General features: G+C 64.6%; 117 protein-coding genes, 5 tRNA genes and 1 riboswitch (2 of these 123 only partly in view). Of the genes, 12 read left to right on the plus strand and 110 right to left on the minus strand.

The features are described from left to right. From KVT39_RS28235 to KVT39_RS28275, 9 genes are all read right to left on the minus strand, one after another. Positions 1–345, minus strand: the start of a protein-coding gene (locus KVT39_RS28235; protein WP_217590712.1) for a hypothetical protein. The gene continues 567 nt to the left of window position 1, outside the view; only the first 345 of its 912 coding nucleotides appear in the window; its start codon is at positions 343–345; its stop codon lies beyond the left edge, outside the window. Positions 346–422: 77 nt separating this feature from the next. Beyond that, entirely contained in the window at positions 423–2,129 is a 1,707-nt protein-coding gene (locus tag KVT39_RS28240) for a ShlB/FhaC/HecB family hemolysin secretion/activation protein (protein ID WP_217590713.1), read from the minus strand. Between the two features lie 964 nt (positions 2,130–3,093). Next, a tRNA-Thr gene (locus KVT39_RS28245) sits at positions 3,094–3,169 on the minus strand. A 19-nt stretch (positions 3,170–3,188) separates the two neighbouring features. Then, the gene (locus KVT39_RS28250; RefSeq protein WP_175750208.1) at positions 3,189–3,710 is read right to left on the minus strand and encodes a ClpXP protease specificity-enhancing factor; all 522 of its coding nucleotides are present in this window, start codon (positions 3,708–3,710) and stop codon (positions 3,189–3,191) included. Positions 3,711–3,781: 71 nt separating this feature from the next. After that, positions 3,782–4,393 (minus strand): glutathione S-transferase N-terminal domain-containing protein, encoded by a 612-nt coding sequence (locus KVT39_RS28255; RefSeq protein ID WP_006400565.1) that lies wholly within the window; start codon positions 4,391–4,393, stop codon positions 3,782–3,784. A 94-nt stretch (positions 4,394–4,487) separates the two neighbouring features. Further along, positions 4,488–5,246, minus strand: a complete 759-nt coding sequence (locus KVT39_RS28260; protein ID WP_105391627.1) for a cytochrome c1 — start codon at positions 5,244–5,246, stop codon at positions 4,488–4,490. 21 nt (positions 5,247–5,267) lie between these two features. Continuing rightward, positions 5,268–6,650 carry a cytochrome bc complex cytochrome b subunit gene (locus KVT39_RS28265; RefSeq protein ID WP_111015465.1) on the minus strand — a complete coding sequence of 461 codons (1,383 nt, stop codon included), beginning with the start codon at positions 6,648–6,650 and terminating at the stop codon, positions 5,268–5,270. Next, positions 6,650–7,270, minus strand: a complete 621-nt coding sequence (gene petA, locus KVT39_RS28270; RefSeq protein ID WP_034183663.1) for a ubiquinol-cytochrome c reductase iron-sulfur subunit — start codon at positions 7,268–7,270, stop codon at positions 6,650–6,652. The genes KVT39_RS28265 and petA overlap by 1 nt, the downstream gene beginning before the upstream one ends. A 218-nt stretch (positions 7,271–7,488) precedes the next feature. After that, on the minus strand, positions 7,489–8,235 hold the full coding sequence (locus KVT39_RS28275) for a Nif3-like dinuclear metal center hexameric protein (protein WP_034183662.1): 747 nt from the start codon (positions 8,233–8,235) through the stop codon (positions 7,489–7,491). A gap of 21 nt (positions 8,236–8,256) precedes the next feature. Between KVT39_RS28275 and KVT39_RS28280 the strand changes: the two genes are divergently transcribed. Next, entirely contained in the window at positions 8,257–9,462 is a 1,206-nt protein-coding gene (locus KVT39_RS28280) for a S1C family serine protease (protein WP_034183661.1), read from the plus strand. Between the two features lie 205 nt (positions 9,463–9,667). Here KVT39_RS28280 and tatC read toward each other — a convergent pair whose 3' ends face one another. The 29 genes from tatC to KVT39_RS28425 all read right to left on the minus strand — a co-directional run bounded on the left by tatC (position 9,668) and on the right by KVT39_RS28425 (position 31,132). Beyond that, entirely contained in the window at positions 9,668–10,456 is a 789-nt protein-coding gene (tatC, locus tag KVT39_RS28285) for a twin-arginine translocase subunit TatC (protein WP_034183660.1), read from the minus strand. A 41-nt stretch (positions 10,457–10,497) separates the two neighbouring features. Further along, a complete protein-coding gene (tatB, locus tag KVT39_RS28290) occupies positions 10,498–11,028 on the minus strand; it encodes a Sec-independent protein translocase protein TatB (protein WP_034183659.1) in 531 nt (176 codons plus the stop codon). A gap of 26 nt (positions 11,029–11,054) precedes the next feature. Then, positions 11,055–11,285, minus strand: a complete 231-nt coding sequence (gene tatA / locus KVT39_RS28295; RefSeq protein WP_034183658.1) for a Sec-independent protein translocase subunit TatA — start codon at positions 11,283–11,285, stop codon at positions 11,055–11,057. A gap of 94 nt (positions 11,286–11,379) precedes the next feature. Continuing rightward, a complete protein-coding gene (locus KVT39_RS28300) occupies positions 11,380–11,745 on the minus strand; it encodes a histidine triad nucleotide-binding protein (protein WP_034183657.1) in 366 nt (121 codons plus the stop codon). A 31-nt stretch (positions 11,746–11,776) separates the two neighbouring features. Beyond that, a complete protein-coding gene (locus KVT39_RS28305) occupies positions 11,777–12,169 on the minus strand; it encodes a hypothetical protein (RefSeq protein ID WP_217590714.1) in 393 nt (130 codons plus the stop codon). 71 nt (positions 12,170–12,240) lie between these two features. Then, a complete protein-coding gene (locus KVT39_RS28310) occupies positions 12,241–12,606 on the minus strand; it encodes a phosphoribosyl-ATP diphosphatase (protein WP_006485344.1) in 366 nt (121 codons plus the stop codon). Next, on the minus strand, positions 12,603–13,019 hold the full coding sequence (hisI, locus tag KVT39_RS28315; protein WP_105391630.1) for a phosphoribosyl-AMP cyclohydrolase: 417 nt from the start codon (positions 13,017–13,019) through the stop codon (positions 12,603–12,605). The genes KVT39_RS28310 and hisI overlap by 4 nt, the downstream gene beginning before the upstream one ends. Continuing rightward, positions 13,019–13,792 (minus strand): imidazole glycerol phosphate synthase subunit HisF, encoded by a 774-nt coding sequence (hisF, locus tag KVT39_RS28320; protein ID WP_034183654.1) that lies wholly within the window; start codon positions 13,790–13,792, stop codon positions 13,019–13,021. Before hisF ends, hisI begins: the two co-directional genes overlap by 1 nt. Before the next feature lie 107 nt (positions 13,793–13,899). Further along, positions 13,900–14,655 carry a 1-(5-phosphoribosyl)-5-[(5-phosphoribosylamino)methylideneamino]imidazole-4-carboxamide isomerase gene (hisA, locus tag KVT39_RS28325; RefSeq protein WP_034183653.1) on the minus strand — a complete coding sequence of 252 codons (756 nt, stop codon included), beginning with the start codon at positions 14,653–14,655 and terminating at the stop codon, positions 13,900–13,902. Positions 14,656–14,818: 163 nt separating this feature from the next. After that, the gene (hisH, locus tag KVT39_RS28330) at positions 14,819–15,460 is read right to left on the minus strand and encodes an imidazole glycerol phosphate synthase subunit HisH (RefSeq protein ID WP_175750211.1); all 642 of its coding nucleotides are present in this window, start codon (positions 15,458–15,460) and stop codon (positions 14,819–14,821) included. Further along, complete coding sequence (locus KVT39_RS28335; protein WP_034183651.1) at positions 15,457–16,077, minus strand: MarC family protein; 621 nt, start codon at positions 16,075–16,077, stop codon at positions 15,457–15,459. Before KVT39_RS28335 ends, hisH begins: the two co-directional genes overlap by 4 nt. A gap of 61 nt (positions 16,078–16,138) precedes the next feature. Next, positions 16,139–16,726 (minus strand): imidazoleglycerol-phosphate dehydratase HisB, encoded by a 588-nt coding sequence (gene hisB, locus KVT39_RS28340; RefSeq protein WP_011546606.1) that lies wholly within the window; start codon positions 16,724–16,726, stop codon positions 16,139–16,141. A gap of 65 nt (positions 16,727–16,791) precedes the next feature. After that, a complete protein-coding gene (gene hisC, locus KVT39_RS28345; RefSeq protein ID WP_217590715.1) occupies positions 16,792–17,865 on the minus strand; it encodes a histidinol-phosphate transaminase in 1,074 nt (357 codons plus the stop codon). 130 nt (positions 17,866–17,995) lie between these two features. Continuing rightward, positions 17,996–19,312 (minus strand): histidinol dehydrogenase, encoded by a 1,317-nt coding sequence (hisD, locus tag KVT39_RS28350; protein ID WP_034183649.1) that lies wholly within the window; start codon positions 19,310–19,312, stop codon positions 17,996–17,998. A 24-nt stretch (positions 19,313–19,336) separates the two neighbouring features. Further along, positions 19,337–19,990 (minus strand): ATP phosphoribosyltransferase, encoded by a 654-nt coding sequence (gene hisG / locus KVT39_RS28355; RefSeq protein ID WP_034183648.1) that lies wholly within the window; start codon positions 19,988–19,990, stop codon positions 19,337–19,339. Continuing rightward, a complete protein-coding gene (gene murA / locus KVT39_RS28360; RefSeq protein WP_105391632.1) occupies positions 19,987–21,336 on the minus strand; it encodes a UDP-N-acetylglucosamine 1-carboxyvinyltransferase in 1,350 nt (449 codons plus the stop codon). Before murA ends, hisG begins: the two co-directional genes overlap by 4 nt. A 14-nt stretch (positions 21,337–21,350) precedes the next feature. Then, positions 21,351–21,590 carry a BolA family protein gene (locus KVT39_RS28365; protein WP_006477131.1) on the minus strand — a complete coding sequence of 80 codons (240 nt, stop codon included), beginning with the start codon at positions 21,588–21,590 and terminating at the stop codon, positions 21,351–21,353. A gap of 55 nt (positions 21,591–21,645) precedes the next feature. Further along, entirely contained in the window at positions 21,646–22,401 is a 756-nt protein-coding gene (locus KVT39_RS28370) for an ABC transporter permease (protein WP_105391633.1), read from the minus strand. Continuing rightward, complete coding sequence (locus KVT39_RS28375) at positions 22,398–23,324, minus strand: ABC transporter ATP-binding protein (protein ID WP_034183645.1); 927 nt, start codon at positions 23,322–23,324, stop codon at positions 22,398–22,400. Before KVT39_RS28375 ends, KVT39_RS28370 begins: the two co-directional genes overlap by 4 nt. A 192-nt stretch (positions 23,325–23,516) precedes the next feature. Next, on the minus strand, positions 23,517–23,792 hold the full coding sequence (locus tag KVT39_RS28380; RefSeq protein ID WP_105391634.1) for a lipid asymmetry maintenance protein MlaB: 276 nt from the start codon (positions 23,790–23,792) through the stop codon (positions 23,517–23,519). Next, a complete protein-coding gene (locus KVT39_RS28385) occupies positions 23,789–24,418 on the minus strand; it encodes a phospholipid-binding protein MlaC (protein WP_034183742.1) in 630 nt (209 codons plus the stop codon). The genes KVT39_RS28380 and KVT39_RS28385 overlap by 4 nt, the downstream gene beginning before the upstream one ends. A 111-nt stretch (positions 24,419–24,529) precedes the next feature. Further along, entirely contained in the window at positions 24,530–25,495 is a 966-nt protein-coding gene (locus KVT39_RS28390) for a VacJ family lipoprotein (RefSeq protein WP_034183741.1), read from the minus strand. 31 nt (positions 25,496–25,526) lie between these two features. After that, the gene (gene mlaD / locus KVT39_RS28395) at positions 25,527–26,087 is read right to left on the minus strand and encodes an outer membrane lipid asymmetry maintenance protein MlaD (RefSeq protein WP_034183643.1); all 561 of its coding nucleotides are present in this window, start codon (positions 26,085–26,087) and stop codon (positions 25,527–25,529) included. A gap of 24 nt (positions 26,088–26,111) precedes the next feature. Further along, the gene (gene mlaE, locus KVT39_RS28400) at positions 26,112–26,879 is read right to left on the minus strand and encodes a lipid asymmetry maintenance ABC transporter permease subunit MlaE (protein WP_034183642.1); all 768 of its coding nucleotides are present in this window, start codon (positions 26,877–26,879) and stop codon (positions 26,112–26,114) included. Then, a complete protein-coding gene (locus KVT39_RS28405) occupies positions 26,876–27,697 on the minus strand; it encodes an ABC transporter ATP-binding protein (RefSeq protein WP_217590716.1) in 822 nt (273 codons plus the stop codon). Before KVT39_RS28405 ends, mlaE begins: the two co-directional genes overlap by 4 nt. An 84-nt stretch (positions 27,698–27,781) precedes the next feature. Continuing rightward, positions 27,782–28,906 (minus strand): thiamine phosphate synthase, encoded by a 1,125-nt coding sequence (thiE, locus tag KVT39_RS28410; protein ID WP_217590717.1) that lies wholly within the window; start codon positions 28,904–28,906, stop codon positions 27,782–27,784. After that, on the minus strand, positions 28,903–29,718 hold the full coding sequence (locus KVT39_RS28415) for a thiazole synthase (RefSeq protein ID WP_034183640.1): 816 nt from the start codon (positions 29,716–29,718) through the stop codon (positions 28,903–28,905). Before KVT39_RS28415 ends, thiE begins: the two co-directional genes overlap by 4 nt. A 38-nt stretch (positions 29,719–29,756) precedes the next feature. Beyond that, positions 29,757–29,954: a sulfur carrier protein ThiS gene (gene thiS, locus KVT39_RS28420; RefSeq protein ID WP_027783340.1), complete on the minus strand. Its 198-nt coding sequence runs from the start codon at positions 29,952–29,954 to the stop codon at positions 29,757–29,759. A gap of 32 nt (positions 29,955–29,986) precedes the next feature. Beyond that, positions 29,987–31,132 (minus strand): FAD-dependent oxidoreductase, encoded by a 1,146-nt coding sequence (locus KVT39_RS28425; protein ID WP_217590718.1) that lies wholly within the window; start codon positions 31,130–31,132, stop codon positions 29,987–29,989. 233 nt (positions 31,133–31,365) lie between these two features. Continuing rightward, a riboswitch (TPP riboswitch) is annotated at positions 31,366–31,488 on the minus strand. 270 nt (positions 31,489–31,758) lie between these two features. Between KVT39_RS28425 and KVT39_RS28430 the strand changes: the two genes are divergently transcribed. From KVT39_RS28430 to KVT39_RS28445, 4 genes are all read left to right on the plus strand, one after another. Continuing rightward, entirely contained in the window at positions 31,759–33,531 is a 1,773-nt protein-coding gene (locus KVT39_RS28430) for an ABC transporter ATP-binding protein/permease (RefSeq protein WP_034183638.1), read from the plus strand. After that, entirely contained in the window at positions 33,528–34,304 is a 777-nt protein-coding gene (locus tag KVT39_RS28435) for an SDR family oxidoreductase (protein ID WP_217590719.1), read from the plus strand. Before KVT39_RS28430 ends, KVT39_RS28435 begins: the two co-directional genes overlap by 4 nt. 135 nt (positions 34,305–34,439) lie before the next feature. After that, the gene (locus KVT39_RS28440; RefSeq protein WP_034183636.1) at positions 34,440–35,702 is read left to right on the plus strand and encodes an MFS transporter; all 1,263 of its coding nucleotides are present in this window, start codon (positions 34,440–34,442) and stop codon (positions 35,700–35,702) included. Continuing rightward, a complete protein-coding gene (locus tag KVT39_RS28445) occupies positions 35,683–37,011 on the plus strand; it encodes a D-amino acid dehydrogenase (protein ID WP_368858937.1) in 1,329 nt (442 codons plus the stop codon). Before KVT39_RS28440 ends, KVT39_RS28445 begins: the two co-directional genes overlap by 20 nt. A gap of 78 nt (positions 37,012–37,089) precedes the next feature. Here KVT39_RS28445 and thpR read toward each other — a convergent pair whose 3' ends face one another. Continuing rightward, positions 37,090–37,656 (minus strand): RNA 2',3'-cyclic phosphodiesterase, encoded by a 567-nt coding sequence (gene thpR, locus KVT39_RS28450; RefSeq protein ID WP_034183634.1) that lies wholly within the window; start codon positions 37,654–37,656, stop codon positions 37,090–37,092. Next, the gene (locus tag KVT39_RS28455) at positions 37,653–39,143 is read right to left on the minus strand and encodes a sodium:alanine symporter family protein (RefSeq protein WP_217590721.1); all 1,491 of its coding nucleotides are present in this window, start codon (positions 39,141–39,143) and stop codon (positions 37,653–37,655) included. Before KVT39_RS28455 ends, thpR begins: the two co-directional genes overlap by 4 nt. Before the next feature lie 353 nt (positions 39,144–39,496). On the opposite strand from KVT39_RS28455, the gene KVT39_RS28460 reads away from it, so the two are divergent. Then, entirely contained in the window at positions 39,497–39,868 is a 372-nt protein-coding gene (locus KVT39_RS28460; protein ID WP_105391641.1) for a hypothetical protein, read from the plus strand. Positions 39,869–39,992: 124 nt separating this feature from the next. Here the strand turns inward: KVT39_RS28460 and KVT39_RS28465 are convergent, their stop codons facing one another. The 3 genes from KVT39_RS28465 to KVT39_RS28475 all read right to left on the minus strand — a co-directional run bounded on the left by KVT39_RS28465 (position 39,993) and on the right by KVT39_RS28475 (position 47,251). Then, positions 39,993–41,459, minus strand: coding sequence for a glutamate synthase subunit beta (locus KVT39_RS28465; protein WP_034183631.1), 1,467 nt, complete (start codon positions 41,457–41,459; stop codon positions 39,993–39,995). A gap of 85 nt (positions 41,460–41,544) precedes the next feature. Continuing rightward, complete coding sequence (locus KVT39_RS28470) at positions 41,545–46,248, minus strand: glutamate synthase-related protein (RefSeq protein ID WP_217590722.1); 4,704 nt, start codon at positions 46,246–46,248, stop codon at positions 41,545–41,547. A gap of 289 nt (positions 46,249–46,537) precedes the next feature. Beyond that, the gene (locus KVT39_RS28475; RefSeq protein ID WP_217590723.1) at positions 46,538–47,251 is read right to left on the minus strand and encodes a transposase; all 714 of its coding nucleotides are present in this window, start codon (positions 47,249–47,251) and stop codon (positions 46,538–46,540) included. 193 nt (positions 47,252–47,444) lie between these two features. Here KVT39_RS28475 and KVT39_RS28480 point away from each other — a divergent pair, with 193 nt between their 5' ends. Further along, positions 47,445–48,176, plus strand: coding sequence for an OmpW family protein (locus tag KVT39_RS28480; protein WP_034183629.1), 732 nt, complete (start codon positions 47,445–47,447; stop codon positions 48,174–48,176). A gap of 166 nt (positions 48,177–48,342) precedes the next feature. On the opposite strand, the gene ugpQ is transcribed toward KVT39_RS28480, so the two are convergent. The 12 genes from ugpQ to KVT39_RS28540 form a co-directional block, all read right to left on the minus strand. Continuing rightward, positions 48,343–49,107, minus strand: coding sequence for a glycerophosphodiester phosphodiesterase (gene ugpQ / locus KVT39_RS28485; RefSeq protein WP_217590724.1), 765 nt, complete (start codon positions 49,105–49,107; stop codon positions 48,343–48,345). Between the two features lie 28 nt (positions 49,108–49,135). Then, positions 49,136–50,221 (minus strand): sn-glycerol-3-phosphate import ATP-binding protein UgpC, encoded by a 1,086-nt coding sequence (locus KVT39_RS28490; RefSeq protein ID WP_034183627.1) that lies wholly within the window; start codon positions 50,219–50,221, stop codon positions 49,136–49,138. Positions 50,222–50,253: 32 nt separating this feature from the next. Next, entirely contained in the window at positions 50,254–51,099 is an 846-nt protein-coding gene (ugpE, locus tag KVT39_RS28495; protein WP_217590725.1) for a sn-glycerol-3-phosphate ABC transporter permease UgpE, read from the minus strand. Further along, positions 51,096–51,980, minus strand: a complete 885-nt coding sequence (gene ugpA, locus KVT39_RS28500) for a sn-glycerol-3-phosphate ABC transporter permease UgpA (protein ID WP_031400119.1) — start codon at positions 51,978–51,980, stop codon at positions 51,096–51,098. Before ugpA ends, ugpE begins: the two co-directional genes overlap by 4 nt. A gap of 96 nt (positions 51,981–52,076) precedes the next feature. Further along, entirely contained in the window at positions 52,077–53,411 is a 1,335-nt protein-coding gene (ugpB, locus tag KVT39_RS28505) for a sn-glycerol-3-phosphate ABC transporter substrate-binding protein UgpB (protein ID WP_034183624.1), read from the minus strand. Between the two features lie 88 nt (positions 53,412–53,499). After that, a complete protein-coding gene (locus tag KVT39_RS28510) occupies positions 53,500–54,684 on the minus strand; it encodes a deoxyguanosinetriphosphate triphosphohydrolase (protein ID WP_244099667.1) in 1,185 nt (394 codons plus the stop codon). 65 nt (positions 54,685–54,749) lie between these two features. Further along, a complete protein-coding gene (gene aroB, locus KVT39_RS28515) occupies positions 54,750–55,829 on the minus strand; it encodes a 3-dehydroquinate synthase (RefSeq protein WP_034183622.1) in 1,080 nt (359 codons plus the stop codon). After that, positions 55,826–56,380 carry a shikimate kinase AroK gene (gene aroK / locus KVT39_RS28520; RefSeq protein ID WP_131947953.1) on the minus strand — a complete coding sequence of 185 codons (555 nt, stop codon included), beginning with the start codon at positions 56,378–56,380 and terminating at the stop codon, positions 55,826–55,828. Before aroK ends, aroB begins: the two co-directional genes overlap by 4 nt. Before the next feature lie 40 nt (positions 56,381–56,420). Then, positions 56,421–58,055, minus strand: coding sequence for a type IV pilus secretin PilQ (locus KVT39_RS28525; protein ID WP_034183620.1), 1,635 nt, complete (start codon positions 58,053–58,055; stop codon positions 56,421–56,423). After that, positions 58,052–58,918, minus strand: coding sequence for a pilus assembly protein (locus KVT39_RS28530; protein ID WP_217590726.1), 867 nt, complete (start codon positions 58,916–58,918; stop codon positions 58,052–58,054). The genes KVT39_RS28525 and KVT39_RS28530 overlap by 4 nt, the downstream gene beginning before the upstream one ends. Then, on the minus strand, positions 58,915–59,559 hold the full coding sequence (locus KVT39_RS28535; protein WP_254640670.1) for a fimbrial protein: 645 nt from the start codon (positions 59,557–59,559) through the stop codon (positions 58,915–58,917). The genes KVT39_RS28530 and KVT39_RS28535 overlap by 4 nt, the downstream gene beginning before the upstream one ends. Further along, positions 59,559–60,482 (minus strand): competence protein ComA, encoded by a 924-nt coding sequence (locus tag KVT39_RS28540; protein ID WP_217590727.1) that lies wholly within the window; start codon positions 60,480–60,482, stop codon positions 59,559–59,561. The genes KVT39_RS28535 and KVT39_RS28540 overlap by 1 nt, the downstream gene beginning before the upstream one ends. Before the next feature lie 220 nt (positions 60,483–60,702). On the opposite strand from KVT39_RS28540, the gene KVT39_RS28545 reads away from it, so the two are divergent. Continuing rightward, on the plus strand, positions 60,703–63,102 hold the full coding sequence (locus KVT39_RS28545; protein WP_034183617.1) for a penicillin-binding protein 1A: 2,400 nt from the start codon (positions 60,703–60,705) through the stop codon (positions 63,100–63,102). 93 nt (positions 63,103–63,195) lie between these two features. Here KVT39_RS28545 and cyaY read toward each other — a convergent pair whose 3' ends face one another. Then, complete coding sequence (gene cyaY / locus KVT39_RS28550; protein ID WP_034183616.1) at positions 63,196–63,522, minus strand: iron donor protein CyaY; 327 nt, start codon at positions 63,520–63,522, stop codon at positions 63,196–63,198. Between the two features lie 36 nt (positions 63,523–63,558). On the opposite strand from cyaY, the gene KVT39_RS28555 reads away from it, so the two are divergent. Next, positions 63,559–63,837, plus strand: coding sequence for a lipoprotein (locus KVT39_RS28555; RefSeq protein ID WP_034183615.1), 279 nt, complete (start codon positions 63,559–63,561; stop codon positions 63,835–63,837). Positions 63,838–63,918: 81 nt separating this feature from the next. Here KVT39_RS28555 and msrQ read toward each other — a convergent pair whose 3' ends face one another. The 5 genes from msrQ to KVT39_RS28580 form a co-directional block, all read right to left on the minus strand. After that, positions 63,919–64,605: a protein-methionine-sulfoxide reductase heme-binding subunit MsrQ gene (gene msrQ / locus KVT39_RS28560; RefSeq protein WP_217590728.1), complete on the minus strand. Its 687-nt coding sequence runs from the start codon at positions 64,603–64,605 to the stop codon at positions 63,919–63,921. Positions 64,606–64,625: 20 nt separating this feature from the next. Continuing rightward, a complete protein-coding gene (gene msrP, locus KVT39_RS28565) occupies positions 64,626–65,621 on the minus strand; it encodes a protein-methionine-sulfoxide reductase catalytic subunit MsrP (protein WP_217590729.1) in 996 nt (331 codons plus the stop codon). 159 nt (positions 65,622–65,780) lie between these two features. Beyond that, positions 65,781–66,971 (minus strand): c-type cytochrome biogenesis protein CcsB, encoded by a 1,191-nt coding sequence (gene ccsB / locus KVT39_RS28570; protein ID WP_217590730.1) that lies wholly within the window; start codon positions 66,969–66,971, stop codon positions 65,781–65,783. Positions 66,972–66,975: 4 nt separating this feature from the next. After that, positions 66,976–69,192, minus strand: coding sequence for a cytochrome c biogenesis protein ResB (locus tag KVT39_RS28575; RefSeq protein ID WP_217590731.1), 2,217 nt, complete (start codon positions 69,190–69,192; stop codon positions 66,976–66,978). A 216-nt stretch (positions 69,193–69,408) separates the two neighbouring features. Beyond that, a complete protein-coding gene (locus KVT39_RS28580) occupies positions 69,409–70,062 on the minus strand; it encodes a cytochrome c (RefSeq protein ID WP_217590735.1) in 654 nt (217 codons plus the stop codon). A gap of 214 nt (positions 70,063–70,276) precedes the next feature. On the opposite strand from KVT39_RS28580, the gene yihA reads away from it, so the two are divergent. Then, positions 70,277–70,936: a ribosome biogenesis GTP-binding protein YihA/YsxC gene (gene yihA / locus KVT39_RS28585; RefSeq protein ID WP_152859248.1), complete on the plus strand. Its 660-nt coding sequence runs from the start codon at positions 70,277–70,279 to the stop codon at positions 70,934–70,936. A 253-nt stretch (positions 70,937–71,189) separates the two neighbouring features. After that, a complete protein-coding gene (gene hemB, locus KVT39_RS28590) occupies positions 71,190–72,188 on the plus strand; it encodes a porphobilinogen synthase (RefSeq protein WP_034183609.1) in 999 nt (332 codons plus the stop codon). Positions 72,189–72,341: 153 nt separating this feature from the next. On the opposite strand, the gene dsbD is transcribed toward hemB, so the two are convergent. The 49 genes from dsbD to KVT39_RS28835 all read right to left on the minus strand — a co-directional run bounded on the left by dsbD (position 72,342) and on the right by KVT39_RS28835 (position 110,429). After that, positions 72,342–74,189, minus strand: coding sequence for a protein-disulfide reductase DsbD (gene dsbD / locus KVT39_RS28595; protein WP_217590732.1), 1,848 nt, complete (start codon positions 74,187–74,189; stop codon positions 72,342–72,344). Then, on the minus strand, positions 74,182–74,508 hold the full coding sequence (gene cutA / locus KVT39_RS28600; RefSeq protein WP_034183607.1) for a divalent-cation tolerance protein CutA: 327 nt from the start codon (positions 74,506–74,508) through the stop codon (positions 74,182–74,184). The genes dsbD and cutA overlap by 8 nt, the downstream gene beginning before the upstream one ends. 202 nt (positions 74,509–74,710) lie before the next feature. Next, the gene (gene rplQ, locus KVT39_RS28605) at positions 74,711–75,106 is read right to left on the minus strand and encodes a 50S ribosomal protein L17 (protein ID WP_006477175.1); all 396 of its coding nucleotides are present in this window, start codon (positions 75,104–75,106) and stop codon (positions 74,711–74,713) included. Between the two features lie 137 nt (positions 75,107–75,243). Further along, positions 75,244–76,221 (minus strand): DNA-directed RNA polymerase subunit alpha, encoded by a 978-nt coding sequence (gene rpoA / locus KVT39_RS28610; protein ID WP_006477176.1) that lies wholly within the window; start codon positions 76,219–76,221, stop codon positions 75,244–75,246. A gap of 124 nt (positions 76,222–76,345) precedes the next feature. Further along, complete coding sequence (rpsD, locus tag KVT39_RS28615) at positions 76,346–76,969, minus strand: 30S ribosomal protein S4 (RefSeq protein WP_006752934.1); 624 nt, start codon at positions 76,967–76,969, stop codon at positions 76,346–76,348. A gap of 154 nt (positions 76,970–77,123) precedes the next feature. After that, a complete protein-coding gene (rpsK, locus tag KVT39_RS28620) occupies positions 77,124–77,525 on the minus strand; it encodes a 30S ribosomal protein S11 (RefSeq protein ID WP_004197937.1) in 402 nt (133 codons plus the stop codon). A 28-nt stretch (positions 77,526–77,553) separates the two neighbouring features. After that, a complete protein-coding gene (gene rpsM / locus KVT39_RS28625; RefSeq protein WP_034183606.1) occupies positions 77,554–77,919 on the minus strand; it encodes a 30S ribosomal protein S13 in 366 nt (121 codons plus the stop codon). Positions 77,920–77,957: 38 nt separating this feature from the next. Next, positions 77,958–78,074 (minus strand): 50S ribosomal protein L36, encoded by a 117-nt coding sequence (gene rpmJ / locus KVT39_RS28630; protein WP_004199844.1) that lies wholly within the window; start codon positions 78,072–78,074, stop codon positions 77,958–77,960. Between the two features lie 20 nt (positions 78,075–78,094). After that, positions 78,095–78,313, minus strand: coding sequence for a translation initiation factor IF-1 (gene infA, locus KVT39_RS28635; protein WP_004521905.1), 219 nt, complete (start codon positions 78,311–78,313; stop codon positions 78,095–78,097). 8 nt (positions 78,314–78,321) lie between these two features. Next, positions 78,322–79,671 carry a preprotein translocase subunit SecY gene (gene secY, locus KVT39_RS28640; protein ID WP_006482915.1) on the minus strand — a complete coding sequence of 450 codons (1,350 nt, stop codon included), beginning with the start codon at positions 79,669–79,671 and terminating at the stop codon, positions 78,322–78,324. A gap of 42 nt (positions 79,672–79,713) precedes the next feature. Then, the gene (gene rplO, locus KVT39_RS28645) at positions 79,714–80,148 is read right to left on the minus strand and encodes a 50S ribosomal protein L15 (RefSeq protein ID WP_006482880.1); all 435 of its coding nucleotides are present in this window, start codon (positions 80,146–80,148) and stop codon (positions 79,714–79,716) included. A 26-nt stretch (positions 80,149–80,174) separates the two neighbouring features. Next, complete coding sequence (gene rpmD, locus KVT39_RS28650; RefSeq protein WP_006400644.1) at positions 80,175–80,357, minus strand: 50S ribosomal protein L30; 183 nt, start codon at positions 80,355–80,357, stop codon at positions 80,175–80,177. A gap of 15 nt (positions 80,358–80,372) precedes the next feature. Beyond that, positions 80,373–80,891, minus strand: a complete 519-nt coding sequence (gene rpsE / locus KVT39_RS28655; RefSeq protein WP_006482895.1) for a 30S ribosomal protein S5 — start codon at positions 80,889–80,891, stop codon at positions 80,373–80,375. 14 nt (positions 80,892–80,905) lie between these two features. Next, positions 80,906–81,271, minus strand: coding sequence for a 50S ribosomal protein L18 (gene rplR, locus KVT39_RS28660; protein ID WP_006477183.1), 366 nt, complete (start codon positions 81,269–81,271; stop codon positions 80,906–80,908). Between the two features lie 12 nt (positions 81,272–81,283). After that, entirely contained in the window at positions 81,284–81,814 is a 531-nt protein-coding gene (gene rplF, locus KVT39_RS28665; protein WP_006758786.1) for a 50S ribosomal protein L6, read from the minus strand. 18 nt (positions 81,815–81,832) lie between these two features. After that, on the minus strand, positions 81,833–82,228 hold the full coding sequence (gene rpsH, locus KVT39_RS28670; RefSeq protein ID WP_034183605.1) for a 30S ribosomal protein S8: 396 nt from the start codon (positions 82,226–82,228) through the stop codon (positions 81,833–81,835). Positions 82,229–82,242: 14 nt separating this feature from the next. Then, positions 82,243–82,548, minus strand: a complete 306-nt coding sequence (rpsN, locus tag KVT39_RS28675) for a 30S ribosomal protein S14 (RefSeq protein WP_006482884.1) — start codon at positions 82,546–82,548, stop codon at positions 82,243–82,245. A 7-nt stretch (positions 82,549–82,555) separates the two neighbouring features. Beyond that, entirely contained in the window at positions 82,556–83,095 is a 540-nt protein-coding gene (rplE, locus tag KVT39_RS28680; protein WP_006482882.1) for a 50S ribosomal protein L5, read from the minus strand. Between the two features lie 16 nt (positions 83,096–83,111). After that, positions 83,112–83,420, minus strand: a complete 309-nt coding sequence (gene rplX / locus KVT39_RS28685; protein WP_006477187.1) for a 50S ribosomal protein L24 — start codon at positions 83,418–83,420, stop codon at positions 83,112–83,114. A 9-nt stretch (positions 83,421–83,429) separates the two neighbouring features. Continuing rightward, entirely contained in the window at positions 83,430–83,798 is a 369-nt protein-coding gene (rplN, locus tag KVT39_RS28690) for a 50S ribosomal protein L14 (RefSeq protein ID WP_006482918.1), read from the minus strand. A gap of 309 nt (positions 83,799–84,107) precedes the next feature. Continuing rightward, on the minus strand, positions 84,108–84,380 hold the full coding sequence (rpsQ, locus tag KVT39_RS28695; RefSeq protein WP_006752928.1) for a 30S ribosomal protein S17: 273 nt from the start codon (positions 84,378–84,380) through the stop codon (positions 84,108–84,110). Next, a complete protein-coding gene (rpmC, locus tag KVT39_RS28700; protein WP_006400652.1) occupies positions 84,377–84,571 on the minus strand; it encodes a 50S ribosomal protein L29 in 195 nt (64 codons plus the stop codon). Before rpmC ends, rpsQ begins: the two co-directional genes overlap by 4 nt. A gap of 9 nt (positions 84,572–84,580) precedes the next feature. After that, positions 84,581–84,997, minus strand: coding sequence for a 50S ribosomal protein L16 (gene rplP, locus KVT39_RS28705; RefSeq protein WP_006482873.1), 417 nt, complete (start codon positions 84,995–84,997; stop codon positions 84,581–84,583). A gap of 2 nt (positions 84,998–84,999) precedes the next feature. Continuing rightward, a complete protein-coding gene (gene rpsC / locus KVT39_RS28710; RefSeq protein ID WP_006482899.1) occupies positions 85,000–85,800 on the minus strand; it encodes a 30S ribosomal protein S3 in 801 nt (266 codons plus the stop codon). An 11-nt stretch (positions 85,801–85,811) separates the two neighbouring features. Beyond that, entirely contained in the window at positions 85,812–86,141 is a 330-nt protein-coding gene (rplV, locus tag KVT39_RS28715) for a 50S ribosomal protein L22 (RefSeq protein ID WP_004199272.1), read from the minus strand. Between the two features lie 12 nt (positions 86,142–86,153). Next, the gene (gene rpsS / locus KVT39_RS28720) at positions 86,154–86,429 is read right to left on the minus strand and encodes a 30S ribosomal protein S19 (RefSeq protein WP_004199273.1); all 276 of its coding nucleotides are present in this window, start codon (positions 86,427–86,429) and stop codon (positions 86,154–86,156) included. A 10-nt stretch (positions 86,430–86,439) separates the two neighbouring features. After that, positions 86,440–87,267, minus strand: a complete 828-nt coding sequence (gene rplB, locus KVT39_RS28725; RefSeq protein ID WP_006482900.1) for a 50S ribosomal protein L2 — start codon at positions 87,265–87,267, stop codon at positions 86,440–86,442. Between the two features lie 2 nt (positions 87,268–87,269). Further along, entirely contained in the window at positions 87,270–87,584 is a 315-nt protein-coding gene (gene rplW / locus KVT39_RS28730) for a 50S ribosomal protein L23 (RefSeq protein WP_004199275.1), read from the minus strand. After that, entirely contained in the window at positions 87,581–88,201 is a 621-nt protein-coding gene (gene rplD / locus KVT39_RS28735; protein WP_011350675.1) for a 50S ribosomal protein L4, read from the minus strand. Before rplD ends, rplW begins: the two co-directional genes overlap by 4 nt. Beyond that, on the minus strand, positions 88,201–88,851 hold the full coding sequence (gene rplC / locus KVT39_RS28740) for a 50S ribosomal protein L3 (RefSeq protein WP_006482922.1): 651 nt from the start codon (positions 88,849–88,851) through the stop codon (positions 88,201–88,203). The genes rplD and rplC overlap by 1 nt, the downstream gene beginning before the upstream one ends. Positions 88,852–89,029: 178 nt before the next feature. After that, positions 89,030–89,341, minus strand: a complete 312-nt coding sequence (gene rpsJ / locus KVT39_RS28745; protein WP_004199280.1) for a 30S ribosomal protein S10 — start codon at positions 89,339–89,341, stop codon at positions 89,030–89,032. A 286-nt stretch (positions 89,342–89,627) separates the two neighbouring features. Continuing rightward, on the minus strand, positions 89,628–90,818 hold the full coding sequence (tuf, locus tag KVT39_RS28750) for an elongation factor Tu (RefSeq protein WP_006482910.1): 1,191 nt from the start codon (positions 90,816–90,818) through the stop codon (positions 89,628–89,630). A gap of 42 nt (positions 90,819–90,860) precedes the next feature. After that, positions 90,861–92,963, minus strand: a complete 2,103-nt coding sequence (fusA, locus tag KVT39_RS28755) for an elongation factor G (protein ID WP_072445391.1) — start codon at positions 92,961–92,963, stop codon at positions 90,861–90,863. Between the two features lie 123 nt (positions 92,964–93,086). Then, the gene (rpsG, locus tag KVT39_RS28760) at positions 93,087–93,557 is read right to left on the minus strand and encodes a 30S ribosomal protein S7 (RefSeq protein ID WP_006477195.1); all 471 of its coding nucleotides are present in this window, start codon (positions 93,555–93,557) and stop codon (positions 93,087–93,089) included. Positions 93,558–93,729: 172 nt separating this feature from the next. Further along, positions 93,730–94,110 (minus strand): 30S ribosomal protein S12, encoded by a 381-nt coding sequence (rpsL, locus tag KVT39_RS28765; protein ID WP_006400662.1) that lies wholly within the window; start codon positions 94,108–94,110, stop codon positions 93,730–93,732. Between the two features lie 227 nt (positions 94,111–94,337). Next, positions 94,338–96,185: a DNA helicase RecQ gene (gene recQ, locus KVT39_RS28770; RefSeq protein WP_034183758.1), complete on the minus strand. Its 1,848-nt coding sequence runs from the start codon at positions 96,183–96,185 to the stop codon at positions 94,338–94,340. A gap of 311 nt (positions 96,186–96,496) precedes the next feature. After that, positions 96,497–100,744 carry a DNA-directed RNA polymerase subunit beta' gene (gene rpoC, locus KVT39_RS28775; protein WP_034183757.1) on the minus strand — a complete coding sequence of 1,416 codons (4,248 nt, stop codon included), beginning with the start codon at positions 100,742–100,744 and terminating at the stop codon, positions 96,497–96,499. Between the two features lie 21 nt (positions 100,745–100,765). Next, positions 100,766–104,872 (minus strand): DNA-directed RNA polymerase subunit beta, encoded by a 4,107-nt coding sequence (rpoB, locus tag KVT39_RS28780; RefSeq protein WP_034183756.1) that lies wholly within the window; start codon positions 104,870–104,872, stop codon positions 100,766–100,768. A 377-nt stretch (positions 104,873–105,249) separates the two neighbouring features. Next, positions 105,250–105,624: a 50S ribosomal protein L7/L12 gene (gene rplL / locus KVT39_RS28785; RefSeq protein WP_034183755.1), complete on the minus strand. Its 375-nt coding sequence runs from the start codon at positions 105,622–105,624 to the stop codon at positions 105,250–105,252. 63 nt (positions 105,625–105,687) lie between these two features. Then, on the minus strand, positions 105,688–106,185 hold the full coding sequence (gene rplJ / locus KVT39_RS28790) for a 50S ribosomal protein L10 (RefSeq protein ID WP_034183754.1): 498 nt from the start codon (positions 106,183–106,185) through the stop codon (positions 105,688–105,690). 295 nt (positions 106,186–106,480) lie between these two features. Beyond that, complete coding sequence (gene rplA / locus KVT39_RS28795; protein ID WP_006482906.1) at positions 106,481–107,179, minus strand: 50S ribosomal protein L1; 699 nt, start codon at positions 107,177–107,179, stop codon at positions 106,481–106,483. Continuing rightward, positions 107,180–107,611 (minus strand): 50S ribosomal protein L11, encoded by a 432-nt coding sequence (gene rplK, locus KVT39_RS28800; protein ID WP_006753591.1) that lies wholly within the window; start codon positions 107,609–107,611, stop codon positions 107,180–107,182. It abuts the gene before it with no gap. Between the two features lie 140 nt (positions 107,612–107,751). Continuing rightward, positions 107,752–108,309 carry a transcription termination/antitermination protein NusG gene (gene nusG / locus KVT39_RS28805; RefSeq protein ID WP_006400672.1) on the minus strand — a complete coding sequence of 186 codons (558 nt, stop codon included), beginning with the start codon at positions 108,307–108,309 and terminating at the stop codon, positions 107,752–107,754. A 1-nt stretch (position 108,310) separates the two neighbouring features. Beyond that, on the minus strand, positions 108,311–108,691 hold the full coding sequence (gene secE, locus KVT39_RS28810) for a preprotein translocase subunit SecE (protein ID WP_034183753.1): 381 nt from the start codon (positions 108,689–108,691) through the stop codon (positions 108,311–108,313). A 43-nt stretch (positions 108,692–108,734) separates the two neighbouring features. Then, positions 108,735–108,810: transfer RNA gene (locus KVT39_RS28815), tRNA-Trp, on the minus strand. 59 nt (positions 108,811–108,869) lie between these two features. After that, positions 108,870–110,060, minus strand: coding sequence for an elongation factor Tu (tuf, locus tag KVT39_RS28820; protein ID WP_006482910.1), 1,191 nt, complete (start codon positions 110,058–110,060; stop codon positions 108,870–108,872). 66 nt (positions 110,061–110,126) lie between these two features. Then, positions 110,127–110,201: transfer RNA gene (locus tag KVT39_RS28825), tRNA-Thr, on the minus strand. Between the two features lie 24 nt (positions 110,202–110,225). Beyond that, a tRNA-Gly gene (locus tag KVT39_RS28830) sits at positions 110,226–110,299 on the minus strand. Positions 110,300–110,343: 44 nt separating this feature from the next. After that, positions 110,344–110,429 (minus strand) — tRNA-Tyr (locus KVT39_RS28835). A gap of 853 nt (positions 110,430–111,282) precedes the next feature. Between KVT39_RS28835 and KVT39_RS28840 the strand changes: the two genes are divergently transcribed. Next, positions 111,283–111,330: the beginning of a hypothetical protein gene (locus KVT39_RS28840; RefSeq protein WP_146120972.1), read on the plus strand. Its footprint extends 588 nt past the window's final position; the window shows 48 of its 636 coding nt (coding positions 1–48); its start codon is at positions 111,283–111,285; the stop codon falls past the right edge of the window.

Below are 111,330 nucleotides of genomic sequence, written 5' to 3' on the forward strand. Positions count from 1 at the left end.
CTGCTCCTTGAGCGTCGCGGTAGGCTGGGTCAGGGCTCTGAGCGTGTAATTCCCGTTCGGCATCTGCCCACCGTTCCACGATGCGGGCGGCATCAGAATGCGGACCGTCGAAACCTGGCTCGAGATCGATTGCGATTGCCCTTCCACCCGAATCGTCGACGACGAAGACGCACTCCCCGACGGCGCTCCGGTCGATGACGTGCCATTTGATGCGGCGCTACTGCCGCTACTGCCGCTACCGCCGTCGTCACCGCCACCGCATGCGCTCAATCCGATCGCTGCCACCACCGCAAACGTTGCCGTCGCGGCTTGCAAAAGCCGACGCTTCTCGTACAGGTGCTGCATAGTCCTTCCTTCTTCTGATTGACGATCAACAAGACACCGAGTCGAGATCGACACCCGCTCGGTCTCCCCAGCTACGCTTAGAACAATGTGCTGACCTGGAACAGCAGCGTCGGCGAACTCGTCTTGAAGCCCTGCGGCTTCGACAACGGGAACCCAAGCGACACGTCGTAATTCAGTGCGGCACCGAGCACGTTCTTCGGTGCGAGATTGCCGCGCACGCCGACGACGGCGCCGACCAGTGTTTCGCCGAGCAGGTACTGTGCAGCGGGCCCTCGCACGCGCCCGGCATCGACGCCGGCATAGAGCGCCTGCGTGCCGACAGGCGTCGGCACGTACCAGTCGAGTTCGTTGGAAACCACCCAACCGCTCTCGGCAGCCAGTGTCAGTTGCTGATCGAAGCCACGCACGGCGTAACGCGTGCCGATCGTGAAATAGTCGGAAGGGGTTAATGGCGTACGCGCGTTCTGCATGTTCCAGCCGAACTGGTACGAGAACGTCTGACTGCCGATCTTGAAAGGAACCTGGGCGCTGAGACTTGCCAGCTCGATCTGCGTCTTGCCGTCGAAGTCGGGCGTGCCAACCACCGTGCCCGAATTACTGGACAAGCCCGGCAGCGATGCGCGCCAGGCAAACGAGCCGTCGAGGACAACATTGCCGATGTACTGGCGATGTGCGATGCCGAGCTCGTAGCCGATGATGTCGCGATGCTGCACGGGAAGGTCGACACCATCCAGCGAGTTGCGACTGATTTTGTGGAATAGGTTGCCGTGGATCTCCGTACGCGCGTGTGCGTTTCGATAGATCACACCCGACAGGCCGGCCTGAAGCTGCGATTGCACGCCGCTGTATTCAATCGGCGCATCGAAGCCGGCCACCGTCTGCTTATAGCGGGAGCGGCTCGCGTTCAACGTCAGCATCGCATAGCCAACCGGCACGCTATAGTTAGCAGACACCGACTGATTGCCTTTGTCCGATGCGCCAAAGTTCGCATTCGTCGTGCCGGCAATTTGAAGCTGGTCGTAGAGATGAAACGGCGAATCGAACGTGAACGAGCCGGACAGTTCGTACTTGCCCGTCGAATCGAGGCCCGCGTTGTCCGTACCGATAACGGCATGCCAGCGCTTGCCCGTTCCGGGGTGAAAGACGAGTTCGGAGTCTCCCGGATTAAGACCGGGCGCGATGTCGAACGTAGCATCGGACTGGGATTGCAGACGACGCAGGTTCTCCAGCCCTTGATCGATATCGCGCTGGTTCAACAGCGCACTGCCTGAAGTCGGCAGCGCCGCGCGCAACCAGCCAATCGTGGGCTTGTCGGCTCGGACCTCGCTGATGCGTCCCGGAACGACACGCAGCGTCAACGTGCCCGCTTGCAACGATTGCGTCGGCACGAGAACGCGAGATGTCACGTAACCGCGATCGATCAGCGCATTATTGGCAGCATCCTGAATCTGCTTGAGTGCGGTCTTGCCGACACACTGGCCCACGACCGGCTGAAGGAAACGCACGAGCCAGCCGAACGTGTTGTCCTCCAGCGCGATTTCCTTGATCGGAAAACACGGATTATCGAGCGGCAGGTTCGTGACGCTGGGTACCGAAGTCTTCTCTCCAGTCGGCGTCAACACATTGGGGCGTGGATTCAGCTCCTTGGTGGCCTCAAGTTGCTGCTGCTGCAAACGCTGGATTTGTGGGCCGGACGTAGTTTCGGATGGCGGAACGCCTTGGGCTAGCGCAGAAACGCTCGCCAACGCCGAAATCAACGCTGCCGAAGTTTCTCGTTTCTTCACTTGTTAGCGGCGTAATGATTGGTCTCTCGCGCCGTAATTTATCGAAATACTTGCAAGCACAGTGTCAGAAACTGCAAGGTCGGCATTAGATCACCTGTCGATCAGTGCTGCCTCAACACCGGACACCTTTTCATAAACGCCCGCTCCAACAAGGAAAAAATCGTCAATCGACTCTAAAACAAATAAAAATTTGACACTTTGCAATAAATAATTTCAGATAGAAATAAAACATTGAGACTCTACGCAACCCGCCGGGGGCATGCCTCTCTCCGAATCTACCGACAACGATCCAGCCATTGATTTTTCTACAACTTTCCAAAAAACACACGCAATTTACAGCCCTTCGCGAGTATTTCCACCACCAAACCTAGGATCGAAAAATATCTCATAAAACCACGAAGTGGATAACAACCAACTACTATCTCAAATAAACCGGATTGACATTTGATGCAACCATCAATTTTCGAGGCGCCTCGTTGCAACTATGCGATTCCATTTCCGCTCGCGTGTATCCAATTTACAACATGAGATCGGCCTACCGCCAAAGCTCGCCTCATGATGGCTATGCACGCGCGCCCCCACTGACGAATTTCCACATAGCACCGCTCGAGGGTTTTCGTGAATCCCACCCACTTCGCACACCGCCGCGCTGATCGCGATCGTCCTTGTCTTCGTTGCCGGTCATGCCGCCTTGTCGACACTTTTGGGCGATACCAGCGACTTGGCCTCTGCGTTTTACGCAGATGGTAACGGAGGGGGCGGACGGGTTGCGTCGATAGGGTGCCTGAGTTGGCCGACGTCACCGGATATCCCCGAGAGTCGCAGTCACCAGCTAGTGCGCACGTAACGGCATGGATGGAAGGCCCTGGGCGGGTGGCGGCATCTGAATTGACGGAAAATGCCTACACGAAGCCAGAAACGACAAAGGGCTACGAGACAGAATCTCGTAACCCTTTGACTTTATTGGTGCCGGCTGCAGGACTCGAACCCGCCACCTGATGATTACAAATCAACTGCTCTACCAGATGAGCTAAGCCGGCGTAAGCGCGAGATTCTACCTCATTTCACGATCTTGAGGCGAGGTCTGCTGCCGCCTTTCGAGCCGTCGCCGTCGGTTTTCGGCGGTTCGTCGGCACCTTCGGACGGCTCCTCGTTCGCGCCGCTGTCTGCCACCGGCGTCAGCGCAGCCGAAGACTCGTCGCGCTGCACATCATCCGCCTGCGCGGCTTCATCGTCGAACGTGCCCGAATCCTCACCTTCGCCCGCGACCGCATCGACCTGGAACGCCATCCCCTGCCCGTTCTCGCGCGCATAGATCGCGAGCACGTTGGCAACCGGAATCTCGATCTTGTGCGCCTTCCCGGAGAACCGGGCTGTGAACTCGATCCACTCGTTGCCCATCTGCAACTGGCTCGTCGCCTCGAAGCTGATGTTGAGCACGATCTCGCCGTCACGCACGAACTGACGCGGCACGCGCGTCGAGTTGTCGACCCTCACCGCGATATGCGGCGTGTAACCGTTATCGGTGCACCACTCGTACAACGCGCGCAGCAGATAAGGCTTCGTTGAAATCTCTTGCATCACAATCCTCGAACCCGGAGCGGGCGCGCGGCACGCCGCGCCGCCCGCTCCGTCTTGCCTTCATTGCATCATCAACGACGCATGACCTTTTCGGACGGCGTCAGTGCTTCGATATAGGCCGGACGGCTGAAGATCCGCTCCGCGTATTTCATCAGCGGCGCAGCGTTCTTCGACAGCTCGATGCCGTAGTGATCCAGACGCCACAGCAGCGGCGCGATCGCGACGTCGAGCATCGAGAACTCCTCGCCGAGCATGTACTTGTTCTTCACGAAGATCGGCGCGAGCTGCGTCAGGCGATCGCGGATCGCGAGGCGTGCCTTCTCGTGATTCTTCTCCGCTGCCTTGCCCTTCTCGTTCTCGAGCGTGCTGACGTGAACGAACAGCTCCTTCTCGAAGTTGAGCAGGAACAGGCGCGCGCGTGCGCGCTGCACGGGGTCGGCCGGCATCAGTTGCGGATGCGGGAAGCGCTCGTCGATGTACTCGTTGATGATGTTCGATTCGTACAGGATCAGGTCGCGCTCGACCAGGATCGGCACCTGACCGTACGGGTTCATCACCGAAATGTCTTCCGGCTTGTTGAACAGGTCGACGTCACGGATTTCGAAGTCCATGCCCTTCTCGAACAGCACCAGCCGGCAACGCTGGGAGAACGGGCAAGTTGTGCCGGAATACAGAACCATCATATTTGCGTTTCCTCAAAAAAGCCGAGGGCCGGCACGCGGCGAAACCCCTTTCACGGGTTCCGCGTTGCGCCGGCCCCACGCCGGTCAGGCGTGTTTACTTGATATCTTTCCAGTACGCGGCATTGAGCCGCCAGGCCAGGAAAGTCAGGACACCGAGAAAGACCAGCACCCACACGCCGAGGCGCTTGCGGGTCTGCTGGGCCGGCTCGGACATCCATGTCATATAGGCCACCAGGTCGGCAACCGCAGCGTCGTAGTCCGGCGACGACAGTGTCCCCGGCGTGACCTGCTGGAAGCCGACGAGCGTGTGGACCTTCTCGCCCGTCTCCTCGTCCGTCTTGTCTTCGAATTTGGCAATGCGCTGCCCCTGCAGTTGCCACAATACATGGGGCATGCCGACGTTCTCGAACACCGCGTTGTTCCAGCCGGTCGGCCGCGTATCGTCACGGTAGAAACTCCGCAGATACGTATACAGCCAGTCGCGGCCGCGCGCGCGCTCCACGACCGACAGGTCGGGCGGCGAGGTGCCGAGCCAGTTCTTCGCGTCTTCGGGCCGCATCGCGACGGACATCGTGTTCCCGACCTTGTCGGTCGTGAACAGGAGATTCGTTTCGATCTCCTTCTGGGATATGCCCAGATCCGTCAGACGGTTGTAGCGCATCAGGTTCGCGCTGTGGCAGTTCAGGCAATAGTTTACAAACAATTGCGCGCCGTGCTGAAGCGAAACGAGATTTTCCGTGTTATCGGGCGCCCGGTCGAGCGGAAAATTACCTTCCGCCCGCACGGCCGGCGCCGCCAGCAGCGCACACGCGGTCGCCCCGATCAGCGCGAGTGTCGAAAGCAGTTTCTTCATGTCGTTCTCTCCTCGCTCACATTAATGGGGCTTGAAGCGCACCCGCTCCGGCGGCTGCTTGAACGTGCCAAGCGGCGTCCAGACGGGCATGCCGAGGAAGAACGCGAAGTAGATCAGCGCGCAGGCCTGCGCGATCAGCGTCGCAGCCGGCGATGGCGGCCGCGTGCCGAGGAACGCGAGGGTCAGGAACGCCGCGACGAAGATCCCGAGGAACACCTTGTGGAACAGCGGCCGGTAGCGGATCGACTTCACCGGGCTGCGGTCGAGCCACGGCAGGAAGAACAGCGTGATCACCGCCGAGCCCATCACGACGACGCCCCAGAACTTCGACTCCGTCAGGTACATGAACACGACGATCGCCGCGGCCAGCACCGGCAGCCCGGCCTTCCACTTGCCGCGTGCGCGGATCAGCGCAAGCACGCCGAGCACCGCGATCACGATCATCAGCACGATCTTGAACGGGTCGGTGGTCGCGCGCAGCATCGCGTAGAACGCGGTGAAGTACCAGACCGGCGCGATCTCGGGCGGCGTCTGCAGCGGGTTCGCCGGGACGAAGTTGTTCGCCTCGAGGAAGTAGCCGCCCATCTCCGGCGAGAAGAACACGATCAGCGCGAACACCATCAGGAACACGCACACGCCGAGGAAATCGTGCACCGAGTAGTACGGATGGAACGGAATGCCGTCGAGCGGAATGCCGTTCTCATCCTTCTTCGCCTTGATCTCGATGCCGTCCGGATTATTCGACCCCACTTCGTGCAGCGCGACGAGGTGCGCGATCACGAGGCCGACCAGCACCAGCGGAATCGCGATCACGTGGAACGCGAAGAAGCGGTTCAGCGTGACGTCGGACACGACGTAGTCGCCGCGAATCCACAGCGACAGGTCCGGGCCGACGAACGGGATCGCCGAGAACAGGTTCACGATCACCTGCGCGCCCCAGAACGACATCTGGCCCCACGGCAGCAGATAGCCGAAGAACGCCTCGGCCATCAGGCACAGGAAGATCGCGCAGCCGAAGATCCACACGAGCTCGCGCGGCTTGCGGTACGACCCGTACAGCAGCCCGCGGAACATGTGCAGGTAGACGACCACGAAGAACATCGACGCACCGGTCGAGTGCATGTAGCGAATCAGCCAGCCCCACGGCACCTCGCGCATGATGTACTCGACCGACGCGAACGCGAGCGTCGAGTCGGGCTTGTAGTTCATCGTCAGGAAGATGCCCGTGACGATCTGGTTGACGAGCACGAGCAGCGCGAGGGAGCCGAAGAAGTACCAGAAGTTGAAGTTCTTCGGCGCGTAGTACTCGGAAACGTGCTTCTTCCACGTGGACGTGAGCGGGAAGCGCTGGTCGATCCAGCCGGTGAGACCTGTCGTGGAGACTTCCTTGTTGTCGGCGGCCATCACGCTTCTCCTTTCTCGTCCTTGCCGATCACGAGGGTCGTCGCCGACGTGAACATGTAGGGCGGGATGTCGAGATTCTGAGGCGCCGGCTTGTTCTTGAACACACGGCCGGCGAGGTCGTAGGTCGAACCGTGGCACGGGCACAGGAAACCGCCCGGCCAGTCGTCCGGCAGGTTCGGCTGCGGCCCCGGCGTGAAGCGTTGGCTAGGCGTGCAGCCGAGGTGCGTACATACGGCCATCACGACGAGAATGTTCTTGCGATCGGTCCGCGCGCGATATTCGTTCGCGCAATACGCGGGCAACGGCATCGAATACGGGGACTTCGTGGTCGGATCGGCCACTTCCTTGTCGGCCTTGACCACGTCGGCCAGCATCGAATCGGTGCGATTCAGGATCCAGACGGGCTTGCCGCGCCACGGCACGGTGACCATCTCGCCGGGCTTCAGGCTGCTGATGTCGACCTCGACCGGTGCACCGGCCGCTTTCGCTTTCGCGGACGGCGCAAGCGACGCCGCGAAAGGTATGACGGTGGCTACGCCTCCCACGCCACCTGCTACGGATGTCGCAATCAGCCAGGTACGGCGGCCGCTGTCGACGCGTTTCTCTTCCTTGTCTCGCATCACACGCCCCACTTCTGAGTTGGATTTTCCGTCACGACTTTCCATTCCGCCGCTAGTTTGCTCGAATGGAGTCGTCATTTACAAGGCCCGGAGATGAAAATCCCTTCGAAGTGTTTGATAGTTAAGGGTTATCCCCCACTACCGGAGCGATTAAATCTTTTCTCTTTTAAGCGTCCGCTACATTTCTGAATTTCGATGCGCTGCCGCAAATCCGGCGTTCAGACCGGATTATGAATATCGATAAAAAGGTGTTCGAGATCGAATTCTTCCGACAAGTGGGCGCCAAGCGCCTGGATTCCGTAACGTTCGGTCGCATGGTGCCCTGCCGCAACGAACGCGACACCGCTTTCGGCGGCCGTGTGCGTCACGTATTCGGACACCTCGCCCGTCAGGAACACGTCCGCCCCGGCGTCGATCGCCGCGTCGAAATAGCTCTGCGCGGCGCCCGTGCACCACGCGATGCGGCGCAATTGCAGGTCCGGATCGCCGAACACGAGCGGCGTGCGGCCGAGCGTGCGCTCGACCTTCGCGACGAAGTGCTCGAGCGTGACGGGCATCGGCAGCGTCGCCATCCAGCCGAGGTCGCCGTCGCCGAAACGCTGCTCGCCGATCAGCCCGAGCTTCTCGCCGAGCTGCGCGTTGTTGCCGAATTCGGGATGCGCGTCGAGCGGCAGGTGGAACGCGAACAGGTTCAGGTCGTTCGCGAGCAGCAGCTTCAGGCGCTGGTACTTGCGGCCCGTGATCTGCGGCGCCTCATTGCGCCAGAAATAGCCGTGATGGACGAGCACGGCATCTGCCCCCCATTCGAGCGCGGCTTCGAGGAACGCGAGCGACGCCGTCACGCCGGTGGCGATCTTCTCGATCTTGCGGCGCCCCTCGACCTGGAGACCGTTCGGGCAATAGTCCTTGAAGCGCGCGGTTTCAAGGGTATTGTTCAAGTACAATTCAAGTTCGATCCGATCCATATAAACCTCTAATCCATTCAGATGCTTAGACGCTTCTGGCTGTTCTTCGCGCAGGCGGTTACCGTGCTGCTCGCGCTGATGTTCATCGTCGTGACGCTCAAGCCGCAATGGCTGCAACGGCAAGGACAGCTCGGCAAGCAGCTCGCGACGCCGATCGTTGCGCTGCGGGAAGTCGCGCCGGGCATCGGCGGCGCGCCGGCGACCACGTCGTACGCCGAAGCCGCGCAGAAGGCGATGCCGGCCGTCGTCAACGTATTCTCCAGCAAGGACGGCTCGCTGCCGCCCGACCCGCGCGCGAAAGATCCGCTGTTCCGCTACTTCTTCGGCGACCGCAACGCCCGCAAGCAGCAGGACGAACCGGCAGCCAACCTCGGCTCGGGCGTTATCGTGAGCCCTGAAGGTTACATTCTAACGAACCAGCACGTCGTGGACGGCGCCGACCAGATCGAGGTCGCGCTCGCCGACGGGCGCACGGCCACCGCGAAGGTGATCGGCAGCGATCCCGAGACCGACCTCGCCGTGCTGAAGATCAACATGACGAACCTGCCGACGATCACGCTCGGCCGCTCCGACCAGTCGCGGGTCGGCGACGTCGTGCTCGCGATCGGCAACCCGTTCGGCGTCGGCCAGACGGTTACGATGGGGATCATCAGCGCGCTCGGCCGCAACCACCTCGGCATCAACACGTTCGAGAACTTCATCCAGACCGACGCACCGATCAACCCCGGCAACTCGGGCGGCGCGCTGGTCGACGTGAACGGCAACCTGCTCGGCATCAACACGGCGATCTACTCGCGCTCGGGCGGCTCGCTCGGCATCGGCTTCGCGATTCCGGTATCGACTGCGCGCACCGTGCTCGAAAGCATCATCACGACGGGTTCGGTCACGCGCGGCTGGATCGGCGTCGAGCCGCAGGACGTCACGCCGGAGATCGCCGAGTCGTTCGGGCTCCAGCAGAAATCGGGCGCGATCGTCGCGGGCGTGCTGCAGGGCGGCCCGGCCGACAAGGCCGGCATCAAGCCGGGCGACATCCTGGTCACGGTCAACGGCGAGGAAATCACCGATACGACGAAGCTGCTGAACGTCGTCGCGCAGATCAAGCCGGGCACGCCGACCAAGGTGCACGTCGTGCGCAAGGGCAAGGAGTTCGACGTGAACGTCGTGATCGGCAAGCGCCCGCCGCCGCCGAAGCAGGCGCTCGACGAACAGGACAGCGATACCGAATGACGTTCGGCGGGCGGCGCGTCGACGCGTGCCGCCCGCCAACGGAAATGAAAAAAGGGCAGCCGGTGGCTGCCCTTTTGCTTTGCATCGAAGACCTTGTTGCCGCGGACATGGCTTCAACGCCCGCTTTCCCGCCCACAACGCCACCGGACCGCACAGGCATGGCCGGAAGAAGGCCACCCGCCGCGCGCTGCCCGGCGCACCGTCGTCAACTCGCGGCTTCGCCGTTCTCCGCCTCGCCCTCTTCGGCCCGCTTTTTCGGTACGAAGAACCGCGCGGCCAGGATCCCGGCCTCGTACAGCACGATCAGCGGCAGCGCGAGCATCAGTTGCGAGAACACGTCCGGCGGTGTGACGACCGCGGCGACGACGAACGCGCCGACGATCACGTACGGCCGGATCTCCTTCAGCTTCTTCACCGTCAGCACGCCCATCCGGACGAGCAGCACGACGACGATCGGCACCTCGAACGTGACCCCGAACGCGATGAACATCCCGAGCACGAAGCTCAGGTAGTTGTCGATGTCGGTCGTCATCTCGGCGCCGAGCGGCGCGTTGTAGTGCGCCATCACGCGGAAGATCGTCGGGAACACGAAGAAGTACGCGAACGCCATCCCGCACAGGAACAGGAAGTAGCTGCTGCCGACGAGCGGCACGACGAGCTTCTTCTCGTGCTGGTACAGCCCCGGCGCGACGAACGCCCAGATCTGGTACAGCACGACCGGCAGCGCGATCACGAGCGCGACGAGCATCGTGACCTTCATCGGCACGAAGAACGAGCCGGTGACGTCGGTGACGATCATCTTGCCGTCCTTCGGCAGGTTCTGCATCAGCGGCCGCGCGAGCAGCTTGAAGATGTCGGGCGCCCAGTAGACGAGCCCGAGGAACACGACGATCACGGCCAGCCCCGCGCGAATGATGCGATCGCGAAGCTCGACGAGATGGGAAATGAAGGTTTCTTCCGGGGCGTCGCCCGGGTTCTGCTGGGGGTCGCTCACACCGGCCCTCGGTAGGATTGACGAGCGAGCATGCGCTCGACTCAGAAGAAGCGCGTCGGCCGGCGCAGGCTGGCCGGCTGGTGGCGCGCGACACGCGCGGCGCCCGACTGCACGTGCGTGCGGCGGGTGATCGCGCGCTTGTACCAGACAGGCGTCGCCGCCTGCTTGACACGCCAGTTGCGGCGCTTCGGCGCGAGCGCGGCCGTACTGCCGCGCCACGACGGCGCCGCCGGCGTATCGGAACCGTACGACCCGGCATCGCCGGAAGCGTCGTTAAGACCGCCGACCGCGGAATGCCACGTGTCGTTCAGTTCCTTCTCGTGCTCGCGCAGGTTGTCGTGAATCGTCGTCTCGACATTGCGCGCGGCCGACTCGAAATCGGTCTTCATCGTCCGCAGCGCGTCGAGTTCGATTTCGCGCGAGACCTCGGCCTTCACGTCGTTGATGTACCGCTGCGCGCGGCCGAACAATGCGCCTGCCGTACGCGCGACGCGCGGCAGGCGCTCGGGGCCGAGCACCACGAGCGCGACGACGCCGATCAGCGCCATCTTCGTAAGACCGAGATCCAGCATCGCGAATGCCTGTCAGCGTGCCGGCGTTACGCCTTGTTCGAATCGGAACGCGTCGTTTCCTTCGCGTTGACGTCGACCGAGCCCGAGCGCGGCAGTTGCTGCGCGTCGGCCGGCGTTTCGCCTTCCTTCATGCCGTCCTTGAAGCCCTTAACCGCGCTGCCGAGATCGTTGCCGATGTTGCGCAGCTTCTTCGTACCGAAAACCAGCGCGACGATCAGCAGCACGATCAGCCAGTGCCAAATGCTCAATCCACCCATGATGAAACCTCTCCTCAACCACGCCGCTGCGCGGCGCAAATCGCCGGCGACGCGCCGGCTTCGACTATCGATGCGGGGAAAACGCCCCGCGCCGTCAACCCATCCGATGCCACGGACGCGGGCCGGCCAGGATATGCGCGTGCAGGTGGTAAACCTCCTGCCCGCCGCCGGGGCCCGTGTTGATCACCGTGCGAAAACCGGTTTCGCCTCCCGTATACGCGACGCCGAGCTGGTCGGCGAGGCGCGCGACGAACAACATCAGCCGGCCGAGCATCGGCGCATCGCCGTCGCTCACCGCCGACAGCGTCGGCAGGTGCCGGCGCGGAATCACGAGCACGTGCGTCTCGGCCGCCGGGCGGATGTCGCGGAACGCGACGAATTCGTCGTCCTCGTGCACCTTCGTGCTCGGGATCTCGCCTGCCGCGATCTTGCAGAACAGGCAATTCGGATCGTGACTCATGTTGCTCCTGCGAAACGCCCGCCGCGGCCGGTCAGAACCACGACTGCGGATCGAGCGTCTTGTTGTCGTTCAGGTACAGCCAACCTTTGATGATACGGTACAGCGTCCAAATCCATGTGACAAACATCACTGCGAATCCGACCACCACGAACGCCAGTGCGAACCCGATCACATAGGCGATCAGCGCGCGCCAGAACGTGCGGATCTGCCACTCGAAGTGATCGGCGTACGGCGTGCCGGCCACATCGCCGCGCTTCACGTAGTTGATGATGATCGCGATGATGCCCGTGACGCCGCCCGTCAGCCAATGAAACGCATAGAGGCCATAGAGCACGTGAGTCAGCGTGCGCAACCCGTTCAGGCGTTCGGCGTCCGCGGCCCCCGGCACCGACGGCGGCGGAAACTGGCTTGGTGTGTCGGTCATGATGCTACCCCCGTTAGATGACAATTCTTACAGCTTACCGCACTGTCGCCACCGCGGCGGGCCGATGCGTGTCACCCGCCGTTTTCCTCGCGCTCGCGGCGCTTGCGCAGCGCCTTCTCCTCGATGCCCGACAACCCTTCGCGGCGCTCGAGTTCGGCGATCACGTCGGCCGGGCTCAGGTCGAAGTGCGACAGCATCACGAGGCAGTGGAACCACAGGTCGGCCACCTCGCCGACGAGCGCGGTCGGCGCGCCGCCCTGGCGCACGTCTTTCGCGGCCAGCACGACTTCCGTCGCCTCTTCGCCGATTTTCTTCAGCACCGCGTCGTCGCCCTTGTGGAACAGGCGCGATACGTACGATTGATCGGGGTCGCCGCCCTTGCGGCTATCGATCACGGCCGCGAGGCGCAGCAGCGTGTCTTCGGTCGATTGCGTCATTTGTAGATGTGTTCGGGATCTTTCAGCACCGGTTCGACCGCGACCCAGTCGCCGTCGTCGACGGTGCCCTCGAATTTCTGGAAGAAGCACGAATGCCGGCCGGTGTGGCACGCGATGCCCGACACCTGCTCGACCTTCAGCAGCACGACGTCCTCGTCGCAGTCGAGCCGCACCTCGTGCACGTGCTGCACGTGGCCCGACTCCTCGCCCTTGAACCACAGGCGCTTGCGCGAGCGCGAATAGTAGACCGCGCGCTGCGTCTCGATCGTCTTCGCCAGCGCCTCGCGGTTCATCCACGCGAACATCAGCACGTCGTTCGTCGATGCTTCCTGTGCGATCACCGGCACGAGGCCGTGGTCGTCCCAGCGGACCTTGTCGAGCCACGCGGGCAGGGATTTCGTTTCCGTATTCATCACAGCCTCACCGGAATGCCCTGGTCGGCCATGAAGCGCTTCGCCTCGCCGACCGTGTGCTCGCCGTAGTGGAAGATGCTCGCGGCCAGCACCGCGTCGGCACGGCCGTCCTTGATGCCGTCCGCGAGATCCTGCAGCGAGCCGACGCCGCCCGATGCGATCACAGGCACCGGCACCGCGTCCGACACGCCGCGCGTGAGCGCGAGGTCGAAACCCGATTTCGTGCCGTCGCGGTCCATGCTCGTGAGCAGGATCTCGCCCGCGCCGAGCTCGGCCATCTTGCGCGCCCATTCGATCGCGTCGAGGCCCGTGCCCTTGCGGCCGCCGTGCGTGAACACTTCCCAGCGCGGCGTCTCGCCGTCGGCCGATACGCGCTTCGCGTCGATCGCGACGACGATGCACTGCGAGCCGTACTTGTCGGCCGCGTCGCGCACGAGTTGCGGGTTCGCGACCGCCGACGAATTCATGCTGACCTTGTCCGCGCCCGCATTCAGCAGGCGCCGCACGTCCTCGACGGCGCGCACGCCGCCGCCGACGGTCAGCGGAATGAACACCTGCGACGCCACCGCCTCGATGATCGGCAGGATCAGGTCGCGCTGGTCGGACGTCGCGGTGATGTCGAGGAACGTCAGTTCGTCGGCGCCCTGGTCGTCGTAACGGCGGGCGATTTCGACGGGGTCGCCCGCGTCGCGCAGCTCGACGAAATTGACGCCCTTGACGACACGCCCGGCGGTCACGTCCAGGCAGGGGATGATGCGTTTAGCTAGAGCCATGATGTTGCGCCAAATGCCGCGATGGGACGGCCGGTTACGGAAGCCTCGCGCGAGGCTTCCGGTCGGGGCCGCCCTGCGGGCAGCCCCGGCGAACGGGACAACCGCGCTTACGCGTTGTCGAGCTCGCCGTTCAGTTCGTCCGCGCGCTTTTGCGCGGCCGCGAAATCGAGATCGCCGGAGTAGATCGCACGGCCGCAGATCACGCCTTCGACGCCGTGCTCTTCCACTTCGCACAGGTTCTCGATGTCCGTGAGGTTCGACAGGCCGCCGCTCGCGATCACCGGAATGCCGACCGCCTGCGCAAGCTTCACGGTCGCCTCGATGTTGATGCCCTGCAGCATCCCGTCGCGGCCGATGTCCGTGTAGACGATCGACTCGACGCCGTAGTCCTCGAACTTCTGCGCGAGATCGATCACTTCGTGGCCCGTCAGCTTGCTCCAGCCGTCGGTCGCGACCTTGCCGTCCTTCGCATCCAGCCCGACGATGATGTTGCCGGCGAACGCGGTGCATGCGTCCTGCAGGAAGCCCGGATCCTTCACGGCCGCCGTGCCGATGATCACGTAGGACAGGCCCGCGTCGAGATACTTCTCGATCGTCTCGAGGCTGCGGATGCCGCCGCCGAGCTGTACGGGGATTTCATCGCCGACTTCGTCGAGGATCGCTTCGATCGCCTCGAGATTCTTCGGCTTGCCGGCGAACGCGCCGTTCAGGTCGACCAGATGGAGCCGCCGGGCGCCGAGATCGACCCATTTGCGGGCCATCGCCGCCGGGTCCTCGGAGAAAATCGTGGCCTGGTCCATATCGCCCTGTTTCAGGCGCACACACTGACCGTCTTTGAGATCGATGGCCGGAATCAGCAACATAGCAATCGGGTATCGTCGTGGAGGAAGAAAAGAATCCGGCGCGTACCGGCCAATCCGGTACCGCGCCGTCTCGCTAGTTTAGTACAACTCTTTCGGCGCTTAGGCGCGCGAGCCCCGCAAGACGGGCCTCTCCGGCCCGCCGATTGTGGCACGCACGCGACGTTCACGGTTTCCAGTGTACGAAGTTGCGATACAGACGCAACCCGACCTCGGCGCTTTTCTCGGGGTGAAATTGGGTCGCGAAGAGGTTATCCCGCGCGACCGCGGACGTAAACGGCGCACCGTAGGCCGTTTCGCCGACCGTATGCGCCGGGTTGTCCGGCGTCACGTAATAGCTGTGCACGAAGTAGAAATACGCGTCGTCGGGCACGCCGTCCCACAGCGGGTGCGGCTGCGTCTGACGCACGCGGTTCCAGCCCATCTGCGGCACCTTGAAGCGCGAGCCGTCGTCCTGCAGCCGGCCGTCGAGTTCGAAGCGCACGACCTTGCCCGGCAGCAGGCCGAGGCCCTTCGTGTCGCCCTCCGCGCTCCAGTCGAACAGCATCTGCTCGCCGACGCACACGCCGAGCAGCGGCTTCGTGCGCGACGCCTCGATCACGGCCTCCTGCAGGCCCGATTCGCCGAGGCAGCGCATGCAGTCGGGCATCGCGCCCTGGCCGGGCAGCACGACGCGGTCGGCCGCGCGAATCGCGGCCGGCGTGTCGACGATCGCCACGTCGGCGGCCGGTTCGGCCTTCTTGAGCGCCTGCGCGACCGAGCGCAGGTTACCCATCCCATAATCCACAATCGCAATCGAAGTTTTCATCTCAGTGCAGGCAGTAGCGCCCTCAGTCCATTGACGATGAATTCCACCGCCAGCGCCGACAGCATCAGACCCATCAGCCGCGTGGCGATGTTGATGCCCGTGCGGCCGATCCAGTTCGCGATCGGCTCGGCGAGCCGCATCGCGACGAAACACAGCAAAGCCAGGACCGCGCCGATCGCAATCAGCCCCGCCCGCTCATACCAGTGACGCGAGTTCGCCGCATAGATGATCACCGTGCTGATCGAGCCGGGGCCCGTGAGCAGCGGAATCGCCAGCGGCACGACCGCGATGTTGTCCTTCAGCTCGGCCTCGTGGCGCTCCTCCGGCGTCGATCGCGTGTTGCCGATCTGCGCGTTCAGCATGTTGATCGCCATCAGCAGCATGATGATCCCGCCGCCCACTTCGAGCGAGCCGACCGAAATGCCGAAGAAGTCGATGATCTGCTGCCCGAGCAGCGTCGTCACCGTCATCACGCAGAACACCGACACCGACGCGATCCGGATCGTGCGGCGCCGCTCGATGTCCGTCTGCTGCGCCGTCAGGCTCAGGAAGAACGGCACCGCGCCGATCGGATTGATCAGCGCAAGCAGCGAAATGAACGATTTGAGCAGATCCATCGCAAGCCGGCGCGCGCGCCGAAGCCGTGAGGTTGTCCTTGGCGTCCGTCCGTTCGGAAGTTCAGAGGCTGCCCTTCGTCGACGGGATCTGCCCCGCCGCACGCTCGTCCAGCTCCACCGCCGCGCGCAGCGCACGGCCGAAAGCCTTGAACACCGTCTCGAGCTGATGGTGCGCGTTGATCCCGCGCAGGTTGTCGATGTGCAGCGTGACGCCCGCGTGGTTCACGAAACCGCGGAAGAATTCGATCGACAGGTCGACGTCGAACGTACCGATCCGCGCACGCGTGAACGGCACGTGGAATTCGAGGCCCGGCCGGCCCGAGAAGTCGATCACGACGCGCGACAGCGCCTCGTCGAGCGGCACGTACGAATGGCCGTAGCGGCGAATGCCCTTGCGGTCGCCGATCGCCTTCGCGACGGCCTGCCCGAGCGTGATGCCGACATCCTCGACCGTGTGGTGGTCGTCGATATGCGTGTCGCCATGCGCTTCGACCTCGAGATCGACCAGACCGTGTCGCGCGATCTGGTCGAGCATATGGTCGAGAAACGGCACGCCGGTGGCCAGCTTCTGCCGGCCGGTGCCGTCGAGATCGAGCTTCACACGGATCTGCGTTTCGCTGGTATTGCGAACGACTTCCGCCACACGCATGGCAATTCCTTGATTGAGTCTGATGTAAATGGGGATTGATCGTCGCGCGCCGCCGCGCCCTGGGCTCAACCGGGCAGCGCGAGTTTCAAAGCGGCCAGCAGGCGGGCGTTTTCGTCGGGAGAACCGACGGTCAGCCGCACGCATTCGGCCAGTAACGGATGCATTTTACTCACGTTTTTGACCAGCACCCGCTCGGTGAGCAGCGCGTCGAACACGGCGGCCGCGTCCGGCACGCGCACCAGCAGGAAATTGCCGGCGCTCGGGAACACCGTCGCGCCCGGCAGCGCGGCCACGGCCTGCGCGAGGCGCGTGCGTTCCGCGCGCAGTTCGGCCGCCTGCGCGTCGAGCACGTCGAGGTGGTCGAGCAGGAAATCGGCGGTCGCCTGGGTCAGCACGTTGATGTTGTAAGGCGGGCGCACCTTGTCGAATTCGGTCAGCCACGCGTGCCGCCCGACGAGATAGCCGAGGCGGATGCCCGCGAGGCCGAGCTTCGACACCGTGCGCATCACGACGACGTTGTCGAATTCGGCGGCGCGCGGCAGCCACGAGCGCTCGGCGAACGGCTGATACGCCTCGTCGATCACGATCAGGCTGTGCCGCGCGGCCGCGACGATCCGCTCGACGTCGGCATCGTCGTACAGCGTGCCGGTCGGGTTGTTCGGGTACGCGAGATAGACGATCGCCGGGCGGTGCTCGGCGATCGCCGCGAGCATCGCGTCGACGTCGAGCGTCAGGTCGGCCTTCAGCGGCACGCCGACGAATTCGAGCTGCGCGAGCTTCGCGGACAGTTCATACATCACGAAGCCCGGCACCGGCGCGAGCACCTTCGCGCCCGGCTGCGCGCACGCGACCGAGATCATGCTGATGATTTCGTCCGACCCGTTGCCGAGCAGCACTTCGCATGCGGCCGGCACGCCCATCGCGTGGCGCAGCTTGTCGAGCAGCGCGGCCGGGCGCGGCGCCGGGTAGCGGTTCAGCGCGACCTGCGCGAGACGCTCGCCGAGCGCCGCAGCGAGCGGTTCGGGCAGCGGATACGGGTTCTCCATCGCGTCGAGCTTCACGAATCCGCTCGCGTCCGGCACCGGGTAGCTCGTCATCGCGAGCACGTCGCGGCGGATGATGTCTTGTGGCGTCGTCATGGTTTCAAGCCGGCGTGCGTCGCGCCGGCATCAAATGGTCGGCAAGGCGGCGGCTGCCGCCCTGCGCTGCGTCTCCTCAACCGGGGGCGGCGCGTCGGCGCCCGCCCCGGCCCCGCGCAGAGCGCGCGGGTTACCCCTTCATCCGGAACTCGGCGCTCTTCGCGTGCGCCTGCAGCCCTTCGCCGTACGCGAGTTCGGACGCGATCTCGCCGAGCGTCTGCGCGCCTTCGGCGCTGACCTCGATCAGGCTCGAGCGCTTGATGAAGTCGTACACGCCGAGCGGCGACGAGAAGCGCGCGGTGCGCGACGTCGGCAGCACGTGGTTCGGGCCCGCGCAGTAGTCGCCGAGGCTCTCGCTCGTGTAGCGGCCGAGGAAGATCGCGCCCGCGTGGCGGATCTGCTGGCCCCATTGCTGCGGTTCCAGCGCCGAGATTTCCAGGTGCTCGGGCGCGATGTCGTTCGCGATCCGGCATGCCTCGGCCATGTCGCGCACCTTGATCAGCGCGCCGCGGCCTTCGAGCGACGCGCGAATCACGTCCTGGCGCGGCATCGACGGCAGCAGCTCGTTGATCGCCTTCTCGACGCGCTCGAGGAACGCGGCGTCCGGGCACAGCAGGATCGACTGCGCGAGTTCGTCGTGCTCGGCCTGCGAAAACAGGTCCATCGCGACCCAGTTCGGATCGGTCGTGCCGTCGCACAGCACGAGGATTTCCGACGGCCCCGCGATCATGTCGATGCCGACCGTGCCGAATACGCGGCGCTTCGCCGACGCGACGTACGCATTGCCGGGCCCGCAGATCTTGTCGACGGGCGGCACCGTTGCCGTGCCGTACGCGAGCGCGCCGACCGCCTGCGCGCCGCCGATCGTGAACACGCGATCGACGCCGCCGAGCAGCGCCGCGGCGAGCACGAGGTCGTTCTTCACGCCATCCGGCGTCGGCACGACCATCACGATCTCGCCGACGCCCGCGACGCGCGCGGGAATCGCGTTCATCAGCACCGACGACGGATACGCGGCCTTTCCGCCCGGCACGTACAGGCCGACGCGGTCGAGCGGCGTGACCTTCTGGCCGAGCACCGTGCCGTCGCTTTCCGTGTATTGCCAGCTATGCGTGCCGCACTCGATCTTCTGCTTCTCGTGGTACGCGCGCACGCGCGCCGCGGCCGCTTCCAGCGCCGCGCGCGCCTTCGGCGCGAGGCCGTCGAGCGCCGTCTGCAGTTCATCCTGCGGCAGTTCGAGCGCGGCGACGCTGTCCGCGTTCAGCCGGTCGAAACGGTTCGTATACTCGAGCACCGCGGCGTCGCCGCGCGATTTCACGTCGGCTAGAATCTGCGCGACCGATTGCTCGATCGCCTCGTCTTCGCTCGCTTCGAATGCGAGCACCGCACGCAGCGCGGCGTCGAAGCCGTCGCTCGTCGAATCGAGTTTGCGGATGGTGATGGCCATGGGAGTTCCGTTACGGTGATGCGCTCAACCGCCATTCTGCGACGCGCGTTCGAACGCGTCGAGGATCGGCTTGAGCGCAGCGCGCTTCAACTTCAGCGCAGCCTGGTTCACGACGAGGCGCGACGAGATCGCCATGATCTCCTCGACCTCGACCAGATTGTTCGCCTTCAGCGTGCCGCCCGAGCTGACGAGGTCGACGATCGCGTCGGCCAGGCCGACCAGCGGCGCGAGTTCCATCGAGCCGTACAGCTTGATCAGGTCGACGTGCACGCCCTTCGCCGCGAAATGCTCGCGTGCGGTTTCGACGTACTTCGTCGCGACCCGCAGGCGCGCGCCCTGGCGCACCGCGTTCGCATAGTCGAAGCCGGCCGGCACGGCCACCGACATCCGGCAGCGCGCAATGTTCAGATCGATCGGCTGGTACAGGCCCGAGCCGCCGTGCTCGACCAGCACGTCCTTGCCGGCCACGCCGAAATCGGCCGCGCCGTATTCGACATAGGTCGGCACGTCGCTCGCGCGCACGATGATCACGCGCAGGTTCGGGTCGGTCGTCGGCAGGATCAGCTTGCGCGACGTTTCCGGATCCTCGGCCACCTGCACGCCGGCTGCGGCGAGCAGCGGCAGGGTTTCCTCGAAAATCCGGCCCTTCGACAGGGCGAGGGTCAGCGGCACGCTCATGCTTGGCTCCCGGAGAGGCGGCGCACGTTCGCGCCGACGGCGGTCAGTTTGGCTTCCATGCGGTCGTAACCGCGGTCCAGGTGATAGATGCGGTCGACGATCGTTTCGCCGTCGGCACGCAGCCCGGCGATCACGAGGCTCGCCGACGCGCGCAGGTCGGTCGCCATCACGTTCGCGCCCGACAGTTTCTCGACGCCCGTCACGAGCGCGGTGTTGCCGTCGATCGTGATGTTCGCGCCGAGCCGGTTCAGCTCCTGCACGTGCATGAAGCGGTTCTCGAAAATCGTCTCGACGACCTGCGCGGTGCCCGTCGCGACCGTATTGAGGGCCATGAACTGCGCCTGCATGTCGGTCGGGAACGCCGGGTATTCCGACGTGCGGATCGTCACCGCCGACGGCCGGCGGTCCATCTTCACGCGCAGCCAGCTGTCGCCTTCCTCGATCGATACGCCGGCTTCGCGCAGCTTGTCGATCACCGCGTCGAGGATATGCGGGCGCACGCCCGTCAGCATCACGTCGCCGCCCGCCGCCGCGACCGCGCACAGGAACGTGCCGGCCTCGATGCGGTCGGGAATCACCGAATGGCGCGCGCCGTGCAGGCGCTCGACGCCCTGGATCACGAGGCGATCGGTGCCGATGCCGTCGATTTTCGCGCCCATCCCGACCAGCAAGTGTGCGAGATCGCTCACTTCCGGTTCGCGGGCCGCGTTCTCGATCACCGTTTCGCCGTCCGCGAGCGTCGCGGCCATCAGCAGGTTTTCCGTCCCCGTCACCGTGATCATGTCGGTCACGATGCGCGCGCCCTTCAGGCGCTTCGCGCGCGCTTCGATGAAGCCGTGCTCGATGCTGATCTCGGCGCCCATCGCCTGCAGGCCCTTGATGTGCTGGTCGACCGGACGCGCGCCGATCGCGCAGCCGCCCGGCAGCGACACCTTCGCCTCGCCGAAGCGCGCGAGCAGCGGCCCGAGCACGAGGATCGACGCGCGCATCGTCTTCACGAGCTCGTACGGCGCCACGAGGTTGTCGACGCGCGACGCGTCGAGCTGCACGCGGCAGCCGTCGGTCTCGCTCTTCACGCCCATCTGGTTCAGCACCTTCAGCGTGGTGCGCACGTCCTTGAGGTTCGGCACGTTGTCGAGATCGACCGGATCGGCGGTGAGCAGCCCCGCGCACAGGATCGGCAGCGCGGCGTTCTTCGCGCCCGACACGACGATCTCGCCGGACAGGCGGCGGCCGCCTTCGATCGCGAGCTTGTCCATCCCATGTCCCTGCAATTCCCCGTTGGCGGCCGGGTGTGCCGTGGCGACGCTCTGGACGGCGTCGCGCTCGTTGACGGTGACTTGCACTCAGTGAATTCCGGTTATGCGTTCTGCCATTCGGCGGGCGTCAGCGTCTTCATGCTGAGCGCGTGGATTTCCTGCTTCATGCGATCGCCGAGCGCCGCATAGACGAGCTGGTGCCGCTGGATCGGCCGCTTGCCTTCGAAGGCCGCCGACACGATCGTCGCGAAGAAATGCTGGCCGTCGCCTTCGACTTCCAGATGCGTGCAGGCGAGGCCGCCGGCGATGTATTGCTTGACCTGTTCGGGAGTCGGCAACATGGTGTAAGGCTCCTGTCGGCGCGCGCCGCCCCGGGGCGGCTGCTGCCTGTCGATATCAATGACGCAGTTTGTAGCCGGTCGCGAGCAGCCGCATCGCGACCATCGCGAGCAGCACGAAGAAACCGGCAACGATCGCGAGGCTTGCGAACGGGTTGATGTCGGACGCGCCGAAGAACCCGAAGCGGAAGCCGTCGATCATGTAGAAAAACGGATTGAGACGCGAGATCTCGCGCCACACGGGCGGCAGCGAGTGCGTCGAATAGAACACGCCGGACAGGAACGTCAGCGGCATGATCAGGAAGTTCTGGAACGCGGCGAGCTGGTCGAACTTCTCGGCCCAGATCCCGGCGATCAAGCCGAGCGTGCCGAGGATCGCCGAGCCGAGCAGCGCGAACGCAATGATGAACAGCGGCGCCGCGAAATGCATCGGGATAAACCAGATCGTCACGACGAATACGCCCGCGCCGACCGCGAGCCCGCGCACGACGGACGCGAGCACGTACGCGCCGAAGATGTCGCGGTACGACAGCGGCGGCAGCAGCATGAACACCAGGTTGCCGGTGATCTTCGACTGGATCAGCGACGACGAGCTGTTCGCGAACGCGTTCTGCAGCACGCTCATCATCACGAGGCCCGGCACGAGAAAGCTCACGTACTCGACGCCCGGATACACCTCGACGCGGCCCGACAGCGCGTGGCCGAAGATCGTCAGATACAGCAGCGCCGTCACGATCGGCGCGCACACGGTCTGGAACGACACCTTCCAGAAGCGCAGCAGTTCCTTGTAGAACAGCGTTTGAAAACCGCTCATGCCAGACCCTCGATCACCTCGGCCCCGTTCATCACCTGGACGAACACATCCTCGAGGTCGGCCTTGCGGACCTCGATCTCGTCGAACGTGCAGCCCGCCGCGCGGCACTGCGCGAGGATGCGTTCGACATCGTCGTAGCTCGTGAGGCGCAGCAGGTGCTCGCCCGGCGCGCGTGCGGCCGGATCGGTCTCCAGCCCGCGCAGCTCGGCCGGCAGCGCGCCGGTCGCCAGGCGCAGGTAGAGCTGCAGCCCCGCGAAGCGGCGCAGCAGCGCGTCGGTGCGGTCGAGCGCGACCACTTCGCCACGGCGCAGCATCGCGATACGGTCGCACAGCGACTCGGCTTCCTCGAGGTAATGGGTGGTCAGCACGATCGTGTGACCCTCGCGGTTCAGGCGCGAGATGAATTTCCACAGCGTCTGGCGCAATTCGACGTCGACGCCGGCGGTCGGCTCGTCGAGCACGATCACCGGCGGCCGGTGCACGAGCGCCTGCGCGACGAGCACGCGGCGCTTCATCCCGCCCGACAGCGCGCGCATGTTCGCATCGGCCTTCTCGGTGAGGTCGAGATTGGCCATCACTTCGTCGATCCAGTCGTCGTTGCGACGCAGCCCGAAATAGCCGGACTGGATGCGCAGCGTCTCGCGGACGGTGAAGAACGGGTCGAAAACGAGTTCCTGCGGCACGACGCCGAGTGCGCGGCGCGCACCACGGAAGTCCTTGACGACGTCGTGGCCAAGCACCGAGATACTGCCTTCGTCGGCCCGGGCAAGCCCGGCGAGGATGCTGATGAGCGTGGTCTTGCCTGCGCCGTTGGGGCCGAGCAGACCGAAAAACTCGCCTTCCTCGACCGACAGGCTGACGCCCTTGAGCGCCTGAAGCGACTTGTAGCGCTTCTTGACGTGACGGATTTCTATGGCTGACATGACTGTGCGCGACGCAATGGCCGCGACGCCTATTCTGTGCTTGCTGCGAAAGAAAATGGGGGCCGGACGCCGATTGGCTGCCCCGCAAAACGCTTGATTATAGGGCAAACCGGCTGGTGGAGCCGGCGCAGAAGGCGCGCGGCCCGAAGCTTGCGCGCGCCGGCTGGCGCGGCAGGCTCCGGTCGGACAGCGTCAATGTCGCTCGGCGCCTTCGATGAGCGCGTCGACGCCATAGGCGCGCGCGAGGCTGGCGAGCTTCGGGGGGAGATTGAGGATGTCGAGGGTCGCGCCGCGCGATTTGGCGGCGCGTTGCCATGCAAGCAGCACGGCGAGCGCGGACGAATCGAACTGCGTCAGCGCCGCGCAATCGACGGCGGTCGCACCCGTGCCGATGCGCGCAAGACCGTCCGCGAGCGCGGACTTCGCGCTCGCGACGGTCAGCGAGGAGCCGGCTTCGAAGCCGCTCACGACGCTTGCTTGCCGGAGGCAAGCTGCTGGTTGCGCTGCGTCAGGAACTGGATCAGGCCGTCCACGCCGCTTTGCTGGATCTTCTCGTTGAACTGCTGCTGGTACGTCTGGATCAGCCACGCGCCGAGCACGTTCAGGTCATACACCTTCCAGCCGTTCGACGACTTGTACAGGCGGTAATCGATCTGGACCGGCTGGCCGTTGTTCATCGCGACCGTCTTGACCACGACGTCGGTATCGGCCGGATCCGCGCGGAACGGCGGGTACTGGATCTGCTGGTCCGGCTTCAGCTGCGCGAGCGCGCCCGAATACGTGCGGATCAGCAGCAGCTTGAACTGCTCCTGAATCTGCTGCTGCTGCTCGGCCGTCGCCGTGCGCCAGTTGCGGCCCATCGCGAGCTGCGTGGTGCGGCGGAAATCGGTGTACGGCAGGATGTCCTTGTTGACGATCGTAATGATGCGATTGGTGTCGCCCTGCTTGATCGTCTGCTGCTTGACTTCGTCGAGCACTTGCTGCGTCGCCGTCTTGATCAGCGCCTGCGGGTTCGACTGGTCGACTTGCGCGTGAGCTGCGCCGCCGAACGAGAACAGCGCCGCGAAAACGGGGATCAGGAACAGTTTTTTCATCATAGTGACCTGCATGAATGAGTCGATGCAAAGATTGGAGAAGGTAGCTTACGCGCAAGTTCGCGTGCGCTACCGACTGAATCGTTTCCGGCTGTAACGAATGTAAATCCGTCAGTGCAGCCGGATGCTCGGGAAGCGGAACCCGCCCGGAGACGGCGGCGCCACCTGCATCGCCGGCACGTTCGTTTCGCTGGCCGGGTTCGGCGAAACGGCCGCGCCCGATGCCGGGGCAGCAACCGCCGTGCCCGATGCGCCCGCCGGTGCCACCGCACCACCCACCGCCGCTGCACCCGCCGAACCGGCCGCGCCGGCCGCCGCCGGTGCCGCGCCGTCGTCCGGCAGGTCGTACTTCGGCAGCGCATCGTTGCTTGCCGTCGAGCCTGCCTCGCCGCGCGCGTTGTCGATCAGCATCTGGCGGCGCTGCAGGTACGCGTTGCGCACGAACGAATACTTGTCGAGCGCCGCGGCGTCCAGCACGTCGCCCGCGCCGAGCAGGTTCGAGCGCGTGTTGACGAGATTCACGCCGAACAGGCCCCAGCTCAGGCCGTCCGGCTTCACATAGGTCAGCGGGTTGCCGACGTAGTCGACACCGAGGCCGGCCGTGTCGCGCACCGTGCTCGGGCCGAGCAGCGGCAGCACGAGATACGGGCCCGACGGCACGCCGTAGCGGCCCATCGTGACCCCGAAGTCGGCCGTGTGTTTCGGCAGCTTCGCGATCGTCGCGACGTCGAACAGGCCGCCGACGCCGAACACCGTGTTGATCACGACGCGCATGATGTCGCCGACGCCGTCCGCGATCCGCAACTGCACGATGTTGTTGGCGGCGACGTAGACGTCGCCGATGTTCGAGAAGAAGTTCGTCACGCTGTCGCGCACCGGCTGCGGCACGACCTTCTGGTAACCCTGCGCGACCGGCTTCAGCGCGTACGTGTCGACCGTGTCGTTGAACTTGTACATCGTCCGGTTGAAGCCTTCGAGCGGATCGCCCTTGGTCGGCGTCTGCACGGTCGCGCAACCGCTCAACGCGGCGACTGCCGCCACCGCGAGCGCGGCGTGCCTGATGCGGATCGTCTGCATGGTCATTCCCCTCTTGTATTCTCTCGTGTGGTTATTGCGCTGCCGAACCGGACGCGGCGGACACGGCGGACGCCGGCACCGCCACCGGAGCGGGCGCGGCCGACGCGCCGGCTGCCGGCTTCGCGCCGCCCGCATCGGCGGCCTTGCTGTACAGGAACTGGCCGATCAGGTTCTCGAGCACGATCGCCGACTGCGTCATCGTGATCGTGTCGCCTGCCTTCAGCATTTCGGTGTCGCCGCCCGGATCGAGGCCGATATATTGCTCGCCGAGCAGGCCCGACGTCAGGATCTTCGCCGACGAATCCTTCGGGAACTGATACTGGCCGTCGACATCGATCGTCACGAGTGCCTGGTAGGTATTCGTGTCGAAGCCGATCGACTTCACGCGGCCGACCACGACGCCGGCACTCTTCACGGCCGCGCGCGGCTTCAGCCCGCCGATATTGTCGAATTTCATCCTCACCGCATAGGTCGGCTGAAACGACAGCGAGCTCATGTTGCCGACCTTCAGCGCCAGGAACAGCACCGCAAGGAAGCCCACCACCACGAACAGGCCGACCCAGAAGTCGAGAGCAGTCTTTTTCATCGTCATCCCAAAATATGGCTTGGCTGAGGCCTAGCTGAACATCAGCGCGGTCAGCAGGAAATCGAGGCCGAGTACGGCGAGCGACGCGAACACGACCGTCTTGGTGGTCGCGCGCGACACGCCCTCGGGCGTGGGCTTCGCTTCATACCCCTGGTACAGCGCAATGAAGGTCACGGCGAACCCGAACACGATGCTCTTCAGCACGCCGTTGCCGACGTCGGCCCAGACCTCGACCCCGCCCTGCATCTGCGACCAGAACGCGCCCGGATCGACGCCGATCAGCACGACGCCGACGAAGTAGCCGCCGAGCACGCCGACCGCGTTGAAGATCGCGGCCAGGAACGGCATCGCGATGATGCCCGCCCACATGCGCGGCGCGATCACCGTCTTGATCGGGTCGACCGCCATCATCTCGAGCGCGGTGAGCTGCTCGCCGGCCTTCATCAGGCCGATCTCGGCGGTGAGCGACGTGCCCGCCCGGCCCGCGAACAGCAGCGCGGTGACGACCGGCCCAAGCTCGCGCACGAGCGACAGCGCGACCAGCAGGCCGAGCGCCTGCTCGGATCCGTAGCGGTTCAGCGTGTAATACCCCTGCAGGCCGAGCACGAAGCCGACGAACAGCCCCGACACGGCAATGATCACGAACGAATAGTTGCCGAGGAAGTGGATCTGCTTCGTGACAAGCCGCGGCCGGCGCAGCAGCGGGAAGAATTCCAGCACGAGGCGCACGAACAGGCGCGTGCCGTAGCCCGTGCGCTCGAGGCCGCCGATGACGTAACGTCCGATCGCGCTGATCATGCGCGCCCTCCGCCGAGCCCGAAATCCGCTGCAAGCGGCGGGCTCGTGTAATGAAATTTGAACGGGCCGTCCGGCGCGCCGTCGATGAACTGCCGCACGCTCGGGTCGGTCGACGCGCGCAGCTCGTCGGGCGTGCCCTGCGCGAGCACGCCGCCGTTGGCCAGGAAATACACGTAGTCGGCGATCGCGAACGATTCCGGCACATCGTGCGTGACGAGGATCGACGTCGCGCCGAGCGCCTGGTTCAGCGTGCGGATCAGGTTTGCGGTGATGCCGAGCGAGATCGGATCGAGGCCCGCGAACGGTTCGTCGTACATGATGAGCTGCGGATCGAGCGCGATCGCGCGCGCCAGCGCGATGCGGCGCGCCATCCCGCCCGACACCTCGGACGGCATCAGGTCGCGCGCGCCGCGCAGGCCGACCGCGTTGAGCTTCATCAGCACGAGGTCGCGGATCAGGTCTTCGGGCAGGTCGGTGTGCTCGCGCAGCGCGAACGCGACGTTCTCGAACACCGGCATGTCGGTGAACAGCGCGCCGAACTGGAACAGCATGCCCATCTTGCGGCGCAGCGCATACAGGCCGTCGCGCGTTTGCGCGCCGACATCGGCGCCGTCGAACAGCACCTGGCCACGGCGCGCGCGCACGAGGCCGCCGATCAGGCGCAGCACGGTCGTCTTGCCGCAACCCGACCCGCCCATGACCGCGACGACCTGCCCGCGCCCGAAACGCAGGTTCAGGTTGGACAGGACGAGGCGGTCGCCGTAGCCAAAGTCGACATCGCGAAGTTCCAGCAGGGTCTCGGTAGGAGTGGGGCTCACGGAGCTGACAGTCCTTTTACGCAGAACGCCGAATTATAGGGCCTGCATTGGAATGATGTCGTGACGCCGTTCCGGGCCCTGCGGTCAATGATTGTCAAATTGTCCGGGAAAACATTGCTGCAATGCAATAAGCGCTGTCCGATAGTCGGCTGCTCCCGTGACCGCACTGACCACCGCGACGCTGCCGACGCCCGTCGCCAGCACGTCCGGCAGCCTGTCGAGCCCCACTCCGCCGATCGCGACGAGCGGCGTCCGCGCGCCCGCGAAGCGCGCGTAGCGGGCAATCCGTGCGAGGCCCTGCGGCGGCGCGGCAACGGCCTTGGTCGCGGTCGCGTACACGGGGCCGAGCGCGAGATAGCTCGGGCGCTCGTGCAGCGCCCGCAATATTTCGTAATAACCATGGCTCGACAGCCCGAGCCGCAGGCCCGCGCGCGCGATCGCGGCCAGATCGGCCGTCTCGAGGTCTTCCTGACCCAGATGAACGCCGTACGCACCTTCATCTGCAGCGATCTTCCAGTGATCGTTGATGAACACGCGCGTATCGGGATAACGACGCCCGGCCGCGACCGCGCGCGCGATTTCCCGGCGCAGCGCGTCCGGCGCCGCACCTTTCACGCGCAGTTGCACGGTCCGCACGCCGCAATCGAGCACGCGTTCGACCCATTCTGCGTCGGGCACGACCGGATAGAGGCCGAGCTGCGCCGGGCATGGCGCGAACGCGGGCTCGGGCGCGGCCGGCAGCCCGGCGACGCGCGGGAACCGCGCGGCGTCGACCGGCCACGCGTCGGCCGCGCGCGTCTCGTCGCCGTCGCGCCACGCCAGCGCGAGCACCAGTGCGTCGACCGGCGCAAAGCCGCAATCGAGGAATGCGGCGAGCGCCGCGATCCAGTCGTCCGCGAGCGGATGCGCGGCGTCGAGCGCGTAGCGCGCGCCCGCCGCATGCAGCACCGCGCCCTGCTCGTCGAATTCGATCGCGACCGCATCGGGCGACGCCGGCCGCGACGCGGCCGACGCGCGCGCCTGCGCGGTGCGGTCGCCGGCCGACACGATCAGCACGTCGCCGTCGGCCGGCATGTCGGGCGCCGCCATGCAAAGCCGCCACGGTGCCGCAGTGCCCGGCCAGTCGCCGAGCCGTGCGCGAATCCGCTCGGCCGCTTCGGCCAGTTCGTCGGCCGGCGGCCAGAATGTGTCGGCGAAACGCGCGCTCATGCGCCGCCCCCGTCCTGGTGCCAGAACGGCATCCCGACGACCGGCGTGCTCGCGTGCGCGGTTTCGCGTGCGTCCATCGGCCCGGCGAGATACGCGGCACGGCCGGCCTCGACGCCCTGCGCAAACGCGCGCGCCATGATCTCGGGGTGCGTGGCCTGCGACACGGCCGTGTTCAGCAGCACGCCGTCGAAGCCCCACTCCATCACCTGGCACGCGTGCGACGGCACGCCGAGCCCCGCGTCGACGATCAGCGGCACGTCGGGCAACCGCTCGCGCAGCACGCGCAAGCCGTACGGGTTCACAACGCCCTTGCCCGTGCCGATCGGCGCGCCCCACGGCATCAGCGCCTCGCAGCCGACGTCGAGCAGGCGCCGGCCGATCACGAGATCCTCGGTGCAGTACGGCAGCACCTTGAAACCGTCCTTCACCAGTTGCGCGGCGGCCTCGATCAGCCCGACCGGGTCGGGCTGCAGCGTGTAGTCGTCGCCGATCAGCTCGAGCTTGATCCAGTCGGTGCCGAACACCTCGCGCGCCATGTGCGCGGTCGTCACGGCCTCGGCGACGGTCTGGCAGCCGGCCGTGTTCGGCAGCAGCGGCACCGCGTGGCGCTTGAGCAGGTCGAAGAAGCCGGCTTCGGCCGTGCCGCCCGTCATCTGGCGGCGCAGCGCGACCGTCACCATCCCCGGCCGCGACGCGGCGATCGAATCGGACAGCGACTGCAGCGACGGATAGCGCGACGTGCCGAGCAGCACGCGGCTCGCGAAGGTTTCGCCGTACAGCGTCAGCGCGTCGGCGGATGTGAGGGACGTCATGTCGTTTTCCTGGAAATGCGGGGACGAACCGGCGGCGCTCAGCCGCCCGCGACGGGGTGCACGACGTCGAGCTTGTCGCCCGCCGCGAGCGCGCGCGCCGCATGCTGCGTGCGCGCGACGAAGTTGCCGTTCAGCGCGACCGCGTACGGCGGACGCGCGCCGTACGCGGCGAGCGCGTCGGCCACCGTCGCGCCGTCGGGCAGCGTCAGGGTCTGTTGGTTGATCTGGATATCCATGAGGCTTGGTCGGATTCGGTCGGCGGCGCGCGTCAGGCCGGCTGGCGCGCGTCGTTGCGGTGATGAAGGAGCGTCGGCCAGCGCGCGGCAGCGCGCCACGCGGCAAACGCGTCGGCATCGCCGAACGCGCCGCCGAGTGCGGCTTCGGCGAACGCCGCCGCCGCGTGCGCGACTTCCGGCGCGATCATGAAGCCGTGCCGGTACAGGCCGTTGACGGCGAGCGTCGACGCGCCGTCCCAGATCACCGCCGGGCGATGATCGGGCAGCGTCGGCCGGCACTGCGCATTGAGTTCGAGGATGCGCGCCTCGCCGAACGCCGGATGCACGGAGAACGCCGCGCTCAGCAGTTCGAGCGCGGAGCGCACGCTGACGGGCGACATGTCCTCGCCCTCCACCTCGGTCGCGCCGATTACGTAGAGATCGTCCTGCTTCGGCGCGATATACAGCGGATAGCGCGGATGCAGCAGCCGCACGGGCCGGGTGAGCCCGATGCCGGGCGCATGCACGCGCGCGACTTCGCCGCGGATGCCGCGCAGCGCGGGCAGCGCGGATTTCGCGCCGAGCCCGCGGCAATCGATCGTGAAATGCGCGGCGGGCAGGTTCGCGTCGTCGATCGCGACGTGCCAGTGCAGCTCGACGCCGCGCTCGGCGAGGCCCGCCGCGAGCGCGCGCAGCGCCTGACGGTTGTCGAGCTGGCCTTCGCGCGGCAGCAGCAGGCCGCGCGCGAAGCGGCCCGCGAGCGCGGGCTCGGCCGCATCGACCTGCGCGCCCGCGAGCGTCACGAAGCCGCCGTCGAACAGGTCGGCCGGCGCGTTCGCGCGCACCCGCCGCTCGAACAGCGGCGCCTCCGCGCGGTCCGCGTGATGCCAGACGACGAGCGTGCCGTGATGCTGGAAGAACACGGGTTCGGGCAGCTCGGCGAGCCATTGCGGCCAGCGTGCGAGGGAAGCTGCGCCGAGCTCGGTGATCAGCAACTCCGCGCTCGCCGCTTCCGCGAGCGGCGCGAGCATCGCGGCCGCGATCCACGCGGCCGACTGCTCGCCATCCGGGCCGCCGCGCTCGTAGAGCGCGACGCGATGCCCGTCGCCCGCGAGCCGCCATGCGATCAGGCGGCCGACGAGACCGCCGCCGAGCACCACGAAATCGGGCCGTGCTGGCCGTGAATCCTGGACGTTCATCGCGCACGCTCCTCGCGAACCGCGTAGGTGCGCACGACGAACGTCGACGCGCACGCGCCGTCCCGTGCGAACGCACGCGACATCGGGCCGGGAGCCATGCAAAAGACTGAAGATTGTGCGGTCATCATTCCTTCCGTAACGCGCAATGCGCGTACCCAAAGGACGAAACCGGCAGCAAAGGCCGGCCGGGCGGGACTCGGGCGCTGACCATGTGGGATGGCAGCCAGCGCGGCCCGGCGGGATCAGAAACTTCCCTCGCCGGTATTACCCGGATCGGGTGCGAAGGGTCTTTCTCAGCCTCGCCGCACCGCGCTGAACTTCCGCCGGCCGCATGCAAAGCACCCCTGTTTCGTCGTCGGCCATTAGACCATAAAAGCGGAAAGCGCCGCAAACTGTCCCCCTGCGGCAAATTCGCCGGAGCGCTGCGCCGCTCTGGCACAATGCCCGCAGGCCGGCCGCGCGAGCGGCCGGTTGCCGCGTCACCGCCGGCCCTTAAGCGCCGTTTAAGACGCGCGGGCGACCATCCGCAACGCCCGCCGTCAGTCGGCGCCTCGCCCCGGCATGCCGTATCGCGGCGCGCGCCCGGCTTCGCCCGACCCGCGCGCCGGCTACTCATCAGGAAGCACATGACCCAATCGATCGACCCCGTCCGCTCCGCCGCCTCCGACGCGCCGCAGGACGAGCGCCCGGTATCCGCATGGAGCCTCATCAAGCCCTACTGGGTATCGTCCGAATGGAAAATCGCGTGGGGGCTGCTGGTCACGATCATCGCGATCAACCTCTGCGTGGTGTGGATCAACGTCCGGCTGAACAAGTGGAACGCCGAGTTCTACAACGCGCTGCAGTCGAAGGACGTCCACGACTTCCCGCACCTGCTGATGCAGTTCTCCGCGCTCGCGTTCGCGTTCATCATCCTCGCGGTGTACGGCCGCTACCTGCGGCAGATGCTCGGCTTCCGCTGGCGCCAGTGGCTCACCGACCGTTTTCTCGGCCAGTGGCTCGGCGATCGCGCGTTCTACCGGATCGAACGCGACCGCCTCGCGGACAACCCCGACCAGCGGATCACCGACGACCTCCAGTCGTTCTCGACCACGACGCTCGCGCTGTCGCTCGACCTGCTGTCGACGGTCGTCACGCTCGTGTCGTTCATCACGATCCTGTGGTCGCTCGCCGGTGCGCTGACGTTCACGCTCGGCGCCACGCCGATCTCGATTCCCGGCTACATGGTGTGGGCGGCCGCGCTGTACGCGGTGGTCGGCTCGCTGATCATCCAGAAGGTCGGCCATCCGCTCGTGTCGATCAACTACCAGCAGCAGCGCGTCGAGGCCGATTTCCGCTTCGGGCTGATCCGCGTGCGCGAGAACGCCGAGCAGATCGCGTTCTACGACGGCGAGAAAACCGAGACCGGCAACGCGCAAAACCTCTTCATGCGCATCCGCGACAACTGGTGGCGCGTGATGAAGTACACGAAGCGCCTCACGTTCGTGCTGAGCTTCTACGGGCAGATCGCGATCATCTTCCCGCTCGTCGTCGCCGCGCCGCGGTACTTCGCGGGCGCGTTCTCGTTCGGCGTGCTGATGCAGATCTCGTCCGCGTTCGGCACCGTCAGCGATTCGTTCTCGTGGTTCATCAACAGCTACTCGACCCTCGTCGAATGGCGTGCCACCGTCAACCGTCTGCGCGAATTCAAGCGCGTGATGGGCACGTCGCACCTGAAGGAAAGCCTGTCGCCCGCGACCGAGCACGGCGGCATCAACCTGCACTACGTCGACGCGGCCAAGCTGTCGACGTCGTCGCTCAAGCTCGCGCTGCCGAACGGCAACGCGCTCGCGGAGATCGGCAACGTCACGATCGAGCCGGGTTCGCGCTGGCTCGTGATCGGCAAGTCGGGTTCCGGCAAGAGCACGTTCATGCGCGCGCTCGCGGGCCTGTGGCCGTTCGGCGACGGTGCGATCGACGCGCCGGTCGGCGCGCGGATGATGTTCGTGCCGCAGACGAGCTATTTGCCGATCGGCACGCTGAAGGCCGCGCTCACCTATCCGGCGACGCCCGACACGTTCAGCGACGACGCGTGCCGCGACGCGCTGCGCGCATGCCGCCTCGAGGATTACGTCGAGCGCCTCGACGAAACCGCGCACTGGACACGCGTGCTGTCGCCGGGCGAGCAGCAACGCCTTGCCGGCGCACGCGTGCTGCTGCACAAGCCCGACTTCCTGTTCCTCGACGAAGCGACCAGCGCGCTCGACGCCGACAACGAGGCACGCCTGTACCACCTGTTCGCCGAACGGCTGCCGAAAGCCGCGATCGTCAGCATCGCGCATCGCGAGTCGCTGGCCGCGTTCCACGTCGGCACGATCAACGTCGAGCGCGTAAACGCCGGCGACAAGGTGGCTGCGTGAGCGCACGCGCCGCGCACATCGTGCGGATCGTGCTGATCACCGGCGCAGGCTCGGGGATCGGCGCGGCGCTCGCGCGGCGGCTCGCGGCGCCCGGCATCGCGCTGGCGCTGCACGCGCGCGGCGCCGACGAGGCGGCACGGGCCCGGCTCGCCGAAGTCGAACGCGCCTGCACGGCGGCCGGCGCGCAATGCATCACGCTCACCGGCGATCTCGCCGCGCCGGGCGTCGCGGCCACGCTCGTCGACGCAACCGCCACGCGCTTCGGCGGGCTCGACCAGCTCGTCGCGAACGCCGGCTTCGCCGCGCGGCAGGCCTTTTCCGATCTTTCCGCGGACACGCTCGCGTCCGCCTTCGCGGCGATGCCCGGCGCGTTCTCCGCGCTCGCGGGCCGCGCGCGGCCGCTGCTCGAAGCGTCGGCCGCGCCGCGGATCGTCGCGCTCAGTTCGTTCGTCGCGCACCGCTACCGCGCCGATGCGCCGTTCGCGGCCACCGCCGCCGCGAAAGCCGCGCTCGAGTCGCTGGTGCGCACCGCGGCCGCCGAATTCGCCGCGCGCGGGATCACCGTCAACGCGGTCGCGCCCGGCTTCACGCGCAAGGACCACGGGCCGAGCGCCGGCAACGCCGCCGCGTGGGCGCAGGCCGAACAGGCGACACCGCTCGGCCGGATCGCCGAACCCGACGACGTCGCTGCATTGATCGCGTTCCTGCTGTCGGACGCGGCGCGGCAGATCACCGGCCAGGTCATCCACGTAGACGGCGGCCTGACGCTCTGAAGCGGCATCGCCCCCTCCTTCCCGTCTACCCGCTTTCCCGCACGAACCTGCATCGGCCTTTTTGGCCGGCCGCATCGCGACCGTAAAATAACCGCCACGCGGCAGCGCGATACGAGACGAGAGGGGGCGGCAAGCATGCAGGCATTCCAGTGGTTCAACGAATTGTCGTCGCGCGAGCGCAAGACGCTGTACGCCGGATTCGGCGGCTACGCGGTCGATGCGTTCGACTTCATGATCTACTCGTTCCTGATCCCGACGCTAATCGCCACGTGGGGAATGACGAAGAGCGAGGCCGGGATGATCGCGACGAGTTCGCTGATCTCGTCGGCAGTCGGCGGCTGGGCAGCCGGCATCCTCGCCGACCGCTACGGCCGCGTGCGCGTGTTGCAGTGGACGATCGCGACGTTCGCGCTGTTCACGTGCCTGTCCGGTTTCACGCATTCGTTCTGGCAGCTGCTCGCGACGCGCACGCTGCAGGGCTTCGGTTTCGGCGGCGAATGGTCGGTCGTGACGATCATGATGGCCGAGACGATCCGCTCGCCCGAGCATCGCGCGAAGGCCGTCGGCACCGTGCAAAGCAGCTGGTCGTTCGGCTGGGCCGCGGCCGCGATCCTGTACTGGGCGTTCTTCGCGCTGCTGCCCGAGCAGGTCGCGTGGCGCGCATGCTTCTGGATCGGCATCGTGCCCGCGCTGTGGATCCTGTACATCCGCCGCAACGTCAGCGATCCCGACATCTACACGGCCACGCGCCGCGCCCGCGACGAAGGCCGCGTGTCGGGCCACTTCCTCGAGATCTTCTCGCCGCCGCACCTGCGCGCGACGCTGTTCGGCAGCGCGCTGTGCACCGGGATGCTCGGTGGCTACTACGCGATCACGACGTGGCTGCCCACCTACCTGAAAACCGTCCGCCACCTGTCCGTGTTCAACACGAGCGGTTATCTCGTCGTGCTGATCGTCGGCTCGTTCGTCGGCTACGTGGTCGGTGCGATCCTGTCCGACCGGCTCGGCCGCCGCGCGTCGTTCATCCTGTTCGCGATCGGCTCGTTCTCGCTCGGCATGGCGTACACGATGCTGCCGATCACCGATACCGCGATGCTGCTGCTCGGCTTCCCGCTCGGCATCGTCGTGCAGGGGATCTTCGCGGGCGTCGGCGCGTATCTGTCGGAGCTGTATCCGGGTGCGATCCGCGGCTCGGGCCAGGGCTTCTGCTACAACCTCGGCCGCGGGCTCGGCTCGTTCTTCCCGATCCTCGTCGGCTCGCTTTCGCAATCGATGTCGCTCGTGAAGGCGATCGGCCTCGTCGCGGGCGGCGGCTACCTGCTCGTGATCGTCGCCGCGCTCGTGCTGCCGGAAACGCGCGGCAAGTCGCTCGTCGACGATCCGGCCGTCGCGTCGTGAGCGCCCTCTTCGTTCCGGAAACCGCATGCACGTGATCGTTCTCGGCGCCGGCGTGATCGGCGTCACCACCGCGTGGCACCTGCGCGAAGCTGGCTGCGACGTCACCGTGATCGAGCGCGAGGCCGACGTCGCACAGGCGACGAGCCTCGGCAACGCGGGCGTGATCGCGCCCGGCTACGTGACGCCGTGGGCCGCGCCGGGAATGCCCGGCAAGATCCTCAAGTACCTGTTCAAGCCCGCTTCGCCGCTGATCTTCCGGCCGACGCTCGACGCCGCGCAGTGGCGCTGGATCGCGCGCTGGCTGCGCGAATGCGAGTTCGAGCGGTTCCGCGTGAACAAGCAGCGCATGCAGCGCATCGCGTATTACAGCCGCGCGTGCCTGCATGCGTTTCGCGACCGTTATCCGTTCGACTACGGCGCGAGCCGCGGCTACCTGCAACTGTTGCGCGGCGCATTCGACGTCGAGATGGTGCAGCCCGCGCTGAAGGTGCTGCGCGATGCCGGCATCGCGTTTCGCGAACTCGACGCGGCCGGCTGCACGGCGATCGAGCCGGGCCTGCGCTGGGCACGGCAGGCGCCCGTCGGCGGCATCTACCTGCCCGACGACGAAGCCGGCGACTGCGCACGCTTCACGCGCGAACTGCGCGCGCTGTGCGAAGCGAATGGCGTCACGTTCCGCTTTCGCACCGCGATCCGCGCGCTCGACGTCGCCGGCAACAGCGTGCGCGGCGTGAGGATCGATTCACTGGACGAAGGCGCCGCCGCACGAAGTGATGCCCCGCTCGCCGCCGACGCGATCGTCGTCGCGCTCGGCGTCGACAGCGCCGGCCTGCTGCGGCCGCACGGCATCGACGTGCCGCTGTATCCGGTGAAAGGCTACTCGGCGACGCTCGCGGTCGTCGACGATGAAAAGGCGCCACACGCCGCGCTGATGGACGAATCGCTGAAGACGGCGATCACGCGCTTCGGCCCGACGCTGCGCGTCGCGGGCACCGCGGAGCTCGGCAACCGGCACGCGGCGCTGCGGCAGCAGGCGCTCGATACGCTGATGAAGGTGCTCGACGACTGGTTCCCGCACGCGGCCGATCGCGCATCGGCGCGTTTCTGGGTCGGCCGCCGGCCAATGACGCCCGACGGGCCGCCGCTGCTCGGCGCGAGCGGGATCGACGGGCTCTGGCTCAACGTCGGCCACGGCTCGACGGGCTGGGCGATGTCGATGGGTTCGGGCAAGGTGGTCGCGAATCTCGTCACCGGACGCGAGCCGGAGATCGACCTGTCGGGCCTGACGCTCGCGCGCTACGGCCGGTAGGCTCGGCGCCGGGCGACACCGTCGACGCGATGCGCTGGCGCGATACGCGCAGCCATCGCCATGCATCGCGAGCACCGCTCACCGCACCGCCCGGCCGTCCGCCCATGCGATCGGCGCCGATACGATCGGCCGATGCGACACACCCTCGTGCGACAGCCGGCTTTCGAACAGCGTCAGCGCTTCGATGCGCAGCACGACCGGCCGCCCGGGCGCGCCGCCGTGCGCGGGCTGTCCGACCGCGTCGCGCGGCAGCCGCGCGAGCGTCACGTGCGGCCTGAACGGCCGCCGGTCGACCGGCACGCCGAGTTCAGCCAGCAGCGCCGCCAGCCCGGCATTCAGCGCGACGCAGGCCGGATCGGCCTCGAGTTCCGCGACGATCAGCCTCGCGCGCGGCAAGCTCGGCCACCACGCGATCCGCTCGACCGGCAGCAGCGGCAGCGCATGCGCGGCTGCGAGCGCGGGCAGGTGCGCGGCCAGCGCGTCGCACCGTTCCCGTTCGATCGCGCCGATGAACGCGAGCGTCAGGTGCAGTTGCGCGGGCAGCGTGCGCCGCGCACCGCGGGTGACCGGCAACGCGTGCAGTGCGTCGCGCGACGCCGCATCGGGCATCAGCGCGACGAACGCACGGAGCCGGTCGCCGTTCATGACTCGCTCACCGCGGCACGCGGCGCGCTCGCCGCTTCGGCCGAAACCGGACGCTGCGGCAGCGGACCGTGCTCGCCCCACACGTCGGCCGGCAGCACGCGCGCGAGTTCCGGGATCGTGTTGCGCGTGAACACCGGATCGGCGATACCTGCCGCGCGCTGGCGGCGATAGTCGGCCCACGCGGCGTGCGCATACTTGCCGAGCGCGAGGATCGCGATCAGGTTGATGATCGCCATCAGCCCCATGCTCGTATCGGCCATCGCCCACACGAGCGGCAGTTGCCCGACGCTGCCGAACATCACCATCCCGAGCACCGCGACGCGAAACAGCGGCAGCACGCCGCGCCGCTTCGTGATGAATTCGACGTTGCCTTCCGCATACGCGTAGTTGCCGATCACCGACGAGAACGCGAGGAAGAAGATCGCGACAGCCATGTAGATGCCGCCCCAGTCGCCGACGTGGCTCGAGATCGCGCGCTGCGTGAGCGCCGCGCCTTCCATGCCGGTGCCGAGCTCATACTGGCCCGACAGCAGGATCACGAACGCGGTCGCGCTGCAGATCACGATCGTGTCGACGAACACGCCGAGCATCTGGATCAGCCCCTGCGTGACGGGGTGCCGCGTGCTCGCGGTCGCGGCCGCGTTCGGCGCGCTGCCCATCCCTGCTTCGTTCGAGAACAGCCCGCGCTTCACGCCGATCGCGATCGCCTGGCTGACCGCATATCCCGTCAGGCCGCCCGCCGCCTGCTCGAGGCCGAATGCGCTCTTCACGATCAGCGCGATCACGTCCGGCACCAATGCGATGTGCGTCGCGACCGCGTAGACCGCGAGCCCGAGATAGCCGATCGCCATCAGCGGCACGATCACCTGCGCGACCGTCGCGATGCGGCGGATGCCGCCGAAGATGATCGGCGCGCTCAGCAGCACGAGACCGAGGCCGACCGTCTCGCGGCTCCAGCCGAATGACGTATGGAACGCATCGGCGATCGCATTGGCCTGCACCGCGTTGAACACGAAGCCGAACGCGAGGATCAGCGACAGCGAGAACAGCACGCCGAAGCCGCGCGAATGCAGGCCGGTCTGGATGTAGTAAGCGGGGCCGCCGCGATAGCTGCCGTCCGGGTGCGACACCTTGAAGATCTGCGCGAGCGTCGCCTCGACGAACGCGGACGACATCCCGACCAGCGCCGTCATCCACATCCAGAAGATCGCACCCGGCCCGCCGACCGTCAGCGCGACCGCGACGCCGGCGATGTTGCCGGTGCCGACGCGGCTCGCGAGCCCGGTCGCGAACGCCTGGAACGACGAGATGCTGCCCGGCTCGCCCTTGCTGCCGACCAGTTTCATGCTGAGGAACAGCGCCTTCAGCTGGATCATCCGGAACCGCACCGTGAACCACGCACCGGCGCCGAGCAGCAGCGCAATCAGCACGTAGTTCCACAACACGCCGTTGACGGCGTCGATCAGCCCATGCACGAATGCTTCCATCCAGAGTCCTTGTAAATAGAGTCAGTCACATGCGACCACCGCGAACGCGGCCCGAGGGACGACATGATATGACAGTTTTCAAGGATTATTACAAAACGAAAGGATATGAGATGTCGAGAAATCGCGGCTGGATGTCATCAGGTTAGACGACGCTTCGCGAAATTGCGTGTTGTCGGCGCGACCATACAACCGAACTTGGCCGCAGGTTCGCTCACTCGGCTGGAAAATCCGGACGTCGAAATATCTTTCGGATGCCGCTCGCCCGACACCAAACCGGACACCGTTCCGGATCGCCGAAACGGGGTGCGAGGGGGATTCAACTTCACCGACCAGAACAATCTCCGGACGCGCTCATGATCTCGACCTTCACTCGCCACGCCATTCGTCTCGTACTGATTCTCGGCGCTTCAGCCATCGCGCTCGTCGTGTTGTTCCTCGTCGTCGGGACTGCCAGATACGAGCGGGACGACGGCTATTGTCCCGACGCCTCCGTCGCGGAACTCGAGGCGAAAATTCTCACGTTCGTCAAAGTGCACGGCATCGATCCGGACGCAATCGAATTCGCCGGCACGCCCCGCTACCATGCCGACAAGCTCGGCTGGTGGGCATTCGATCTGAAGTCGCGCGAAGCAAGCTACGTGGCTACGATCGATTGCGAGCATCGCGTCACGGGCTTCGGGAAGATTCAAATGTTTCCGCTCAACCCGGCAGCGCCGATGCAATGACGTCGCTCGCCGGCCGGCATCGAACCGCATGCGGTCGGTCCATCGCCGCCCGCCGGCCCCACAAAAAAACCGGGCGCCCTTTCGGACGCCCGGCTCTCGTCGAAACCCGCTCGTGGTATTCAGCTCAGCGCGGCAGTTCCGAATGCCCCATCAGGTACGCATCGACCGAGCGCGCGCACTGGCGGCCTTCGCGGATCGCCCACACCACGAGCGACTGGCCGCGACGCATGTCGCCTGCCGCGAACACCTTGTCGACCGACGTGTAGTACGAACGATCGCCTTCGGTCGCCGCACGCGCATTGCCGCGCGCGTCCTTCGCGACGCCGAACGCGTCGAGCACGGGCGCTGCCGGCTGCGTGAAGCCCATCGCGAGCAGCACGAGATCGGCCTTCATCTCGAACTCGGAGCCCGGCACTTCCTGCATCTTGCCGTCCTTCCACTCGACGCGCACCGCGATCAGCTTCTCGACCTTGCCGTTCTTGCCTTCGAGACGCTTCGTCGCGACCGCCCAGTCGCGCTCGCAGCCTTCCTCGTGCGACGACGACGTACGCAGCTTGATCGGCCAGTACGGCCACACCAGCGGCTTGTTTTCCTCTTCCGGCGGCTGCGGCAGCAGTTCGAACTGCGTGACCTGCTTCGCACCGTGACGGTTCGACGTGCCGACGCAGTCCGAACCCGTATCGCCGCCGCCGATCACGATCACGTGCTTGCCCTTCGCGAGCAGCTGGTCGACGAGCTTGTCGCCCGCGTTCACGCGGTTCTGCTGCGGCAGGAAGTCCATCGCGAAATGAACGCCCGCGAGCTCGCGGCCCGGCACCGGCAGGTCGCGCGGCGTTTCCGAACCGCCGGCGATCACGACCGCGTCGAATTCTTCCTTCAGCGTGTCCGGCGAAATGGTTTCCTTCGCGAGGCTGCCGATCGACTCGGGCAGCGGATCCTTGCCGATGAACACGCTGGTGCGGAACGTCACGCCTTCCGCTTCCATCTGGCGCATGCGGCGGTCGATCAGCCACTTCTCGAGCTTGAAGTCGGGAATCCCGTAGCGCAGCAGGCCGCCGACACGGTCGTTCTTCTCGAACACCGTCACGTCGTGGCCCGCGCGCGCGAGCTGCTGCGCGGCGGCGAGGCCCGCAGGGCCCGAGCCGACGACGGCAACCTTCTTGCCCGTCTTGTGCGCGGCCGGCTCAGGCTTCACCCAGCCTTCCGCCCAGGCCTTGTCGATGATCGCGTGCTCGATCGACTTGATGCCGACCGGGTCTTCGTTGATCCCGAGCGTACACGCGGCCTCGCACGGCGCCGGGCAGATGCGGCCCGTGAATTCCGGGAAGTTGTTGGTCGAGTGCAGGACTTCGATCGCCTGCTGCCAGTCCTGGCGGTAAACGAGATCGTTGAAGTCCGGGATGATGTTGTTGACCGGGCAGCCGTTGTTGCAGAACGGGATGCCGCAATCCATGCAGCGCGCGCCCTGGACCTTCGCGTCCGCGTCGGTCAGTGCCGCGACGAATTCCTTGTAGTGCTTCACGCGCGTGAGCGGTGCTTCGTACGCCTCGTGGCGGCGTTCGAACTCCAGAAAACCGGTTGCCTTGCCCATAAGGTGCTCTTCTGTTCGGTGTATCGGGTGGGGGAGCCGCGCGCGGCAATCATGCGCGCGCGGCATTCGCTATGTCGTTCGTCGCTCAGGCGGCCAGCACTTCCTTCGCCGCCTTCTTCGCACCGATCTCGCCCAGCGCGCGCTTGTATTCGTGCGGGAACACCTTCACGAACTGGCGGCGCGCCGCGTCCCAGTTTTCCAGCAGCGACTTCGCGCGCGGCGAACCCGTGAACTGGAAATGACGCTCGACGAGCCCCTTGAGCAGCGCTTCGTCCGTCGTGCCTGCGTGCCAGAGTGCGCGATCGACCGTGCGCTCCTGCTCGGCCTGCTGCAGCACCGGCTCGAGCGCGACCATCGACTTGTTGCACTTCGCCGCGAACATGCCTTCCGGATCGTAGATGTACGCGAGGCCGCCCGACATGCCGGCCGCGAAGTTGCGCCCCGTCTCGCCGAGCACGACGACCGTGCCGCCCGTCATGTATTCGCAGCCGTGGTCGCCCGTGCCTTCGACGACCGCCGTCGCGCCCGAATTGCGCACGCAGAAGCGCTCGCCCGCGACGCCTCGGAAGAACGCTTCGCCTTCGATCGCGCCGTACATCACCGTGTTGCCGCAGATGATGTTTTCCTCGGACTTGCCGCGGAAGTCGTTGGTCGGCCGGATAATGATCCGGCCGCCCGACAGGCCCTTGCCGACGTAGTCGTTGCCGTCGCCGACGAGATCGAGCGTCACGCCCTTCGCGAGGAACGCGCCGAAGCTCTGGCCGGCCGTGCCCTTCAGCTGGATGTGCACCGCGTCGTCCGCCAGGCCGTCATGGCCGTGCTTCTTCGCGATCACGCCCGACAGCATCGCGCCGACCGTGCGGTTCACGTTGCGCACCGGCTGGATGAACGACACATGCTCGCCGTTCTCGATCGCGGCCTTCGCCTTCTCGATCAGCACGTGGTCGAGCGCGCGCTCGAGGCCGTGATCCTGCACGTCGACGTGACGCGGCGCGACGTCCTCGCACTCTTCCGGCTGGTAGAACACGCGCGAGAAGTCGAGGCCCTTCGCCTTCCAGTGCTCGACACCCTTGCGCGTATCGAGCAGGTCGGCGCGGCCGATCAGGTCGTCGAACTTCGCGATGCCGAGCTGCGCCATGATCTCGCGCACTTCCTCGGCAACGAAGAAGAAGTAGTTCACGACGTGCTCGGGCTGGCCCTTGAACTTCGCACGCAGCACCGGATCCTGCGTCGCGACGCCGACCGGGCACGTGTTCAGGTGGCACTTGCGCATCATGATGCAGCCTTCGACGACGAGCGGTGCCGTCGCGAAGCCGAATTCGTCCGCGCCGAGCAGCGCGCCGATCACGACGTCGCGGCCCGTCTTCATCTGGCCGTCGGCCTGCACGCGGATGCGGCCGCGCAGGCGGTTCAGCACCAGCGTCTGCTGCGTTTCGGCGAGGCCGAGTTCCCACGGCGTACCCGCGTGCTTGACCGACGACAGCGGCGATGCGCCCGTGCCGCCGTCATGGCCGGCGATCACGACGTGATCGGCCTTCGCCTTCGCGACACCGGCCGCGACCGTGCCGACGCCCACTTCCGATACGAGCTTCACCGAGATGCTCGAGCTCGGGTTCACGTTCTTCAGGTCGTGGATCAGCTGCGCCAGATCCTCGATCGAGTAGATGTCGTGGTGCGGCGGCGGCGAGATCAGGCCGACGCCCGGCACCGAATAGCGCAGCTTGCCGATGTATTCGGACACCTTGTGGCCCGGCAGCTGGCCGCCTTCGCCCGGCTTCGCGCCCTGCGCCATCTTGATCTGGATCTGGTCGGCCGACGCGAGGTACTCGGCGGTGACGCCGAAGCGGCCCGACGCGACCTGCTTGATCTTCGAGCGCAGCGAATCGCCGTCCTTCAGCGGAATGTCGCTGACAATCTCGTCGCCGATCACCGACTTTAGCGTCTCGCCCGACTTGATCGGAATGCCGCGCAGTTCGTTGCGATAGCGCTTTTCGTCCTCGCCGCCTTCGCCGGTGTTCGACTTGCCGCCGATCCGGTTCATCGCGATCGCGAGCGTCGCGTGCGCTTCGGTGCTGATCGAGCCGAGCGACATCGCGCCCGTCGCAAAGCGCTTGACGATGTCCTTCGCCGGTTCGACTTCGTCGATCGAAATCGCCTTCGCCGGCGACACCTTGAACTCGAACAGGCCGCGGAACGTCATGTGACGCTTGGTCTGGTCGTTGATCAGGTGCGCGTATTCCTTGTACGTCTGGTACGAGTTGCTGCGCGTCGCGTGCTGCAGCTTCGCGATCGAATCCGGCGTCCACATGTGGTCTTCGCCGCGCACGCGGTACGCGTACTCGCCGCCCGCGTCGAGCATGTCGCGCAGGACCGGGCTGTCGCCGAACGCGTCGCGGTGCAGGCGGATCGCCTCTTCCGCGACTTCGAACAGGCCGATGCCGCCGACCTTCGACGCCGTGCCCTTGAAGTACTTCTCGACGAGGTCGCTCGACAGGCCGAGCGCTTCGAAGATCTGCGCGCCCGTGTACGACATGTACGTCGAGATGCCCATCTTCGACATCACCTTCTGCAGGCCCTTGCCGACCGCCTTCGTGAAGTTGTAGACGGCCTTCTCCGGCGACAGGTCGCCCGACAGGCCCTCGGCCATCTTCGCGAGCGTTTCCATCGCGAGGTACGGGTGCACGGCTTCCGCGCCGTAGCCCGCGAGCAGCGCGAAGTGGTGCGTTTCACGCGCGGAGCCCGTTTCGACGACGAGGCCGGTGCTCGTGCGCAGCCCTTGCTGCACGAGGTGCGTGTGGATCGCCGACGTGGCGAGCAGCGCCGGAATCGCGACGTGCTCGGCGTCCGTCTTGCGGTCCGACACGATCAACATGTTGTAGCCCGACTTCACCGCGTCGACGGCTTCCGCGCACAGCGACGCGAGGCGCGCCTCGATGCCTTCCTTGCCCCACGCGACCGGGTAGCAGATGTTCAGCTCGTACGCGCTGAACTTGCCGCCCGTGTACTGGTCGATCGCGCGGATCTTCGCGATGTCCTTGAAGTCGAGCACCGGCTGCGACACTTCGAGACGCATCGGCGGGTTGATGTTGTTCGTGTCGAGCAGGTTCGGCTTCGGGCCGATGAACGACACGAGCGACATGACCATGTTCTCGCGGATCGGGTCGATCGGCGGGTTCGTGACCTGCGCGAACAGCTGCTTGAAGTAGTGATAGAGCGTCTTGTTCTTGTTCGACATCACCGCCAGCGGCGAGTCGTTGCCCATCGAACCGACGGCCTCTTCGCCCTGCAGCGCCATCGGCGCCATCAGGAACTTCAGGTCTTCCTGCGTATAGCCGAACGCCTGCTGGCGGTCGAGCAGCGCGGCGCCCTGCGTGCGGCCGGCCGCGACTTCCTCGGCCTTCGGCTCGATCTCGTCGAGCTTGATGCGCACGGCGTCGATCCAGCTCTTGTACGGCTTCGCGTTCGCGAGGTTGTCCTTCAGTTCCTTGTCGTCGATGATGCGGCCGTGTTCCATGTCGATCAGGAACATCTTGCCCGGCTGCAGGCGCCACTTCTTGACGATCTTCGATTCGGGGATCGGCAGCGTGCCGGCTTCCGACGCCATGATGACGAGGTCGTCGTCCGTGACGATGTAGCGCGCCGGGCGCAGGCCGTTACGGTCGAGCGTCGCGCCGATCTGGCGGCCGTCGGTGAACGCGATCGCGGCCGGGCCGTCCCACGGCTCCATCATCGCGGCGTGGTATTCGTAGAACGCGCGGCGGTTCTCGTCCATCAGCGTGTGCTGTTCCCACGCTTCCGGGATCATCATCATCACCGCGTGCACGAGCGGGTAGCCGGCCATCACCAGCAGTTCGAGACAGTTGTCGAACGATGCGGTGTCCGACTGGCCCGGGTAGATCAGCGGCCACAGCTTCGGCAGATCGTCGGCGAGCACGTGCGACGCGATCGCGCCGGTACGCGCGTTCAGCCAGTTCACGTTGCCCTTCACGGTGTTGATCTCGCCGTTGTGCGCGATCATCCGGTACGGGTGGGCCAGTTCCCACGCCGGGAACGTGTTGGTCGAGAAGCGCTGGTGCACGAGCGCGAGCGCCGACACGACGCGCGCGTCCTGCAGGTCGCGGTAATACACGCCGACCTGGCCGGCCAGCAGCAGCCCCTTGTAGACGACCGTGCGCGCCGACATCGACGGCACGAAGTATTCCTTGCCGTGCTTGAGCTTCAGCGCCTGGATGCGGTGGCTCGCCGTCTTGCGGATCACGTACAGTTTCCGCTCGAGCGCGTCCGTCACCATGATGTCCTTGCCGCGGCCGATGAAGATCTGGCGGATCAGCGGCTCGCTCGCCTTCACGGTCGGCGAAATCGGCATCGCATGGTCGACCGGCACGTCGCGCCATCCGAGTACGACCTGGCCTTCGGCCTTCACCGTGCGCTCGAGCTCCTGCTCGCACGCGAGACGCGACGCGTTTTCCTTCGGCAGGAAGATCATCCCGACCCCGTATTCGCCGGCGGGCGGCAGCATCACGCCCTGCTTCGACATTTCCTCGCGATAGAACGCGTCCGGAATCTGGATCAGGATGCCCGCGCCGTCGCCCATCAGCGGATCGGCGCCGACCGCGCCGCGGTGATCGAGGTTCTCGAGGATCTTCAGACCCTGCTGGATGATCTCGTGGCTCTTCTTGCCCTTGATGTGAGCGACGAAGCCGACGCCACAGGCGTCGTGTTCGTTTTGCGGGTCGTACAGACCTTGTGCGGCGGGCACCGCGGCGAGCGGCTGCTGGTGGTCGTTCATGGGGACACCGTCGTAAAGGGGGCCTGGAGGGCCGTTGAACCGTTTTGTTGTTGCCGTCGATCCCGCTCCCGACGGGAGACGGCGCGGCCGACAGTGGGTGGGCATGCTTCGCCCGGGCCACCGGAATTCGGAATATACGCGACGAATCAAAGGAATAGCAACAAAAACCGCTTGATCGAACCCCAATTAAACGGATGCTTCGATCTGGTGCCGTTTTATTGGGGCCGCATCATTTTGGTGCAAAAAGAAGCGGCGCCCGCAGCGCCGCCTCTCGATCGCCGATCCCGCGTTATTGCTGGATCGGCGGCGTGTTCTCGCGCACCTTTCTGGGGCGTCCGCGCGGCAGCGGCGACACGCGCCGGTTCGCGGTGCGCGCCGCCCACTCGCGGTAGTTCTCGCCGCCGAGCACCCAGCCCTTCAGCGTCGCCTGCTGCAACTGGTCGGCCTGCCGCTCGTCGAGCGGCTGCTCGCACAGCTCCTTGTACGCACGCTGGCGGTCGAACGGCGTGTTGCCGAGCGCCCAGTAGAGCGGATGGTCGGTGATCAGGCTGTCGACGGTGAGCCCGACGTGATGCCGGTAGCTCGACCAGCGATAGGCTTCGGGCGTCGTGACGAGCTGCGAGCGCACCGGGCTCATCTCGACCACGCGGCTCGCGAGCAGGAAATAGCGCTCGCCTTCGATCACGGTCGCGCGATAGCGGCCTTCCCACAGGGTGCCGCGCCGCGAATAGCGCCGGTTGAAATGCGCGACGTAGCGGCGACCGACGGCCTGCATCGCTTTCGGCAGGCTCGCCTCGTCGCTCGGCGTCACGAGGAGTTGCACCTGGCGCGGCAGCAGCACATAGGCATGCACCGACAGGTGATGATCGCGCGCGGCGGCCTTCAGGCAATCGATGAAGAGTTCGTAGTCCTGGTCGTCGACGAACGCGGGTTGCTGATCCAGGCCGCGCAGTATCACGTGCTGCGGCTGGTCGGGAACGTAGAGTCGTGCTAACCGTGCCATGCTGAATGTCCGTTTGAACGCGTTAGGAAATACCCGGAGGTCCGAAAATGCGCACCTGCGTAGAATGCCCGTCCTGTCGGTGCGCGGATACGTACGGTCGTACTAATCCTAGGGTGAAAACTCTAACTTACGAGCTTGTTTGGTTTTAAACGCAGTCGTCATAATGAGCACGCCTTTGATCGGAGGAGACACAATGAAACGAAAACTGGCCATTACGGGGGCCGCAGCGCTCGCATTCACGTTTGCGGGCGGTACGGCACACGCACAATCCGCAGGTGATTTCTACGTCAGCACCGGCTGGCTCCACCTGTCGCCGCAGGACAGCAGCGACCCGCTGTTCGTGTACCGCGTTGGCGGCACGCCCATCAACCAATCGATTCCCAACACGGGCGCCGGCATCAACGACGCCGACACGCTTGGGCTCGCAACTGGCTACTTCGTCACCGACCACATCTCCACCGAGCTCGTTATGGGGATACCGCCGAAGTTCGACATTACCGGCAAGGGTCAGTTCGAAAAGTTCGGCGTACTCGGCCGTGCGTACCAGTGGAGCCCCGCCGTATTGCTTCGCTACCACTTCAACGACGCCAACGCGAAGTTCCGTCCGTATGTCGGCGTCGGCGCGACGTATGTCTGGTTCACCGGCGCAAAGATCACGAACGGCACGTTCGAGAACGGCGTGCTCGGCGGCCCGACCAGCGCAACGACCAGCAACCAGTGGGCGCCCGTCTTCAACGCCGGCTTCTCGTACAACTTCACGAAACACTGGTTCGCAGGCCTGTCGATCTCGTACATCCCGGTCAGCGTGACCGCGACCTTCACGACGGCCCGCCGGACGCCGGTCGGCACCCTGACCGAAACGTCGAAAGCGAAGATCTCGCTCAACCCGATCGTCACGTATCTGAACGTCGGCTACCGCTTCTAAGCGTAGTCGAATATTTGGGGAATGGTTAATCCTGCTGCAATTTGTAGCGGAATTTTCGTGACGTAATGTCTCCACGATGCAAAACGCCCCGGCGGGATTCCCGTCGGGGCGTCGTTTTTTTGTCTCAGGGTCTTCCCGCACCCGCCATCGCGCGGGACCGGCCCCGCTACGCGATATCGTCCAGCGCATCGGGGGCGATCAGGTCGATCCGGTCAGTGCAGACCGCGTCGACGCCCCAGCGCGCGAGTTCGCGCGCCCGTTCGAGGTCGTTCACCGTGTACACCAGGATGCGCAGCCCGGCCGCCTTGATCGCGCGCACGAGCGGTTCGTCGAGCCGTTTGTGGTCTGCATGCAACGATACGCAGCCGAGCGCGTCGACGACCTGCGCATGCCAGTCGTCCGGCACGGCCTCGTAGAGCATCCCGCGCGGCAGCGCCGGCACGGTCGCGCGCGCCTGCTGCAGCGCATCGAACGAGAACGACGACAGCAGCGGCGGGATCTCGGCATCGCGCCAGTACGCGGCCGCGTCGGCCGCCACGCGCTGCCCCGTCTCGCGCTCGCGCCCCGGGCACGGCTTGATCTCGACATTCGCGGCCAGGCCGTGCGCGATGCAGCGCGCCGCCGCCGCCTCGAGCGTCGGCATCCGCTCGCCCGCGAAGCGCGCGTCGAGCCATGCGCCCGCGTCGAGCGCGGCCAGCGCCGCATAACGCATGCCCGCCGCTGCCCCCTGGCCGTTCGAGGTTCGGTCGACCGTGTCGTCGTGCAGCAGGAACGTCACGTCGTCGGCCGACAGCTTCGCGTCGAACTCGACCATCCGGTGACCGCGTCGCGCCCCCTCGTCGAGCGCGGCGAGCGTGTTCTCCGGCGCGAGCGTGCCGCCGCCGCGATGGGCGACGACGCGCGGATAAGGCCAGTCGGTACGGGAAGTCATCGTCGGCCTCTCGGCAAATGCAGCAGGTTCAGCCGGCACGCTTGCCGGTTTCGGGATCGAAGAAATGCAGCCGGTGCGCGGGCAGCGCGGCCGCCAGCGCCGTGCCGCGCGCCGGACGGTCCGCGTGCGGCAGGCGCACCGCGACGTCGTGGTTGCCCCAGCGGCCGTGCGCGAGATTGTCGGCGCCGAGCAGCTCGCACGAGTCGACGGGCAGCGTCGCCTGCGCGACGCCCGGCTGCGGCGTCATGTGTTCGGGGCGTACGCCGAGCACCCAGTCGCGCCCGGTGGCGATCTCCGCGCCGATACCGGGCGCGCCGGCGACCGGCAGCGCGGGGCCGCCGCCCGCGACCGTAAAGGTCGCGCCGTCGTCCGACAGCCGGCCGTGCATCAGGTTCATCGCGGGCGAGCCGATGAAGCCCGCGACGAACACCGTCGCCGGCTTCTCGTACACGTCGACCGGTGCACCGATCTGCTCCGCGTAGCCGCGGTTCATCACGATCACACGCTGCGCGAGCGTCATCGCCTCGATCTGGTCGTGCGTCACGTAGACGCTCGTCGTCGCGAGCCGCGCATGCAGCCGCTGGATCTCGAGCCGCATCTGCACGCGCAGCTTCGCGTCGAGGTTCGACAACGGTTCGTCGAACAGGAACACCGACGGCTCGCGCACGATCGCGCGCCCCATCGCGACGCGCTGCCGCTGGCCGCCCGACAGCTCGCGCGGCCGCCGCGCGAGCAGCGGCTCGAGCTCGAGGATCTTCGCGGCCGCGGCCACCCGCGAGTCGATCGCCGCACGCTCGATCCCGCGGATCTTCAGCCCGTAGCCCATGTTCTGCGCGACCGTCATGTGCGGGTACAGCGCATAGTTCTGGAACACCATCGCGATGTCGCGATCCTTCGGCTCCAGCGCGTTGACGACGCGCTCGCCGATCGCGATCTCGCCATCCGTCACGCTCTCGAGCCCCGCGATCATCCGCAGCAACGTCGATTTGCCGCAGCCCGACGGGCCGACCAGCACGATGAATTCGCCGTCGGCGATCTCGACGTCGATGCCATGCAGCACATGCTGCTTGCCGTCGTAGGATTTCCTGACGCCCTTCAAGCTCAGCGCAGCCATACTTGGTCTTTCTCCCGGTTGCCGTCCGTCATTCATTTCTCAGAATCGACGAGGCCGCGCACGAACCAGCGCTGCATCGCCAGCACGACGACGAGCGGCGGAATCATCGCCAGCAGCGTCGCCGCCATCACGTATTGCCATTCGGTCGCGGCGTCGCCGCTCGCGATCATCGTCTTGATGCCCACCACCGCCGTCGACAGCGACGCCTCCGTCGTGATCAGGATCGGCCACAGATACTGGTTCCAGCCGTAGATGAACGTGATCACGAACAGCGCCGCGATGCTCGTCTTCGACAGCGGCAGCACGACGTCCCAGAAGAAGCGCAGCGCGCCCGCGCCGTCGATGCGCGCGGCATCCATCAGCTCGTCGGGCAGCGTCATGAAGAACTGGCGGAACAGGAACGTCGCGGTCGCCGATGCGATCAGCGGCAGCGTGAGCCCCGCGTAGGTGTTCGTCAGGTGCAGCGTCGACACGACCTGCACGGTCGGGAAGATCCGCACTTCCACCGGCAGCATCAGCGTGACGAAGATCAGCCAGAACGCCGTGTTGCGGAACGGGAAGCGGAAATAGACGATCGCGTATGCGGACAGGATCGACATCGCGATCTTGCCGACCGCGATGCCGAGCGCCATCGCGAAGCTGTTCACGAGCAGGCGGCCGAACGGCGCCGTCGTGCCGCCGCTGCCGTGCCCCCAGATGTACGCGATGTTCTCGAACAGATGCGTGCTCGGCACCAGCGACAGCGGCACCGTGAACACTTCCTGCGCATTCATCGTCGCCGCGCAGAACGCGACGTAGACGGGGAACACGATCAGCACGATGCCCGCGACCAGCACCGCGTGGCAGAACAGGTCGAAGCCCTTGCGATTTTCGATCATGCGTATTGCACCCTGCGTTCGACGAAGCGGAACTGGATCACCGTAAGCCCGACGACGATGATCATCAGCACGACCGACTGTGCGCCCGAGCTGCCGATGTCGAGCCCCTGGAAGCCCTCCGCGAAGATCTTGTAGATCAGCGTCTTCGTGCTCTGCGCCGGGCCGCCGCCGGTGGCCGCGTCGATCACCGGGAAGGTGTCGAAGAACGCGTAGACGAGGTTCACGACCAGCAGGAAGAAACTCGTCGGCGACAGCAATGGCAGCACGATGTTGAAGAAGCGCCGCACCGGCCCCGCGCCGTCGATCGCCGCCGCCTCGATCAGCGAGCGCGGGATCGCCTGCAGGCCCGCGTAGAAGAACAGGAAGTTGTAGCTCACCTGTTTCCACACCGACGCGAGCACGACGAGGAACATCGCCTGCCCGCCGTTCAGCGCGTGGTTCCACACGATGCCGCCCTTCGCGAGCGCATAGGTGATCAGGCCGATGCTCGGGTTGAACAGGAATGCCCACAGCACGGCCGCGATCGTCGGTGCGACCGCGTACGGCCAGATCAGCAGCGTGCGGTACACGCGCGCGCCGCGGATCACGCGGTCGGCGCACGCGGCGAGCAGCAGCGACACGACGAGCCCGCTCACCGTGACGAGCGAGCTGAACACGAGCGTCGTGCGAAACGAATCGAGGTACAGCGGATCGGCGAACAGGTGCGTGAAGTTCGCGAAGCCGACGAATTCGCTCGACGTGCCGAACGCGTCCTGCATCTGCGTCGACTGCCACAGCGCGACGCCGGCCGGCCACAGGAAGAACACGGCGGTGATCGCGAGCTGCGGCGCGATCAGCAGGTACGGCACCAGGCTCGTACCGAAGCGGGAACGGGATTGCATCGCGGATATCCGGTCAGGCGAAACGGAAAGGAAACCGCGCCGCCGGACCGCACGCACGCATGCGCGGCGCGGCCGGCGGCACGAAGCGATGCGTGCTCAGCCGCCCGACTTCTCGAAGCGGCGCAGCAGTTCGTCGCCGCGCGAGGCCGCCGAATCGAGCGCGTCCTTCGGCGACTTCTTCTGCGCCCAGACCTGCTCGAACTCCTCGTCGACGATCGTGCGGATCTGCGGCATGTTGCCCAGACGCAGCCCCTTCGTGTAAGGCAGCGGCGGCTTGTTCAGCATCTGCTTGATCGCGGTTTCGGCGCTCGGGTTCTTCGCGTAGAAGCCCTGCTGGCGCGTGAGGTCGTACGCGGCAGTCGTGACCGGCAGGTAGCCCGTGTCCTGGTGCCACTTCGCGGCGACGGCCGGCGATGCGAGGTATGCGAGGAATTTCGCGACGCCCTTGTAGGTCGCCGGATCCTTGCCGGCCAGCACCCACAGGCTCGCGCCGCCGATGATCGCGTTCTGCGGCGCGCCCTTCACGTTCGCGTCATACGGCATCATGCCCGTGCCGTAGCTGAACTTCGCGAATTTCTGCACGTTCGCGAGCGCGCCCGACGACGTCGTCAGGATCCCGCAGTCGCCGCTGTAGAACTTCGCCGATGCTTCATCCTTGCGGCCCGCGTACGTGAACGTGCCGTCCTTCGCCATCTGCTGCAGGAACGCGACGTGCGCGATCTGCTGCGGCTTGTTGAATTCGAGCGCCGCGTCGGTGCCGTCGAAGCCGTTGTTGCGGCTCGCGAACGGCAGCCCGTGCCATGCGCTGTAGTTCTCGAGCTGGATCCAGCCCTGCCAGCCGGTCGTGAAGCCGCACGCCATCCCCGACTTGCGCAGCTTCTCGGCATCGGCCTTCACGTCGTCCCACGTCTTCGGCGGCTGGTTCGGGTCGAGCCCGGCCTTCTTGAACGCGTCCTTGTTGTAGTACAGCACCGGCGTCGAGCTGTTGAACGGCATCGACACGAGATGGCCCGTCTTCGCGTCGCTGTAATAGCTCGAGATGGTCGGCACGAACGCCTTTTCGTCGAGCGGCACGCCGGCCTGCTTGAACACGTCGTAGACGGGCACGACGGCCTTCTTCGCCTGCATCATCGTGGCCGTGCCGACTTCATAGACCTGGAGGATCGCCGGCGCGTTGCCGCTGCGATAGGCGGCGATGCCGGCAGCAAGCGCCTGGTCGTAGGTGCCCTTGAAGACCGGCACGATCTTGTAGTCGCTCTGCGACGCGTTGAACTGCTCGGCAATCGCGTTGACCCGCTCGCCGAGCGCGGCCTCCATCGCATGCCAGAACTGGATCTCCGTCGCGGCGAACGCCACGTGCTGCACCCCGAACATCAGCGCGCCGCCGAGCGCGATCGAACGAACCATGGTCCCCGCAGGCTTCTTCTTCATCGACCTCTCCTATGAAAACGTTACCAACAGCGTATGCAACATTCCCGTCGCCATTGAACCGGCGAAGTCTAGTGATCGTTTGTGACAGTCAGTTGTCGTTGATGACGAACAGGCGCTGATATTCCTTCAGTGCGAAGCGGTCGGTCATTCCGGCGATGTAGTGCGCGACGAGACGCGGCTGCTGCGCTGTGTCGTCCGACTGGTACGGCGGCGGCAGCAGACGCGGATCGTCGATGAACGCGTCGAACAGCCCCGTGACGACGCGCTGCGCCTTGCTCGCCATGCGCATCACCTTGTAGTGGCGATACAGGTTCTTGAAGAGGAAACGCTTGAGGGCGGCCGCCTGCGCGGCGACCGTCGCGCTGTGCGACACGAGCGGCGGCGCGGCGCGCACGTCGTCGAGCGACGCGGGCGCGACACGCGCGAGATTGCGCGTCGTCTCGTCGATCAGGTCGACGATCAGCGTGTTGATGATGCGGCGTACCGTCTCGTGCACGAGACGGCGGCCTTCGAGGTGCGGGAATTCGGCGAGCGCCGCTTCGTAGTGGCGCTGCCACAGCTCGACTTCCGCGAGCTGCTCGATCGTGATCAGGCCGGAACGCAGGCCGTCGTCGACGTCGTGATTGTTGTAGGCAATTTCGTCCGCGATGTTCGCGAGCTGCGCTTCGAGCGACGGCTGCCGGCCCTGCAGGAAGCGCTCGCCGAGCGCGCCGAGCTTGCGTGCGTTCTCGCGCGAGCAGTGCTTCAGAATGCCTTCGCGGGTCTCGAAGCACAGGTTCAGCCCGTCGAACGCGCCGTAATGTTCCTCGAGCTCGTCGACGACGGCAAGGCTCTGCAGGTTGTGCTCGAAGCCGCCGTGGTCACGCATGCATGCATTCAACGCGTCCTGGCCGGCATGGCCGAACGGCGTATGGCCGAGATCGTGCGCGAGCGAGATCGCCTCGACGAGATCCTCGTTCAGGCGCAGGTTGCGCGCGACCGAGCGCGCGATCTGCGCGACTTCGAGGCTGTGCGTGAGGCGCGTGCGGAACAGGTCGCCTTCGTGATTGACGAAGACCTGCGTCTTGTATTCGAGCCGGCGAAACGCGGTCGAATGGACGATGCGATCGCGGTCGCGCTGGAATTCGGTGCGCGCCGCCGGCGGCGTTTCCGGATGGCGGCGGCCGCGCGACTGCGACGCGTGTGCGGCATACGGAGCGAGATGGGCTTCCAGCGCCGCCAGCGTCGGCGGCTCGGCCACCGGCGCAGCGGATGCGCGGCCGGCTTCGGGCAGTGTGCTGCTGGATGTCTCGCTCACGTCTCCTCCATGTCGGGGGCGCCGGGGCATCCGGGCCGCCGTTACCGGGTTGTCTGCGCCAGTGTAGCGAATACGGCTTCGTCCGGCGCCTGCGTGATCAGCGTATCGCCGAATCGCTTCAGCAGGATGAATTTGATCGCGCCGGCTTCAGCCTTCTTGTCGACGCGCATCAAATCCATGTAGCGCGCGTCGCCGAGCGCGGGCCCGCGGGTCGGCAGGTGCGCGGCCGCGATCACCGCGTCGAGCCGCTGCCGCGACGCTTCGTCGAGCATGCCGAGCCGTACCGACAGGTCGCCCGCCATCACCATCCCGCAGCCGACCGCCTCGCCGTGCAGCCACTCGCCGTAGCCGAGCCCGGCCTCGATCGCATGGCCGAACGTGTGGCCGAAGTTCAGGATCGCGCGCAGGCCGCCTTCGCGCTCGTCGGCCGCGACCACGCTCGCCTTGATCTCGCACGAGCGCTTCACGGCGTGCGCGAGCGCTGCCGGCTCGCGACGGTTCAGCGCGTCGACGTTCGCCTCGATCCAGTCGAAGAATTCCGCATCGGCGATCGCGCCGGTCTTGATGATCTCGGCGACGCCGGCCGCCAGTTCGCGGTCGGGCAGCGTCGCCAGCGCGCCGATGTCCGCGATCACGGCTTGCGGCTGATAGAACGCGCCGATCATGTTCTTGCCGAGCGGGTGGTTGATGCCCGTCTTGCCGCCGACCGACGAATCGACCTGCGACAGCAGTGTGGTCGGCACCTGGATGAACGGCACGCCGCGCATGTAGCACGCGGCGGCAAAGCCCGTCATGTCGCCGACCACGCCGCCGCCGAGCGCGACGAGCGTCGTCTTGCGATCCGCGCGCCCGGTCAGCAGGCCGTCGAAGATCAGGTTCAGCGTTTCCCAGTTCTTGTACGCCTCGCCGTCCGGCAGCACGACCGTCGACACCTGCTTGCCAAGCGGCGCGAGCGCCGCGCGCAGCGTGTCGCCGTAAAGCGGATCGACCGTCGTGTTCGTGACGATCGTGACGGACGAACCCTTGATGTGAGGCGCGAACAGCTCCGCGCGGCCGATCAGGCCGGCGCCAATATGAATCGGATAGGCGCGGTCGCCCAGATCGACGTTGACAGTAATCATGCTTGTAGCGGCTTGGCGATGACGCCCGCCAGTTCGAGTTGCATCAGCACCATGTTGACGAGACCGTTGACCGACGGCCGGCCGGTCTCGATGACGAAATCCGCGCATTCGCGGTACAGCGGGTCGCGCACTTCGTAGAGCGCTTCGAGGCGCCCCTTCGGATCTTCGGTCTGCAGCAGCGGGCGGTTCTTGTCCTTGCGCGTGCGCAGCCACAGATCGTGCGGATTGGCACGCAGATAGACGACGATGCCATTGCTTTTCAGGCAGTCGCGATTTTCCGGGCGCAGCACCGCGCCGCCGCCCGTCGCGAGCACGATGTTCTCGCGCTGCGTGAGCTCGGCGATCACCTGCGTTTCGCGATCGCGAAACCCGGCCTCGCCCTCCAGCTCGAAGATCACCGGAATGCGCGCGCCCGTGCGGGCCTCGATTTCGTGGTCGGAGTCGAAGAACGTCCTGTCGAGACGACGCGCGACCGCACGGCCCACGGTGGTCTTACCCGCTCCCATAAGGCCGACGAAAAATACGTTTGCATGTGGGTCCCGCGCTTGCAACGGCTTCCTCTGCTTCAATCTTGCTGGTGTGTGGCGCAGCTTACTGGCAAAGCGGCTGCCTTGTCGAGCCTGCGCCGGCGGCTTCCGGCCCCGTTTTGTCGGGATCCGCGCCAGCCGCGCCGCGCGCATCGCAGCGCGCATCGACGACGGTCGGCGTGATGAAGACGACCAGTTCGCTGCGCTGGTCGCGCTGCGCGCGGTGCCGGAAAAGCGCGCCCAGAATCGGTATTTTGCCCAAGAGCGGCACCCGCGTCACATCGTTCCGGCGCAACTGCTCGTAGATCCCGCCGATCGCGACCGTCCCGCCGTCCTCGACCTCGACGCGCGTCTGCACGTGCTTCGTATGGATCGCCGGGCCGGCCGCCGTCGGCTCGCCGACGCTGTCCTTCGTCACGTCCAGGTCGAGCACCACGCGCCCGTCGGGCGTGATCTGCGGCTCGACCTCGAGCTTGAGCGTCGCGCGGCGGAACTGCACGCCGCTCACGCCGTTGCCGACCTTCGCCTGGTACGGCAGCTCCGAACCCTGCTCGACGATGGCCTTGACGCGATCGGCGGTCACCACGCGCGGACGCGAAACGATCTGTCCCCGCCCTTGCGCTTCGAGTGCGCTCAGTTCGATGTCGAGTACGCGGCTGAGCGGAGCGGCGAACAGCGTGAAGCCGGCGGTTGCCGCCTCGAAGCCGCCGAGCGGCCGCGCGGCAAGGTCGAGCGCGTTGCGCGCATCCGCCGTGAACGTGGTGCCGTCGCCCGACGGCGGGCGCCCCTGCGCACGCAGCGCGACGCGTGCGCCGAGGTTGCGCGAGAAGCCCTGTTCGCCCTCGACGATGCGCGCCTCGATCCGGACCTGCCGCGACGGCCGGTCGATCGCGTCGATCAGGCCCGCGATCTGTGCAATACGCGGTTCGAGATCGGTGACGAACAGCAGGTTCGTGCGCGGATCGGCCGCCGCGGCGCCGCGCTTCGACAGCAGGCGCTGGCCGGTCGCGCCGGCCAGCAGCCGTTGCACGTCCTGCGCGCGCGGGTAGTGCAGCGCGAACGTACGGCTCGCGAGCGGCTCCAGATCGGCCGCCCGCGCGTGCATCTCGAAGCGCTCGCGTTCGCGCGCGGCCAGTTCGGCCGCCGGTGTGACCCATATCACGTTGCCGCGCCGCGACATCGCGAGCCCGTGCGTGTCGAGCAGCGTGTCGAATGCATCGCGCCAGCGAACATTGTTCAGACGTAACGTGACGGTGCCGCGCACCTGCTCGCCGACGACGATATTGAGCCCCGTGAACCGGGCGAACGCGTCGAATGCAGCTGCGAGACCGACGCCCTGCAGATTCAGCGAGATTCGACGCGTGTCGTCCGCGTCGCCCGGTTGCCGTGACGCGTCGTCGCTGATCCGGGCCGGCGGCGCCAACGGGATCGGCGGCCCCTCCAGCCGGGGAGCCGGAGCGGCGGTTTCCGCCTGAAGCGCCGCGTGAGCCGCGTGATCGAACCGTTGCGGGCCGACCTCCGCCGACACGGCATCATCCACGCCATCGGCCAAGCCTCCGGGCGGCGGCAGGCCCGGCACCTGTGCATCCATCACCGCTGCTGGCCAGACGGCCGGCAGCGGTGGCAATGACGCACTTGCCCCGGCCGCCATCAATCCGGCCCAGACGACGGCGAGTGCCCGACATCCATACTTCATCATGGCCGGCCTCCGTCATCGAGGACGAGCCGGTGCGCCCCGTCCGCCGTCGCGAGCGTCACGGCCGCAGGCTCGACGCGCACCACGCGCGCAGCCCCGAGCGCTTCGCCGGGCGCCACGGCGGTGAATGTGCCGTCGCCGCCGTCGAACAGCGCGAGACCGGCGCGCGCGTCGCGAATCGTGCCGGCCAGGCGGGCCGCCTGACCATCCGCTGCGGACAAGCCAGCCGTGTCGAACGGGTCGTCGTCGAGCGCCGCTGCCGGAACCGCCACCGTGCCGCCAGCGCCCGTTGCAGCCGGCAGCGCCGGAAAAACGTCGACGGACATTTCCACGCGCGCCGCCTGCAATCCTCGCTCGACACGCAGCGCCGACGGCACCGCCAGCACCGGGAAGCTCGCCAGCCCGCCGACCACGTGCAACAACGCGCGAAAACCGCCATCCGCGGCGATACGCACCGTGCGCCGGCCGTCCGGCGCCGCGCCGCCGGCTTGCTGCGGTTCGATCGATACGCGACGCAGCCCGCTCGACGCTGCGAGATCGGCCAGTTCGAGCATCAGCGCGCCCCATTCCGGCGCAGGCGACAAGCGGTCATCGCGCGCTGGTGCCGGATCTGCGTCGCGCCGCTGCCCGGCGACCGCAAGCACGCGCTGTGCATCGGCCTCACGCACCTGCGCCTCTGCCAGCAACGTGCGACTGTGCGCGAGCCCGCTCCAGTCGGCGGCATTCGCCAGATGAATCCCGCCTGCCAGCACGGTTGCGAACGCGAATATGCAGCCGGCCGCATGGGCAGCCTCGGGCGACACGCGCCGCATGCCGCGCAGCCATGCTTCACCGCGCAACGCAGGCCGATGCGCGATCGCCATCATGCGCCGCCTCCCGCCGCCTTCCGCGACGACATCGCATCGCGCCAGCGCAGTTGGACCGAGAACCGGAACGGCATCCCCGTCGACGCGACCGGTGCATCCGAAGCAGGCTTCAACGCGTCGATATCGATCCGCCAGTCCCGCTGCTCGCGCGCCATCCCGGCGAGCCATCGCTCGGCCGCCCGGTAACTCGTGGCGCGCACATCGAGCTCGGCACCCGTCGGTGTCGTGCGCAGCGTGTCGAGCCGAACCGCGTCGTCTCGCACCTGCGCCAGCGTCGCCAGCAGCGCTGCGACGCGCCGGTAAGGCGCGGCGAGCTCGGCTGCCCGCGCGCCGCGCCGAGCGGCGGCGGCCGCTGCACCGGCGGCGCGCGTCGCAACTTCCACCCGCGGCTGCAACTGCCGCAGCCGCGTCTCCACGCTTGCGCGCTCGGCGTCCGCGCGCCACCGCAGCCATGCGGCAGCGCCCGTCCACAGACCGGCGCCGAGCACGCCGAGCAGGATTGCCGTCCCGCACTGCGCGGCCCGGCGACGTCGCAACGCCTGCGCCAGCCGCTCGCGGTACGGCAGCAGGTTGAAACCGCCGAGCCCCGCACGATCGACCGCAGCCGGCCCGGACGCGCGTGCCGGCATGCGACCGGTCATCATTCCCACACCCCACGCAACGCCAGCCCGAACGCGACGGCGAATGCCGGGCCGCCCGGCATGCCGGCGGGCGGGCACGGCTGCCCATCCCAGCCCGTGCAGTCGAACGGCACCGCAACTACGCCGAGCACGTCGCCGATATCGGCGACGGACGTCCCGAAGCGGGCGATGCACCGCTCGTCCCCGGCCACGAGTACGCAACGCACGGCCCCGAGCACGCGCTGGCGCAATGCGTCGGAGAACGCCTCCGGCACCCCGCCCGACAGCGCGAGCACCTGCGCGGCCAGCGCACCGTCGACCCGCCACGCTCGCACGCCCGAGTCGCTGAACCAGAGCGCGGCATAGGGACCATGCGCGTCGAGCTCGAACTGCGCCGCATAACGCAACGCGCGCAGCGCGGCCGCCGACTCGCCGTCGACGGCCGTCAGGTCGACACCGGCCTGGGCGGCCACGTCGATCCGCCGTTCGAGCAGCGCCAGCGGGGCCACCGCGACCTCGATCTCGCCAGACTGCGCGCGGTCATCCTGCCGCCAGTCGAACGCGAGGCTGTCCGGCGCGAGCCCCGAAATGCGCTCGGCCGCCTGCCGCGCGGCATCCTCGACGTCGTCACGCCCGGCCAGGTCGAGCGTTGCGGTGCGGATCTCTTCATCGCACAGCGCCATCACGCCGCACGCCTCGCACCGCACACCCGCCGCCGACAGCCGCGACACGGCCGCCGCCAGCGAGCGCGCGACCGCCGCCCAGCGCGCGTCTTCCGGCCCGCCCGCCAACCCGACCGGCTCCCGCTCGAGCCCCTCGACGCGCACATCGACAGCACGGGCGCGCCGGCTCAGTGCGACCACCCTCACCTCGTCCGCCCCGACGTCGATTCCCGTCGCACCGTGCCTGCCCTGCGCGAACCGCGCCATCCATCGTCCCGCCATTCCGGCCTCCCGCGATCGTCGCGGCCCACGCCGCGTTTCCGAGACCAGATTCTGCAAAGCGGCGCGTTCGGCCGACAGTCGGCCGAACGGCCAGCATCGGCTCGAAACGGCCGCGCGCGGGCTATGCTGAAGACACGGCAACCCGCGGCTTTTCGGCGGGCAGCCCCCGTGTCAGGACCGGTCTTACCGGGCAGCTATAATCGCGAGACTGTTTTCCGGTATGCCTATGCAATCCACGACTCCTACGTCCCCGCCTCCCGCCCCGGAGCCGAAGAAGCGTCCCTGGTGGCAAAAAGTCCTGCTCGGCTTCGCCGCGATGTGCGTGGCCCTCGTCGTGGCCGGCGGCCTCGTGCTCGGCTACGCGCTCGTCGTCGCGTGGCCGAACATGCCGTCGCTCGACGCGCTGACCGACTATCGCCCGAAAGTGCCGCTGCGCATCTATACGTCCGATCACGTGCTGATCGGCGAATTCGGCGAAGAGCGCCGCGACGTCGTCCATTTCAAGGACGTGCCCGACTCGCTGAAGAAGGCGATCCTCGCGATCGAGGACGCGCGCTTCTACGATCACGGCGGCGTCGACCTCACCGGCATCATCCGCGCCGGCTTCGTCGCGCTGACGAACGGCCATGCATCGCAGGGCGCGAGCACGATCACGATGCAGGTCGCGCGCAACTTCTTCCTGTCGAGCGAGAAGACCTACACGCGCAAGATCTACGAGATGCTGCTCGCGTACCGAATCGAGCGCGCGCTGACGAAGGATCAGATTCTCGAGGTCTACATGAATCAGATCTATCTCGGCCAGCGCGCGTACGGCTTCGCGAGCGCCGCGCGGGTCTATTTCGGCAAGGACCTGAAGGACATCACGCTCGCGGAGGCGGCGATGCTCGCGGGGCTGCCGAAGGCGCCGTCCGCGTATAACCCGGTCGTGAACCCGAAGCGCGCGAAGGTACGCCAGGAATACATCCTGCAGCGGATGCTCGAGCTGAACTTCATCACGCGCGAGCAGTACGACGAGGCCGTCGCGCAGCCGCTCGTCGTCAAGGGCCCGGGCCGCGATTTCAGCGTGCACGCCGAGTACGTCGCGGAAATGGTCAGACAGATGATGTACGCGCAGTACCGCGAGGAAACCTACACGCGCGGCTTCAACGTCGTCACGACGATCGATTCCGCGGACCAGCAGGTCGCGTACACCGCGCTGCGCAAGGGCATCATGGATTACGAGCGCCGGCACGGCTATCGCGGGCCGGAAGGCTTCATCGAGCTGCCGGCCGGTGCGGACGACCGCGAACAGGCGATCGACGACGCGCTGCTCGAGCACCCCGACAACGGCGAACTGATTGCCGCGGTCGTCACGGCCGCGAGCCCGCGCCAGATCACGGTCGCGTTCATCGACGGCAGCACGGCGACGATCGAAGGCGACAACCTGCGCTTCGCGTCGGGCGCGCTGTCGACCAACGCGCAGCCGAACCGCCGCATCCGCCCCGGTGCGATCGTCCGCGTCGTGAAGAACGACGCCGGCAAATGGTCGATCACGCAGTTGCCGCAGGTCGAAGGCGCGTTCCTGTCGATCATCCCGCAGGACGGCGCGATCCGCTCGCTCGTCGGCGGCTTCGACTACAACAAGAACAAGTTCAACCACGTCACGCAGGCGTGGCGGCAGCCGGGTTCGTCGTTCAAGCCGTTCATCTACTCGGCGTCGCTCGACAAGGGCCTCGGGCCGGCAACCGTGATCAACGACGGCCCGCTGTATTTCAGCGCCGCCGAAACGGGCGGCCAGCCGTGGGAGCCGAAGAACTACGGCGGCGGCTTCGAAGGCCCGATGTCGATGCGGACCGCGCTGCAGCGCTCGCGCAACCTCGTGTCGATCCGGATCCTGAACCATATCGGCACGAAGTACGCGCAGCAGTACATCACGCGCTTCGGCTTCGACGCCGAGCGCCATCCGGCCTACCTGCCGATGGCGCTCGGCGCGGGCCAGGTCACGCCGCTGCAGATGGCCGGCGCGTACTCGGTCTTCGCGAACGGCGGCTACCGCGTCAATCCGTACCTGATCGCCGAAGTCACCGATCCGAACGGCGCGATCGTCGCACGCGCGCAGCCGCTCGTCGCCGAGCAGAACGCGCCGCGCGCGATCGACGCGCGCAACGCATACGTGATGAACAGCCTGCTGCAGAGCGTCGCGCAGCGCGGCACGGGCGCGCGGACCAACGTCCTGAAGCGCACCGACCTCGCGGGCAAGACCGGCACGACGAACGATTCGCACGACGCGTGGTTCGCCGGCTACCAGCACACACTCGCCGCGATCGCGTGGATCGGCTACGACAACCCGCGCAGCCTCGGCGATCGCGAAACCGGCGGTGGCCTGTCGCTGCCCGTCTGGATCGACTACATGGGCGCGGCGCTGAAGGGCGTGCCGGAGTTCAAGCCGACGGTGCCGGACGGCGTCGAGTCGCTCGGCAGCGAGCTGTACTTCACCGACTTCACGCCGGGGCACGGTTTCGTGTCGACGGTCGGTGTGCCGCAGGCGCCGGCCGCGCAGAACGTCGACGAAGCGGCGCCGGCGCCGCACGTCGACGAGCAGGAAAAGCAGGACATCATGAACCTGTTCCGCGGCCACTGACCCGCGGCCCCGGACATGAAAAAAGCGCCCCGTGAATGAACCGCGGGGCGCTTTTTCTTTTGGTACGACGTTCGGGGCCCGGCGCCCCGGCCGTCACGCGCTGAACGTGATCGGCAGGCCGGCCTGCTGCGTCGCGTATTCGGTGAGCGCCGCGTAGAACTCGGTGCCGGTGCGCGTATCGCGCCATTCGCCGTCGATGAAACGGTAGTGGAATCCGCCCGCCTTCGCGGCGATCCACACTTCCTTCATCGGCGGCTGCAGGTTGACGATGATCTTCGAGCCATTCTCGAACGTCAGCGTCAGGACGCTGCCGTTGCGCTCCAGATCGATGTCGTGGTCGCCGTCGTTCGCGGTGTCGACGGTACGCTCGACGGCCGTCAGCACGGCCTCGGCACGGGTCAGGTATTCGGTATCGGACATGCTAAACTCTATCGGTTCAATTGTTCAGGGACGATCATGCGAGTCGTTTTCCGGATGAGCGCGATTGTAGCGGCTTTGGCGATTCTTGCCGGCTGCGGTCAAAGCGGCCCGCTCTATCTGCCTACCGTGCCTCCGCTGCCCAAGCCGATCCAGCAGCAGGACACACCGCCGTCGGACGTGAAGCCGACCGATGAAAACGCGTCATCCGACAGTGTGCCCGATTCGTCCGGCACGCCGCTCACGCTGACGCCCGAACTGTCGAGCGACGCATCGAAAATACCCGCGCCGGCGTCAGGCTCGGCCGTCGCGCAGTAACGACGAGACGGCATCCGCGCAGATCGCGAAACAAGGCGATGACTTCCCGGTCATCGCCTTTTGTTTTTGCAGGCCGTGCCGTCACGCGCGCACGCGCCGCCATCCCCATGCGGCCAGCCGCCAGCCGAGCAGCACGGCGACGATCGCCGCGTAGAGCTTCGGCTGCGCGAGATCGTGCTTGCCGGCCCTCATCCACCAGAAGTGCAGCACGCCGAACAGCGCGATCGCGTAGATCGCGCCGTGCAGCGTCGCCCAGTGGCGGCCGAGCCGGCGCACCATCGCACGCGGCGACGTCGCGGCGAGCGGGATCAGCAGCACGAACGCGACAAAGCCGACCGTGATGAACGGGCGCTTGCCGACGTCCTTCAGGATCGCGACGACATCGAACCACTTGTCGAACCACAGGTAGGTCGTGAAGTGCAGCGTCGCGTAAAAGAACGCGAACAGCCCGATCATCCGGCGAAAACGCAGCAGCGTCGCGAAGCCCGTCATGCGCCGGAGCGGCGTGACGGCCAGCGTGATGCAAAGCATCACGAGCGTCCACAGGCCGGTCGAACGCGTGATGAATTCGATCGGGTTCGCGCCGAGCCGGTCGGTCAGCCCGAACAGCACGAGACGCGCAAGCGGATAGAGGCCGGTCGCGAAAACCAGCACCTTGGCCGGCATGAGCCAGCGCGGCGCGCCCGTACGAATCGCACCGGCCCGGGTCGCGCGTGCGGTCGATCCGGTGCCGGCTGCGCGCGCGGGTGTCAGCGTCGAAGGAGGCATGTCGTTTCTCACCGTCGCGCTCAGAAGTTCTTTTTCAGGTCCATGCCCTGATACATCGACGCGACCAGATCGCCGTAGCCGTTGAACATCAGCGTCTTGCGCTTCGGCGTGAAGAAACCGTCCTCGCCGATGCGCCGCTCGGTCGCCTGGCTCCAGCGCGGATGATCGACGTTCGGGTTCACGTTCGAATAAAAGCCGTACTCGTTCGACGCGTACGTGTTCCAGCTCGTCTTCGGCTGCTTGTCGACGAAGCGGATCTTCACGAGCGACTTCGCGCTCTTGAAGCCGTACTTCCACGGCACGACGATTCGCACCGGCGCGCCGTTCTGGTTCGGCAGCACCTGCCCGTAGACACCCATCGTCAGCAGCGTCAGCGGATTCATCGCCTCGTCCATCCGCAGCCCTTCCGAATACGGCCAGTCGAGCACGGGTGTCGAGAGGCCCGGCATCTGCGACGGATCGGCCAGCGTGATGAACTGCACGTATTTCGCATTGCCGGTCGGCTGTACACGCTTGATCAGCTCGGACAGCGGCACGCCGATCCACGGGATCACCATCGACCAGCCTTCGACGCAGCGCAGCCGGTACACGCGCTCCTCGAGCGGTGCGAGCTTCAGCAGCTCGTCGAGATCGAACACCTTCGGGTGCAGCACCTCGCCCTCGACGCTCACGCGCCACGGGCGCGGCCGCAGCGTGCCGGCGTTCTGCGCCGGGTCGCTCTTGTCGGTGCCGAATTCGTAGAAGTTGTTGTAGGACGTGATGTCCTTGAACGGCGTCACCTTGTCGGCCGCGACGAACTTCGGGTTCGTTTTCGCCGCGAGCTTCGTCGCCCGCGCGTCGGGCGACGCATACGCGGCAAATGCCGCGCCGCTGCCGCCGAGCAACCCGCCCGCCGCCGCGAGGCCGGCCGCCTGCAGGACGCGCCGCCGGTTCTCGAACACCGCGCGCGGCGTGATCTCGCTGTGCGCGATATCGGCGCCGGTCAGTACGTTCCGCAAAGGGCGTTTGATCCACATCGTGCTGCTCCTCCTGCATGCGCCGCGCGCACGCTTCATCAGCGTTCGACCCGGCCCGTCATGCGCCGTTCGACGCCCGGATCGCCCGCCCGTTACAAAAGAAAACCGCCGGGCACGCAGTGCACCGGCGGTCTCATAGTCGGACGAGCGGCCGAAATCTTACAGCTTGCCGTAGCTGTGCAGCCCGGACAGGAACATGTTGACGCCGAGGAACGCGAACGTCGTGACGAGCAGGCCCGTGAGTGCCCACCACGCGGCAACCGCGCCGCGCAGGCCCTTCATCAGCCGCATGTGCAGCCACGCCGCGTAGTTGAGCCACACGATCAGCGCCCAGGTTTCCTTCGGGTCCCAGCTCCAGTAGCCGCCCCATGCCTCGGCCGCCCACAGCGCGCCGAGGATCGTCGCGATCGTGAAGAACGCGAAACCGACCGCGATCGACTTGTACATCACGTCGTCGAGCACCTCGAGCGTCGGCAGGCGATCGGCGAGCACGCCGCGCTCCTTCATCAGGTACGCGACCGACACCATCGCCGACAGCGCGAAGCTGCCGTAACCGATGAAGTTCGCCGGCACGTGGATCTTCATCCACCAGCTCTGCAGCGCAGGCACGAGCGGCTGGATCTGCTGCGCATCGCGCGCGACCGAGTACCACATCAGGAAGCCGACCGCCGCGCTGATGACCAGCAGCACGAACGCGCCGAGCGAACGCGTGCCGTAGTGGCCTTCGTAATACAGATAGAGCAGCGCGGTGATCAGGCTGAACAGGACGAACACCTCGTAGAGGTTCGATACGGGGATATGCCCGACGTCGGCGCCGATCAGGTAGGACTCGTACCAGCGCACCATCAGCCCCGTGAAGCCCATCAGCACGGCGACCCACGTGAGCTTCTGGCCGATCGCGGCGCCCGTTTCCGAGCGCGCGAGCAAGCCGATCCAGTAGAAGATCGTCGCGAGCACGAACAACGCGCTCATCCACAGGATCGCCGACTGGCTTGACAGGAAGTACTTGAGGAAGAACGCCGAATCGGCGCGCGCGAGATCGCCCTGGTAGATCTGGATCGACAGCAGCGACAGCACGGCGATCGACGCCATCATCAGCCGCGCGGGCTTCCAGCGCCAGCCGAGCGCGACGAGCGCCGGCACGGTGCCGATCATCACCGCCTTGTCGTAGTAATCCATGTGCGCGTTGTAGTGCACGAGCGCATAACCCGCGCCCGCCACGAGCGCCAGTGCGAACAGCCAGTCGATCAGCGACAGGCGCGCGAGAAACGGACGGTCGTCGAACAGCGGCGCCGAAACCGGGGCCTGGGCCGACGCCCGGGGGGAAGAGGAAACTTGCGTGAGATCCATGATGTTACCGGGTGGAATTCTCGGAATCGGAACCGCCGCCGGCAGGCGGGCGGGCCGTCGATGCCGCGCCGACGGGCGCGGCGTCGCGAGGTGCGGCGCGCAAGGCGACGCCGGCCGCGTCGCGCGTCTGCACGAATTCTTTCTCGAAATCGAAGGTCTTGCGGGCCGTGGACATCGCCATCACCACCTCGACACCCGGGCCGGCATCCTTGAGCCAGAACCAGAGGCGCCGTTCGCGCACGTAGAACATCGAGAAGATGCCGGCGACCAGCAGCAGGCTGCCAAGATACACCAGATTCTTGCCGGGTGCGCGCGTCAGCTGAAATACCGAAGCTTGCACCTGCTTGAATGAGTCTAGCTGCAGATAGACGGGCGATCCATACAGAAAGCTGTCGGATAGCGCATTGATCGCGTTCTGCACGAATCGGATCGTGTCGGTGCCCTGCTGGGCGGCCTGCTCGCCGGCCCGCTCGCGCGCGATCTGCCACACCTCCCACATCGAGCCCTCGAGCATCCGCAGCAGCAGGCTCGCGGCCTTCTCCTGCTCGGCCTTCGGCACCGAGCGGTCGATGAACGTCGCCACGGCCTGGAAGCCGCCGATCGGCTGGCCGTCGGCGCCGCGGCCGACGCTGTCGTCGCTGGCGGCAAACAGGGTCAGCACCTTCGCTGCGCTGTCCTGCAGGCGGCCGCGCAGCGATGCGTCGGTGCCCGGCAGCGAACGCTGCGCGAAGCGCGCGGCGGCTTCCGCACGCACGGCCGGATCCTCGAGCGCGGCGCGCAGGTGCATCCATTCGCCGATCGAATCCTGGCTGTCGGCCGGAATCCGCATGTAGCGGAACGGGTCGTTCGGGCTCGCGCGCACGCCGGCGAGGAACACGCGCACGCCGTTCATGTCGACGGGCAACATGTAGTTGTTGAATTCGCGCGCCTGGCCGTCCTTGCCGCGGATCTTGTACTGCACGGACGGGCCTATGTTGTGGAGCTGCACCGGCTTCGACGTCTTCGCGCCGGAGCCGAGCCGTTCGTCGAACGCCTCCTTCAGCGACGCCGTCTTCGCGACGCCGCGCACGTCCGGCTTGCCGTTCGCGTCGATCATGTTCTCGACGTTGATCGCGCGGAAATCGGAGAACTCGATCGTATCGCCGTCGGCGCCCGGCATCTGCAGCGGCGCCGAACTGCCGATCGTGCCCTGCACGGGGAAGGCCTTCGCGTTGCCGCCCGTCATCGGGTAGGCCGTCATCTGCATCTGCGAGCCGCCGTCCTGGAAGCTCGACTGGTAGATCGACACGCCCTTGTACGTGAACGGCTTGTTGACCTCGACGCGCGCCGGGATCTTCTGGCCGGTCTCGCGATCGATCACGACGATATCGCTCGCGAACAGCTTCGGCATGCCCGTCGTGTAGTAGTCGACGATGAACTTGTTGAGCCGGATCGAGAACGGCAGGTCCTGGATCAGCGAGCCGCTCGGCTGGTTCAGGATCGCGGTCGACACGAACTGGCCCTCGGGCACCCACGCATAACCGCGGAACGTCGGGTTCGACGCGGACAGGCGATGGTCGGGCGAGATCTCGCTGATCGTCGCGCTCGTGTTGACCGGGCTCTTGCCGAACATCCACATCTGGAATTTGATCGGCAGGTTGCTGTCGAGCAGGCCGCCGATACAGATCACGACGATCGCGAGGTGCGCGGAGATATAGCCCCACTTGGTCATCGCACCGCGCTTCGCGGAGATCAGCGTCGCGCCGTCGGTTTCACGCACGACGTGCTTGTAGCCGGCCTTGGTGACGAACGTGGCGAGTGTCGCCGCAACGGTCGCGCGCGTGCCGGAAGCCGTGTACTCGGCCTTGTGGTGGAACGCGCGCAGGCTGCCTTCGCGGACCTTGTCCTTCCAGCTCTTCGCATCGGCGAGCATCTTCGGCGCGTTGCGGATCACGCACAGCGAGATCGACGTGACGAGGAAGATCAGGATCAGCATGAACCACCACGCGCTGTACACGTTGTACAGGCCGAGCGAGCGGAAGATGTCCGCCCAGAACGGCCCGAACTGGTTCACGTAATTCGGATACGGATCGTCCTGGGTCAGGACCGTGCCGACGATGCTCGCGATCGACAGCACCACCAGCAGCGCGATCGCGAAACGCATCGAGCTCAGTAGCTCGACCGCGCGCTTCGACGCACCCTGACCCGACTTCGACTGCAACCCCGACGTGGTAACGCTCATTCAAACTCCGACTAAGGGGAAACAGCCCCCACGCTCACTGTGTTCGCCTGGGGGGCGCAGCCCCCCATCGCCTGCAAGCCTCTTCATCCCGGCTTGGCCCGGCGAGTGCCGACAAAAAAGGGCGAGGCAACCGCAACGGTGCGGCGCCCCACCCTTTTCTTGTTCTGACTCCGGACGCCCTTCGGGCGCCCGGTCATTCCATTCGCGACCGGCCGCTCAACGCAGGCCCGCGATGTAATCCGCGACGGCCTTGATCTCGTTGTCCGACAGGCGCGTCGCGATCTGATGCATCGCGTCGTTGTTGTTGCGCGCGCCGACACCCTGCTGGAACGCGGTCAACTGCGCGACCGTGTAATCGGCCCACTGCCCAGACAGACGCGGGTACTGGACCGGAATCCCCTGCCCGGTCGGCCCGTGGCAGCTCGCGCAGGCGGGTACGCCTTTCTCCGCGATGCCGCCGCGATAGATCTTCTGGCCGATCGGCACGGTCGCCGCATCGCGTGCGGTACCGAGCTTCGTCGTCTGCGACCCGTAGTACGCGGCGACGTTGCGCATGTCGTCCGCGCTCAGCGCACTCGCGAATCCGACCATCACCGCGTTGGTACGCACCGGCCCCTTCGTGCCCGGCTGCGTCTTGAAGTCGTTCAACTGCTTGACCAGATACTCGGGATGCTGGCCGGCAAGCTTCGGGAAACTGCCCGACGCGCTATTGCCATCGGCGCCGTGACACGACGCACAGACCTGCCCGGCAATCGCCTTGCCGCGGTCCAGATCCGGCTTTGCCACATCCGCCGCGTTTGCCTCCGCTACGAAACCTACGAACCCTGCTGCAACCTGAAGCACCATCAGAGACTTGCACAGTCGATTCATTCGCACACCCTGTTTCGTCTTGTGGGAATTTGAGGTTCTGCAAAAAACGACGGCGACCAGTCTACCGCAGAAGCCACATAAAAGCGCGAGGCAGGCGCCCTGAGGCCTTCGGTAAAACCGCCGTATTGTACAATATCGTGTTGAAAGCTCCCGCGCCTATCGGGGCTACCCCGCCTCCACCAAGCGGCTCGCGCCGCCCGTCCTTCCGGTTCCCATGGCCTTTCTGCTCCATCAAGCCCGCTTCTACACGACCGTCAACCATCTGCGCGACCTGCCGCCGACGGTACAGCCGGAAATCGCGTTCGCGGGCCGCTCGAATGCCGGCAAGTCGACGGCGATCAACGTGCTGTGCAACCAGAAGCGGCTGGCCTTCGCATCGAAGACGCCCGGCCGCACGCAGCATATCAACTACTTCTCCGTCGGCCCGGCCGCCGAGCCCGTCGCGAACATCGTCGACCTGCCCGGCTACGGCTACGCGGAAGTGCCGGGCGCCGCGAAGGCGCACTGGGAAATGCTGCTGTCGTCCTACCTCGCGACCCGCTCGCAGCTCTGCGGCCTGATCCTGATGATGGATTCGCGTCGTCCGCTGACCGACCTCGATCGCCGCATGATCGAGTGGTTCACGCCGACCGGCAAGCCGATCCACACGCTGCTGACGAAGTGCGACAAATTGACGCGGCAGGAAAGCATCAACGCGCTGCGGACCACGCAAAAAGGTCTGGATGCGTATCGCGACCAGGGCGTCCAGGGCAAGCTGACGGTCCAGCTGTTCTCCGCACTGAAGCGCACGGGGCTCGACGAGGCGCATGAGCTGATCGAGAGCTGGGTGCGGCCGTCCGTCGCCGACGAAAAAAGCGAGCCTGTAGCACAATGATCGGGCAACGCGCGGCCGGGATCGGCGGCGCGCACCTGACGGCGCCTGCGGATTCGGCCGGCTCATAAAAAAACCCGCCGTTTAACGGCGGGTCAAACAGCCTAATCGAAAAACGACAGGCACCCGCTCAGGGAGGAGAAGCGGGGAGTTGCACGCGACGCGTGCCGCTCGATCGCTATCATATACCAACGCTCCCGAAAATGACCTAAGGGTTCCGTAAGGTCCTTACTGCCCTGATTTCTGCCCAATCGACATGAGCTTCCATCCGCTTCATCGTCCGCGCCGGATGCGCCGCGACGACTTCTCCAGGCGCCTGATGCGCGAAAACCGCCTGACCACCGACGACCTGATCTATCCGGTGTTCGTCGTCGACGGCACCAACGAACGGCAGCCGGTGCCGTCGATGCCCGGCGTCGAGCGCGTGTCCGTCGATCTGCTGATGCACGTCGCCGAGCAATGCGTCGAACTCGGCGTGCCCGTGCTGTCGCTGTTCCCGGCCATCGAGCCGTCGCTGAAAACGCCTGACGGCCGCGAGGCAGCCAATCCGGAAGGCCTGATCCCGCGTGCGGTGCGCGAGCTGAAGAAGCGCTTCCCCGAGCTCGGCGTGCTGACCGACGTCGCACTCGATCCGTACACGAGCCACGGCCAGGACGGCGTGCTCGACGAGAACGGCTACGTGATCAACGACGACACGATCGAGATCCTGGTCGACCAGGCGCGTGCGCAGGCCGAAGCAGGCGTCGACATCGTCGCGCCGTCGGACATGATGGACGGCCGCATCGGCGCGGTCCGCGAGATGCTGGAAAGCGACGGCCATATCCATACGCGCATCATGGCCTACTCGGCCAAGTTCGCGTCGGCGTTCTACGGCCCGTTCCGCGACGCGGTCGGCTCGGCATCCAACCTGGGCAAGGGCAACAAGATGACCTACCAGATGGATCCGGCGAACAGTGACGAAGCGCTACGCGAAGTGCGCCTCGACATCGACGAAGGCGCCGACATGGTGATGGTCAAGCCCGGCATGCCGTACCTCGACATCGTGCGTCGCGTGAAGGACGAGTTCCGCTTCCCGACCTACGTGTACCAGGTGAGCGGCGAATACGCGATGCTGAAGGCTGCCGCGATGAACGGCTGGCTCGACCACGACAAGGTCGTGCTCGAGTCGCTGCTCGCGTTCAAGCGCGCGGGCGCAGACGGCGTGCTCACGTACTTCGCGCTCGACGCCGCGCGTCTGCTGAAAGCGCAACGCTGATCGCGCGCCGGCAGGCGTAAGGAAAAACGGCGGGACACCTCGGTGTTCCGCCGTTTTTTTTGCCGCCGATCGAGGCCGCCTGCCAGCCGACGTCGAATCGTCAGCTCATGCCGCGCGAGCACCCCGGTTCACAGCCGCCCCCAGTGGGCAGCGTCATACCGTCGGGACAGCAGCCCGATCGAGGCTGCGCAGGAACGTCTCGGCCGCCTGATAGCCGACCACGCGCCCGATTTCGTTGCCGCTGCGGTCGAAGAAGATGATGCCCGGCGGTCCGAACAGGTTGAAGCGCTTGAGCAGCGCCTGGTCATCCGGGTTGTTCGCGGTGACATCCGCGCGCACGAGGTGAAGCTTCGCGAGCCGCGCCTGCACGCGCGCGTCGGTAAACGTCAGATGCTCCATCTCCTTGCAGCTCACGCACCAGTCGGCGTAGAAGTCGAGCATCACGGGCCGGCCCGACGTCTTCAGCAGCGCGTCGAGCTCGCTACTGGAGCGCACCGATGCGAACGCGGGCCCGTCCTGCGCGGCTGCCGCGCCCGCCGCCGCACCGCCCGACGCAACCGTGCGAGCCGCAAGCACGGCCAGCGGCTTGACGGGATCGGTCGACCCTGCAGCCAGACCGACGAGCAGCGTCGCCGCCCAGATCGCGAGCGCGGCGCCCACGCCGCGGCCCAGGCGGCGCCAGATCGACGCGGCGCCGGCATTCGGCGTGAACAACCCGAGCGCCGCGGCCGCGATGAGCAGCCACAACGCGGCGAGCACCATCTTCAGGCCGCCCGCAAGCACGGGCCACACGATCCACAACGCGGCCGCGAGCAGCACGATGCCGAAGAACACCTTCACGCCATCCATCCACGCGCCCGCACGCGGCAGCACCGTCCCGGCACCGACGCCGACGACCAGCAGCGGCACGCCGAGCCCCAGCCCCATCGCGAACAGCGCCGCACCGCCGAGCAGCGCATTGCCGGTGTGCGCGATGAAGGCGAGCACCGCGAACAGCGGCGCCGTCATGCATGCGCCGACGACCAGCGCCGACAATGCGCCCATCGCGGCAACCGCGGCGAAATGGCCGCCCTGGCGCGCGCTGGATGCCCCGGCCGCGCCGTTCTGCCAGCGCTCGGGCAGAGCGATGTCCTTGCCCGAAATCAGCGATACGGCGAATGCGGTGAGCAGCACGCCGAACGCGCCGAGCACCCACGGGTTCTGCAGCCACGCGCCGAGACTCTGGCCGACCAGCGCCGCGGCGATGCCGAGCACCGTATAGACCAGCGCCATGCCGAACACGTAGGTCAGCGACAGCGCGAAGCCGCGCGCATGCGTCGCGCGCGTGCCCTGGCCGATGATGATCGCGGACACGATCGGAATCATCGGGTACGAACAGGGCAGGAGGCTCAGCACGACGCCAGCGACGAAGTACAGCGCGACGATCGTGAAGAAGCCGTGCCCTTCGAGCAGCGACTGCGCGAAATCGGCGCTCGTGACCTTGTCGAGCCAGCTGCCCGCAGCAGCCGTGTCGCCGGACGACGATGCGGCTGCACCCAGCGCGGCGCCGTCGACCTTCACGACGTGCTCGGCCGGCGGATAGCAGATCCCTTCGTCCGCGCACCCCTGCGACGTCACCGCGAGCTCGAACGGCCCCGACGCCTGCTTGACCGGCACGTGCACCACGACTTCGTCACGATAGGTCTCGACGTCCTTCTGGAACGTCTGGTCGAACTTCACGTGGCCGGCCGGCAATTGGGGCTCGCCGAGCGTCGCCTGTCCGCTCTTCACCGCGAACGCGAACCGCTCGCGATACAGGTAATAACCGTTGGCGACCTTGAAGCGGACGTCCACCTGTCCCGGCGATTCGCTCGCGCTGAACTTGAAAGCGACCGCCGGATCGAGGAAATCGTCGGCCGCGCGCGCGACGGACAGCCCGCCCAGCAAGAGCGCGAACGACAACAGGACTGCAAGAAGCCGCAGCGCGCGCACGCGCACGGGAAGCGCCATACCGTTAAACATGAAATAGACGTTGAGTTTCGCTGGTCACCCACTGGCCGTACGCGGCCGATGCCGTCGCCTGCCACGAGACGATTTCGGGCGTCTCGTACGGATGATGCGCAAGAATAAATCGCTCCAGTTCGAGCGCCCGCACGGGGCTCGTCTTGAACAACAACTGGATCTCGTCGGCCGTTTCGACCTTGCCCTGCCAGTGATAGCGCGACTTGATCGCACCGAGCTCCGACACGCACGCGGCAAGCCGCGCGTCGAGCGCACCGTCGGCGAGCGCAGTTGCCGTCGCCGCATCGGGTACCGTCGTCAGCATCAGCACCACTATCATCCGTGCACTCCTGGCTGGTCTACCGGCTCCTGCCGGCGCGGGTTGCCCATCTGGGAACTACGCCGATTGCCCCGTATCGTAGCGCAGCCCGCGCAACGCTGCCGGGGCCGGCCTGCGACAATCGATCGCAGCCGGCGTCTCAAAAACAAAAAGGGCCAAGCAATCGCTCGGCCCCTTTCAGATACTGCTGCGTACCGGAAGCTTATTCAGCTTCTTGCACGTTTTCCGTTTCGTCGACTTCCGGACGGTCGAGCAGCTCGACCAGTGCCATCGGTGCGTTGTCGCCGACGCGGAAGCCGAACTTCAGCACGCGCAGGTAGCCGCCCGGACGGTTCGCGAAACGCGGACCGAGCACGTCGAACAGCTTCGCCACCGAGTCACGATCGCGCAGGCGGTTGAACGCCAGGCGACGGTTTGCCAGCGACGGCTTCTTGCCGAGCGTGATCAGCGGCTCGACGACTTTACGGAGTTCCTTCGCCTTCGGCAGCGTCGTCTTGATGACTTCGTGCTCGATCAGCGAGTTGGACATGTTACGGAGCATAGCCAGACGGTGGCTGCTCGTGCGGTTCAGTTTCCGCAGACCATGACGATGGCGCATTTCAGTTTCCTTGATTCAAAGTTTTGATCCAGCTCTTCTATCGCACCTCAAAGGGTGCACGGGCCGGTAACGAAAAAAGCAAGATGCGGATTTTAAAGGAAAATCCGCATCTTTGCCAACTGCAGCAACAACCGGGCTTACTTGTCGAGACCAGCCGGCGGCCAGTTCTCGAGCTTCATGCCCAGCGTGAGACCGCGCGAAGCGAGCACTTCCTTGATCTCGTTGAGCGACTTGCGACCGAGGTTCGGCGTCTTCAGCAGCTCGTTTTCCGTGCGCTGGATCAGATCGCCGATGTAGTAGATGTTCTCGGCCTTCAGGCAGTTCGCCGAACGAACCGTCAGCTCGAGATCGTCCACCGGACGCAGCAGGATCGGATCGATCTGCGGTGCGCGCGACGGTGCCTCGGCAGCCGTTTCCGTGCCTTCCAGTGCCGCGAACACGGACAGCTGGTCGACCAGGATGCGGGCCGATTGACGGATCGCTTCTTCCGGCGTGATCACGCCGCTCGTCTCGATGTTCATCACGAGCTTGTCGAGGTCGGTACGCTGCTCGACACGTGCGCTTTCGACAGCGTAGCTCACGCGGCGAACCGGCGAGAACGATGCGTCGAGGACGATGCGGCCGATGATCTTGGCCGTGTCTTCGCCGTAGCGACGGACGTTGCCGGGCACATAGCCGCGGCCCTTCTCGATCTTGATCTGAACGTCGAGCTTGCCGCCCTTCGACAGGTGCGCGATCACGTGATTCGGGTTGATGACTTCGCAATCGTGAGCCAGCTCGATATCGCCGGCCGTGACGACGCCTTCGCCTTCCTTGCGCAGCGTAACCGTCACTTCGTCACGGTTATGCAGCTTGAACACCACACCCTTCAGGTTCAGCAGCAGGTTGACGACGTCTTCTTGCACGCCATCAAGCGTCGAGTACTCGTGCACCACGCCCGCGATCGTGACTTCGGTCGGCGCGTAGCCAACCATCGACGACAGCAGCACGCGGCGAAGCGCATTGCCCAAGGTATGGCCGTAACCGCGTTCGAACGGCTCCATGACCACCCTCGCGTGGTTCTCGCCCAGCGATTCCACGGCGATGATCTTGGGTTTCAGCAAACTGGTTTGCATGGGCTTTCCTTTTCAATACCCTCGGCTCGTTACACCGATAAGGCTGACCGGTAACAACCAGAAAATAAACAGCCGAGGCCCTTCCTTGCGCAACGCAATCGGGGTACCTCGGCCGTCAATCGGATTAACGCGAATACAATTCGACGATCAGGCTTTCGTTGATGTCGCCTGCGATGTCAGCGCGTTCCGGCATTTGCTTGAACGTGCCTTCGAACTTCTTCGCATCGACTGCAACCCAGCTCGGCATGCCGCCTTGCTCGGCCAGCGACAGCGCTTCGACGATACGCGCCTGCTTCTTCGCCTTTTCGCGGATCGCGACGATGTCACCCGCCTTCACTTGCTGCGACGGGACGTTCGCGACGACGCCGTTCACCGTGATCGACTTGTGGCTCACGAGCTGACGCGCTTCAGCGCGGGTCGAGCCGAAGCCCATGCGATACACGACGTTGTCGAGGCGCGACTCGAGCAGTTGCAGCAGGTTTTCACCCGTGTTGCCCTTGCGGCGGTCGGCTTCAGCGAAGTAGCGGCGGAACTGACGCTCCAGCACGCCGTAGATACGCTTGACCTTCTGCTTTTCGCGCAGCTGCGTACCGTAGTCGGACGTACGTGCGCCCGAGGTACGGCCGTGCTGACCCGGCTTGCTGTCGAGCTTGCACTTGTCGGCGAGCGAGCGGCGCGCGCTCTTCAGGAACAGGTCGGTGCCTTCACGGCGGGACAGCTTGGCTTTGGGGCCGATATAACGTGCCACTTTGCATTCCTTTATCAATCAGTCACGCGGATCGAAATCCGCGCTAGTCCGCTCCCTTTGGGGCGAACGGTGGGCTTAGTCAATCAAAAAAGCAACGCCCGTCGACGCTGAGCGGCGACAGGCAATGCGCTAGCACGTGCGTGCCAGCACATTCTTAGATACGACGACGCTTCGGCGGGCGGCAGCCGTTGTGCGGAATCGGGGTGACGTCCGAAATCGCGGTGATCTTGATGCCGAGGCCATGCAGTGCACGCACTGCCGACTCGCGACCCGGGCCCGGGCCCTTGATCCGCACTTCCAGATTCTTCACGCCATATTCCATCGCGACGCGGCCAGCCGACTCGGCTGCGACCTGAGCAGCGAACGGCGTCGATTTGCGCGAGCCCTTGAAGCCCTGGCCGCCCGACGTCGCCCATGCCAGCGCGTTGCCTTGGCGATCGGTGATCGTGATGATCGTGTTGTTGAACGACGCGTGGACGTGAACCACACCTTCAGCGACGTTCTTCTTAACCTTCTTGCGAACGCGTTGCGCCGCGGTGTTCGAAGCCTTAGCCATTACGTTTTCCTGTAACTGTCAGTTCCGCTTACTTCTTCAGCGCTTGCGCTGCACGACGCGGACCCTTACGGGTACGTGCGTTCGTACGCGTACGCTGACCGCGCATCGGCAGGCCCTTGCGATGACGGACGCCACGGTAGCAACCGAGGTCCATCAGGCGCTTGATGTTCATCGTCACTTCACGGCGCAGATCGCCTTCGACGACAAACTTGCCCACTTCTTCACGCAGCTTTTCGAGATCTGCGTCGGTCAGGTCCTTGACCTTCTTCGAGAATTCCACGCCAGCTGCCACGCAGATGCTGCGCGAGCGCGTGCGGCCGACACCGAAGATTGCCGTCAGGCCAATCTCGGTATGCTGGTGATTCGGGATGTTAACCCCTGCGATACGAGCCATTGTTTTTCCTCAAACAAAAAGCGCAAACAAACGCGCGGTCAGCCTTGGCGCTGCTTGTGGCGCGGATCCGAGCTGCAGATCACGCGAACGACGCCTTTGCGCTTGATGATCTTGCAATTGCGGCAAATGCGCTTAACCGATGCCATCACTTTCATGATAATACCCTTTTTTCAAATCACTTCGCCCGGAACACGATCCGCGCACGAGACAGATCGTAAGGCGTCAACTCAACCGTCACCTTGTCGCCCGGGAGAATGCGGATGTAGTGCATCCGCATCTTTCCGGAGATATGCCCCAACACGACATGGCCGTTTTCCAGCTTCACACGGAAGGTCGCATTCGGGAGGTTTTCGATCACCTCACCCTGCATCTGGATTACATCGTCTTTGGCCATAGTCCTTATTAACGCATTGGGATGTTGCCGCCCTTGAAGTTGGCCTTCTTGAGCAGCGACTCATACTGTTGCGACATAACGTACGACTGCACCTGCGCCATAAAGTCCATCGTGACGACGACAATGATCAGCAGCGACGTTCCACCAAAATAAAACGGCACGTTCCAGCGCAGCACCAGGAATTCCGGCAGCAGACACACGAAGACGATGTAGATCGCACCGGCCAGCGTCAGACGCGTGAGGATGCGGTCGATATATCGTGCGGTCTGATCGCCCGGACGGATGCCCGGAACAAACGCGCCGCTCTTCTTCAGGTTGTCCGCGGTTTCCCTGCTGTTGAACACCAGTGCGGTGTAGAAGAAGCAGAAAAACACGATTGCCAGCGTGTACAGCAGCACATAGACCGGCTGGCCCGGCTTCAGCGCTTCCGCAACGTTATGCAACGTATTGGAAATCCAGCTTCCCGTCGGCTGACCGGTACTGAACCAGCCGAGAATCGTTGCCGGGAACAGGATGATCGACGATGCGAAGATCGGCGGAATCACGCCCGACATGTTCAGCTTCAGCGGCAGGTGCGACGACTGCCCGCCGTAGATCTTGTTGCCGACCTGGCGCTTCGCGTAGTTCACGAGGATCTTCCGCTGACCGCGTTCGATGAACACGACCAGGTAAGTCACCGCGGCAATCAGAACGACGATGATGATCGCCGAAATGATGCTCATCGAACCCGTACGCACCAGCTCGAACAGCCCACCGACGGCATTCGGGAACCCTGCTGCGATCCCGCCGAAGATGATGATCGAGATACCGTTGCCCAGACCACGCTCGGTAATCTGCTCGCCGAGCCACATCAGGAACATCGTGCCGGTAACCAGCGTCACGACCGTCGTCAGACGGAACAGCATGCCGGGATCGGTGACGAGGCCCGGCTGGTTTTCCAGCGCAGCCGCGATACCGAACGCCTGGAAGGTCGCGAGCACCACGGTGAAATACCGCGTGTACTGCGTGATCTTCCGTTGCCCTGCCTGCCCTTCCTTCTTCAGCGCCTCGAGCTGCGGCGAGACGATCGCCAGCAACTGCATGATGATCGACGCCGAAATGTACGGCATGATCCCCAGCGCAAAGATCGTGAAGCGGGAAAGTGCGCCACCCGAGAACATGTTGAACATGCCCAGGATGCCACCCGCCTGGCTCTGGAACAGCTTAGCCAGTTGATCCGGATCGATGCCCGGCACGGGAATGTGCGCGCCGATGCGATAGACGATCAGCGCCAGGAGCAGGAACATCGCTCGCCGACGCAGATCGCCGAATTTCGCCGTGCTTCGACCGGGTTTTGCAAGACTCGGGCTGTTAGCCAAGTACCTTCTCCGATGAATGCAAGTGACGACGCGCTACGCGTGTCACTCGGCGAACGAACCGCCAGCCGCTTCGATCGCAGCGCGCGCACCCTTGGTGGCACCGAGACCCTTCACGACGATCTTGCGCTTCAGTTCACCCGTCGCGATGATCTTTGCGCTCTTCGTCAGCTCGCCGACCAGGCCGGCTTGCTTCAGTGCGAGCAGATCGATCTCGTCGACCGGCAGCTTCTCGAGGTCGCCCAGGCGCACTTCACCGACGAATTCCTTCGTCAGCGAAGTGAAGCCGCGCTTCGGCAGACGACGTTGCAGCGGCATCTGACCGCCTTCGAAACCGACTTTGTGGAAGCCGCCCGAACGCGATTTCTGACCCTTGTGACCACGGCCAGCCGTCTTGCCGAGGCCCGAACCGATGCCACGGCCGACGCGACGCTTGGCGTGCTTGGCGCCAGCTGCCGGCTTCAGGTTATTCAATTCCATATCAACTCCTTGATCCGTAGGGCCGCTTACGCGATGACCTTAACGAGGTACGAGACCTTGTTGATCATGCCGCGGACCGCCGGCGTGTCCTGCAGCTCGCTGACCGAGTTGAGTCGGCGCAGGCCCAGGCCACGCACGGTCGCGCGGTGCGATTCGCGGGTCCCGATCAGGCTCTTAACGAGCTGAACCTTGACAGTTTTTTCAGACATGGTGACCACCCGGGCTTAGCCCAAAATTTCTTCGACGGACTTGCCGCGCTTCGCCGCGATGTCTGCCGGGGTGGACTGCTTGCGCAGGCCGTCCAGCGTGGCGCGAACGAGGTTGTACGGGTTCGTCGAACCGTGGCTCTTAGCCACAACGTTCTGAACGCCCATCACGTCGAACACTGCGCGCATCGGGCCGCCGGCGATCACGCCCGTACCTGCCTTCGCCGGAGCGAGGAGGACGGCCGATGCACCGTGCTTGCCGTGCACTTCGTGCTGCAGCGTGCCGTTCTTGAGCGGCACCTTGAACATGTTGCGGCGAGCTTGTTCCATTGCCTTCTGGACAGCGACCGGCACTTCCTTCGCCTTGCCCTTGCCCATACCGATGCGGCCATCACCATCGCCAACCACGGTCAGTGCGGCGAAGCCGAGAATACGGCCACCCTTCACGACCTTGGTCACGCGATTGACCGAAATCATCTTTTCACGAAGGCCGTCGTCGCGCTCGTCAGCCTGAACTTTCGCTTGCATCTTTGCCATGACGAATTCCTTCCTTAGAACTTGAGCCCAGCTTCGCGAGCTGCCTCAGCCAGCGCTTTAACGCGGCCGTGGTAGCGGAAGCCCGAGCGGTCGAAGGCGACGGATTCGATGCCGGCGGCCTTTGCCTTCTCGGCAATACGCTTGCCGATCAGCGTCGCGGCGTTAACGTTGCCGCCCTTGCCCGACTTGTCGGCGAGCTCGGCGCGCACTTCTGCCTCGAGCGTCGACGCACTGGCCAGCACCTTGGTGCCGCAGGGCGAGAACACTTGAGCGTAGATGTGCGTGTTCGTGCGATGCACGGCGAGACGCGCGACCTGCAGCTCAGCGATCTTGATACGCGTCTGGCGAGCGCGGCGCAGGCGAGATTGAGTCTTATCCATGATTGCGCACCCTTACTTCTTCTTCGTTTCTTTGAGGATCACAACCTCGTCGGAATAGCGCACGCCCTTGCCCTTGTAGGGCTCCGGCGGACGGTAACCGCGAACTTCCGCAGCTACTTGACCGACTTGTTGCTTGTTGATCCCCTTGATCACGATTTCGGTTTGCGTCGGGGTTTCAGCCTTGACGCCTTCCGGCATCTGGTGCACCACCGGGTGCGAGAAACCCAGCGACAGGTTCAGCTTGTCGCCTTGCGCTTGCGCACGGTAACCGACGCCAACCAGCGTCAGCTTGCGCTCGAAACCCTTGGTCACGCCGTGCACGGCATTCGCGATGATCGCGCGCATCGTGCCCGACAGTGCATTTGCTTCGCGGCTTTCGTCGACCGGCGACAGATTCAGCGTGCCGTCGTTGTTCGCCACGTTCACGAGCGGATTGATCGCTTGCGTGATGGTGCCCAGCGGGCCCTTGACGGTGATTGCACCGTCGGCCAGCTTGACTTCCGCGCCTTGCAGCGCGATCGGGCTCTTACCTACTCGAGACATGTTTCTCTCTCCTCGGCTTTAAGCGACGTAGCAGATGACTTCGCCGCCGACGCCGGTAGCGCGCGCCTTGCGGTCGGTCATCACGCCCTTCGGCGTCGACACGATTGCCACGCCGAGGCCATTCATGACCTGCGGAATGTCGTTACGACCGCGGTAGACGCGCAGGCCAGGCTTCGACACGCGCTCGAGGCGTTCGATGACCGGACGGCCAGCGTAGTACTTCAGCGCGATGTTCAGTTCTGCCTTCGCGCCTTCAGCCTTCACCGCGAAATCGTCGATATAACCTTCGTCCTTCAGGACTTGCGCGATTGCAACCTTGACCTTCGACGAGGGCATCGCGACCGATACCTTCTCGACCATCTGCGCGTTGCGGATGCGAGTCAGCATATCGGCGATAGGATCACTCATGCTCATTTACGTTTCTCCTATTACCAGCTCGCCTTGGTCAGGCCAGGAATCTCGCCACGGAATGCGATTTCACGAATCTTGTTACGCGCGAGGCCGAATTTACGGAACGTGCCACGCGGACGGCCCGTGATCGCGCAGCGGTTACGCTGGCGGGTCGGGTTTGCGTTGCGGGGCAGTTGCTGCAGCTCCAGGCGTGCTTCGTAGCGCTCTTCTTCCGACTTGCTTTGGTCTTCGACGATCGCCTTCAGCGCTTCGCGCTTTGCTGCGAACTTCGCGACCAGGCGGGCGCGCTTCTTTTCACGTTCGATCAGTGCCAGTTTAGCCACGGTAACCTCAGTTTCTGAACGGGAACTTGAAGCTGGCGAGCAGAGCCTTTGCTTCGTCGTCGGTCTTCGCAGTCGTCGTGATGCTGATGTTCAGCCCACGCAGTGCGTCGATCTTGTCGTAGTCGATTTCGGGGAAAATGATCTGCTCTTTCACACCGATGTTGTAGTTGCCACGGCCATCGAAAGCACGACCCGACACGCCGCGGAAGTCACGCACGCGGGGCAGGGCAACGGTCACGAAACGGTCGAGGAATTCATACATCGCACGACCACGCAGCGTCACCATCGCGCCGATGGGGTAACCCTGGCGGATCTTGAAGCCTGCGATTGCCTTGCGCGCCTTCGTCACGACCGGCTTCTGACCAGCGATCTTCGTGAGGTCGCCAACGGCGTTCTCGATGATCTTCTTGTCAGCGATCGCTTCGCCAAGACCCATGTTCAGCGTGATCTTGGTGATGCGCGGCACTTCCATGACCGACTTGTAACCGAACTTCTCGATCAGGCCGGGCACAACCTTTTCTTTGTAAAACTCTTGAAAACGAGCCATTTTTTACTCCGCTGCGTCAGGCGCTCAGTACGGCACCGGTCGTCTTCAGGAAGCGAACCTTCTTGCCTTCCTCGACCTTGATGCCAACACGCGACGCCTTGCCATTCGCGTCGACCAGTGCGACGTTCGAAATATGCAGGGGCATCGTCTTCGCTTCCACGCCGCCCGTCGTACCCTTCATCGGGTTCGGCTTCACATGCTTCTTGACGAGGTTGATACCTTCAACCGTCACATGCTCAGCACCGACAGCCAGCACGACGCCGCGCTTGCCCTTGTCCTTGCCGGTAACGACGATCACTTCGTCACCCTTGCGAATCTTGTTCATCGCGACTCCTTACAGCACTTCCGGCGCCAGCGAAACGATCTTCATGAATCGTTCGCTACGCAGCTCACGCGTCACCGGCCCGAAGATACGGGTGCCGATCGGCTCGAGCTTGTTATTCAAAAGCACAGCGGCGTTGCCGTCGAACTTGATCAGCGAGCCGTCTTGACGGCGCACACCCTTGGCGGTGCGGACCACCACGGCGTTGTAAATTTCGCCTTTCTTCACGCGCCCGCGCGGCGTTGCCTCTTTGACGCTCACCTTGATGATGTCGCCAATGCCGGCATAACGACGCTTCGAGCCGCCGAGCACCTTGATGCACAGGACTTCACGTGCACCCGTGTTGTCGGCTACTTCGAGCCGAGATTCGGTCTGGATCATGGTTTGTCTTTCCCAACTTAATCCGGATGCACCACCATGATGCATTCGGTCAGTCTTGGTCCCGTCAGCCAATCGGCTGCTTGGGTTGGAACAGCAGCGACGGCAAACGAAACCCGCCATCGCAATTCGGTGAATCTTTCGGACAGGCTGGCGCCAGTCCGCTTCCCCCACCAACTTCGCCCGCGACGGGGCTCCCATAAAGAGGGAAGACCAGGATTATAACAAATAACCCTGGTCACGCAAGCAAAAACTTTGCGATTTCAAGCACTTCGTGGAGAAGTGCCTGTTACTGCCTACCGCACGGCCCGCTTAGATGACGCGAGCTGCTTCGACGAGGCGCGACACCGTCCAGGCCTTCGTCTTCGAAACAGGACGAGTTTCCTGGATTTCGACGAGATCGCCTTCGTTGCAGGTGTTCGCTTCATCGTGCGCGTGGTACTTCTTCGAGCGCACGACATACTTGCCGTAGATCGGGTGCTTGACGCGGTGCTCGATCAGCACGGTGACGGTCTTGTCCATCTTGTTGCTGACGACCCGACCGACCAGCGTCCGCTTCAGCGAGGTTTTCACGCTATCGTTCATTTCTGGTTCGCCTTCTGAGTCATGACGGTCCGCACACGTGCGATGTCGCGACGAACCTTCTTCAGCTGGCTCGTGTTCGTGAGCTGCTGGGTCGCGAGTTGCATGCGCAGGCCGAATTGCGCCTTCAGCAGGTCCGCCAGCTCCTTGTTGAGCGCGGCCTGGTCTTTCTGGAGAAGTTCGGAAGCCTTCATGTTTTCTCCTTAGGCGCCGAGCTGGCGCACGATGAATGCCGTCTTCAGCGGCAGCTTGGCTGCAGCCAGACGGAACGCTTCGCGTGCCAGTTCTTCGGTTACGCCGTCCATTTCATAGAGCATCTTGCCCGGCTGAATCTCGGCGACGTAGTACTCCGGGTTACCCTTACCGTTACCCATACGCACTTCGGCCGGCTTCTGCGAAATCGGCTTGTCCGGGAAGATCCGGATCCAGATGCGGCCGCCACGCTTGATGTGACGCGTCATTGCACGACGCGCCGCTTCAATTTGACGTGCGGTCAGACGACCGCGACCGATCGCCTTCAGGCCGAATTCACCGAACGACACTGCGTTGCCGCGCGTCGCCTTGCCGGTGTTACGACCCTTCTGCTCTTTACGATACTTTCTGCGTTTCGGTTGCAGCATCGTTATTCTCCAGTCTTGCCGTCTTCGGGCTTGCCGGCGCCACGGCGCGGTGCGCCACGGCGAGCACCCGGAGCGCCGCCTTCGCCGTCACGGCGCGGACGACGATCGCCCGGACGCGCATTGCGACGCGGACGCTTGTCTTCGGCTACTTCTTCCACCACCGGTGCGTCATTGCGGCCGAGCGTGTCGCCCTTGTACACCCACACCTTGACGCCGATGATCCCGTAGGTCGTCTTCGCTTCCGAAGTCGCGTAGTCGATATCGGCACGCAGCGTGTGAAGGGGCACGCGACCTTCGCGATACCACTCCGTACGAGCGATTTCGATACCGTTCAGACGGCCGGCGCTCATGATCTTGATGCCCTGGGCACCCAGACGCATCGCGTTCTGCATCGCACGCTTCATCGCGCGACGGAACATGATCCGGCGCTCGAGCTGTTGCGTGATCGAGTCAGCGATCAGTTGCGCATCGGTTTCCGGCTTGCGGATCTCTTCGATGTTGACGTGGACCGGAACGCCCATGCGGCGTTGCAGTTCCGTCTTCAGCTGTTCGATATCCTCGCCCTTCTTGCCGATGACGACGCCCGGACGCGAGCTGTAAATCGTGATGCGCGCGTTCTTTGCCGGACGCTCGATGACGACCCGACCGACCGAAGCGTTCTTCAGCTTCTTCTTCAGGTACTCACGAACACCGATGTCTTCCTGCAGCATCGCCGCGAAATTGTTGTTGTTCGCGTACCAACGCGAAGCCCAATTACGGCTGACAGCCAGGCGGAAGCCAGTCGGATGAATTTTCTGTCCCATCGTATGGCTCCTTAATTCCCGACCGTCACAGTGATGTGACAGGATTGCTTCTCGATGCGGTTACCGCGGCCCTTGGCGCGCGCGGTGAAACGCTTGAGCGATGCAGCCTTGTCGACGTAGATGCTCTTGATCTTGAGCTCGTCGATATCGGCGCCTTCGTTGTGCTCCGCATTCGCGATTGCCGACAGCACAACCTTCTTCACGATGCCAGCCGCCTTCTTCGGCGAGAACGTCAGAACGTTCAGCGCCTTGTCGACCGGCAAACCGCGGATCTGGTCAGCCACAAGGCGCGTTTTTTGCGCCGAGATGCGGGCACCGCGATGAATTGCTTTCACTTCCATCTTGATTGCCCCTTATTTCTTGGCCTTCTTGTCGGCTGCGTGACCCTTGAACGTACGGGTCAGTGCGAACTCGCCAAGCTTGTGGCCGACCATGTTTTCCGAGATGTACACCGGAACGTGTTGACGGCCGTTGTGAACAGCGATCGTCAGGCCGATGAAATCCGGCAGAATCGTCGAGCGACGCGACCAGGTCTTGATCGGCTTTTTGTCGCGCGAAGCTGCAGCCGCCTCAACTTTCTTCAGCAAATGGGCGTCGCAGAACGGACCTTTTTTAACAGAACGTGCCATTGCCTACTCCTTAACGCTTGTGACGGCGCTGGACGATCATCGTCGTCGTGCGCTTGTTGCTGCGGGTGCGGTAACCCTTAGCCGGCGTACCCCACGGGCTCACCGGGTCGCGACCTGCAGCCGTCTTGCCCTCACCACCACCGTGCGGGTGATCGACCGGGTTCATCGCAACGCCACGCACCGTCGGGCGGATACCGCGCCAGCGGTTCGCGCCAGCCTTGCCGATCTGGCGCAGGCTATGCTCTTCGTTGCCGACTTCACCGATCGTTGCACGGCACTCGATGTGCACGCGGCGGATTTCGCCCGAACGCAGGCGAACCTGCGCGTAGACGCCTTCGCGCGCCAGCAGCATGGCCGACGTGCCAGCCGAACGCGCCATTTGCGCGCCCTTGCCCGGCAGCATCTCGATGCAGTGGATCGTCGTACCGACCGGAATGTTGCGGATCGGCAGCGTGTTGCCTGCACGGATCGGCGCTTCCGAACCCGACATCAGCTGTTGGCCGACGGTCAGGCCCTTCGGGGCGATGATGTAGCGACGCTCGCCGTCTGCGTAGAGCACCAGCGCGATGTTCGCGCTGCGGTTCGGGTCGTACTCGAGACGCTCGACCTTTGCCGGGATGCCATCCTTCGTGCGACGGAAATCGACGATACGATAGTGCTGCTTGTGGCCACCGCCCTTATGGCGCGTGGTGATGCGGCCGTTGTTGTTACGGCCGGCGGTCGAGCTCTGCGAGTCGAGCAGTGCCGCGAACGGCTTGCCCTGGTGCAGGTTCTTGTTGACCACCTTGACCATCGCGCGGCGACCCGGCGAAGTCGGTTTAACTTTAACGATTGCCATGATTACTTGGCCTCCGCTTCAAAGTTGATTTCCTGGCCGGGCTTCAGGCAAACGTACGCCTTCTTCACGTCCTTGCGGCGGCCCATCGAACGGCCAAAGCGCTTCTGCTTGCCCTTCTGAACCAGCACGTTGACGGAGTCAACTTCAACCTTGAACAGCAGCTCGACAGCCGCCTTCACTTCCTGCTTCGTGGCATCCGGCGCGACTTCGAACACGACTTGCTCGTTCTTGTCGGCAACCAGCGTCGCCTTTTCCGAGATCACCGGTGCGAGCAGGACCTGCATCAAACGATGATCGTTCTTGCGAATCTCGCTCATGACAGCAACTCCTCGATCTGGGCGACCGCAGCCTTCGTGACCAGCACTTTCTTGAAGTAGATCAGCGACAGCGGGTCAGCGTAGCGCGGCTCGACAATTGCCACGTGCGGCAGGTTGCGCGAAGCCAGGTACAGGTTTTCGTCAACCGTGTCGGTGATGATCAGCACGGAGTCGAGACCCATGGTCTTGAATTTTTCGGCCAGCAGCTTGGTCTTCGGCGCTTCGAGGATGATGTCCTCAACGACCGACAGACGGCCTTCACGGGCCAGCTGCGAGAAGATCGAGCAGAGACCTGCGCGATGCATCTTCTTGTTGACCTTGTGCGAGAAGTTTTCTTCCGGCGAGTTCGGGAAGATACGACCACCGCCACGCCACAGCGGGCTCGACGACATACCGGCACGAGCACGGCCCGTACCCTTCTGGCGCCACGGCTTCTTGGTGGTGTGCTTGACCTGCTCGCGGTCCTTCTGCGCGCGGTTACCCTGGCGAGCATTCGCCTGGTAAGCGACGACGACCTGGTGGATCAGCGCTTCGTTGTAGTCACGACCGAACACGACGTCCGATGCGTTGACCACTGCACCTTCCTGACCATTTTCGTTCAGGAGCTTGAGTTCCATTATTTCGCCCCCTTGGTCTTGACGGCCGGCGTGACAAAAACCTTGCCACCCTTCGCGCCCGGAATCGCACCCTTGACGAGCAGCAGCTTGCGCTCTGCGTCGATACGAGCGATTTCGAGGTTCTGCACCGTCACGGTCACGTCACCCATGTGACCCGTCATGCGTTTACCCGGGAACACGCGACCCGGATCCTGCGCCATACCGATCGAGCCCGGCACGTTGTGCGAGCGCGAGTTACCGTGCGTGGCACGGCCGGAGGAGAAGTTGTAACGCTTGATCGTACCGGCGTAGCCCTTACCGATCGACACGCCTTGCACGTCGACCTTCTGGCCCACTTCGAAAAGATCTGCACCGACCACGGCGCCATTCGACAGCTCGGCTGCCTTGGCCGCGTCAATGCGGAATTCCTTGAGGATTTCACCGGCTTCGACACCGGCTTTGGCGAGATGACCTGCCAGCGGCTTCGTCACGCGCGAGGCGCGGCGGGAGCCGAATGCAACCTGCACGGCCGTGTAGCCGTCGGTTTCAACAGTCTTGATCTGCGTCACGCGGTTGTCCGACACGTCCAGCACGGTGACGGGAATCGAATCCCCTTCAGCCGTGAAGATACGGGTCATGCCAACCTTGCGACCTACGAGTCCAAGGCTCATCATTTTCTCCATTCCCGACTGCGATTGGTCGGGGCTGATTTACAAAATGCCGGGCACGCAAGGCCCAACTTTTTTACGCGAATACGCGAAAAGCCAAGCAGTATAGCCCGACCTCTCGATTTCCGCAAGCAATACAAAGACTTAGCACCGCCCGGCAAGCCGTTCGGTGCGGGAAGCCTTACTGCAGCTTGATTTCCACGTCGACGCCAGCCGGCAGATCGAGCTTCATCAGCGCGTCAACCGTCTTGTCGGTCGGATCGACGATGTCCATCAGGCGCTGGTGGGTGCGGATTTCGAGCTGATCGCGCGACGTCTTGTTGACGTGCGGCGAACGCAGGATGTCAAAACGCTGAATGCGCGTCGGCAGCGGCACCGGACCACGGACGATTGCGCCAGTCCGCTTCGCGGTATCGACGATCTCGGCAGCCGATTGATCGATCAGACGATAGTCGAAAGCCTTCAGGCGAATGCGGATTTTCTGTTGCTGCATGACGATTCCTTGAAAAGAGCGAGGCGATGTTGCATCGCCGGACACTAAAAGAACGTGAAACATGACGCCTGCGGGGAGCGAGACATCAGGTTCCGGACAGTACTTCCACTGCTAAGCCCGCGATTCTACACGAAATTCTGGAGCGGTGGTGCGGGTTTCTCGGCCCATGCAACGAAGCACCGGAAAAACAAAACCGGGTGCCAGCGCAAGCTGGACACCCGGTTTCGACGGCACAACCGCATACCGTGGAATCGCGGACCCCGTCGGGATCCGCGGATCGTCGATATTACTCGATGATCTTGGCGACGACGCCGGCGCCGACGGTACGGCCGCCTTCGCGGATTGCGAAGCGCAGACCTTCTTCCATCGCGATCGGAGCGATCAGCTTCACCGTGATCGACACGTTGTCGCCCGGCATCACCATTTCCTTGTCCTTCGGCAGCTCGATCGAGCCCGTCACGTCCGTCGTACGGAAGTAGAACTGCGGACGGTAGTTGTTGAAGAACGGCGTGTGACGACCGCCTTCGTCCTTGCTCAGCACGTACACTTCAGCCGTGAAGTGCGTGTGCGGCGTGATCGAACCCGGCTTCGCCAGAACCTGGCCACGCTCCACGTCTTCACGCTTCGTGCCGCGCAGCAGGATACCGACGTTGTCGCCTGCCTGACCTTGGTCCAGCAGCTTGCGGAACATTTCAACGCCCGTGCAGGTCGTCTTCACCGTCGGCTTGATACCGACGATTTCGATTTCTTCGCCGACCTTCACGATGCCGCGCTCGACACGACCCGTCACCACCGTACCACGGCCCGAGATCGAGAACACGTCTTCCACCGGCATCAGGAACGCGCCGTCAACTGCACGCTCCGGCGTCGGGATGTACGTGTCCAGCGCGTCGGCCAGGCTCATGATCGCCACTTCGCCCAGCTCGCCCGTGTCGCCTTCCAGCGCCAGCTTCGCCGAACCCTTCACGATCGGCGTGTCGTCGCCCGGGAAGTCGTACTTCGACAGGAGTTCGCGAACTTCCATCTCGACCAGCTCGAGCAGTTCAGCGTCGTCCACCATGTCGCACTTGTTCAGGAACACGATGATGTACGGAACGCCAACCTGACGCGCCAGCAGGATGTGCTCACGCGTTTGCGGCATCGGGCCGTCTGCTGCCGAGCAAACCAGGATCGCGCCGTCCATCTGTGCCGCGCCCGTGATCATGTTCTTCACATAGTCAGCGTGGCCCGGGCAGTCGACGTGTGCGTAGTGGCGGTTAGCCGTTTCGTACTCGACGTGTGCCGTGTTGATCGTGATGCCGCGCGCCTTTTCTTCCGGTGCCGCGTCGATCTGGTCGTATGCCTTCGCTTCGCCGCCGAACTTCTTCGTCAGAACCGTCGTGATCGCTGCCGTCAGCGTCGTCTTGCCGTGGTCAACGTGACCAATCGTACCAACGTTCACGTGCGGCTTGGTCCGCTCAAACTTTTCCTTTGCCATGATTCTCTTCTTTCAAAAAATAATCGGTTGATAGCTTCAGATTTACTTCGACTTCGCGCTGATGATCGCGTCGGCAACGTTGCGCGGAGCTTCAGCGTAGTGCTTGAACTCCATCGTGTACGTTGCACGACCTTGCGTCAGCGAGCGCAGCGACGTCGAATAACCGAACATTTCCGACAGCGGCACTTCGGCGCGCACGATCTTGCCGCCGCCAACCATGTCTTCCATGCCCTGGACGATACCGCGACGGCCCGACAGGTCGCCCATCACGTTGCCCATGTAGTCTTCCGGCGTCTCGACTTCGACAGCCATCATCGGCTCGAGCACGACCGGGTTCGCCTTGCGCATCGCTTCCTTGAACGCCATCGAACCGGCCATCCGGAACGCGTTTTCGTTCGAGTCAACGTCGTGGTACGAACCGAACGTCAGGTGAACCTTCACGTCGACGACCGGGAAGCCTGCCAGCACGCCCGACTTCAGCGTGTCCTGGATACCCTTGTCGACCGCCGGGATGTATTCACGCGGAATCACACCACCCTTGATCTCGTCGAAGAACTCGTAGCCCTTGCCCTGTTCGTTCGGCTCGAGCGTGATGACCGCGTGACCGTACTGGCCGCGACCACCCGACTGCTTGACGAACTTGCCGTCGACATCCTTCGCCGTCGAACGGATCGTTTCGCGGTAAGCAACCTGCGGCTTGCCGACGGTTGCTTCCACGCCGAATTCACGCTTCATCCGGTCGACCAGAATTTCGAGGTGGAGCTCGCCCATGCCCGAAATGATGGTCTGGCCCGACTCTTCGTCGGTCTGCACGCGGAACGACGGATCTTCCTGCGCCAGGCGGTTCAGCGCGAGGCCCATCTTTTCCTGGTCAGCCTTGGTTTTCGGCTCGACAGCCTGCGAAATCACCGGCTCCGGGAACACCATGCGCTCGAGAATGATCGGGTTCGCCGGATCGCACAGCGTGTCGCCCGTGGTCGCTTCCTTCAGGCCGACCGCAGCAGCGATGTCGCCTGCGCGCACTTCCTTGATTTCTTCGCGCTGGTTCGCGTGCATCTGCAGAATACGACCCAGACGTTCCTTCTTGTCCTTCGTCGAGTTCAGCAGCGTATCGCCCGAATTCACCACGCCCGAGTACACACGGAAGAAGATCAGCTGGCCGACGAACGGGTCGGTCATGATCTTGAACGCGAGCGCCGAGAACTTCTCGTCGTCCGCCGCACGGCGCTCTGCGGAATCGCCGTTTTCGAGTTCGCCCTTGACCGGCGGGATGTCGACCGGCGACGGCAGGAAATCGATCACGGCGTCGAGCATGCGCTGCACGCCCTTGTTCTTGAACGCGGTACCGCACAGCATCGGCTGGATTTCGCACGCGATCGTACGGTCGCGCAGCGCCTTGACGATGTCGGCTTCCGGCAGATCGCCTTCTTCCAGGTACTTGTTCATCAGGTCTTCGTTGGCTTCAGCAGCCGCCTCGACCATCTTTTCGCGCCATTCCTTGCAGGTCTCGGCGAGTTCGGCCGGGATGTCGACGTAGTCGAACTTCGTGCCTTGCGACGCTTCGTCCCAAATGATCGCCTTCATCTTGATCAGGTCGACCACGCCCTTGAAGTTTTCTTCCGAGCCGATCGGCACCACGACCGGAACCGGGTTCGCCTTCAGGCGCAGACGGAGCTGGTCGTAGACCTTGAAGAAGTTCGCGCCGGTACGGTCCATCTTGTTGACGAACGCGAGACGCGGCACCTTGTACTTGTTCGCCTGGCGCCACACCGTTTCCGACTGCGGCTGCACGCCGCCCACTGCGCAGTACACCATGCACGCGCCGTCGAGCACGCGCATCGAGCGCTCCACTTCGATCGTGAAGTCGACGTGGCCCGGGGTGTCGATGATGTTGATGCGGTGTTCCGGATAGTTGCCGCCCATGCCCTTCCAGAAGGCCGTGGTAGCAGCGGACGTGATCGTGATGCCACGCTCCTGTTCCTGCTCCATCCAGTCCATCGTGGCTGCGCCGTCGTGAACTTCACCGATCTTGTGGTTCACACCGGTGTAAAACAGAATGCGCTCGGTCGTCGTCGTCTTGCCGGCGTCGATGTGAGCGCTAATACCGATATTGCGGTAGCGCTCGATAGGAGTCTTGCGAGCCACTTTGATCCTCTACTGGGATGACATGATGCAGCCTTGCTGCATCATGCTTCAACACAAACGGGCGAGGCGCCTGAAAAGCGCACCCGCCCGGAATTTATTTCCGCTAACAGCCCAGCCAGGCGCTTAGAAACGGAAATGCGAGAACGCGCGGTTGGCTTCTGCCATGCGGTGAACTTCATCGCGCTTCTTCATCGCGCCGCCACGGCCTTCGGCCGCTTCGGAGAGTTCACCTGCCAGACGCAGGGCCATCGACTTCTCGCTGCGCTTCTTCGCAGCCTCGCGCAGCCAGCGCATCGCCAATGCCATACGACGCGACGGGCGCACTTCGACCGGAACTTGATAGTTGGCACCACCAACGCGACGGCTCTTCACTTCGACCACCGGCTTCACGTTGTTGAGCGCAACCGTGAACACTTCCAGCGGGTCCTTGCCACCCTTGGTCTGGATCTGTTCGAATGCGCCATAAACGATGCGCTCTGCGACCGACTTCTTGCCGGACAGCATCAGCATGTTCATGAACTTGGCTACATCAACGTTGCCGAACTTCGGATCCGGCAACACTTCCCGCTTGGGGACTTCGCGACGACGCGGCATGATTCTTCCTTTACTTGTTCAGTTGGAGCTGCATCCAGCTCCGCGGCCACCAACAAACCCGATCACATCTTCACGACTAACCAGCTTGGCCGGGTGACCACTTACTCGACAGCACCGGCAATCCGGCACTCCCGCCTTGACCGCCCAGAGGCGATTCCTGATCAAAAACTGCTTACTTGGCAGCCTTTGCACGCTTCGCGCCGTACTTCGAGCGCGCTTGCTTACGGTCCTTGACGCCCTGGGTATCCAGCGAGCCGCGAACCATGTGGTAACGCACACCCGGCAAGTCCTTCACACGGCCGCCGCGGATCAGCACAACCGAGTGTTCCTGCAGGTTGTGGCCTTCACCGCCGATGTACGAAATCACTTCGAAGCCGTTCGTCAGACGAACCTTGGCAACCTTACGGAGTGCCGAGTTAGGCTTCTTCGGCGTCGTCGTGTACACACGGGTGCACACGCCGCGACGCTGGGGGCAGTCCTGCAGGGCCGGGCTCTTGCTCTTCGTCGTTTCCGACTGACGGCCTTTGCGAACCAGTTGGTTGATGGTTGGCATTGTTTATTCCTGAAATTGAACAAAATCTGCACATCGATTTCGGGCAAAGCGAAAATCGGCGCACAGTTGACTTCCGAACCGGCGAAACGGACGCGAACCTTCGAACGCGACTCGGCCCACCGAATACCGGAACCAAACATGATATTCCGGAAATACCAACTAAGTCAACGGCTTGCGTGATTCGCCGGCAGGCCGCGTGGTTTACCGGAAGGGTCGGAACACCTGTGTCAGGCCGATTCGACGACGTCGATAATCTCGTCGCCGAAGCGCTCGAGCTTGCGCACGCCCATGCCGGGGATATGGCGCAGGTCGTCGATCGTCTCCGGCGCGTTGCGCGCGATTTCGGCGAGCGTCGCGTCGTGGAAGATCACGTAGGCCGGCACGCCGTCCGTCTTCGCGGTTTCCGCGCGCCACGCGCGCAGCGCATCCCACCGTGCGCGCTCGCGCGTGCCCATGCCGGCCGTCGGATCGACGCGCGTGCCGCTGCGGCTCGACGACTGGCGCGTGCGCTGCGGCTTCACGTAGCGGCGGAGCGTGACCTTCTCCTCGTTCTTCAGCACGGGCTTCGCGGCCTCGGTCAGCATCAGCGCGCCGAAGCCGCCATGGTCGACCGCCAGGTAGCCGTACGCGACGAGCTGCCGGAAGATCGCACGCCACTCGGGCTCGGATAGCGACGCACCGATCCCGAACGTGCTGAGCTGGTCATGCCCGCGCTGCAACACCTTCTCGGTGCGCCCGCCGCGCAGGATTTCGATCAGATGGCTCGAACCGAAGTTGAAGCCGCTCGAACGCTGCGCGCGGAACACGCACGACAGCGCCATCTGCGCCTCGCGCGTCGCATCCCACGAATCGGGCGGCTCGAGGCACGTGTCGCAGTTGCCGCACGGCTGGCTCGCCTCGCCGAAGTAGTTCAGCAGCCGCACGCGGCGGCACGAGATCGTCTCGCACAGCCCGAGCAGCGCGTCGAGCTTCGACGTCTGCACGCGCTTGTGCGCGTCATCGGCGTCGGACTCGTCGATCATCTTGCGCTGCTGGACGACGTCGCCGAGGCCGTACGCCATCCACGCATTCGCGGGCATCCCGTCGCGGCCCGCGCGACCGGTTTCCTGGTAATAGCCCTCGACGCTCTTCGGCAGATCCAGGTGCGCGACGAAGCGCACGTCGGGCTTGTCGATGCCCATGCCGAACGCGATCGTCGCGCACATCACGATGCCCTCCTCGCGCTGGAACATTTCCTGGTGCTTCTGCCGCACCTCGAACTCCATTCCGGCGTGATACGGCAGCGCGCGCACGCCCTGCGCCTTCAGCCACTCGGCTGTTTCCTCGACCTTACGGCGCGACAGGCAATAGACGACGCCTGCGTCAGTCGTGCCGTCGGCATTCGTGTGTTCGGCGCGGATGAAGTCGAGCAATTGCGAACGCGCGTTGTCCTTTTCGACGATCCGGTAGCGGATGTTCGGGCGATCGAAGCTCGATATGAACACGCGCGCGTCGTCGAGCGCGAGGCGATGGATGATCTCGTCGCGCGTGATCGCGTCGGCCGTGGCGGTCAGCGCGATGCGGGGCACCGACGGAAACCGCTCGTGCAGCACCGACAACTGAATGTATTCCGGACGGAAATCGTGCCCCCATTGCGACACGCAGTGCGCTTCGTCGATCGCGAACAGGCCGATCTTCGCGCGCTCGAGCAACTCGAGGAAACGCCCCGTCATCAGCCGTTCAGGCGCGACATACAGCAGGTCGATCTCGCCCTCGCGCAGCGCGCGCTCGGTCGCCGCGGCTTCGGCGCCCGACAGCGTCGAATTCAGGTAGGCCGCGCGCACGCCGACTTCGCGCAGCGCGGCGACCTGGTCCTGCATCAGCGCGATCAGCGGCGACACGACGATGCCGGCGCCCTGCCCGGTCTCGCGGCGCAGCAGCGCCGGGATCTGGTAGCACAGCGACTTGCCGCCGCCGGTCGGCATCAGCACGAGGCAATCGCCGCCGCCGGCGACGTGCTCGACGATCTCGCCCTGCTGGCCGCGAAATGCGGAATAACCAAAGACTTCGTCGAGAATTTCGAGGGCGCGGGACATGAGTGAGAACGAGGACGGCGGAAGGATGACCGCAATTTTAACAACCCGCTCGCGCGACGCGTGGCGAATCGTGCAACGTTGGCCGATCGGACAGGGTTCGTTCGCGCGCATGACGGGCCTGCGGAGGCCGTACCGCAAGCGATCGCGATGCCTGCGACAGCACCTGCAGCCATGTGGAGCGCCGCTCGCAGGCAGCCGGTGCCGGCGATGCGCAAGCGCGTCATGCGCGTGAACGACGGATAAAAAAAACCGCCCGGCAAAACCGGGCGGTTTCGATGACAGCGAGGCGAGGCGGCTCGCGCCGCCCTCGCTTATTCGGCTGCCGGGTGCTGTTGCGGCTCTTCCGCAGCAGGCGTGCTCGGCGTGCCGAAATCGAACGCCTCTTCTGCTGCGATCTGGTCGAAACGCTCGCGATCCGACGATTCCTTCGCCTTGCGTGCCTTGTGGAACGCGAGACCCGTACCGGCCGGAATCAGACGGCCGACGATCACGTTTTCCTTCAGGCCGCGCAGATCGTCGCGCTTGCCCATGATCGCCGCTTCGGTCAGCACGCGGGTCGTTTCCTGGAACGATGCCGCGGAGATGAACGAGTCGGTCGACAGCGACGCCTTCGTGATACCGAGCAGCACGTTGTCGTACGAAGCCGGACGCTTGTCCTCGGCGATCATGCGATCGTTCTCGTCCAGCATGTCGGAACGTTCGACCTGTTCGCCCGGGATGAAGCGCGTATCGCCGTTGTCGGTGATCTGCACACGACGCAGCATCTGGCGAACGATCACCTCGATGTGCTTGTCGTTGATCTTCACGCCCTGCAGACGATACACGTCCTGCACTTCGTCGACGATGTAGCGCGACAGCGCCTCGATACCCTGCAGACGCAGGATGTCGTGCGGATCGGCCGGACCGTCCACGATCATTTCGCCCTTGTTGACGACCTGAGCATCGTGGACCAGCACCTGCTTTTCCTTCGCGATCAGGAACTCGTGCTGGTTGCCCTCGAGATCCGTGATGACGAGACGCTGCTTGCCCTTCGTGTCCTTACCGAACGACGTCGTACCGGTGACTTCCGCGAGAATGCCGGCATCCTTCGGCGAACGCGCTTCGAACAGTTCCGCCACCCGCGGCAGACCGCCGGTAATGTCACGCGTCTTCTGCGCTTCGGTCGGGATACGTGCGAGCACTTCACCGACCTGCACCTGCTGGCCATCCTTCACGGTAATCAGTGCGCCGACCTGGAAGCCGATCTGCACTGCGTGTTCCGTGCCCGGAATCTTCACTTCTTCGCCGTTCGCGTCGAGCAGCTTCACCTGCGGACGCACGCTCTTCGAAGCCTGCGAACCGCGACGCTTCACGTCGATCACGACCAGCGTCGACAGGCCGGTCACGTCGTCGATCTGCTTCGCGACCGTCACGCCTTCCTCGACGTTCTCGAACTTCACCGTACCACCGTACTCGGTGATGATCGGACGCGTCAGCGGATCCCACGTGGCGAGCTGCGTGCCTGCCTTGATGGTCGCGCCGTCGAGCTGCAGCAGCGTCGCGCCGTACGGCACTTTGTGACGCTCGCGCTCGCGACCGAAGTCGTCGGTGATCATCGCTTCGCCCGAACGGGAAATGACGATCTGCTCGCCCTTCGCGTTCGTGACGTAGCGCATCGTCGCCGTGAAGCGCACGATACCGTTGCTCTTCGCTTCGACCGACGAGGCCACTGCCGCACGCGATGCCGCACCACCGATGTGGAACGTACGCATCGTCAGCTGCGTGCCCGGTTCACCGATCGACTGTGCCGCGATCACGCCGACTGCTTCGCCGACGTTCACGAGCGAGCCGCGGCCGAGGTCACGGCCGTAGCAGGCCGCGCACAGACCGTAACGCGTTTCGCAGGTCAGCGGCGTGCGCACGCGCACTTCGTCGATGCCGAGGCGTTCGATTTCCTCGACCGCCGTTTCGTCGAGCAGCGTGCCCGATTCGTACAGCGTTTCCTGCGTTTCCGGGTTCACGACGTCCGCGACCGCGACGCGGCCGAGGATACGGTCGCGCAGTGCTTCGACGACTTCACCGCCTTCGACCAGCGCCTTCATCGCGACGCCGTTCGACGTGCCGCAATCGTCTTCCACCACGACCAGATCCTGCGTGACGTCGACCAGACGACGCGTCAGGTAACCCGAGTTCGCGGTCTTCAGTGCCGTATCAGCCAGACCCTTACGTGCACCGTGGGTCGAGATGAAGTACTGCAACACGTTCAGGCCTTCGCGGAAGTTCGCGGTAATCGGCGTCTCGATAATCGAGCCGTCCGGCTTCGCCATCAGGCCACGCATACCGGCCAGCTGACGAATCTGCACCGCCGAACCCCGGGCGCCCGAGTCGGCCATCATGTAGATCGAGTTGAACGACTCCTGGCGCGTCTCGTTGCCGTCGCGGTCCGTCACCGGCTCCGTCGACAGCTGCTCCATCATCGCCTTGCCGACCGCTTCCGACGTCGCCGACCAGATGTCGACCACGTTGTTGTAGCGTTCCTGCGCGGTGACGAGACCCGACATGTACTGGCGGTCGTATTCCTTCACCTTCTTCGCGGCGTCGCCGACGATCGTTTCCTTCTGCGGCGGCACGAGCATGTCGTCCACGCAGATCGAAATGCCGGCGCGCGTCGCGAGACGGAAACCCGACTGCATCAGCTGGTCGGCGAACACCACCGTCGCGCGCAGACCGCACTTGCGGAACGCCGTGTTGATCAGGCGCGAGATTTCCTTCTTCTTCAGCGGCTTGTTCAGCACCGAGAACGGCAGGCCGTGCGGCAGGATCTCCGACAGGATCGCGCGACCGACGGTCGTCGCGTACAGCGAGATCTTCGGCACGAATGCCGGTGCGCCTTCCGACTTGTCTTCGTTGTGGACCATTTCGGTGATCCGCACGTTGACGCGCGATGCCAGCTCGACTTCCTTGTTCTCGTACGCGCGGATCACTTCCGACACGCCCGTGAACGACAGGCCTTCGCCCTTGCCGTTGATCGCTTCGCGGGTCGCGTAGTACAGACCCAGCACGATATCCTGCGACGGCACGATCGACGGATCGCCGTTGGCCGGGAACAGCACGTTGTTCGACGCCAGCATCAGCGTACGCGCTTCCATCTGCGCTTCGAGCGACAGCGGCACGTGGACGGCCATCTGGTCACCGTCGAAGTCGGCGTTGAACGCCGCGCAGACGAGCGGGTGCAGCTGGATCGCCTTGCCTTCGATCAGCACGGGCTCGAACGCCTGGATACCGAGACGGTGCAGCGTCGGCGCACGGTTCAGCATCACCGGGTGCTCGCGGATCACCTCTTCGAGGATGTCCCACACCACCGGCGTCTGGTTCTCGACTTCCTTCTTCGCAGCCTTGATGGTCGTCGCGACGCCCATCACTTCCAGCTTGTTGAAGATGAACGGCTTGAACAGCTCGAGCGCCATCAGCTTCGGCAGACCGCACTGATGCAGCTTCAGCGTCGGGCCGACCACGATGACCGAACGGCCCGAGTAGTCGACGCGCTTGCCCAGCAGGTTCTGACGGAAACGACCGCCCTTGCCCTTGATCATGTCGGCGAGCGACTTCAGCGGACGCTTGTTCGCGCCCGTCATCGCCTTGCCGCGACGACCGTTGTCGAGCAGCGAGTCGACGGCTTCCTGCAGCATCCGCTTTTCGTTGCGGACGATGATTTCAGGTGCCTTCAGCTCGAGCAGACGCTTCAACCGGTTGTTACGGTTGATCACGCGGCGATACAGGTCGTTCAGGTCCGACGTCGCGAAACGGCCGCCGTCCAGCGGCACGAGCGGACGCAGTTCCGGCGGCAGCACCGGCAGCACTTCGAGGATCATCCACTCGGGCTTGATGCCCGAGCGCTGGAATGCCTCGAGGACCTTCAGGCGCTTCGCGTACTTCTTGATCTTCGCTTCCGAGCCGGTGTTCTTCAGCTCGGTGCGCAGCGTCTCGACCTGCTCGTCGATGTTGATCGCGCGCAGCAGTTCACGCACGCCTTCCGCACCCATCTCGGCACGGAATTCGTCGCCGTATTCCTCGACCTTGTTGTAGTAATCCTCTTCAGTCATGATCTGCCGCGCCTTCAGCGGCGTCATGCCCGGTTCGATCACCACGTACGCTTCGAAGTACAGCACGCGTTCGATGTCGCGCAGCGTCATGTCGAGCACCATGCCCAGACGCGACGGCAGCGACTTCAGGAACCAGATGTGCGCGACCGGCGAGGCCAGTTCGATGTGGCCCATGCGCTCGCGGCGCACCTTCGCCAGCGTCACTTCGACGCCGCACTTCTCGCAGATCACGCCGCGATGCTTCAGACGCTTGTACTTGCCGCACAGGCACTCGTAGTCCTTGATCGGCCCGAAGATCTTCGCGCAGAAGAGACCATCGCGTTCCGGCTTGAACGTACGGTAGTTGATGGTCTCCGGCTTCTTCACTTCGCCGAACGACCACGAACGGATCTTGTCAGGCGAAGCCAGACCGATCTTGATCGCGTCGAAAACTTCTTCCTGTTGGACTTGCTTGAATAGATCGAGCAGAGCTTTCATTGCTTTCTCTCCGTAGTCCGATTAATTGCGGTCGAGATCGATATCGATACCGAGCGAGCGGATTTCCTTCACGAGCACGTTGAAGGATTCCGGCATGCCTGCATCGATCACGTGATCGCCCTTGACCAGGTTTTCGTACACCTTCGTCCGGCCGGTCACGTCGTCCGACTTCACCGTCAGCATTTCCTGCAGCACGTAGGACGCGCCGTACGCTTCGAGTGCCCACACTTCCATTTCACCGAAACGCTGGCCACCGAACTGCGCCTTACCACCCAGCGGCTGCTGCGTGACGAGCGAGTACGGACCGGTCGAACGCGCGTGCATCTTGTCGTCGACCAAGTGGTGCAGCTTCAGGTAGTGCATGTAGCCAAGCGTCACGCGACGTTCGAACATTTCACCCGTGCGGCCATCGTACAGACGGACCTGGTTCTTCGACGGGTTCATGCCGAGCTGTTCCGCGATGTCGTCCGGGAACGCGAGGTCGAGCATCTTGCCCATTTCTTCCTCGGTCGCACCGTCGAACACCGGCGTTGCGAACGGCACGCCTTCGCGCAGGTTCTTCGCGAGTTCGAGGATCTCGTCGTCGGTGAAGCTTTCCAGATCTTCCTGGCGGCCCGACTCGTTGTAGATCTTCGTCAGGAACACGCGCAGTTCCTCGATCTTCGCCTGACGCTGCAGCATTTCGCCGATACGCCAGCCGAGGCCCTTCGCAGCCCAGCCGAGGTGCACTTCCAGAACCTGACCCACGTTCATCCGCGACGGCACGCCGAGCGGGTTCAGCACGACGTCTGCCGGACGGCCGTCGGCCATGTACGGCATGTCTTCGATCGGGACGATCTTCGACACCACACCCTTGTTACCGTGACGGCCTGCCATCTTGTCGCCAGGCTGCAGACGGCGCTTCACCGCGAGGTACACCTTGACCATCTTCAGCACGCCCGGCGGCAGTTCGTCGCCTTGCGTGAGCTTCTTGCGCTTCTCTTCGAACGCGAGGTCGAACTGGTGACGCTTTTCCTCGATCGAGTTCTTGATCGCTTCGAGCTGCGCCGCTGCTTCGTCGTCCGCCAGGCGGATGTCGAACCAGTGGTAGTGGTCGAGGTCTTCCAGGTAAGCCTGGTCGATCTTCGTGCCCTTCGCGAGCTTCTTCGGACCGCCGTTCGCGACCTTGCCCACGAGCATGCGCGCGAGACGCTGGAACGCGTCGCCTTCCACGATGCGGAGCTGGTCGTTCAGGTCGAGACGGTAGCGCTTCAGTTCGTCGTCGATGATCTGTTGCGCACGCTTGTCGCGCTGGATGCCTTCACGCGTGAACACCTGGACGTCGATCACGGTACCGCTCATGCCCGACGGCACGCGCAGCGACGTGTCCTTCACGTCCGAGGCCTTCTCGCCGAAGATCGCGCGCAGCAGCTTCTCTTCCGGCGTCAGCTGGGTCTCGCCCTTCGGCGTGACCTTGCCGACCAGCACGTCGCCCGCTTCGACTTCAGCACCGATGTACACGATGCCCGATTCGTCGAGACGGCCGAGCTGGACTTCCGCCAGGTTCGAGATGTCGCGCGTGATTTCTTCCGGCCCGAGCTTCGTGTCGCGTGCAACGACGTTCAGCTCTTCGATGTGGATCGACGTGTAGCGATCGTCGGCCACGACCTTCTCCGAGATCAGGATCGAATCTTCGAAGTTGTAGCCGTTCCACGGCATGAACGCGATCAGCATGTTCTGGCCGAGCGCGAGCTCGCCCAGGTCCGTCGAGGCGCCGTCGGCCAGCACGTCGCCGCGCGAGACCTTGTCGCCCATCTTCACGATCGGACGCTGGTTGATGTTCGTGTTCTGGTTCGAACGCGTGTACTTGATCAGGTTGTAGATGTCGACACCGACTTCACCCGCGACCGCTTCTTCGTCGTTCACGCGAATCACGATACGGCCAGCATCGACATAGTCGACGACGCCGCCGCGGAACGCCTGAACCGTCGTGCCCGAGTCGACCGCGCAGGTGCGCTCGATGCCCGTACCGACGACCGGCTTTTCCGGACGCAGACACGGCACGGCCTGACGCTGCATGTTCGAGCCCATCAGTGCACGGTTCGCATCGTCGTGCTCGAGGAACGGGATCAGCGAGGCTGCGACCGACACGATCTGCGACGGTGCAACGTCCATGTACTGGATACGGTCCGGCGTGACCATCATCGTTTCGCCGGCTTCACGCGACGACACGAGTTCGTCGATCAGCGTGCCGTTCTCGTCGATCGCGGCGTTCGCCTGCGCGATCATGTAGCGGCCTTCCTCGATCGCCGACAGGTAGTCGATCTGGTCGGTCACCTTGCTGTCCACGACCTTGCGGTACGGCGTCTCGAGGAAGCCGTACTCGTTCAGGTGCGCGTACAGTGCGAGCGAGTTGATCAGGCCGATGTTCGGACCTTCCGGCGTTTCGATCGGACACACGCGGCCGTAGTGGGTCGGGTGCACGTCGCGGACTTCGAAGCCTGCACGCTCGCGCGTCAGACCGCCCGGGCCCAGTGCGGAAACACGGCGCTTGTGCGTGATTTCCGACAGCGGGTTGGTCTGGTCCATGAACTGCGAAAGCTGCGACGAACCGAAGAACTCGCGAATTGCCGACGAAATCGGCTTCGAGTTGATCAGGTCGTGCGGCATCAGGTTTTCGCTTTCGGCCTGGCCGAGGCGTTCCTTGACCGCGCGCTCGACACGCACGAGACCGGCGCGGAACTGGTTTTCCGCCAGTTCGCCGACACAACGCACGCGGCGGTTGCCGAGGTGGTCGATGTCGTCCACTTCGCCCTTGCCGTTGCGCAGCTCGACGAGGATCTTGATCGTCGCGAGGATGTCGTCGTCCTGCAGCGTCATCGGGCCGGTGATCTCGTCACGGCTGACGCGGCGGTTGAACTTCATGCGGCCGACCTTCGACAGGTCGTACGCTTCTTCGCTGTAGAACAGACGGTTGAACAGTGCCTCGACCGCTTCTTCGGTCGGCGGCTCGCCCGGACGCATCATGCGGTAGATCGCGATGCGCGCGGCCGTCCTGTCGGTCGTTTCGTCGACACGCAGCGTCGACGAGATGTACGGACCCTGGTCCAGATCGTTCGTGTAGAGCGTCTGGATGTCCTTGATGCCCGCTTCGCGCAGCTTCTCGAGCACGCTTTCCGTGACTTCGTCGTTCGCGCTCGCGATCACTTCGCCGGTATCGCCGTCGACGACGTTCTTCGCCAGCACGCGGCCGAGCAGATAGTCTTCCGGCACCGAGATGAACTTGGTCTTCGCGGCTTCGAGGTCGCGAATGTGCTTCGCGTTGATCCGCTTGTCCTTCTGGACGATGACCTTGCCATCGCGATCCGTGATGTCGAAACGCGCGACTTCACCACGCAGGCGCTCGGGCACGAACTCGAGTTGCGCGCCTTCGTCCATCAGCGTGAAGTTGTCGAACACGAAGAAGTTCGCGAGGATCTGTTCCGGCGTCAGGCCGATGGCCTTCAGCAGGATCGTGACCGGCATCTTGCGGCGGCGGTCGACGCGGAAGTACAGGATGTCCTTCGGATCGAATTCGAAGTCGAGCCACGAGCCGCGGTACGGAATGATCCGCGCCGAGAACAGCAGCTTGCCCGAGCTGTGCGTCTTGCCCTTGTCGTGTTCGAAGAACACGCCCGGCGAACGGTGCAGCTGCGAGACGATGACACGCTCGGTGCCGTTGATGACGAACGAGCCCGTCGGCGTCATGAGCGGAAGTTCGCCCATGTACACTTCCTGCTCCTTCACTTCCTTGACGACCGGCTTGTTCGGCGATTCCTTGTCGAGGATGACGAGGCGGACCTTCGCGCGCAGCGCGGAGCAGTACGTCAGGCCGCGCTGCTGGCATTCCTTGATGTTGAATGCCGGCGCGGACAGCGCATAGCTCACGAACTCGAGGCGCGCGAAGCCGTTGTGCGAAACAATGGGAAATACCGATGTGAACGCGGCCTGCAAACCTTCAGGCTTGCGTTGCGTCGCGAGCACATCGGCTTGCAGAAACGTGCTGAATGATTCAAGCTGGGTAGCCAGCAAGAAAGGAACTTGGTGAACGATGGGGCGCTTCGCGAAACTCTTGCGAATGCGCTTCTTCTCGGTGAAGGAATATTGCATACGATCTCCGAATCACGGCGGGTGCTATCGAGGCGGAATACCTGGACGTTTCAAACCCGAGTGTTCACCGACTGAGACCCGATGGCCGTCCGACGGCTTGAACGAGCCGAGAAGCTTGGTGGTTGGCCGCTACCAACCGCTGGCTGACGGCAGCGGATGCCTGTGTTGCCCGCTACCCGACCAAACTTGCCTTCTGCAGTCGCTTCAGAAGACAAAGAGAACCGCCAATCGTGACCTATGACGACGATCAGGCGGTTTTCTTTGGCCTCTGGGGCCGATTATTCGTGCTCCCGAATGAGTGCCAGAATAACGTCCCCACAAAGCACAAAAAGGCCGGCGGTGAAAATACCGCCAGCCTTCGCACAGCGCGTCGAAACTTACTTGATTTCGACCTTCGCGCCCGCGTCTTCCAGCTTCTTCTTGGCTTCTTCCGATGCAGCCTTGTCGACGCCTTCCTTGACAGCCTTCGGTGCGCCGTCAACCAGGTCCTTCGCTTCCTTCAGGCCCAGGCCCGTCAGTTCGCGAACTGCCTTGATGACTGCAACCTTGTTGCCGCCTGCTTCAGCCAGAACGACCGTGAACTCGGTCTTCTCTTCAGCAGCAGCAGCAGCGCCGCCGCCTGCCGGGCCAGCGACTGCCACTGCAGCTGCCGACACGCCAAACTTCTCTTCGAACGCCTTGACCAGTTCGTTCAGTTCCAGAACGGTCATCCCTTCGACTGCTGCCAGGATGTCTTCTTTTGCGATTGCCATTTGAAATACTCCTAAATTGAATTCGGATACAGCCAGCGATCAATGACGCTGATGCACGTTCGATTACGCAGCTTCCGCTTGCTTCTTCTCGGCCAGCGCGGCCAGAGCACGCGCGAAGCCCGAAACAGGCGATTGCATAACGAACAGCAGCTTCGAGAGCAGTTCTTCGCGGCTCGGGATGCTTGCCAGCGCTTGCACGCCAGCCTTGTCCATCACCTTGCCATCGAACGAACCAGCCTTGATGACCAACTTGTCATTGCTCTTGCTGAAGTCGTTGACGACCTTAGCAGCAGCAATTGCATCTTCCGAGATGCCGTAGATCAGCGGACCAGTCATCTGCTCTGCCAGCGGAGCAAACGGCGTACCTTCGACAGCGCGACGCGCCAGCGTGTTCTTCAACACGCGCAGGTAAACCTTTTGCTCACGCGCTTGCGCGCGCAGCTTGGTCAGATCGCCAACCGCAATTCCACGATACTCAGCCAGCACAACGGTCTGGGCCTTCGCGACTTGCGCGGAAACCTCAGCTACGACGGCTTGCTTGTCTTCTCTATTAAGCGGCACGGTTAGCCTCCAGAAACGATACGTTCGGCACGAAACCTCACGTACCTCGTTCAACAACGGCGTCCGACCTCGTTAGGAGTATTTCCACCTCACGCCGCGAATCGCTTCACGGCCTGCGGCTTCACCACTGCAAAACTTTTTCGGGTTCGCCATCTGCGTTGGCTTGAATTAAGGGATCGCCTGCCTGCTGCGCCCCACCAACGGTCTTTGATAACCGGTTGCCCGCCTTGCTGCACGAACAACCGCCCAAAGCCCATGAAGGCCGCTTCGCAAGCGAAGCGGCCTGAATACTTGCTTACTGTGCTGCCAGCGTAGCCTGGTCGACACGCACGCCGACGCCCATCGTGCTCGACAGTGCGATCTTGCGCAGGTACACGCCCTTGCTCGTTGCCGGCTTTGCCTTCTGCAGCGCTTCGATCAGCGCCGACAGGTTCGAACGCAGCGCGGTCGGCTCGAACGATGCACGGCCGATGGTCGCGTGGATGATACCGGCCTTGTCGACACGGAATTGCACCTGACCAGCCTTCGCGTTCTTGACGGCGGTTGCGACGTCCGGCGTGACCGTACCGACCTTCGGGTTCGGCATCAGGCCGCGCGGGCCAAGGATCTGGCCGAGCGTACCGACGATACGCATCGTGTCCGGCGAAGCGATCACGATGTCGAAGTCCATCTGGCCAGCCTTGATCTGCTCAGCCAGGTCTTCCATACCGACGATTTCCGCGCCTGCTGCACGAGCCTGCTCGGCCTTTTCGCCTTGCGCGAACACGGCAACGCGAACCGACTTGCCCGTACCGGCCGGCAGAACGACCGAACCACGAACGACCTGGTCCGACTTCTTTGCATCGATGCCGAGCTGGACTGCGACGTCGATCGACTCGTCGAACTTCGCGCTCGCGCATTCCTTCACGAGGCTCAGTGCGTCTTCGATCGCGTACAGCTTCTGACGATCAACCTTGGCGGCAAATGCCTGACGGCGCTTGGAGATCTTAGCCATTTACACGCCCTCCACAGTGATGCCCATCGAGCGTGCGCTACCAGCGATGGTGCGAACGGCTGCGTCCAGATCAGCTGCCGTAAGGTCCGGCATCTTGGTCTTCGCGATTTCTTCGGCTTGAGCGCGCGTGATCGAACCGACCTTGTCGGTGTGCGGCTTGCTCGAGCCCTTGTCCACCTTCGCCGCCTTCTTGATCAGGACGGTTGCCGGCGGCGTCTTCATCACGAACGTGAAGCTCTTGTCAGCGAATGCCGTGATGACCACCGGCACCGGCAGACCCGGCTCCATGCCTTGAGTCTGCGCGTTGAACGCCTTGCAGAACTCCATGATGTTCAGGCCGCGCTGGCCCAGTGCCGGACCGACCGGCGGCGACGGGTTGGCTTTACCTGCAGGGATCTGCAGCTTGATAAAGCCGACAATCTTCTTTGCCATTTGAAAACCTCGTTGGAACGCCAGGCGGCGTTCGGTGAGTGATAACGCGCTTTCGCCGCTGGCTACTGACGCTCCTCAACGGCCGTAACGCGGGCCGTAAGCGCGAAGGTGGGCAGCCGAGGCTGCCCACCGAATCGGGATCAAACTTTTTCGACCTGGCCGAACTCGAGTTCGACCGGGGTTGAGCGGCCAAAGATGGTGACCGACACACGCACGCGCGATTTTTCGTAGTTGACTTCTTCGACGGTGCCGTTGAAGTCCGTGAAGGGGCCTTCCTTGACACGCACCATCTCGCCAACTTCGAACAGGGTCTTCGGGCGCGGCTTTTCGACGCCCTCCTGCATCTGCGACATGATCTTCTCGACTTCCTTCGGGGAAATCGGGGTCGGGCGGTTACGCGCACCGCCGACGAAGCCGGTGACCTTCGCGGTGTTCTTCACGAGGTGCCACGTTTCGTCCGTCATTTCCATTTCCACCAGCACGTAGCCGGGGAAGAAACGACGCTCGGTCACAGCCTTGTGGCCGCCTTTGACTTCGACCACTTCTTCGGTCGGAACCAGGATCTGACCGAATTTGTCCTGCATGCCAGCACGTTCGATGCGCTCCTGAAGCGCACGTTGCACGCTCTTCTCCATACCGGAGTAGGCGTGCACGACGTACCAACGTTTTCCGCTCGGGGATGCCGGAGTATCGCTCATATCATTTCCAACCCAGAATCGCCGAGAAAATTACCCACTCGATCGATTTGTCACTCAACCAGAGGAAAATCGCCATCACGAGCACGAAACCGAACACGACGAGTGTTGTTTGCGTTGCTTCCTTGCGGGTGGGCCAAACGACCTTCCGGACTTCCTTGTACGAATCCTTGGCAAACGCGATGAGGCTCTTGCCAGGTGCGGACATCAGCCCGACGGCCACGCCAGCGATGATACCTACCGCCAACGCGGCACCGCGGACATACCACTGCTGATTGGCCAGCCAGAAGAAGCCCACGAATCCGGCCAACACCAGCAATACGCCCAGGGCCAGCACTAGCTTATCGCCGGAGGTATTTACAGTTTCGACGGATGGATTCGCCATAACACCTTAAAACAAATGCCACGTAGGACACGTGGCTATTTTTTGGCAGGGGCAGAGGGAATCGAACCCCCAACCTTCGGTTTTGGAGACCGACGCTCTGCCAGTTGAGCTATACCCCTAAACCATGCTGGGGCCGGCTATTGCCAGCCCCAAAACTGTCGATCAACGAATAACTGGCTTACTCGATGATCTTGGCGACGACGCCGGCGCCGACGGTACGGCCGCCTTCGCGGATTGCGAAGCGCAGACCTTCTTCCATCGCGATCGGAGCGATCAGCTTCACCGTGATCGACACGTTGTCGCCCGGCATCACCATTTCCTTGTCCTTCGGCAGCTCGATCGAGCCCGTCACGTCCGTCGTACGGAAGTAGAACTGCGGACGGTAGTTGTTGAAGAACGGCGTGTGACGACCGCCTTCGTCCTTGCTCAGCACGTACACTTCAGCCGTGAAGTGCGTGTGCGGCGTGATCGAACCCGGCTTCGCCAGAACCTGGCCACGCTCCACGTCTTCACGCTTCGTGCCGCGCAGCAGGATACCGACGTTGTCGCCTGCCTGACCTTGGTCCAGCAGCTTGCGGAACATTTCAACGCCCGTGCAGGTCGTCTTCACCGTCGGCTTGATACCGACGATTTCGATTTCTTCGCCGACCTTCACGATGCCGCGCTCGACACGACCCGTCACCACCGTACCACGGCCCGAGATCGAGAACACGTCTTCCACCGGCATCAGGAACGCGCCGTCAACTGCACGCTCCGGCGTCGGGATGTACGTGTCCAGCGCGTCGGCCAGGCTCATGATCGCCACTTCGCCCAGCTCGCCCGTGTCGCCTTCCAGCGCCAGCTTCGCCGAACCCTTCACGATCGGCGTGTCGTCGCCCGGGAAGTCGTACTTCGACAGGAGTTCGCGAACTTCCATCTCGACCAGCTCGAGCAGTTCAGCGTCGTCCACCATGTCGCACTTGTTCAGGAACACGATGATGTACGGAACGCCAACCTGACGCGCCAGCAGGATGTGCTCACGCGTTTGCGGCATCGGGCCGTCTGCTGCCGAGCAAACCAGGATCGCGCCGTCCATCTGTGCCGCGCCCGTGATCATGTTCTTCACATAGTCAGCGTGGCCCGGGCAGTCGACGTGTGCGTAGTGGCGGTTAGCCGTTTCGTACTCGACGTGTGCCGTGTTGATCGTGATGCCGCGCGCCTTTTCTTCCGGTGCCGCGTCGATCTGGTCGTATGCCTTCGCTTCGCCGCCGAACTTCTTCGTCAGAACCGTCGTGATCGCTGCCGTCAGCGTCGTCTTGCCGTGGTCAACGTGACCAATCGTACCAACGTTCACGTGCGGCTTGGTCCGCTCAAACTTTTCCTTGGCCATTTTCAACTCCCAAAAGGAATTTCACAGGTTGCGCCGCGCGCAAACAAGACACTGACTTTTTGCTACTGGTGCCCATGGGCAGGATCGAACTGCCGACCTCTCCCTTACCAAGGGAGTGCTCTACCACTGAGCCACATGGGCGCTTTACGCTTCAACTTCGCGGTCTGGAGCGGGTGAAGGGAATCGAACCCTCGTCGTAAGCTTGGAAGGCTTCTGCTCTACCATTGAGCTACACCCGCACGGGCTACTAACGATTCCCTACCGCTCAACTACGCTGATATCTTGGTGGAGGAGGTTGGATTCGAACCAACGTAGGCGTAAGCCAACAGATTTACAGTCTGCCCCCTTTAGCCACTCGGGCACCCCTCCGTAGAGAACTGACGATTATGGGGGTGCATCGCACTCTTGTCAAGCACATCAGGAAGATTATTTTCAACCCTCTTCCCGACACTTGCGCTACCACCGATCCTCCGCCCTTGCCCGGCTAAGGCAAGCACGAGATATTGCCGATCGGCGCCACATCTTCGTCAGACTCCGCCTTCAGCGCCGATCTGCATCTGCGCTAAAAACGAAAGACCGCCATCATACGACCTCTCGCGCACAATGCCAAGCGGGTAGACGCAAAATTTCCGCAAATTTCGTGCCGGGCAGCTTCGATGATCCCCGCTCAGTGTTCGTGAGGGCCTTTAGCCTCTCTATCGATGGAAAACAGAGGCTTCGTATCCGGTACTGCAGGCTGCCTGTTCGCAACCTGCAGGCGGTACGCACAACAGGACTCTCGCGCGTTTTCGGTAGTTGCATCTGAGACCAGGCGCGGGCTTCCGGCACGGAATCGTGGCCCCTCCCCCCCTGTCTTAGCCGGCTTCACCGGAAGGCGCGATGCATGCCGAGTCGCCTGTCCGTTCCCGGTACGAATCCTGATACGCCCGCTCGCTCTTGTGATGGTCGTCATGTGCCTCCGGTCCAGCAGATGCCTGATGTCACTCGAGCACGATCGTGAAGATCCGCCAACAGGCATTGGCCGACCAGCCACGCCTCGGGGACGCCCGAAGGAGGCCGCCGCACTTGCCGCCTATGAGCGGCTGAAACCTGTCCTCGACGCTGGCGCCGGCCACCTTGGCTCGACGGGCGTCGCTGGCGCGCGCGACGAGCCTGGATGCGACCGCATATTCGTGGCTGCTCGATGATGTATCGGTGTACCTCGTCGCAGTAGGCTCCGGAAATGACGCGCGACAAGATCAGTCCGACCACGGCCAGCCCCGACGTGCTG

This window comes from Burkholderia sp. GbtcB21, from assembly GCF_019091065.1.
Lineage (GTDB): Bacteria > Pseudomonadota > Gammaproteobacteria > Burkholderiales > Burkholderiaceae > Burkholderia > Burkholderia pyrrocinia_C.

Excerpts from the sequence above, each read along its gene's own strand:
- KVT39_RS28250 (WP_175750208.1), bottom strand. The coding sequence starts at position 3,710 with ATGCAAGAGATTTCAACGAAGCCTTATCTGCTGCGCGCGTTGTACGAG.
- KVT39_RS28255 (WP_006400565.1), bottom strand. The coding sequence starts at position 4,393 with ATGATGGTTCTGTATTCCGGCACAACTTGCCCGTTCTCCCAGCGTTGC.
- KVT39_RS28260 (WP_105391627.1), bottom strand. The coding sequence starts at position 5,246 with ATGAAGAAACTGCTTTCGACACTCGCGCTGATCGGGGCGACCGCGTGT.
- KVT39_RS28265 (WP_111015465.1), bottom strand. The coding sequence starts at position 6,650 with ATGGCCGCCGACAACAAGGAAGTCTCCACGACAGGTCTCACCGGCTGG.
- petA (WP_034183663.1), bottom strand. The coding sequence starts at position 7,270 with ATGCGAGACAAGGAAGAGAAACGCGTCGACAGCGGCCGCCGTACCTGG.
- KVT39_RS28275 (WP_034183662.1), bottom strand. The coding sequence starts at position 8,235 with ATGGATCGGATCGAACTTGAATTGTACTTGAACAATACCCTTGAAACC.
- KVT39_RS28280 (WP_034183661.1), top strand. The coding sequence starts at position 8,257 with ATGCTTAGACGCTTCTGGCTGTTCTTCGCGCAGGCGGTTACCGTGCTG.
- tatB (WP_034183659.1), bottom strand. The coding sequence starts at position 11,028 with ATGCTGGATCTCGGTCTTACGAAGATGGCGCTGATCGGCGTCGTCGCG.
- tatA (WP_034183658.1), bottom strand. The coding sequence starts at position 11,285 with ATGGGTGGATTGAGCATTTGGCACTGGCTGATCGTGCTGCTGATCGTC.
- KVT39_RS28300 (WP_034183657.1), bottom strand. The coding sequence starts at position 11,745 with ATGAGTCACGATCCGAATTGCCTGTTCTGCAAGATCGCGGCAGGCGAG.
- KVT39_RS28305 (WP_217590714.1), bottom strand. The coding sequence starts at position 12,169 with ATGACCGACACACCAAGCCAGTTTCCGCCGCCGTCGGTGCCGGGGGCC.
- KVT39_RS28310 (WP_006485344.1), bottom strand. The coding sequence starts at position 12,606 with ATGACGCAATCGACCGAAGACACGCTGCTGCGCCTCGCGGCCGTGATC.
- hisI (WP_105391630.1), bottom strand. The coding sequence starts at position 13,019 with ATGAATACGGAAACGAAATCCCTGCCCGCGTGGCTCGACAAGGTCCGC.
- hisF (WP_034183654.1), bottom strand. The coding sequence starts at position 13,792 with ATGGCTCTAGCTAAACGCATCATCCCCTGCCTGGACGTGACCGCCGGG.
- hisA (WP_034183653.1), bottom strand. The coding sequence starts at position 14,655 with ATGTTGCTGATTCCGGCCATCGATCTCAAAGACGGTCAGTGTGTGCGC.
- hisH (WP_175750211.1), bottom strand. The coding sequence starts at position 15,460 with ATGAAAACTTCGATTGCGATTGTGGATTATGGGATGGGTAACCTGCGC.
- KVT39_RS28335 (WP_034183651.1), bottom strand. The coding sequence starts at position 16,077 with ATGGATCTGCTCAAATCGTTCATTTCGCTGCTTGCGCTGATCAATCCG.
- hisB (WP_011546606.1), bottom strand. The coding sequence starts at position 16,726 with ATGCGTGTGGCGGAAGTCGTTCGCAATACCAGCGAAACGCAGATCCGT.
- hisC (WP_217590715.1), bottom strand. The coding sequence starts at position 17,865 with ATGACGACGCCACAAGACATCATCCGCCGCGACGTGCTCGCGATGACG.
- hisD (WP_034183649.1), bottom strand. The coding sequence starts at position 19,312 with ATGGCCATCACCATCCGCAAACTCGATTCGACGAGCGACGGCTTCGAC.
- hisG (WP_034183648.1), bottom strand. The coding sequence starts at position 19,990 with ATGAGCGTGCCGCTGACCCTCGCCCTGTCGAAGGGCCGGATTTTCGAG.
- KVT39_RS28365 (WP_006477131.1), bottom strand. The coding sequence starts at position 21,590 with ATGTTGCCGACTCCCGAACAGGTCAAGCAATACATCGCCGGCGGCCTC.
- KVT39_RS28370 (WP_105391633.1), bottom strand. The coding sequence starts at position 22,401 with ATGAGCGGTTTTCAAACGCTGTTCTACAAGGAACTGCTGCGCTTCTGG.
- KVT39_RS28375 (WP_034183645.1), bottom strand. The coding sequence starts at position 23,324 with ATGTCAGCCATAGAAATCCGTCACGTCAAGAAGCGCTACAAGTCGCTT.
- KVT39_RS28385 (WP_034183742.1), bottom strand. The coding sequence starts at position 24,418 with ATGAAAAAACTGTTCCTGATCCCCGTTTTCGCGGCGCTGTTCTCGTTC.
- KVT39_RS28390 (WP_034183741.1), bottom strand. The coding sequence starts at position 25,495 with ATGCAGACGATCCGCATCAGGCACGCCGCGCTCGCGGTGGCGGCAGTC.
- mlaD (WP_034183643.1), bottom strand. The coding sequence starts at position 26,087 with ATGACGATGAAAAAGACTGCTCTCGACTTCTGGGTCGGCCTGTTCGTG.
- mlaE (WP_034183642.1), bottom strand. The coding sequence starts at position 26,879 with ATGATCAGCGCGATCGGACGTTACGTCATCGGCGGCCTCGAGCGCACG.
- thiE (WP_217590717.1), bottom strand. The coding sequence starts at position 28,906 with ATGAGCGCGCGTTTCGCCGACACATTCTGGCCGCCGGCCGACGAACTG.
- KVT39_RS28415 (WP_034183640.1), bottom strand. The coding sequence starts at position 29,718 with ATGACGTCCCTCACATCCGCCGACGCGCTGACGCTGTACGGCGAAACC.
- thiS (WP_027783340.1), bottom strand. The coding sequence starts at position 29,954 with ATGGATATCCAGATCAACCAACAGACCCTGACGCTGCCCGACGGCGCG.
- KVT39_RS28425 (WP_217590718.1), bottom strand. The coding sequence starts at position 31,132 with ATGAACGTCCAGGATTCACGGCCAGCACGGCCCGATTTCGTGGTGCTC.
- KVT39_RS28430 (WP_034183638.1), top strand. The coding sequence starts at position 31,759 with ATGACCCAATCGATCGACCCCGTCCGCTCCGCCGCCTCCGACGCGCCG.
- KVT39_RS28440 (WP_034183636.1), top strand. The coding sequence starts at position 34,440 with ATGCAGGCATTCCAGTGGTTCAACGAATTGTCGTCGCGCGAGCGCAAG.
- thpR (WP_034183634.1), bottom strand. The coding sequence starts at position 37,656 with ATGAACGGCGACCGGCTCCGTGCGTTCGTCGCGCTGATGCCCGATGCG.
- KVT39_RS28455 (WP_217590721.1), bottom strand. The coding sequence starts at position 39,143 with ATGGAAGCATTCGTGCATGGGCTGATCGACGCCGTCAACGGCGTGTTG.
- KVT39_RS28460 (WP_105391641.1), top strand. The coding sequence starts at position 39,497 with ATGATCTCGACCTTCACTCGCCACGCCATTCGTCTCGTACTGATTCTC.
- KVT39_RS28465 (WP_034183631.1), bottom strand. The coding sequence starts at position 41,459 with ATGGGCAAGGCAACCGGTTTTCTGGAGTTCGAACGCCGCCACGAGGCG.
- KVT39_RS28470 (WP_217590722.1), bottom strand. The coding sequence starts at position 46,248 with ATGAACGACCACCAGCAGCCGCTCGCCGCGGTGCCCGCCGCACAAGGT.
- KVT39_RS28475 (WP_217590723.1), bottom strand. The coding sequence starts at position 47,251 with ATGGCACGGTTAGCACGACTCTACGTTCCCGACCAGCCGCAGCACGTG.
- KVT39_RS28480 (WP_034183629.1), top strand. The coding sequence starts at position 47,445 with ATGAAACGAAAACTGGCCATTACGGGGGCCGCAGCGCTCGCATTCACG.
- ugpQ (WP_217590724.1), bottom strand. The coding sequence starts at position 49,107 with ATGACTTCCCGTACCGACTGGCCTTATCCGCGCGTCGTCGCCCATCGC.
- KVT39_RS28490 (WP_034183627.1), bottom strand. The coding sequence starts at position 50,221 with ATGGCTGCGCTGAGCTTGAAGGGCGTCAGGAAATCCTACGACGGCAAG.
- ugpE (WP_217590725.1), bottom strand. The coding sequence starts at position 51,099 with ATGATCGAAAATCGCAAGGGCTTCGACCTGTTCTGCCACGCGGTGCTG.
- ugpA (WP_031400119.1), bottom strand. The coding sequence starts at position 51,980 with ATGCAATCCCGTTCCCGCTTCGGTACGAGCCTGGTGCCGTACCTGCTG.
- ugpB (WP_034183624.1), bottom strand. The coding sequence starts at position 53,411 with ATGAAGAAGAAGCCTGCGGGGACCATGGTTCGTTCGATCGCGCTCGGC.
- aroB (WP_034183622.1), bottom strand. The coding sequence starts at position 55,829 with ATGATTACTGTCAACGTCGATCTGGGCGACCGCGCCTATCCGATTCAT.
- KVT39_RS28525 (WP_034183620.1), bottom strand. The coding sequence starts at position 58,055 with ATGATGAAGTATGGATGTCGGGCACTCGCCGTCGTCTGGGCCGGATTG.
- KVT39_RS28530 (WP_217590726.1), bottom strand. The coding sequence starts at position 58,918 with ATGATGGCGATCGCGCATCGGCCTGCGTTGCGCGGTGAAGCATGGCTG.
- KVT39_RS28535 (WP_254640670.1), bottom strand. The coding sequence starts at position 59,559 with ATGACCGGTCGCATGCCGGCACGCGCGTCCGGGCCGGCTGCGGTCGAT.
- KVT39_RS28540 (WP_217590727.1), bottom strand. The coding sequence starts at position 60,482 with ATGGCGGGACGATGGATGGCGCGGTTCGCGCAGGGCAGGCACGGTGCG.
- KVT39_RS28545 (WP_034183617.1), top strand. The coding sequence starts at position 60,703 with ATGCCTATGCAATCCACGACTCCTACGTCCCCGCCTCCCGCCCCGGAG.
- cyaY (WP_034183616.1), bottom strand. The coding sequence starts at position 63,522 with ATGTCCGATACCGAATACCTGACCCGTGCCGAGGCCGTGCTGACGGCC.
- KVT39_RS28555 (WP_034183615.1), top strand. The coding sequence starts at position 63,559 with ATGCGAGTCGTTTTCCGGATGAGCGCGATTGTAGCGGCTTTGGCGATT.
- msrQ (WP_217590728.1), bottom strand. The coding sequence starts at position 64,605 with ATGCCTCCTTCGACGCTGACACCCGCGCGCGCAGCCGGCACCGGATCG.
- msrP (WP_217590729.1), bottom strand. The coding sequence starts at position 65,621 with ATGTGGATCAAACGCCCTTTGCGGAACGTACTGACCGGCGCCGATATC.
- ccsB (WP_217590730.1), bottom strand. The coding sequence starts at position 66,971 with ATGGATCTCACGCAAGTTTCCTCTTCCCCCCGGGCGTCGGCCCAGGCC.
- KVT39_RS28575 (WP_217590731.1), bottom strand. The coding sequence starts at position 69,192 with ATGAGCGTTACCACGTCGGGGTTGCAGTCGAAGTCGGGTCAGGGTGCG.
- KVT39_RS28580 (WP_217590735.1), bottom strand. The coding sequence starts at position 70,062 with ATGAATCGACTGTGCAAGTCTCTGATGGTGCTTCAGGTTGCAGCAGGG.
- yihA (WP_152859248.1), top strand. The coding sequence starts at position 70,277 with ATGGCCTTTCTGCTCCATCAAGCCCGCTTCTACACGACCGTCAACCAT.
- hemB (WP_034183609.1), top strand. The coding sequence starts at position 71,190 with ATGAGCTTCCATCCGCTTCATCGTCCGCGCCGGATGCGCCGCGACGAC.
- dsbD (WP_217590732.1), bottom strand. The coding sequence starts at position 74,189 with ATGTTTAACGGTATGGCGCTTCCCGTGCGCGTGCGCGCGCTGCGGCTT.
- cutA (WP_034183607.1), bottom strand. The coding sequence starts at position 74,508 with ATGATAGTGGTGCTGATGCTGACGACGGTACCCGATGCGGCGACGGCA.
- rplQ (WP_006477175.1), bottom strand. The coding sequence starts at position 75,106 with ATGCGCCATCGTCATGGTCTGCGGAAACTGAACCGCACGAGCAGCCAC.
- rpoA (WP_006477176.1), bottom strand. The coding sequence starts at position 76,221 with ATGCAAACCAGTTTGCTGAAACCCAAGATCATCGCCGTGGAATCGCTG.
- rpsK (WP_004197937.1), bottom strand. The coding sequence starts at position 77,525 with ATGGCTAAGGCTTCGAACACCGCGGCGCAACGCGTTCGCAAGAAGGTT.
- rpsM (WP_034183606.1), bottom strand. The coding sequence starts at position 77,919 with ATGGCTCGTATCGCAGGGGTTAACATCCCGAATCACCAGCATACCGAG.
- rpmJ (WP_004199844.1), bottom strand. The coding sequence starts at position 78,074 with ATGAAAGTGATGGCATCGGTTAAGCGCATTTGCCGCAATTGCAAGATC.
- infA (WP_004521905.1), bottom strand. The coding sequence starts at position 78,313 with ATGGCCAAAGACGATGTAATCCAGATGCAGGGTGAGGTGATCGAAAAC.
- rplO (WP_006482880.1), bottom strand. The coding sequence starts at position 80,148 with ATGGAATTGAATAACCTGAAGCCGGCAGCTGGCGCCAAGCACGCCAAG.
- rpmD (WP_006400644.1), bottom strand. The coding sequence starts at position 80,357 with ATGTCTGAAAAAACTGTCAAGGTTCAGCTCGTTAAGAGCCTGATCGGG.
- rpsE (WP_006482895.1), bottom strand. The coding sequence starts at position 80,891 with ATGGCAAAGATGCAAGCGAAAGTTCAGGCTGACGAGCGCGACGACGGC.
- rplR (WP_006477183.1), bottom strand. The coding sequence starts at position 81,271 with ATGGATAAGACTCAATCTCGCCTGCGCCGCGCTCGCCAGACGCGTATC.
- rplF (WP_006758786.1), bottom strand. The coding sequence starts at position 81,814 with ATGTCTCGAGTAGGTAAGAGCCCGATCGCGCTGCAAGGCGCGGAAGTC.
- rpsH (WP_034183605.1), bottom strand. The coding sequence starts at position 82,228 with ATGAGCATGAGTGATCCTATCGCCGATATGCTGACTCGCATCCGCAAC.
- rplE (WP_006482882.1), bottom strand. The coding sequence starts at position 83,095 with ATGGCTCGTTTTCAAGAGTTTTACAAAGAAAAGGTTGTGCCCGGCCTG.
- rplX (WP_006477187.1), bottom strand. The coding sequence starts at position 83,420 with ATGAACAAGATTCGCAAGGGTGACGAAGTGATCGTCGTTACCGGCAAG.
- rplN (WP_006482918.1), bottom strand. The coding sequence starts at position 83,798 with ATGATCCAGACCGAATCTCGGCTCGAAGTAGCCGACAACACGGGTGCA.
- rpsQ (WP_006752928.1), bottom strand. The coding sequence starts at position 84,380 with ATGAACGATAGCGTGAAAACCTCGCTGAAGCGGACGCTGGTCGGTCGG.
- rpmC (WP_006400652.1), bottom strand. The coding sequence starts at position 84,571 with ATGAAGGCTTCCGAACTTCTCCAGAAAGACCAGGCCGCGCTCAACAAG.
- rplP (WP_006482873.1), bottom strand. The coding sequence starts at position 84,997 with ATGCTGCAACCGAAACGCAGAAAGTATCGTAAAGAGCAGAAGGGTCGT.
- rpsC (WP_006482899.1), bottom strand. The coding sequence starts at position 85,800 with ATGGGACAGAAAATTCATCCGACTGGCTTCCGCCTGGCTGTCAGCCGT.
- rplV (WP_004199272.1), bottom strand. The coding sequence starts at position 86,141 with ATGGAAGTGAAAGCAATTCATCGCGGTGCCCGCATCTCGGCGCAAAAA.
- rpsS (WP_004199273.1), bottom strand. The coding sequence starts at position 86,429 with ATGGCACGTTCTGTTAAAAAAGGTCCGTTCTGCGACGCCCATTTGCTG.
- rplB (WP_006482900.1), bottom strand. The coding sequence starts at position 87,267 with ATGGCAATCGTTAAAGTTAAACCGACTTCGCCGGGTCGCCGCGCGATG.
- rplW (WP_004199275.1), bottom strand. The coding sequence starts at position 87,584 with ATGAGCGAGATTCGCAAGAACGATCATCGTTTGATGCAGGTCCTGCTC.
- rplD (WP_011350675.1), bottom strand. The coding sequence starts at position 88,201 with ATGGAACTCAAGCTCCTGAACGAAAATGGTCAGGAAGGTGCAGTGGTC.
- rplC (WP_006482922.1), bottom strand. The coding sequence starts at position 88,851 with ATGAGCCTTGGACTCGTAGGTCGCAAGGTTGGCATGACCCGTATCTTC.
- rpsJ (WP_004199280.1), bottom strand. The coding sequence starts at position 89,341 with ATGCAGCAACAGAAAATCCGCATTCGCCTGAAGGCTTTCGACTATCGT.
- tuf (WP_006482910.1), bottom strand. The coding sequence starts at position 90,818 with ATGGCAAAGGAAAAGTTTGAGCGGACCAAGCCGCACGTGAACGTTGGT.
- rpsG (WP_006477195.1), bottom strand. The coding sequence starts at position 93,557 with ATGCCGCGTCGTCGCGAAGTCCCCAAGCGGGAAGTGTTGCCGGATCCG.
- rpsL (WP_006400662.1), bottom strand. The coding sequence starts at position 94,110 with ATGCCAACCATCAACCAACTGGTTCGCAAAGGCCGTCAGTCGGAAACG.
- recQ (WP_034183758.1), bottom strand. The coding sequence starts at position 96,185 with ATGTCCCGCGCCCTCGAAATTCTCGACGAAGTCTTTGGTTATTCCGCA.
- rpoC (WP_034183757.1), bottom strand. The coding sequence starts at position 100,744 with ATGAAAGCTCTGCTCGATCTATTCAAGCAAGTCCAACAGGAAGAAGTT.
- rpoB (WP_034183756.1), bottom strand. The coding sequence starts at position 104,872 with ATGCAATATTCCTTCACCGAGAAGAAGCGCATTCGCAAGAGTTTCGCG.
- rplL (WP_034183755.1), bottom strand. The coding sequence starts at position 105,624 with ATGGCAATCGCAAAAGAAGACATCCTGGCAGCAGTCGAAGGGATGACC.
- rplA (WP_006482906.1), bottom strand. The coding sequence starts at position 107,179 with ATGGCTAAGATCTCCAAGCGCCGTCAGGCATTTGCCGCCAAGGTTGAT.
- rplK (WP_006753591.1), bottom strand. The coding sequence starts at position 107,611 with ATGGCAAAGAAGATTGTCGGCTTTATCAAGCTGCAGATCCCTGCAGGT.
- nusG (WP_006400672.1), bottom strand. The coding sequence starts at position 108,309 with ATGAGCGATACTCCGGCATCCCCGAGCGGAAAACGTTGGTACGTCGTG.
- secE (WP_034183753.1), bottom strand. The coding sequence starts at position 108,691 with ATGGCGAATCCATCCGTCGAAACTGTAAATACCTCCGGCGATAAGCTA.
- tuf (WP_006482910.1), bottom strand. The coding sequence starts at position 110,060 with ATGGCCAAGGAAAAGTTTGAGCGGACCAAGCCGCACGTGAACGTTGGT.